This is a genomic window from Pseudomonadota bacterium, assembly GCA_027624955.1.
In the GTDB taxonomy this organism is placed as follows: domain Bacteria; phylum Pseudomonadota; class Alphaproteobacteria; order UBA828; family UBA828; genus PTKB01.
The window spans coordinates 1-115343 of the sequence record JAQBTG010000001.1; the positions used below are offsets into that span (position 1 = coordinate 1).

The window sequence follows — 115343 nt, forward strand, 5'->3', positions numbered from 1 at the left end:
GCTCTGAACATGCGTCCACCGGTGCCCGAAACTCTATCAGAAAATGGTACATAGAGAGGGGGCTTTACAGTTGTTGCTTCGTCGATGACTCTCAGCAATCTGGTGTTGATCGCATCGCGTTCCGACAAGACTTCGTCGAGGTCCATACTGCCCATGACCGTGCGGAGGTTCGTCATGGCCAAATTTAGAATTCCACGTTCCAAATTGGTGACTTCGTATGCCGCCTTGGCGGCTTCGACGACTTGGTAAAAGACGATTCCGTTGGCCGTGACCATCGCATTGTCTTTCGTGATCACCTCCTGAGACGGCACGTCGAGCACCGTTTCCATCATGTTCATCTTAGAGCCGATGCGATCTATGACCGGCATGATGGTGTGGAATCCGGGGCGCAATATTCGAGTGAAGCGGCCAAATCGTTCAACGGTGTATTCCGTGCCTTGCGGCACTGCCTTAACCGCCGTCGCGATTAAGACCACCGCAAGGACGACGATCACGATGGCGAATATAGCAAGGCCTGACATCGGAAACTCCTTCTAATCTGAGACATCGATCTTCGTATCGTCTATGTCTGTAACACCAAGAGTCTAAGTATTTCGCTGCGCAAGTATACGATACTGAGGGCGCCAGTGCGTTTGGGCGGGAAGTTCTAGAAATTTTGATATTGTTTCAGATTTCGATCGCGCCAGGTTAGTGGCGGCGGTGGAGGATTCGTCGCCCTGCCGCGCCGGATGCAGGACATAGGTTTTTTCCGACGGGCAACCAATATGCTTCCCGGGCAATCGGAATGGCTTGCCAGTAGTGATGTTGAATTTGCAGTGTTTTGGTTGGTGCCTGAGCTCATTCTATTTGCCAAACGCGACCACGGGAAGCAAGGCTGCCCATAAGAACAAAGCGACCCGGAAAGGCCTTGTCAGAAGGCTATCCGTGGCCAATTCAGTCAGCGTAGCCAATTCAGACAGTGATACCCACTGATGTATGCGCAGTTCGCGATAGCGCTAATTTATGAGTTAGATAAGTGTCGAAGCCTAGCCAAATTGGATAAGCAATCGAAGGCCATCTGCGTGGTGGCTTTCGGAAAAATCTACGGCCGCCCTAATAGGAGCGCGGCAATTCCAGCACACGTTCGGCGATAAAATTGAGGATCATCTCGCGGCTTACCGGCGCGATGCGCGCGATATAGCATTCGCGCAAATAGCGTTCGACGTGAAATTCCCGGGCATAGCCCATGCCGCCGAGAGTGAGAACCGCGCGTTCGCATGCCTTATGCGCCGCATCGGCAGCGAGATATTTGCCGGCATTGGCTTCAGCTCCGCAGGGTTCGCCGGCATCGTAGAGGCGCGCTGCTTTGAAAAGCATCAAATTGGCTGCTTCCAGTTCGGCCCAGGCTTCGGCGAGTGGATGTTGAATCGCCTGATTTTGTCCGATCGGCCGGCCAAAGACATGGCGCTCGCGCGCATATTGTGTGGCTTTGGCCAACGCCACCCGGCCGAGACCAATGGCCTCCGCCCCGATCAAGATGCGTTCCGGATTGAGGCCGTGCAGAATGCAGCGAAAGCCCTGACCCTCTTCGCCAATCATATCCTCGCGCGGGATCTTCAGGCCGTCGATAAAAAGCGCGTTCGAATCGACCGCCTTGCGGCCCATCTTGGCGATCTCGTGGATTTCCACATGCGCCCGGTCAAGATCGGTATAAAACAGCGAGAGGCCATCGGTGCCCTTTTTGCCTGCGTCTCTCGGCGCGGTGCGGGCCAGCAGCATAATCTTGTTGGCGCGCTGGGCGACCGAAGTCCAGTGCTTTTGCCCATGCACCACATAATGGCTGCCGTCCCATTCGGCGCGGGTTTCGATGGCGCCCGTATCGAGGCCCGCGTTAGGCTCGGTGACGCCGAAACAGGTCCGGTCCTCGCCACGGATTAGCGGCGGCAACATGCGCGCCTGCTGCTCCGCGCTGCCGAATTTGACGATCGGATGGGGCCCGAAAATATTTATGTGCACCGATGATGCAGCGGCAAAACCGCCACCGGATTGGGCGATACGGCGCATCATCAGCGCCGCTTCGGTCACGCCGAGGCCGGCACCGCCATGCGCTTCCGGCATCGCGATGCCAAGCCAGCCGCCAGCGGTAATCGCGGCCACGAATTGTTCGGGAAATTCGCCATCGGTGTCGCGCGCCAGCCAATATTCATCGCCGAAATCGGAGCAAATTTTTCCGATCGCCTCATCAAGCGCGGTCTGGTCGGGGTTGAGCGAATCCGTCATGAACACGGACAATACCAGAAGGCGAAGATTTTCTAACCCGTTGGCACCAACAGAATGCAATGCGCACAGCGCGGCGAATTCTGACAGCACACCAAGCCAAGGACGCGGACGCCGCCGCCTGGCGATTGAGGGGGCATTAAAAGAGGCGCGCCCGAGTTAATACGAGGTAAGCCCCCAGGGAGTCATGTGGAGCGGAGGCGACCGCCCGGCGTCTGAGGGAACGCGCAAAGACTCGTTCAAGCGGAACCATCAACCGGAATGCGCAACGCATTCCGGCAAGCGCGACCGCGCGCCCGAGTTAATACGAGGTAAGCCCCCGGGGAGTCATGTGGAGCGGAGGCGACCGCCCGGCGTCTGAGGGGAAAATCAATAGTGATAAGTCAGGTCGAGTTGAACAAAACTGTCTTTGCGGAGAGAGAACTGGCCATCTTGTTGATCCACATTGACAAACCCGGTGCCCTCGATGCCGAGCGTAATATTGTCGCTGAGGCGGCGGTTAGCCTCCAAGAAAAAAGTGCGCGTCGGTTTGTCTAAATCCTGTATGACGCCGAACAGGATATCCGTGCTGGCCTCATCATTGAAGGCCAGACGCAATGCCGCGAAGACATCCTCTTCGGTGACGACGGTGGCGCGTTCGTCGCGTCCGTCATAGAGAAATTCCATCAACATGCCAAGATCGGCATCGCCGCCGAAGACGCCGTACAAAGTGTATTCGAAGCCACCGACCAAGGAGAGATAGTCCGTTTCTAGTTGCGCTGCGTCTCGCTCGCCATCGCGCCAAAAGCTTTCGAACTTGAGTAGCCAGGCGCCCGTGGTGACCTGGGCGTCGAGACTCACCTGGCGCATTTGCTCGTAAAAGGGCACCAGCACCGGCGAGCCCTGGTCGTCAAACCCCAGGCTGAAAGCGGGGTTGCGATTGGTGCCTTCAAACCAGGCGAGGCCGAAATCTAGCGCCCCGATGTTTTTGCCGTAACGCGCGGCAACATCGAGATGGTGCTGTTTGGCCGCGCTTTCGTAGGCCGTCTGATCACCATCGACATGAAGTGCGGGGCGCAGACGGCCTGCGCGTCCCTGAAATGTACGCTTGCGGAAGTATGGTAGGGCGAAGGCCTCGAACGTGCCGTAATCATTGAGCCATGTCAGATGCACCATCGGCTGGCCGAGTTTTTCCTCCTGATCAGGGCTCTCCACCAGATCGGTCTGGTTGATGACATCGACCAAATGACGCGATTCGGCAACGCCCCAAAACACCTTGTCGATGCCGGCGCGCAATTCCCACTCGCTGTCCTCGAATTCACCGAAGAACAGGCCATAGGCCTCGCGAATGTCCCAATGGGTGCGCCGTGCATCGGCGCTGTCGTAGCGAAAAAACGGTTTGAGAACGAGGCCCTCACCGGCCTCGTTCTCGAGATAGGCTTCGGGTTCCGCGACTACTGACAAGCTCTGCTCGCGCTGGCCGCTCTGGATGCTCGATTGCGGGAAGTAGCGCCCTTCGACGGTGAAGCGTCCGGTCACTTCCTGGACGATCGTTTCGGCTCCGGCCGGCGCGGCCAACAAAAGGAAGAGGCCGCCCAGAAGCAAGGCCCGGCCGGGCGACATTAGCGCGCCCGTTTCAAGCTTACTTTGCTGAAATCATTTTCGTCGAGATCGGTGCCGAAGCTGTAGTTCTGCCAGATCAGCCGGGTGCTCTTGCCGGTCAAATGGTTGACCATCTGCATTTCGTCGGCGCGCCAATGTTTATCGAGATATTGCTGATGGCTTGGCACGGTCAAGGTTTTCAGATGCAATTTCTTGCGATCGTAATACTCCACCTTCCAGACTCGGTATTCGTCCTGGTCGACCCAAGATACTTGCCGCGTATAGCCGGAATCTTTATCAATCGGCGCCCGCTCAGACACCCAACACGTCATCTCACCGCACGGCTCATCGCGCAGCCAGCGATAAGTATATTTTTCGATCTCCTGGCTCGTCATATCCTCATAGGCAAATTCGCTGCCCATGAACGAGCCCGCCTTATTGGAAGAAGATATTCGCTTCACGCGCTTTAGCGCCGGCAGAAAAAGCCATTGGTCGTCATCCTCAACCTTGTGCGAATGGGTGAGCATGGCAGTGCCCTTCACATCGCGTGGGCGGTTGAAAACGATCAAGCTTTTGTCGCCGTCGGCTTCGTTTTCGAGCACGCTGATTCTGAGATTGCGTTCACTCTCCTGGCCGCGCTTATTGCGTAGAATCATGGTTTGATCGGCGGTGTAATTGCCGTAGCCCTTATCGCGCGCCTCGGCTTCGAGGGCGATTCTGAGGCCCTTTTCCTCCGGGGTTTCGGCTGCAGCCGGCAAAGCGTTGAGGGTAAGTGCGGCGGCAAAAGCCACGGCTAAGAAGAGAGCGACTGGGCGCCGAGTCATAGGTTTCATGTCTTGCTCCGGTCGAATTTCATCAACAGTGGCGGTAGGAAGAAGAAATCGCATGCCAATGCGAGGACGATTGTCATTGCGGTCAGAATGCCGAGGCTCCAATTCACTTCGAAGCCGGAAGTCGCGAGCACGACAAAGCCCGCTGCGAGCACCGCCGTGGTCGTCCACAGGGCATGCCCCACCGAGCGGAAGGCAAAGCGCACGGCTCCCTGCGGGTCGAGCTTGTGCTCGCGCCGCGCACGCAGATATTTACTTAGGAAGTGAATCGTGTCGTCGACCACGATACCGAAGGTGACCGCCGTCACCACCGACGCGGCGACACCGACGTGACCGATCAGATAGCCCCATAGGCCGAAGCTCATGGCCGCCGGGACGAAATTGGGCAGCAAGCTAAGCAAGCCGATGGGCAAGCTCTTGAGGGCGACAATCAGAATCAGCGAAATGATCGCCATGGCGATCATCGTACCGCGCAGCATGCCTTCGATATTCCGCTTCGAAATAAAGGCGAACATCATCGTCAGGCCGGTGGCTTCTGTGATCATTTCTGCCGGCATGTTGTCCTTCAGCCATTGATTTGCAGCGGCAGCGGAAGCGCGTTGCTCCTTGGCCGACATGTCGCGGCCAATGACGGTCATGCGCGTTGCCGATTTGCCGACATCGATCTGGTCATTCAAGTCACGCCCGAAGGGCAGCGAAAGCTCATACAGCAGGAGATATTGTGCCGCGAGGTCATGCTCCTCCGGAATGCGATAATAGGCTGGGTCGTCGCCATGCATATTCATGTTGAGCCGCTTCATGATGTCGGGAAAGGCCGACACATGAACGATCTTGGGTTGGCCGCGGTACCATTCAGCGAACTGGTCTACGCGCGAGATATACTCGGGATCGTTGATCGCCCCCTGTTCGCCGGCCGGCAATGAAAACTCGAACGCCTCGACGCCGGTCAGATTGTCGATGATGTAGTCCGTGTCGCGGCGGAACTCGTAGCGTTCGTCGAAATATTTTGTCCAATTGTCATTGAGCTCAACCTGCGGCACGCCCGCAGCGAGGCCGATGATAATCGCCGTCATGCCCCATAGGAGCGGCCTACGGCGGCGCACTACGAACTCGCCGACCAGATCGAAGAACGCTTTTTGTCCTTCGCGACGCGGGCGCACGCGGAGCGGCAGGATGTAAATCAATGCCGGCACAAAGGTCAGCGCAAAGACCATTGCGCTGACGACACCGAGCGCCACCAGATTTCCGAGATTATGAAACGGCGGCGCGTCGGAAAAATTCATGCTCAAAAAGCCGATCGCCGTGGTGACGGTGGTGAGAGACACCGGGAAAAAATTAACACGGAGCGATTCCAGGATAGCCTCGCGCTTTTCAAGTCCAGAGCGCATACCGAGCATGACGGTGGAGATGACGTGCACGGAGTGGGCGATCGCCACCGTCATGATGATGGTCGGCGCACCGACATTGCCGCTTGAGAGCACCATACCTGACCAGCCGGCGAAGCCCATCGCCGTGATCGCGGCGAACAAGACCACCAGGAGTGTGGTGATGGTGCCGGTGATCGAACGCAGCAGAAGCGCCATGACGATCATGATCACGATAATGATGATCGGCCCGAGCGTCGACAAATCATCGAAAGTGGCGTCGCCAAAGGCGCGGCTGGTGATGACGCTGCCGGTGACATAGTAATTTAGGTCCGGGTGTTGGGCGCGCGCTTGCGCGACGATGACCTTCACCTGGTCGGATATTTCCGTGACCGCTTCCGCCGATTCGTCTGGCAGTACGAAATTTACTAATACAGCCGTGGTGCGCCCGTCTGCCGCTACCAGCCGGTTGACCAGTTGAATCTCATGAAGCGCGATATCTTCGATGCGGGCCAGGTCTTGCGGGCTCAATTCCGCCGGGTCGGCGACCAGATCCTCGACGATCAACTCGTCCTCATCAGCCCAGGTGTGGGAGAAATTGGTCAGCGAATCGACGCGCGTGGAATAGGGCAGGAGCCAGCCCTTCTCCGTCAGCTCGGCGATCGCGGTGAGCGCATCGGGCGTGAAAATACCGCCGGCGCTCGCTTCCTCCTTGGGTGCCACCGCGATGAGCACGGTGTTGGCTTCCGTGTAGGTCGCCTCCAACGCCTCGAAGGCGATGAGCTGCGGATTGTCTTTACTGAAAAAGATGCGGCTGTCGTTGCTGATTTTGAGATATTGACCGCCGGCGGCCATGACAATGACGAAGAGGACGGTAAGCCCCAGAATGGGCCAGCGCCAGCGCAATACACCGGTGCCGAAACGCTCCAAACGTTTGGCCGATAAGGCTAAATCGGTCAATTTCTTCTCCCCTAAGCCCAGTTTAGTAATTACTGAATGATCTCATCATCATTTATCTAAATTACATCTAGTATAGCAATCGCACCGCTTCAAGAGGCGGCCGGCATTCGCTCACGACTCAACCCATCGACGATCAACGAAACCACGGCGCGCACCTCTTCATCGAAGTTTGTTTCACCGCTCAGCGCCAGCAAAGGCGGATATTCGAAGCGGACAATGGCGTTCAGGACCGCGCGCGCGCTGGCAGCAATATCGGCGATCTCGAAAACGCCGCGTTTGACGCCCTCCCCGAGAATAGAGGCGACAATTTCATGACAGCTGCCGAGATGTTGCTCCACCAGGTCACGCCGTTCCTCGCAGAGGAAATCCACCATTTCTTGAATATGCGGTGTGTTTCGGAGGCTTTCGACGGTGAAACGATTGACGGCCAGGACATACGCTTCGAGTTTTTGCCGCGGACTGAGGCCGGGTTGTGCAATGGCGGCACGGGCGGTTTGATGCAATGCGTCAAACCAGGCGACGCTGACAGCGGCGCCGATATCAGATTTGCTTTCGAAATAGCGGTACAAATTTCCCGCCGACATGCCGCAATCCCCGGCCACTTCCGCCATCGTTGTTTTGCGGTAGCCGTAATGCCGAAAACGTTCGGTCGCCGCTTCCAGGATTTGCGCCTGGGTATCTTCGGCCAGTTCGGCCCCTGCCTTGCTCATAGAAGACCCGGAAATGAATATTGATGATTTCGTTCAATTATAATCCATTGCGGGTGTGACGCAACGGACAATCACCCTTTATCATCCGGATAAAATGTCGCACGAAACTTGGCTCGTGCGGCAAAGCATGAAATATTACGCAAAATAATATGGTCTTTCACTGCGGCGAATTGAGCCGGTTTCAGGCATCGGAGAAATAGAAGATGGTCGAACGGATTGACGCGACGCCGGAATATATGGAAAGCGAACGCATTGGGCGTTTCAGCGAATTGAAATCGAGCGCAAAGGCTTTTATTGACGCGCTGATCCCCGGTTACGAACGCGACCTTTACAATATTATTGGTCGCGGCGTGGTCGAGGATAAGGAACTTGTGCCGCCCATCAAGGACAACCGAGATTTCAACCTCGGCCTGATCAAGGCAGAACCCGGCAAAGGCGCCTCGCCACACATACACGCCACCAATGAAGTGTTTTTCGCGCTGACCGGAAAATGGGGAATCTATTGGCAAAATCAGGATGGGACGGAGCATGAAACCATCCTCCACCAATATGATACGGTTTCAGTGCCGATCGGGCTCAGCCGTGGATTTCGCAACGCTGGCGATGACACCGCATATATGCTGGCGATCGTCGGTGGAACCGATCCGGGCAAGGTGGAGTGGCCTCAGGAAACTGTTGATATGGCACGCGAGCACGGTATCGGCCTGGATGAAAACGGCGATTTGGCGATGCTGAATTCGGCGGCAGACTAACGCGTCCGCGGCTGTCCGCGCCTGAGGTTGGGCAAAAACAAAGGGGAGCAAATGTCCGAGGGCTGGAGCAAGGACCGCATTCTCGAGGAACGGGTGGCGCGCTTCGATAAGCTGGCGCCGACCAGCAAATCTTTTGTCGACACCGTCGTGGATGGTCATCAACGCGATATTTACATGGTCATCGGCAATGGGGTGAACGAAGATTCAGGCCATAAGCCTGCGATTGAAGATCATCGTGATTTCTCTGTCGGCATCATCTCTGCCCAGCATGGTAATGGCGCTTCGCTGCATCTTCACACAACCGTCGAGATGTTCATGCCGCTCGAAGGGCGGTGGGCGATTTACTGGCTCGATCAAAATAATGAGCAACAGGAAGTGATCCTGGAAAAGCATGACGTTATTTCGGTGCCGCCCGGAATTTTTCGTGGCTTTCGCAACGAAAGCGGGGAAAAAGCGCTGCTCTTCGCCATCAACGGAAATACAGACCCAGGCCGCGTCGAGTGGCCGCAAGACTTGCTCGATAGAGCCGCCGCGAAGGGTTATTCGCTCGATGAAAACGGCAATTTGTTGGAAAGTGGAGCAAGCAAATGACAAAACATGTCATCAGTGTTGAAGAATTCGAGCGCACCCGTGTGGCGCGCTTCAATGAGCTTGAGGGCTCGAGCCAACCGATGCTCGATGCCGTCATTCCCGGCCAGGAGCGGGAAATTTACCAGGTCATCGGCAAGGGTGTTAGCGAGGACCCTGACGCAAAAATTCCGATTGTCGACAATGCCGGCTTTAATGTCGCCATCGTCCGCTGCGCGCCGGGCAAGGGCACGCTGCATCACGATCATAAGACCAACGAAGTCTTCACGGCGCTAACTGGAAAATGGAAAATATTTTGGGGCGATGACGAAGACAGCCATTTTGTCATTCTCGAGCCTTTCGACACCGCCTCGGTGCCGCCCAATCTAATGCGCGGTTTCCGCAATGTTGGCGATGAGGAGGGTCTCCTGCTTGGCACCGTCGCGGGCACCGATCCCGGCGGTGTGAAATGGCGCGACGACGTATTGGCCGAAGCTTCGCGGCTCGGCCATCGGCTCGACAAAGACGGTCAGATCATTGAGGCACCGGCCGCTGCCGAATAACGCCTCAGGCGGGTTAACCGTAGCGTCTAAGCTGTGTGCCGTTGTGGCGTAGCCAGGCGCGTTCCGCGCTAGATTCGCCCACCAGTCCGGCGACCTCAGACCAAAAGCGGGCGCTATGGTTCAATTCCCGCAAATGGGCGATTTCGTGCGCCACCACATAGTCGAGCACCGCCGGGGGCGCCAAGATGAGGCGCCAGGAAAAAGATAGCCCGCCCGCCGCCGAGCAACTGCCCCAGCGTGTCGCCGGGTCACGGATGGAGAGGCGGCGGATTGGCCGCTCCACCCGGCGCGCTAGGCGCTCTGCGCGCTCGCCAATTTCGCGCCGCGCCTCAGCAATCAGCCAGCGCCGCACGCGCCGGGCAAATATCTCCTCATCGCCCGGTACCAATAGATCGCCGCCAACGCGGCGCGTGCGCTTGGCGCCGTTCACCGGCCTGGTCAACGTTACTGGTTCCCCCAATAACGGCAGCACGGTGCCGTGGCGAAACGGTATCGCCGGAGGCAACCCTTCTAGCCGGGCTTCGATCCAGTCCGCGCGGGCATGGGCGAATGCGAGGCCGTCGCGTACCGACGCTCGCCGCGGCAACACCAGCTCGACCCCGCCGCTGGATTCGTCGATACGGATCAAAATATGCCGCGCCCGAGCACTACGGCGCAGATTGAGCATGACGACGCTTCCGCCCGGCAGGGCGAGGGAGCGCAAGGGAGTTTCTGGCTGGAGAATCGACATGGCTCAGGTGAGTGTGGCCGGATCGCCTTTTTTTGGCTATAGGCTTGGCGCAATTGGCTGGCGGTGGCGAAACGCTTTATTTGCCGCCCCACCGCATGGTATGAGCCACGACCGCAAAGCATGTTGACAATCTCCTCCCTCACTTACCGCATCGGCGGGCGCCCTCTCCTGGAAGACGCCTCGGCGCGCATTCCGCGTGGCCGACGCATCGGTCTTGTGGGGCCGAATGGTAGCGGCAAAACAACCCTCTTGAGCCTGATTGCCGGCACCATTGAGCCCGATGGCGGAAGCCTGTCGCTGACCCGTGGCGCCCAAGTGGCGAGCGTCGCGCAGGAGGCGCCGGGCGGTACGGCGACGCCTCTGGAAACGGTTCTTGCCGCGCATACCGAGCGCCATGCCCTTCTTGCCGAGGCCGAGACGGCTGTCGATTCGCACCGCATCGCAGAAATCCAGACCCGCCTGCATGATATCGGCGCCCAGGCGGCGCCAGCGCGCGCGGCGTCGATTTTGGCTGGTCTCGGCATTGGAGAGGCGGCGCAGCACGAAGCGACTGAGAATCTCTCCGGCGGCTGGCGCATGCGGGTCGCCCTGGCGGCGGCATTGTTTGCTGAACCGGACCTTCTTTTGCTCGACGAGCCGACCAACCATCTCGACCTTGAAGCGACGATGTGGCTTGAAAATCATTTGCGCGGTTACCCCCGCACTCTTCTGCTGGTTAGCCATGATCGTCACATTCTGAACGCTGTGCCGGATGGCATTCTGCATTTGTCGGGCCGTGCGCTTAGCCTATACCCGGGCGGCTACGACAATTTCGCCCGTGTCCTTGCCGAGCGCCAAGCGGCCGAAGCCTCAAACCAGGCGCGACGGGCGGCGAAACGCACCAAGCTCGAAGGTTTTGTCGCCCGCTTTCGCTACAATGCCAGCAAGGCACGCCAGGCTCAGAGCCGCTTGAAGGCGCTTCAGCGATTGAGCGATGCACCGCCGCCGGTCGAGCGCTCCAGTGTGGAAATCGATTTTCCGGCCCCCGCGGGACTTGCCCCACCGCTCATCACCTTGTTCGGTACGGCGGCGGGATATACGCCGGGCGTGCCAGTCCTCAAGGGTCTCGATCTGCGTCTCGATCCTGATGACCGCATCGCCCTGCTTGGTGCCAACGGCAACGGCAAATCCACGTTCGCCAAACTGCTCGCCGGCGCACTCAAGCCGATGGCGGGCGAAATTCTACGCGCGCCCAAGCTCAGGGTCGGCTATTTCGCGCAACATCAAGTAGATTCCCTGGAAGCTGATGAGAGCGCCTTTCAGCAACTAACGCGGAAGATGTCCAATGCGGCGCCGCACCAGGTGCGCGCCCGCCTGGGCACCTTTGGCTTCAGCCAAGACAAAGCCAACGTGGTGGCGCATAAACTATCCGGCGGCGAGAAGGCGCGCCTCAATCTGGCTTTAATCAGCCACGGCGCGCCGCAAATATTGGTGCTCGATGAGCCCACCAACCATCTCGATTTGGAAACGCGCGATTCTCTGGTGCAGGCGCTGAACGCTTTCCCAGGCGCCGTCATCGTGATCAGCCATGATTGGGATCTGTTGGAATTGACGGTGGAGCGTCTGTGGCTGGTGGCGGACGGAACCGTGCGCCCCTATGACGGCGATCTCGAAGATTATCGGCGCTTTGTTATTGGCCGTAGTGGCGGTAGCGGCGGTGGCGAGAATAGCAAGAGAGCGGTGCGCGACAAATCCGCAAAGGGAAAAATCGTGCGGCAGGACGCGGCGGCCGAGCGGTCTAAGCGCGCACCCCTTAAGCGTGCCGCCGAAAGCGCCGAATATCGTCTCAACCAGGCAACTCGGCAAAAAACCGATATCGAAGCCAAGATGGCAGATAGCACGCTTTATGAAGGCGCGCCCGAGCGCCTCGCCGAGCTCGGCCGCAAATTGAGCGCCGCCGAGCGTACGATCTCCGAGGCTGAGGCCGATTGGCTGCGGGCCGCCGAAGCGCTGGAGGCCCTACAAGCCGAAGATGACTCAGCCTGCGACTAGGACTTCGCGCGCAAATTTGGGATAGATTTCGGCTATGTCGGCGCCTACACCGCCCCGTATGAGTTCCAATGTTTCGGTGGAGGGCGGCGGAGTTTGCGGTACGTTCGCAGGGGCGTCGTACTCAAAGCCAGTATTGTCTCTTATGCTTGCCGCCGTTTCGCCGGCATGAATGCTTTGCAGACGGAAGCATTGCTCGTTGCGCTCGAATGAAAACACGCAGCGTTCCGTCACCAGCGCATAGGGGCCGCCGCGGCGATAGATGCCGGGCGGACTAACCCCGGGGGCAGAGATGAAATCGACCTTCGGCACCAATACGCGGCAGCTATGTTCAGGCCGAAACAGAATCACCCGGGGCACCAGGAAATAGAGGTAGGCCGATCCGTAGGTGCCGGGAAAGCGCACGTCGAGATCGGGATACTCGCCAAGACCGACCAAATTGACATTGGCCGCGCCGTCGATCTGCCCGCCGCCGAGAAAAAAGGCGTCGATGCGCCCCTGTGCGGCGCAATCGAACAGCTCGCGCGCGCCGTCGGTAAAATCGTTGTGACGTAGGCTGGAAAGCACGCTGACTCGCAACCCCTGCTTCGCCTGCGCCCGCGCTAGCAGCGCGGCCGCGCCCGGGATCGGCGAAGACGCGCCGACTGCCACATGGCCGAGGCCGTCCAGCATGCGGGCGATGACGGCGATGAGAAGCTCGGTTTTGCTGTGCTGCGGCGCGCTCATGCAGCGCCAAACTCGGCGAGATAGTCCTCAAAGCCTTCTGGGCTGCGAGCCTTCTTCGCATAGCCCGCGAGATGCATTGCGTCGGGCTCATAATGGCCGGCGAGGCCGAGCGGCCAGGCACCGTTTGGCGCTTCGGCAATCGCCGACACGTAAAGTGCCGGCAATGAGCCGCCGGCCAATGCCTCGTCCTGCATCAAGTCGATATCGCGTATCTCTTCGACCGTCACCAGGGTGCCGCGCGAAGCATGGGCCATCGTCACAAGTTCGCGCCGGCGGCCAATCCAGATATTGCCGTTGCGGTCGGCGAACGGCGCATGAAAAAGCGCGATATCAGGTTTGAGGGCCGGTAGCACGACGATGCGGTCGCCTTGTTCGAAGGGATTTTCGCTCTCTTTCCAATCCTCGCGCACGCGCATGAGATCGCTGCCGATCAAGCCCCGGAGCGGCATGAAAGGCAGGCCTTTTTCGCTCGCCTGCAGCCCGGCGTGAATGGCCGGGCAGGTCGAATCGCGGATGGCGATTTTGCGGCTCTTGAGGGCGGAGGTGAATTGTGGCGCCGCGCCAAGCTCGCCCAGGCTGATCGCCGCCGTCTCAATGATCGCAACACAGCCCGCGCCGATCAACATATCCGCCTGAATGCCGCTTTGCGGCACCGCCAACAGATGAAGATCGCGCGCACCGCGCCGGATCAAGGCGCGCGTCGCCGCCATGGCGACAAATGAATAATCCGGCGGCACCGCAACCATGATGCCGTTCTCGACGCGCGCCGCCAACGCGTCCAGCGTTATTACCGGCACAGTGCTCATAGCCATCGTCGCGCTTTCCTTGCCGGCCGCAACGGCTAGAAATCATCCTCGTCAAAGTGGGCGATGGCCGCCTTACCGGTCATGATACGGAGAAACAGCGAAGCCGATTCCGGCAACAGTTTGTACATGTAAAAGCGCGCCGTCTTGACCTTGTTGGCGTAGTAGCGCGCATCGCCGTTGGCGTCATCGCCTGCCTTCGCCAGTGCCTTTTCGGCCATCATTGCCCACATGTAACCGACCGCTACGAGGCCAAACATTTTCAAATAATCGGTGGCGACCGCGGCCGCTTCTTCGGGATCGCCGAGGCCCTTTTGGGCGATCACCAGCGTCGCTTGCTGCAGCTTGCCAAGCGCCTTGGCGAGCGGCATTACAATTTCCCTTAGTGCCTCGTCGTTCTGGTGCGCCTCAACGAAGGCAGTGGCGGGGTGAAAGAAAAGGCGCAATAGCCTTCCCGTATGCAGGCCAAGTTTGCGCCCGACCAGATCGAGCGCCTGAATGCCGTTGGTGCCTTCATAGAGCTGTGCAATGCGCGCATCGCGTACCAATTGCTCCATGCCATGCTCGGCGATATAGCCGTGTCCGCCATGTACTTGGACCGCCAGATTGGCGCCTTCGAAGCCGCGGTCGGTCAGGAACGCCTTGATGATCGGCGTCATCAGTTGCACCAGCTCATCGGCGTCTCGGCGCGTCTCGGCGTCCGGATGATGGGTCGAGATATCGAGTTTCAGCGCCGTCCAATAAGCGAGCGCGCGCGTGCCTTCATTGTAGGCGCGCACCGTGAGCAGCATATTGCGGACGTCGGGATGGACGATGATGGGATCGGCGGCCTCGGCGCTCTTCGCGCCTTTCGCCAGGCTTTTGCCCGAGCGTCGCTCTTTGGCGTAGGCGGTCGCCGATTGATAGGCGGTCTCGCCGATCGCCAGGCCCTGCATGCCGACGCCGAGGCGAGCGCCGTTCATCATGGTGAACATGCAGCGTAAGCCTTTATGCGCTTCGCCGATGAGATAGCCTTCGGCCTCGTCGAAATTGATTACACAGGTGGCCGAGCCGTGAATGCCCATCTTCTTCTCGATCGAGCCGCAGGAGACGCCGTTGCGCGGGCCGAGTTCGGCGCTGGCGCCGCTGCCTTTGACATTGAATTTCGGCACCAAAAAGAGCGAGATGCCGCGCACGCCCTCCGGTGCATCGGGCAATTTGGCCAACACCAGATGGATAATGTTATCGACCAGATCATGTTCGCCGGCGGATATGAACATCTTGCTGCCGCTGATGCTGTACGCGCCACCGCCGGTCGGCGCCGCCTTGGTACGGATGAGGCCAAGATCGGTGCCGCAATGGCTTTCGGTCAGGCACATGGTGCCGCTCCACGAGCCGTCCGTCAGATGCGGCAGGTAAGTGTCTTTGATCGTCTCGCTACCATGGCGTTCGATCAGCGCTGCAGCGCCGCGTGACAGCAACGGATAGACACCGAACGCGATGTTGGTCGAGCACACCATCTCTTCGATGACGAAATTCATCAGCGCCGGCAGCCCCTGGCCACCATATTTGGGATCGGATGAAATCGACTGCCAACCGGCGCCGACAAAATCGTCATAAGCCTGTTTGAATCCGGTTGGCGTGCGCACCACGCCGTTCTCATAGGTGCAGCCTTCTTCGTCGCCGACACGGTTAAGCGGCAGCAGCTTGTCTTCGCAGAATTTGGCGCCTTCTTCGAGAATCGCGTCGATGGTCTCCGGCGTCGCTTCTTCGAAGCCGGGCAGCCGGCTCAATTGTTCGGAATCCAACATTTCGTGGAGGACGAAGCGCATGTCGCGTAAGGGCGCTTTATAAATTTGCATATCTCTAGCTCCTGGCCACTTAGTTTCGAAGCGGCTTGCCGGTTTCCAACATGTGCTCCATGCGGGCGAGGGTCAGTGGGTTTCTGGCGAGGGTTGTCAGCGCCTGCCGTTCCAGGGCAGAGAGATCGTCTTCGCTCACTGCGTCGGTGGTGTCTGTTTTGCCGCCGGTGAGCACGAGCCCGAGCTGATCGACCACAGTAAGATCGTGCGGTGTGGCCTTGCGCGTCTTGGCCAGGCCGCGCACTGCCATCATCAGCGCGACGCGGGCAGATTTGCCGGGCAGCTTAATCTCCTTCGGCTCTGGCGCGTGGTAATCCACCGCGAGCACCAGCGCGCGCGCCTTGGCGTCTGCCAACAGGCGGTCGCGATTGAAGGTTATATTGTCGCCGTCGCGGAGATAGCCATATTCGAACGCCTGCGCCGCCGAGCGTGAGACCTTGGCGAGACCAATGGTCTGGAACAGCCTGGAAATCGTCGGCATGGCGCCGCCGCCTAAAATGCCGCCGCGTTTGTCGGTAAGACCACGCACCAGCATCTCCTTGCAGCCGCCCCAGCCTGGAATGAGACCGACGCCGACTTCGACCAGGCCGATATAGGTTTCAGCATGGGCCTGCACAGCGTCGCAATGAAGCAGGCTCTCGCAGCCGCCGCCCAAGGCCATGCCGGACGGCGCGCCGATCACCGGAAAGGGCGCAAATTTGAGCGCCTTGAAGGCGTCTTGGCCCTGTTTGACCATATCCTCCATCATCGGCCAGGCGGCGAGATTGATGGCAAAGAGTGCCAGACCCAGATTAACCCCGACGGAATAGTTACTGCCCTCGTTGTGCAGCACCAAGGCTTTGAAATCCTTGCTCACCGTCTCGATGGATTTGCCGATCATGCCGAGGATTTCTGGGTCGATGGCGTTCATCTTGCTGTGAAACTCGAGGCAGGCAACGCCGTCGCCGATATTCCAGAGACTGGCAGAGCCGTTGCGCAGGATCGGTTTGCCAGCGCGCTTCACGTCGCTCAGCAGCAGCACACCAGGTGGTCGCTCGACCTTCACATAGGCGCCGTCGGCCGCGAGATATTGCAAGCGCCCCTGATCGACGCGGTAGAAACCGCCGTTCTCGGCGGCAAGACGCACCAACTCCGGGACCGCGCGGCCTTCCGCTGCCAGGCGCTCGGCGAACCACTCGGCGCCGATTTTGTCGATCAACTCGAATGGCCCATTCTTCCACGCATAGCCGAGCTTCATGGCATCGTCGATAGAGATCACCGTATCGGCGATTTCGGGAATTAGATCCGCCGCGTAGACGAGCGTGGATGACATCACCTGCCAGGCGAAGGCGCTGGCAGCATCGCCATGTTCGAACAAAGCGCGCGGAGAACTGCCGGCGGCGCGCACGCTGTCCGGCGTCTGGCGGAGCGCCGCCGAATAAATCCCCGTGGTGAGGTCGATGACCTCTTTCACCGGCTTGCCGCTGTCTTTGTTGAGGCGGTAGAAGCCGCCATTGCCCTTGCGCCCAATCGCGCCCTCCGCGATCATTTTCAACATCAGCTCGGGTTCGCCGTAGAGTGTGCGGTAGGCGTCGTTCTCCGGCACGGCGTCGTAAAGGCTCTTGCTCACCAGCGGCATCAAATCAATGCCGACCAGATCCATCAGGCCGAATATTCCGGTTTTCGGGATGCCGATGGCGCGGCCGATCGCGGCGTCGGCTTGTTCGACAGTAACGCCGCTTTTGAAGGCTTCGACCACCGCCGCCTGAATCCAAAAAGTACCAATGCGGTTGGCGATGAACCCGGGCGTGTCTTTGCAGTCGACCACGCCCTTGCCGAGCTTATGGTCGGCGAATTCGCTGACGGTGGCGACCGCCTCGCTGCGGGTTTTCTCGCCTCTGACGATCTCCAAAAGGCGCATATAGCGCGGCGGATTGAAGAAATGCGTAATGAGAAAATCGCGCTGGAAGCTTTCGTCCATGCCGTTCATCAGGTCGGCGCAAGGTATCGTCGAGGTATTGGACGAGACGATGCTGCTGGCTTTGCGCACGCTATCGATCTGGCGGTAGATCGTCTGCTTGACGTCGAGTTTCTCGATCACCGCTTCGACGATCCAGTCGGCTTCTGCGAGGAGGGCGAGGTCGTCCTCGATATTGCCACAGGTGATGCGTTTGGCGTTGCGCTTTTCCATAAACGGCGCGGGCTCGGTCTTCAGCATGCGCTCGACCGCGTTTAGCGCGAGTTCGCTGCGCTTCTTCGCGCCTGCTGGCACGATATCAAGAAGAATCACATCGACGCCGGCATTAGCAACATGGGCGGCGATGCCGCCGCCCATCAGCCCGGCGCCGATCACCGCAACTTTATTGATCGCCATCAGGCCGCCTCAAGTATGGTGGAAATGCCCTGGCCACCGCCAATGCATTGCGTGGCGAGCGCATATTGCTTGCCCTCACGCTGCAATAGCTGCGCCGCCTTGCCGGTGATGCGCGCCCCCGTTGCACCGAGCGGATGACCGAGCGCAATTGCGCCGCCGTCTAAATTCATTTTGTCAAGATCGAAGGAAAGCTCGCGCACGCAGGCCAGCGCCTGTACGGCGAACGCCTCGTTCAATTCGATCACATCGATATCAGCCATGCCGATACCGGCACGCTGGAGCGCCTTGACGGTAGAGACCACCGGGCCGTAGCCCATGATTTCCGGTTGGCAGCCAGCCACGGCAATGCTCTTGATCTTGGCCAGCACATCCAACTTGTTGGCCGCGGCATAATCCTCGGTGCAAACCAGCACTGCTGAAGCGCCGTCGGTCAGCGGTGAGGAAGTACCGGCGGTTACCGTGCCGTCGGCGTCAAAAGCGGGCTCCAGGTTGGCTAGCGCCTCGGCGCTGGTGCCTGGGCGAATGCAGCCATCCTGGTCGATGGTCTCGCCGTTGCACTCGATTGCGACGATCTCGCCGGCGAGGCGTCCCTCCGCACGCGCGGCAGCAGCTTTGGCGTGGCTGGAAACGGCGAGCGCTTCCTGTTCGTCACGCGGAATTTGGTATTTCTGCGCGAGATTTTCCGCAGTCTCGCCCATCGCCATATAGGCGCCCTCGTTGCGCTCATAAAGATCGGCGTTGGGCATCGGGTTGTAGCCACCCATCGGCACGCGCGACATGGATTCGACGCCAGCGCAAATGAAAGCCTCTCCGGCATTCATTTGGATCGCGCCCGCGGCGATGTGAATAGATTGCATCGACGAGCCGCAGAACCTGTTGACCGTGACGCCGGCGACGGAAACAGGTAAATCCGCGAGCAGGCTGACGATGCGCGCCACATTGAAGCCTTGTTCGCCTTCGGGAAAGGCGCAGCCCATGATCAGGTCTTCGATGCCGGCGGGATCGACGCCACTGCTCTCGATCAGCCCGCGCACCACATCGGCGGCCAGATCGTCAGGCCGTTTTTTCACCAATTGGCCCTTATGGGCGAAGTGGAAAGGCGATCTTTTGTATCCTGCGATGACAACGGGTTTCATGTTCTAGACCTCGCTAAATTTGCGGTGGTGGCGGCATCAGTATCACGCCGGTGGGTTGGATTGCGATTCATGAAGACGCCGCCGCGTTTCGTTTGGCGGCCTCTTCTGCGACCAGTTCTTTTTTGGAAAGTTTGCCGATCAGAGTTTTCGGCAACTCGTCGCGGAATTCGATTTGCTTGGGCATTTCGATCAACGAGAGCTTGTCCTTCAGAAAGTCGGTCAGGTCCTTAGCATTCAGCGACTGTCCAGCGCGCAGTTTCACGAACGCTTTGACGGTTTGCTGACGGTACGAATCCTCGATGCCCGCCACGGTGACCTCTTCGACCGCAGGATGACGGTAAATCGCTTCTTCGACATGGCGCGGATAGATATTGTAGCCGCCGGAAAGAATGATTTCCTTCAGTCGGTCAATTAAATAGGTATAGCCGTCTTCGTCCATATAGCCGACATCGCCGGTATGGAAGCGGCCGTCCAACAGCGCGGTCGCGCTTTCTTCCTCGCGGTTCCAATAGCCGCGCATCACCTGTGGACCGGTAAGGCAAATTTCACCGGTTTCGCCTTGCGCCAGGACGCGTGATGGATTTTCGATATCGGTAATCTCGACCACCGTGCCCGGCGCCGGCAAACCGAGCGAACCGGGCCGCGACTCACCGGTCGAGGGATTGCACAACGCGACTGGTGACGTCTCGCTCAGGCCGTAGCCCTCAAGCAAGGTGCAGCCCGAGAGAGCCTCGAATTTTTCCTGCACCTCGCGCGGCAATGTATCGCCGCCGGCCAGGCAATAGCGCATTGAGGTGAGATCGAACTTGCCCGCTGCCACACCCGGATGATTGTTGATGGCGATATAAATCGTCGGCACCGCGGGGAAGAAGGTAGGGCGCTTTTTGTGGATGACTTTGAGCGCCGCCTCTAATTCGAAGCGCGGCAACAGAATCATCTTGGCGCCGGCATGGACGCTGAAGTTCATCACCACCGTCATGGCGAAGACATGGAACAACGGCAACACGCCCATCATCACTTCTTCGCCGAATTTGGTTTCCGGAAAGAAATAAGTCGCCTGCTGGACGTTGGCGGTGAGATTGGCGTGGGTGAGCATGGCGCCCTTGGGCCGCCCGGTGGTGCCGCCGGTATATTGCAGGACTGCGATATCCGTTATCGGGTCTATGTCGACCGGCTCGGGGAGCCCATCATTGGCACATAGAGCTTTGAACGATAGAAAGCGCGCGTCCGCTGGCAGCGGCACGATATTCTTACGCCGCAGCAGTCGGTAGAGCAGGCTCTTTGGAAACGGCAGCTGTTCGGCCATTGACGTGAGCACAATTTTTCTTAGCCGGACACCGCCCAGCATTTTCGCTGCCTTATCGTAAATCAGCGGCATATCGAGAGTGATCAGGATATCGCATCCAGAATCTTCGATCTGAAAGCGAATTTCCTCTTCGGCGTAGAGCGGGTTGAAATTGACCACGGTGCCACCGGCGGTCAGTACTGCGTAATAGGAGATCACCATCGCCGGGCAGTTGGGCAGCATCAAGCCAACACGGTCTCCTTTGACGATCCCTTGGCTCTGCAAGCCCTTGGCGGCACGCTTCACCAATTTTGCAACCTCGGCAAAACTATAAATTCGATCCATGAAATCTATGGCCGGACGGGAGGCGTACTTCTTCGCCGCGTTTTCCATCAGCGCCGGCAGAGCATGTGGCGTCAGCGGCGCGCTCCAATCAAGATCGGCGGGATAGGATTTTTCCCAGATATAAGGCTGATTCGATTCGGTCATAGCCAAATTCCATAACGCCAAACGGCGCGCTTTTCACGCCGCAGAATGCCGCTCAGGTGAATAGTGAATATTCTGATCAATATTCACTCAAAGCCGACCAAGGATCAAGCAATTTTGCCGTTTTGCAGGGGCCGGCGCAACGATTCCCCAGCGCCGGGCGTCCTTAGCCTTTAGACTCTCTTGGGGTATTTGGTCTCGACATAATCTTCGACGATGGTCCGAAATGCATCCGCGATGCCCTCGCCGCGCAGCGTCACGGTCTTTTTCCCGTCGATAAAGACCGGTGCCGCCGGTGCCTCGCCGGTTCCGGGCAGGCTGATGCCGATATCGGCATGTTTGCTTTCACCGGGACCGTTTACGATGCATCCCATGACGGCGAGCTTCATATCTTCCACGCCGATATGGGTTTCTCGCCATTCCGGCATGCGGGCACGGACATGGCTCTGGATTTTTTCCGCCAAATCCTGAAATACCGTACTTGTCGTGCGCCCACAGCCCGGACAGGCGGTCACGAGCGGCGTGAAGGCGCGTAATCCCATGGTTTGCAGGATTTCTTGCGCCACTATCACTTCTTGTGAGCGGTCGCCGCCGGGCGGGGGGGTGAGCGAGATGCGGATGGTATCGCCAATGCCTTGTTGCAAGAGTATGCCGAGCGCTGCGGTCGAGGCGACGATGCCTTTCGACCCCATGCCGGCTTCGGTCAAGCCGAGATGAAGGGCGTAATCGGAGCGCGCCGCCAGATCACCATAGACCGCAACCAGATCCTGCACCTGGCTGACCTTGCAGGAAATCACGATGCGGTCGCGGCCGAGGCCTATTTCCTCGGCCAAAGCGGCACTTCTCAGCGCTGATTCCACCAGCGCCGCGCGCATGACCTCCTGCGACTCGCGCGGTTCATCGAGCGCGGCGTTGTGGTCCATCAATTCAGCTAAAAGCTCCTGATCGAGGCTACCCCAATTGACGCCGATTCGCACCGGCCGGTCATATTCGAGTGCTACCTCGATCATCGTTTGGAACTGGCGGTCGCGTTTTTCACGAAAGCCGACATTGCCAGGATTGATGCGGTATTTTGCCAACGCTTCGGCGCAGGCCGGATGCTCGCGCAGCAACTTATGGCCGTTATAGTGGAAATCGCCAATCAGTGGCACGCCGCAATCCATGGCGTCGAGGCGCTCGCGAATATGCGGCACCGCGGCCGCCGCCGCAGGCGTGTTCACGGTAATGCGCACAAGCTCCGAGCCGGCCTCGGCCAACGACCGCACTTGTGCCGCCGTGCCTTCGGCGTCTTCGGTGTCGGTATTGGTCATGCTTTGCACGAGGACAGGCGCGCCACCGCCGATCTGGTGCGGCCCGACAGACACGCCGACGCTGGTATGGCGTGGCGCCTGGAGAATACCGGAATTCATGCCGTGCCGCTTTCGCTAGCCGAGTACTTTCTTCCTGGCGCGGTGCAGGAAATCGATCGTCGAGGCGATCGTCTTTTCCGGGCACTCCACCAGATCGGCATGGCCGATATCCTCGTAAACGATGAGTTCACAGCCTGGAACATTGTCCGCTACCCATAGTGCCCCGGCGCCCGAGGCGCCGGTTTCCATGGGCGTCAACATATCCTTTTTCGCCGTGATGACGAGAGTTGGGTTTTTGATTTTTTTACAGTCCTCGCGCAAATCCATGTTTTCCATGGCGAGGCAGGCCTGCACTACAGTATCGACCGAGTTGAGACCGACGATGGTGCGCACCATCTCGACAATTGCCGGACCGTTGGGGCCATCGAGATAATCCGCGCCGACCGCTTGGGTCAGAACATGGTCGGCGAACTCCGTCGAGCAACCCCAGGAGCGTGCCATGTGGCGCCAGGTGCGGAACATGATCTTGCGCATCTCATCGCATTTGGCGAACGCGCAATCGCTCACCACACCGATACATTTTTCCGGGTATTTGGCGGCGAATTTAAGTGCGATCATGCCGCCGGCGGAGGTGCCCATGACATGAGCGCGGGGAATATCGAGTTTGTCCAATAATGCCGCGAGATCGTCCGCCCAGAGCTCCACATCATAAGATTGCAGCGGACGGTCTGTCTGGCCGTAGCCGCGTTGGTCATAGCTGATGAGTTTGAAATGCTCGGCCAAACCCTCCCACACCATGCCGAAGTTCTGGCGCCCGAACAGCGATCCGCCGATTAGCGCAAGCGGCTCGCCGTCGCCCATATATTCGTAAAAAATATTAATTCCGTTGGCTTCGACTTTCGGCATTTTCTTGCTTCCCCATTGACGGTCTGCATGTAGCGCGCGCTTCGGCGCGGCGATTCAAGCCTATTATGACGCTCGATATCGAGGAGGTCGATGGGGAGTTTTGGGGCTCCCATCGCCGCGCTGACCGGGAAACTACGCCGCTCGGTTTGTATTACGCTGTGGGCGCTGTGTATTGCGGCGGCGTTGACCCTGACGCTGCTTACGTTCGGGGCCGCGTTTGACTGTAACGGCGGCATTTTGGATTTCCGCCGCGTGGAACGGATGATCTGCGAAGATCGGCAAGCTTTGACGGATCGTCTTCTCGATGTCGCGCAAATAGGCGCGCTCTTCAGAATCGCAAAACGAGATGGCGATGCCGCCGGCGCCGGCACGGGCCGTGCGGCCGATGCGATGCACATAGCTTTCTGGTTCGTTGGGCAGGTCGAAATTGATGACATGGGTCACATCTTCAACATCGATACCGCGCGCCGCGATGTCGGTCGCCACCAGCGCCCGGATGCGCCCGGTACAAAAGCTCTGAAGCGCCCGTTGACGCGCGTTTTGCGCCTTGTTGCCATGGATGGCGTCGGCTTTGATGCCGCCCTGGTGCAAATGCCGGGCGACGCGGTCGGCGCCATGTTTAGTGCGAGTGAAAATAAGCACCCGCCGGATGGTTTCATCCTTCAGCAGTTCGCTCAGGAGTGCGCGCTTTTTGTCCTTTTGAACAAATAGCACGCGTTGCTCGACCTTTTCGACGGTGGTGGCCGCCGGCGTAATCTCGACCCGCACAGGATCGCGCAGCAGGCCACCGGCAAGACTTTCGATCGATTTCGGCATGGTCGCCGAGAACAACAATGTCTGGCGCTTTGCCGGAAGCGCCGCGGAGATCTTCTTGACGTCGGGAATGAATCCCATATCGAGCATGCGGTCGGCTTCGTCGAGAATAAACGTCTCCACGCCGTCGAGGCGCACATGGCGCTGGTTCATCAGATCGAGAAGACGTCCTGGCGTCGCGACCAGCACGTGAACGCCCTGGTTCAACGCTTGGATTTGCGCCCGAATTGAAGTCCCGCCAAAAACCACAGTCGTGCGCAAGCGCAAATGGCGACCGTAAGTTCTGAAGCTGTCATTGATCTGGTTAGCCAATTCACGCGTCGGCGCCAGAATCAGCGCATGCGGCTGTCCGCGCCGGGCCGGGCCCGCATTTTCCGCCAGACGGTGTAGGATCGGCAGCGCAAAGGCGGCCGTCTTGCCGGTGCCGGTCTGAGCTACCCCGAGCAGGTCGCGCCCTTTGAGGAGCGCCGGGATGGATTTGAGTTGGATGGGAGTGGGGGTCGTGTAGCCTTCGTCAGAAATCGCGCGAAGGATAGGCTGGGCCAGTTCAAGGCCCGCAAAGTCGGTCATGTATGTGATGTCTTTCTAAATATTGTCACTGTGACGCGCCGCCCCGAATGCGGAACGGTGCGCGTGCAAGCAGAATGCAAGCAAAGTCGGCTCGCCGTGCGTAAGGCTGTAAGTTGCCGCCTGACGCAATGGCCGGCCTAACGAAACGCCTACATATGTCGGAGAAAAATCTGGCCGGCTGAATTACTTCAGGGTCGGCGGTCGATCGATATTCGACCTTCAAAGGAGTGTCGCTGAAGTGGCATATGCGTCTTCTAGACACAAAAGTCAAGGAAATTTGTCTGGCGGTCCAGGTTCTTAGTGCCGCACTGCCTGCTCTGAGATGGCGGCAAAGATAATATCGAGCTCGCCAGCGATGTCGTTAAGCGCGGCATTTCCATAGGGCGCGAACATCGCCGACGGCGTGCGATAAGTGAGGGTCGCCGTGCCGTCGCCGTCGTCCGTGACGTAGAAGCGCAGCGGCGCTTCGATGCCGACCTCAATACTCGCCGACAACATGCGCACAGCGAAATCATTGCGGAACACGCCGATTACCATATTGCCCGCGATATCGACGCCGCGCTGCTTGGCGCCGGCGCTAGCGCTGGCCCTTGAGACCGCGTTCATGCCGTTGTCCTTGATCGCGCCGTTCAGCGCCGTCACCAATTCGGCGAAGGGTTTTTCGCTTGGCAGGCTGCGGGTGCCCGGGTGGGGCCATTCGGCTGCAGCAGGCAGCGGCGCGAGAAAGAGAAGTATAACAGCCAAGGCGGTCCAGCGTTTCGAACTTCGTAGCATCGTTTCCCCTATTCTTGAGCTTTCTGCGTTGGCGCCGGATTATAGAGTTCGAGAACCATTCGTGGGGTAACAGCCGAGTGAACAAATGACAAAAAGTTTTGTCAGCGATGCGCGTCAGGCCGGCGAAACGCTGGTGCGGCTCGCTGAAGTCGACGCGGCAAGCCTGCCATTGTTGGCGGCGGACGAATTGCCTGCGCTGTTATCGGCTGCCGTGGCTCTTCCGTTTCGTACCGTGCGAAATGAAATTGGCTCAGGCGCAGCGCTGGTGCGTCAGGATTTCGACATCTGCATGGCGCCACCCAAGCCTGGCGCGTTGTGGGATTTAGCCGCGCGCCTCGAGGCGTATCTTGCCCATGCACTCGGCGCCGTGCGCCAGCCGCTCCTCACCGGGCCGCTCCGCCTGAATGATTTGGTGGCGCAACGCTACCCCCCCGGCTCGTTGGGTATCACCGCGCATCGCGATCACGCGCGTTACACCGGTCTGGTCGGCCTGATCCTGCTTTCAGGCAACGGCCGTTTCTTTGTCTGTGAGACGCGCTCGGGAAAGGGCGCGCGCGAAATTCTGTGGCGGCCGGGTGAGCTTCTTTTGATGCGCGCGCCGGGTTTTGCGGGGCGCGACGATCGTCCGTTTCACTATCTCAGCGATATCACGTCGCAGCGCTACAGCCTTGGTCTGCGCCACGACACGCAGCCAGGCTAAGCTTCGATGCGCCGCCGCTGCTCTGATGCGAGGGTATACCATTCGGTATCAGCCTCACTGCCGTTTTCCCATACCAGCGCGGCGAAGTTTCCGGCGCGCTCGAGTGCCGTCAGCGGGTGGTGCCAAGTGCCGGGGTTGTAGTTAATGCCTTGGCCCGAGCCGACGATGAAGGCATCGAGCCGCGACATGTCGGGTCCGCCATCTGCTGCGTCTGGGCATACCAAGACAATGTAGCTAGACGCCTCGAGCGGAAAAAACGCCTGGCTCGAATGCGGATGGCGTTCCATGACCTCCAAATCGAGCGGCAGAGATTTCGCCTCGGCGTGCGCCAGCAGCAAATTGGGCGCCGCGTCGGTGCGCCCATTGAAGAGTTCTGCTTGGAAGTCATAGCGCCCCGGCGTTTCGGGAACGTCGAGCAACTGGCCATAGGGCGCAAAAGAGTCGTTATCGATGGGCCGTGCGGTTACGATTTTCATGACCTTAGTATATAGAGCGAAGAGGCGTAAAGGGAGGCGAATTTGGCGAGCGCATCGAGATTGCCCGAATTGTCTGAGCAGGACGCAGGCCACGGTATTTTGGCCATCTATGACGAAATCAAGGCCTGTTGCCGAGTGCCGATGGTAGCGCTGATCTACCGCCACCTCGCGACCCATGCTGGCGTTCTCGAATGGAGCTGGAGGGTGTTGGCGCCGGCGATGCGCTCGGGCGCGCTGAGCGCGGCGGCACAGCGTGCGGCGACGGCGCCGTTTGACGCCGCTTTGCCGGCGCTCACGCCGGAGGCGGCCAGCGCGCTCAGCCTCAAGCCGATGGATCTCGCCGCCATCGCCTATATCGCCACCGCCTACAACACCGCCAACCCGCACAACATCATCGCGGTCCGGGTGCTGATGGCGGTGCTCGCCACGGACCAAGCGGGCGGCAGCGCTGGCGCCCCGCACGGTTCGCCGGTGGCGAGAGTTCAGTTTCCCGCCTTGCCGCCGTTGGTTCAGTTGGAGGACATGCCGCCGGCGCTTGCTGAGCGGATCGGGCGCCTGCGCGTCGCCGGCGATGACGGCTCGCGGGGCATAGTTCCCACCCTTTACCGTCATCTCGCCCACTGGCCAGATTATTTGATGGCCTCGGCTGAGGCGCTAGAGCCACTGTTCCTCGACGGTAAAGTCGAGGCTGCCGCGTCGAGTATTGCGCGTGAGGCGGATGCCGCCGCGGCGCGCCTTAGCGGCGAATTGATGACGCATGATACGCTGCCTGGCCGGCCTACGGGTGCTGCACGCCAGGCACTTCTCGCCACCCTCGGAGCCTTCGCCGCCACCATTCCAGAAATGATCGCTGTCGGCCGTCTGCTGACGAACGCCCTGCCGCGCGAAAATTAAGGACGACTATGCCTTAGGATCAAACTCGTCGAGTGCGATCAGGACGGCGTTGATTACCGACGGCCAATCGCCCGGCACCGCCTGGCGGAAATGCTGCATCGTCGGATACCAGGGATTGTCCGCGCGCTCACGCAAATAGCGCCAATCGCCGCCATGGGAGAGCATCACCCACACCGGATGGCCGAGCGCGCCAGCGAGATGGGCCACCGCCGAATCGATTGAAATCACCAGATCCAATCCGCCGATCGCCGCCGCTGTATCGGCGAAATCTGTGAGGCGAGAGCTTAAATCCTCGATCGTCGGATGGCCATAAATATCGGCCGCTGCCGGGCCGACCTGGAGGCCGTACCAGGCAATGTCGCGCCGCGCTAAAAGAGGCTGAAGAAATTCGAGGGCGCAGGACCGCCGGCGGTTAATTTTGTTAGCCGGGCTGCCGGACCAGGCGAGACCGATCTTAAGCCGGGCTTCCGCCGGGGCGTCCAGGGTCCACGGGGCCTGACTTGCAGGCACATAGGGTGTAGCGGGGGGCAGGCTGTCGGGGGTCGCACCGAGAATATGCGGCAAGCTGGCAAGCGCGGCGTGGCGGGCAAACTCAGGCATTTGTCCGTCCATCGCGACGGCCTCGGCAACGCCGTCGACCTGGCACAACAATCGCCGCAGCGGCTCCTGGCAGGCGAGCACAACGCGCCCGCCTTTTTGCGCCACCAGTGGCGCAAAGCGGATGAATTGCAGGGTATCGCCGAAGCCCTGTTCGGCATGAAGCAGGATCGTGGCGCCGTTCAACGGCGTGCCGTCCCACATCGGCGCGGAAAAATGCGATACCGCGCCACCGCCTAATTTGAGGCGCCATTCATATTCGGCAAAACCGGCGCCGTAATCGCCGGCGCCGAGCAGGTTTAGGGCACGATTGAAATGCGCCTCGACAAGCTCTGGTGCCAATGCGGTCGCTCGCCCATAGGCAGCACCGGCCTCGGTGTGACGCGCCAGCGCATCGAGGGCACTGCCCAGGCAGTTCTCGGCCTCGGCCGAGCTTCCCGCCGTCAGAGCCGTTGCGCGTTCCGCCGCGGTGAGCGCCTCCGCCGGCTGATCGAGGGCCAGCAGAGCGCCGGCCAAATTAATCCATCCGGCGGCGAATTCAGCGTTCAACTCTACCGCCTGCCACGCATGTGCCGCCGCCTCTTCCGCCCGGTTGTCGCGGTTCAATAGATGACCGAGATTGCTGTGTCCCTCGACCAGAGTGGGGGAGATATCGACGGCCCGGCGCAACGCCGTCTCGGCAATTTGCAAGTGCCCGCTTTCCAAAAATGCGACGCCGAGGCTGTTGTGAATGTCGGCCCGCTCAGGGAGGCGTGCCGCCGCCAGCTGCAATGCGTCCGCTGCCGCGACATGTTGACTAAGCCCGAGCAACGCGTTGCCGAGTGTGGCATAGGGCTCGCCCGAGAGCGGATCGATGGCAATGGCTTTGCGGGCGGCTTCCGCCGCCTTCGCGCAATCGTTCTGCATCAGCAGCGCCGCAGCAAGCGAAGCAAACACCGCAGCACATGCCGGAGCTGAGGCAATCGCCTCATACGCCACATCGACACCTTCCTGGACGCTGCCAATTTCTAGTAACGTTTGTATAAGATTGACATAGGCGTCGGAAAAAGCCGGCGCGTGCAGGATTGCCAGGCGGAAATGATTGCACGCCGCCGTCAGGTCACCTTCCGATTTCAGCAAGTTGGCAAGATTGTAGTGGGCGCCGTGATACTCCGGCTGTTCTTTGAGTATGCGTCCGAGCGTGGCGTGCGCATCTTCGCTGCGGCCGGCGGCCTGATACATCATGGCCAGATTATTTCGCATGGACACATTGTCGGGTGTGACGGCGAGGGCGCGTTCGATATGACGCGCCGCTGCGTCATGCTCGCCCGACTGATGCGCGACAAGCGCCATCAGATGCAACGCATCTGGCTGGTTAGGCATGTCGTGTAAGGCAGCTTCCGCGTGGTTCTTGGCGGCGGCAAAATCGCCTTTGCGGTAGGCCGAGACGCCGGCTTCCAGGACATCCCTGACGTCGTCGAGCGTCGGCCCACCAAGCGCGCGCCGCTCCTGGCTTTGGTTATCGTTGGGGCGGGGGTCTGACATGGCCAGAGGGTGCCATGTCGGCCTTACTTACTGGTTAACGCCGTAAGGCGGTGACAACTCTGGTTGCCCAAGTCGCTAATCCACCGAAAGTGCCAAAATCCTGCTCATTTCGGAAAGGCCGAGGCCGCTTTCACTCGCCCAATCGTTAAATGCCTGCTGAACATCGCGGCGGGCTTTCTTGCCTTTGGGGTCGCCTTTGTACGCGCCCCATTTGTTGAGCGCCTTGATCGTGTCGGTCGTCAGGACGAACGTATTCTTTCCTGCCATGCGCAGGAAATACGGTCCCGACGCGCCGCCCAATTGACTAAAACGCTTTTGCAGCTCGTCCCACAGTCCGACAATATCAGTTTCAGGCTAGGCCGCGAGCCAGGCGCCGAAGCCACCATGGGCGCCGGATATCTCGACCATCGCCGCCGCATTGTGGTGTGTGGCTTTGATTTTCCCCCAGTGACGGATGATGCGGGTTTCCTTGAGCAGCGCCTCCAAATTCTCATCCGGGATTGCCGCCACACGTTTGGGATCAAAGCCAAAGAATATCTCTTCGAAACCCGGCCATTTGCCGGCCACCATGCTGTGCTTCAGTCCGGACGAGAACACCCGAAGTGACATTAGCGACAGATAGCGGTCGTCCGCCATCGCCTTTAAAGCCTTGGCCGATTTCGATTTCGGCAGCAATTTCTTGAGCGCCGCAGGTCCGCCGGCACGTTGCTCGGCGGTCTCTCTGATGGTGGCGAAATTCGTCATGGCTGCCATGGGTTAGATTCTACCCACATGGTGGCTGGCTTGCTATGGTGCGTTCTCAATTAAGGGAGAGATGGCATGCCGATGATCAACCGCATCGCGGAGTTCCAGCACGAGATGGCGCGCTGGCGCCAGGATATCCACGCTCACCCGGAGCTTGGCTTCGAAGAAAACAGAACCTCCGATGTCGTCGCGCGTGAGCTCGAATCATTCGGTCTTGAGGTGCATCGCGGTTTGGCCAAGACCGGCGTGGTCGGTGTTTTAAAAGGGGCTGCCGGAGACGCCGCTATCGGGTTGCGGGCTGACATGGACGCGCTTCCCATTCTTGAGCAAAACGATGTCGACTACCGCTCGCGCAATGACGGCGTGATGCACGCCTGCGGCCATGACGGCCATACGGCGATGCTGCTGGGTGCGGCCAAATATTTGGCGGAGACCCGCAATTTTTCTGGCACCGTGTATTTCATTTTTCAGCCTGCCGAAGAGGGCTTGGGCGGTGCGCGTGCCATGGTCAATGAAGGCCTGTTCGAGCAATTCCCCGTGAATGGTGTCTACGGCTTGCACAATTGGCCTGGCATGGATATTGGCGAGTTCGCGGTGCGGTCGGGACCGATGATGGCAGCATGCGATTCGTTCGAGATCAGCGTCATCGGTGAAGGCGCGCACGGCGCGATGCCGCATCTCGGTATCGATCCGGTGGTGTGCGCGGCGGAAATCGTTGGCGCCTTGCAGACTATCACCAGTCGCATCAAAGACCCGCTCGATTCGGCGGTCATCAGTGTCACCAAAATCCATGGTGGGGACGCTTTTAATGTCATCCCAGGGCGCGTTGAGTTGGGCGGCACGACCAGGAGCTTCACCGAAGCGGTGCGCCTTGAGATCGAAGCCAGCATCGCGCGTATATCGGAAGGTATCGCCGCTGCGCATCGCTGCCGCGTTGAACTCAACTATATACGCCAATTCCCTGCGACCGTGAACCATGCGGCGGAAACCGAATTGGCCGCTGCCGCCGCAGCTCGCGTAGCAGGTGAGGCAAAAGTGCGGCGCGATCTGCCGCCCAGCATGGGTTCGGAAGACTTTTCCTACATGCTCGAGTCGCGCCCCGGCTCGTATATCTGGATGGGCAATGCGCGCACCGACGGTGGCTGTTTCCTGCACAATCCCAATTACGATTTCAACGATGAAGCATTGGGCTGGGGGGCGAGCTATTGGGCCACCTTGGTGGAAAGCTTGCAGCCCAAGGCGGGCGATTAGGGCGGTGTCTGCTGCCACCGAAAAGTGCTGGTGCGGTCGAGAGGACTCGAACCTCCACGGGGTTGCCCCCACTAGAACCTGAATCTAGCGCGTCTACCAGTTCCGCCACGACCGCAACGCGCACCAGCGGCGCAAATCTATTGCGCCACCCAGAGAATGGTGCGGCTGAGAGGACTTGAACCTCCACGGGGTTTCCCCCACAGCGCCCTCAACGCTGCGCGTCTACCAGTTCCGCCACAGCCGCATATTCGCCCGGGCGAAACAAAAAGCAGTCCGAGGCCCGGCTTGTCAAGTCTGCGCCCGAAGCGCTTGCCTGCGCGGGCGGTTCGCGGATAATGCGGCATCGAAATTGGCATGGAACTTAAGAAATCGGGAGATCGAGATGGCGAAGCGGAAAGCGGTTGTCGTAGGCGCACGCGGCACGACGGGACGCAACGTGGTTGAAGCGCTGGAGGCCGAAGGCGGTTGGGAGGTAATCGGCCTAAGCCGCGGTGCGCCCGGTTTCGAAACGAGGGCCAGCTTTATTTCCGTCGACCTCGAAGACGAGGCTGACGCAAACGCCAAGCTCGCGCCGCTCAGCGACGCGACGCACGTGTTTTATTGTGGCCTCGCCGGCGGCTTTGAGGCCGAGAATGTCGAAGGCAATCTTGCCCTGGTGAAGAATTCCATCGGCGTGCTCGACCGCATCGCGCCCGGCTTGGAGCGCGTCATCCTGACCCAGGGCGGCAAATATTACGGCTGCCATCTCGGGCCCTACAAAACGCCGTCAGTGGAGAGCGATCCGCGCCACATGCCGCCCAATTTCTACTACAATCAGCAGGACTATCTAACCGAGCTGCAAAAGAGCAAATCATGGAGTCTCACCATGGTGCGTCCCGAAATCGTCATCGGCCTGTCAGCCGGCGTGCCGCTCAACACGCTCAATTTTGTTTCCGTCTACGCAATCATTGCGCATGAGCTGGATATACCTTTCGATTTCCCAGGCCGCCCGACCGCTTGGCACGCTCTCAACAAATATACCGATGCCGAAATTTTGGGCCGCTTCGAGGTTTGGTCGGCCACCGATCCGAGCTGCGCCAATCAGGAATTCAACATCACCAATGGCGATTGTTTCCGTTGGGAGCATATCTGGCACCAGATAGGCGAAGCTTTTGGCTGCCGTCGCGGCCAGGTGCGGCCCTGTTCACTGACCATGTTGATGGCCGATAAAGGCCCGGTCTGGGACGAGATCGTCCAAAAACATCAACTCCAGCCTTACAAGATGGATGAACTCGCCAACTGGATCTTCGCCGACTGGGTGTTCGCGCGCGATTGGGACATCATCCTCGAAGACCGCAAGCGTATCCGCCACGGCTACTCTGAGATCATCTACACCGAAGAAATGTTTGCCCGGTATTTCAAGAAAATGCGCGACATGCGGATCATCCCCGAAGCGCCCGGCTGAGACTGCGCGCGCCGCTAAAAACTCGGCGGCGTGCAGGCGGAGACGAGCTCGCATTCTTCCTTGCCAATATTGCGGAAGCGGTGCGGCAGGCGGGAATCGAAATAATAGGCGTCGCCCGGTCCGAGCACGCGGCGTTGATCGCCGACCGTTACTTCAAGCTTGCCGCGGATCACCACGCCGCCTTCCTCTGACTCATGGCGCAGCATGGCGCGCCCGGTATCGCTGCCCGGCGCGTAGCGCTCATGCAGGATTTGCAGCTCACGCTGGGCGAGGTCACGTCCGACCTGGCGGTAGGATATTTTGGTGTCGCCGATTTCCAACAATTCTCCTGCGGAAAAGAATACTTCCTGGCGCGGCGCTGCTTCGAGACTGAAAAAATCCGAAAACGACATCGGCAGGCCCTGTAGCACTTTCCTGAGACTACTCACCGAAGGGCTCACCCGATTCTGTTCGATCAGGGAAATTGTTCCGTTGGTGACGCCGGCGCGCTTGGCCAGCTCGCGTTGTGACATGTGATGCATCTTGCGCACTGCGCTCAAACGCGCGCCGACATCGAAATCCGCGTCCAAAGCCATACTATCTCCGTTTCGGCTGTTTAAATGGCTATTATATTAAACAAATTATACGCATAATAGCAGAAAATCAACAGGTTAACCGGTGTGATCATTCATATTGTCTATTTTATTGCTTGATGTTAGTCTCCGCCGGAGAAACAGAATTTCCTTGCCAGCCTGGAGGCAAATCATGTCAGAGAGCAGCGAAAGCGCGCGTTACGAAGCTATGCCCAATGATCTTGAGCCGTTGTGGATGCCGTTCACTGCCAATCGGCAATTCAAGAGCGCGCCGCGCATGTTCGTCTCGGCTGAGGGCATGCATTACACCACCAGCGATAACCGCAAGGTGCTCGACGCCACCTCGGGTCTGTGGTGCGTCAATTGCGGCCATGCGCGCAAGGAAATCACCGAAGCGGTGAGCGCCCAGGTCGGGCGCCTCGAATACGGCCCCGGTTTTCAAATGGGGCATCCGGGAGCGTTCGAATTTGCGGCGCGTCTCGCGGCGCTGGCGCCGGGTGATCTCGACCATGTCTTTTTCACCAATTCTGGCTCTGAATCTGCCGATACGGCACTGAAGATTGCGCTCGCCTATCACAATATTAGAGGCAACGCCTCGCGCACCCGCCTGATCGGCCGCGAGAAGGGCTATCACGGCGTCGGTTTCGGCGGCATTGCGGTCGGCGGCATCGCCAATAACCGTAAATATTTTGGCACCAATTTTCCCGGCGTCGATCATCTGCCGCATACCCATAGCTTGGAGCACAACGCCTTCACCAAAGGTCAACCTGAATGGGGCGGCCATCTCGCCGAAGATTTGGAGCGCTTGGTCACACTACACGACGCGTCGACCATCGCCGCGGTTATCGTCGAGCCGATGGCCGGTTCAGCCGGCGTTATTCTGCCGCCCAAAGGCTATCTCAAGCGCCTGCGCGAAATCTGCGATAAGCACGGCATTTTGTTGATATTCGACGAGGTCATCACCGGCTTCGGCCGTCTCGGCGACAGCTTCGCCGCCGAACGCTTCGGCGTCGTGCCCGATATCATGACTCTGGCCAAGGGGCTGACCAATGCCGCCATACCCATGGGCGCGGTGCTGGTGCGCAAGCATATTTACGACGCCTTCATGAACGGTCCGGAGGGCGCCATCGAGCTGTTTCACGGCTATACCTATTCCGGCCATCCGGTGGCCTGCGCCGCTGGCCAAGCGGCGCTCGACATCTATTTAAACGAAGGTCTGTTTGAGCGCGCCGCCGAGCTTGAATCCTATTGGATCGACGCCGCTTTTTCGCTCCGCGATCATGCCCATGTTATCGATATCCGCGCCATGGGCCTGGTCGGCGCAGTAGAATTAGAGCCGATACCCGGCAAGCCCACGGCGCGCGCTTTCGACGCGTTTTTAAAATGCTATGATCGCGGCGTACTGATCCGTACCACCGGCGATATCATCGCCCTCTCGCCGCCGCTTATCGTTGAAAAAAACCAGATCGACCAAATCTTCGAAACCATCGGCGACGTCCTCAAGGAAGCCGCCTGAGTTGAACCGGGGGCAGCTCCCCTTTTTTGATAAAAAAGCGGCCAAGGCCGTTTCACGGAGTAGCGAAACTCATGCTTATCGGCGTTCCTAAGGAAATCAAAATTCACGAATACCGGGTTGGCGTCCCGCCGGCAGGCGTGCGCGAGCTCGTCAATAACGGCCATCAAGTGATCGTGCAGCGCGACGCGGCCGAGGAAATCGGCATGCATAATGAGGATTACGAGCGCGCCGGCGCCGAGTTGGTCGAGACGCCCGAGGAAATCTTCGCGCGCGCCGATATGGTGGTCAAAGTTAAGGAACCACAAGCCCAGGAATGCGCCATGCTGCGCGATGGCCAAGTGCTGTTCACCTATCTCCATCTCGCGCCCGATCCCGCGCAGACCACTGCGCTAATGCAATCGGGCTGTGTTGCCATCGCCTATGAAACCGTGACCGATTCTCTGGGCGGCCTGCCGCTGTTGGCGCCGATGAGTGAGGTTGCCGGGCGGATGTCGATCCAGGCTGGCGCCCATTGCCTTGAGAAAGAGCAAGGCGGACGCGGTGTATTGCTGGGTGGCGTGCCCGGCGTCGCGCCGGCCAATGTGGCGATTATCGGCGGCGGCGTGGTCGGCAGCCACGCGGCGCGCATGGCTGTCGGTATGGGCGCGCAAGTGACCATTCTCGATCGCTCGCTCCCGCGCCTGCGTCAGCTCGATGAGATATTCGGCGCCAGCGCGCACACCATCTTTTCCACCACCGAGGCGCTTGAGCAAGCGGTCTACAACGCCGATCTGGTGATCGGCGCGGTGCTCGTCGCGGGTGCGGCGGCGCCTAAGCTGGTGCGCCGCGATATGCTGCCGAACATGCGGCGCAATTCCGTCGTCGTCGATGTCGCCATCGACCAGGGCGGCTGCTTCGAGACCAGCAAGCCGACCACGCATGCCGACCCGACCTATAAGGTCGACCATGTGCTGCATTATTGTGTGGCCAACATGCCTGGTGCGGTGGCTCGCACCTCAACCTTGGCGCTATCCAACGCCACGCTGCCGTTCGTGATCGCGCTCGCCAACAAAGGCTACCGCCAAGCGCTATTGGACGACCCACACCTCGCCAACGGCCTCAACGTGCATCGCGGCGATGTCACCTATGAGGCGGTGGCGCGCGACCTTGGACACCGCTTCGTCGATCCGCATAATGCCTTAGCGGCGTAATAGACAGATAATTCCTGGAGACCTTCGATGAGCGCAACAATCAGCCATTGGATTAACGGCCAGGCAGTCGCCGGCCAAAGTGGGCGCACGGGCGATGTGTTCAACCCCGCCATTGGCGAGAAGATTGCCGAAGTGCCATTGGCCAGTGTCGACGAAGTCGCCAAGGTGGTGGCCGCAGCCAAGGCGGCGGCACCCGAATGGGCGGCGGCGCCGCCAATCCGGCGCGCACGCGTGATGTTCAAGTTCAAAGAGTTGATCGAAGCGCGCATGGGTGATTTCGCCGCCATCGTCACGCGCGAGCATGGCAAAGTCCTAAGTGATGCAGCCGGCTCGATCACACGCGGCCTCGAAGTGCTCGAATTCGCCTGTGGTATTCCGCATTTGTTGAAGGGTGAATTCAGTGAATCCGTCGGCACCGGAGTGGACAGCTACTCCATGCGCCAGCCTCTCGGCGTAGTGGCTGGCATTACGCCGTTCAACTTCCCGGCCATGGTGCCGATGTGGATGTTTCCGATCTCGCTGGCGTGCGGTAACACGTTTATCTTGAAGCCTTCGGAAAAAGACCCGTCTGCGGCAAATTTCATGGCCGAACTGCTGACAGAAGCAGGCTGTCCGGACGGCGTCTTTAACGTAATTCATGGCGACAAAGTAGCGGTCGATGCAATTCTGGAGCACCCGGATATCGCTGCGGTCAGCTTCGTCGGCTCAACGCCGATCGCCGAATATATCTACACCACCGGCTGCGCCCATGGTAAACGCGTGCAGGCTTTGGGCGGCGCCAAGAACCATGCCATCGTACTGCCCGACGCCGACCTCGATATGACCGCAGATGCCTTGGTGAGCGCCGCTTTCGGCTCCTCCGGCGAGCGTTGCATGGCGGTCTCGGTGGCCGTCGCGGTCGGCGACACGGCAGGCGACGCGCTGATTGCTGCGCTGCGCCCGCGCATCGCGCAAATCAAGGTCGGTCCGGGAACCGATAAGGATTCCGAGATGGGTCCGTTGGTAAGCAAACAACATCTTGAGAAAGTGCGCGGCTATATCGACCACGGCGTTGCCGAAGGCGCTGAGCTGGTCATGGACGGACGCGGTCTCACGCTGCAAGGCTATGAGAACGGCTATTATGTTGGCCCGTGCCTGTTCGACCATGTAACGCCGGAGATGAAAATCTACAAAGAGGAGATTTTCGGTCCCGTGCTCTCGGTCGTGCGCGCACCCGATTATGATGCCGCAGTGAAGATGGTGAATGACCATGAATTCGGCAACGGCACCGCCATTTTCACCCGCGACGGCGACGCAGCACGCGATTTCGCCTCTAAGGTGGAAATCGGCATGGTCGGCATCAACGTGCCGATCCCCGTGCCCGTCGCCTATCACAGCTTCGGGGGTTGGAAGCGCTCGCTATTTGGCGACCACAACATGCACGGCATGGAAGGTGTGCGCTTTAACACCAAGATGAAAACCATCACCGCCCGCTGGCCGACAGGCATCCGAAGCGGCGTGGATTTGAGCTTCCCCATGATGGGTTAGAAAAAGCCCTTCTGTCGGAGGAGGGAAGAAGCGGCGAACTTGGCGCGCGGCGCGCACGCACCGGTTCGTGAATTCCTTCCACTTTCGTTTGCCTGCTGCCCCCGCTCGGCGCTAGTCTTGGCGAACTTGTCCGGACAATCGGCTTAGGGGAGTTAGCGGCGATGGCAGTGATTAAGGCGGGGCTCATACAGATGAGCCTCAAAGGCGATGTCGAGAGCGATTCGCCCAAGACCATCATGAAGAAGATGATGGACGCGCATATGGTGCTGATCGAGGACGCGGCGCGCCAGGGCGTGCAGGTGCTCGGCCTGCAGGAGATTTTCAATATCCCCTATGTCTGCGCCACCCAAGACCCCAAATGGTACGCCACTGCCGAACGGGTGCCTGATGGGCCGACCGTGCAACACATGCGAAGCGTCGCCAAAGAGCACGGCATGGTGCTGGTCGTGCCAATCTATGAAGAGCAGATGACTGGCGTCTATTACAACACCGCCGCCGTGATCGACGCCGATGGCAGCTATCTCGGTAAGTTCCGCAAGATTCATATTCCCCACACCAACGGCTATCACGAAAAGTTCTTCTTCAAGCCCGGCGACCTCGGCTATCCAGTGTTCCAGACTGCGGTCGGCAAGATCGGGGTCTATATCTGTTACGACCGCCATTTCCCTGAGGGCTGGCGCGAGCTTGCGTTGAACGGTGCGGAGCTGATCTTCAACCCATCGGCCACCACCAAGGGGCTAAGCGATCATCTGTGGAATATCGAGCAGCCTGCTTCGGCGGTCGCCAACGGCGTCTTTATCGGGGCCAACAATCGCGTCGGCTGGGAAGCGCCGTGGAACAATGGCGAGTTTTACGGATCGAGCTATTTCGTCAATCCGCGCGGCGAGATTCTTACCCAGGGTTCGGACGACAAGGACGAACTGGTGGTCGCCGATCTCGATCTCGACATGATCCGCCAGGTGCGCGAAACCTGGTCATTCTTCCGCGACCGGCGGCCCGACGCCTATACCCATATCGCCGACTGGCACGCTTGAGAGCTGAGGGGGAAATACAATCATGAGTACAATCAAAGCCGCGCTTATCCAAATGGAATTGAAGGCCGATCCAATCGGCGATTCGTTCGACACCATCCGTGACAAAATGACCGCCGCCCATATGGTGCTTATTGAAGACGCCGCCAAACAAGGCGTTCAGGTGATTGGCCTGCAGGAAGTATGGACCATGCCCTACTTCCCGGCCGAGATCGATGAGCGCTGGTTCGGCACCGCCGAAGTCATCCCCGACGGGCCGACCACCCAACTGATGATGGAGACGGCCAAGCGCCTCAACATGGTCATCGTCTCACCGATCTATGAGTTGGGCGACGACGGCAAACTATACAACACCGCCGCAGTGATCGACGCCGATGGCCGCTATCTCGGCAAGTTCCGCAAAATTCATATTCCCAAGGTCGGCAAATTCGACGAAAAGTTTTATTTCGCTTATGGCAATCTCGGTTTCCCCGTCTTCGAGACGGCGGTTGGCAAGGTCGGTGTCTATATCTGTTATGATCGCCATTTCCCGGAAGGTTGGCGCGAGCTCGCGCTGAACGGCGTGGAACTGGTGTTCAATCCCTCGGCCACCTTCCGCGGTTTGAGCGACCATATCTGGACCCTAGAGCAGCCCGGTGCGGCGATTGCCAACGGTATCTTCATCGGCGCCAACAACCGAGTTGGTACCGAGCCGGCGATCGGCAATCATCAATTCTATGGCTCGAGCTATTTCACCGATCCGCGTGGCAATGTACTCAACCAGGGCCCTGACGATCGTGACGCGCTGGTGGTTTCCGATCTCGATTTCGATATGATTCGCGAAGTGCGCGATCAATGGCAGTTCTATCGTGATCGCCGGCCCGAGACCCACCCCAACGCCGCGCGCCGAGCCTAAGCCGCGGCGTTAGCGCCCAAGAAATTCACTCAACGCGCGCCACGGTGCGGCGTCCCACCAACGCCGCGCCGCGCCCGAGGTAGACGGCAAAACGAACAGCGCAGTCGCACTCAGTGCTTGCGGCTGAAGGCCGTAATCTTTGATTTTGCAGGCGAGGACCTCGCGCAGGAACACGCTGCCAGCGCGTTTGCCGTTGAACGCAAGCGCGCGCGGTTTGTAGGCGATGATCTTTTCAGCGAGCCCGCCAGTATCGTCGCCGCCGACATCCAAAGAGCTATCCGCGCCCGACTGAAATTTGCTCAAATCCGTGAGCCCGACGCCGTATTGAAGCACATTGCGAAATTCGCTTGGCAGCAATTGGCGCGGCGTCAGGCCGCTTTCATGCAAGATCGGCCAAAAGCGATTGCCCGGCCAGGCGTAATAGGCACCGGCCTGGGCCGAGGCGCTCCCCGCCGCCGAGCCGCAGAACACCACATCCAGCCCGTCGGCCAATACGTCGGGCAGAATTTGTCCGCTATTGCGCAATTGCGTTTGTTTCATGCCGCTTCATCTTGACATCAGGCGGCGATATGGGCCAAGGGTCATGGCAACAGCTTATTCCAGGGAGAGACACAGTGCAGAACATGAACATAAACGGCGACCGGCTATGGGACAGCCTCATGGAGATGGCCAAGATCGGCGCCACAGAAAAGGGCGGCGTCTGCCGTCTGGCGTTGACTGACGAAGACAAGGCGGCGCGCGATCTCTATGTCGAATGGTGCGAAGCGGCGGGCTGCACGGTCAGCGTAGACCAGATGGGCAACATCTTCGCCCGGCGGCCTGGGAAAGATAATTCGCTCCCCCCCATCTGCACCGGCAGCCATATCGATAGCCAACCGACCGGCGGCAAATATGACGGTATCTATGGCGTTCTCGCTGGGCTCGAAGTGGTGCGCACGTTGAACGATCTCGACTATGAGACCAACGCGCCGATTGAAATCTCGGCCTGGACCAATGAAGAAGGTTCGCGCTTCGCGCCGGCGATGATCGGCTCGGGCGTATTTGGCGGCGAGTTCAGCTTGGAAGAGGGCCTTGCCTGCACCGACCGTGAAGGCAACACCCTGGGCGACGAGCTAAAACGCATTGGCTATGACGGCGACATGAAATGCGCACCGCGCGAACTCGGCGCGTTCTTCGAAGCACATATCGAACAGGGACCGATCCTCGAGGCTGAGGAAAAAACCATCGGCGTGGTGCAGGGCGTGCAGGGTATCCGCTGGTTCGAGATCGAAGTTACGGGCATGGAATCACATGCCGGCACAACACCGATGGAGCGGCGCAAGGACGCGCTGGTCGGCGCCGCCCGCATGGTCGGCGAAGCACACCGCATCGGCGAGGCCGCGATGCCAAACGGGCGCACCACCATCGGCTATATGGAAGTGAGCCCCAATTCGACCAACGTCATTCCTGGCAAAGTGTTTTTCCGAGCTGATATACGCAACCCCGATGCTGTGGCACTTGACGGCATGGAAAGTGAATTTCAGGCGAGTTGCGAAAAAATCTCAGGCGATTTGAGCCTCAGCCTCGATTTCAAGCGCATCTGGTATTCCGAGCCGGTGATCTTTGACGAAGCCTGCGTCGCAGCGGTGCAGGCCGCAGCAGATGCTCTCGGCCTGGCCAGCCGCCCGATCACTTCCGGCGCCGGACATGACGCTGTGTATGTATCGCGCCTCGCCCCGACAGCGATGATTTTTATCCCCTGCGAAGACGGCATTAGCCACAACGAGATTGAGGAAGCCACCCCCAGCGACCTCGCCGCCGGCTGCAACGTACTGCTCAATGCGATGGTTGCCCGCGCCAACGCGTGATTAGCCCTTTTTCCCCTGCTGGGAAGAGGGGTTGGAGAGAAGGGGAGAACTCAGCGCAAAGCGCTTTTTCCGGTAGCCCTCAAACGCCGGGCGGTCGCGTCCGCTCTCTTGTCTACCTCGTATTAACTCGGGCGCGCAGGCGCGCTTGCCGGAATGCGGCAGGTATTCCGCTTGGTGGTGCCCCGTTGCGACGAGCTTTTATGTATTCCGCTTAGACGCAGGGTAGGCGTTCGGGCCTCCTATTCGGCAGCTTCGACCCGGTCCACGCGGCGCCATGGGCGCTGGTCGCGCGTGCGGCCGGCGGCGTCGAACATTGGCCCGAACGTGGGGCGTTCGATATATCGGCCGGCGCCGGGCTCGGCGCGGAGGTCGCCGTCCTGCCACACGAGATTGCCCTGGCTCACGGTGCTGCGCGCCACGCCTGTCACTTCCATGCCTTCATAGATGTTGAAATCATTTTTCTGCTTATGGGTTTTGGCGGAAAGGACGCGCGTCGCCTTGGGGTCCCAGACCGTGATATCGGCGTCGGCGCCGACACGGATGGCGCCCTTGCGGGGATAAATGTTGAAGATCTGCGCCGCGTTGGTCGAGGTGACGCGAACGAATTCATTGGGCGTTAGCTTGCCGGTCTCGACGCCCTGATCCCACAACACAGACATGCGGTCTTCAACGCCGCTGGTACCGTTTGGAATCTTGGTAAAATCGTCCTTTCCTTTATCCTTGTCGACATTGCAAAAGGCGCAATGGTCGGTCGCGGTGGTGTGTAGATTGCCCGATTGCAAGCCGCGCCACAGTTCGCGCAAATGGTCTTTGGGGCGGAACGGCGGGCTCATCACATAGCCGCGGGCTTTGACCGGATCGGGGTCGTAATAGACCGAATCGTCGATCACCAGATGCTGCGCCAGGCACTCGCCATAGACGCGTTGGCCCTCCATGCGGGCGCGGACGATTTCCTGCAGCGCCTCGCGGCAGGTGACATGCACGATGTAGATCGGCGTGTTGAGCAATTGTGCGATGCGGATGGCGCGGTTGGTGGCCTCGCCCTCGACCTCGGGCGGGCGCGATTGCGGGTGGCCTTCCGGCCCGGTGATGCCGGCTGCCAGCAGCTCCTGCTGCATCAGCCAGATCATGTTGCCGTCTTCGCAATGGACCGTCGCCACGGCGCCGAGGTCGCGGCAGCGCCGGAAGCTATGCATAAGATTCTCGCCGTCGAGCATAATGTCGTTCTTATAGGCCATGAAGTGCTTGAAGCTGTTGACGCCGTGATCGCGCGTGAGCGTCTCCATGTCCTCGGAGACCTGATCGCTCCAGCTGGTGATGGCGACGTGGAAGGAATAATCCGCCGGCGCCTTCTCGGAGCGCGAGCGCCACACATGATAGGCGTCGAGCGGGCGCTCGTCAGGCGACGGTATGACAAAATCGATGATCATCGTGGTGCCGCCCGACAGTCCCGCAGCCGGCCCGGTGAAGAAATCATCGCCTGCGCGCCCGCCCATGAACGGAATCTCCATATGGGTGTGGGGGTCGATGCCCCCCGGCATCACCAGGGCCTCGTCAGCATCCACTGTTTCAGTGCCCGCCGGCACGTCGAGATTTTCTCCGATCGCCTGAATCAAACCGTCAGCGCAATAAACGTCGGAACGGTAGCTATCTTCGGCAGTGGTAACAGTGCCGCCCTTGATAAGAAGTGACATGGCGAGGTCTCCGGTTATGTGAGCAGGCGTTATTCGGCGGCTTGTGCGCGCTCGACACGGCGCGGTGCGTTAAGCTCGCGGTACGTCTTCACCCGCTCGAACACGCTGGAATAGGTCGGGCGGGGAATGTAACGGCCGACACCCTTCTCGACTTTGAGGTCTTTACCGTCCCACACCTGCTTGCCCTGGCTGATTGTGGCGCGCGCCAAGCCGGTCAGGTTCATACCTTCATAGAGGTTGAAGTCCATATTGGAGTGATGCGTCTTTACCGAAACCTTGCGGCTTGCGTTAGGGTCCCATACCGCTAGGTCGGCGTCAGCGCCGACGCTCACAGCTCCCTTGCGCGGATGGATGTTGAAGATTTTAGCCGTCGCCGTAGACGTCACCCGAACAAAATCATTCGGCGTGAGCAGGCCGGTTTTCACGCCTTGGTCCCAGAGGATCGACATGCGGTCCTCAATGCCGCCACAGCCATTCGGCATGAGCGTGAAGTTATCCTTGCCCATCGCCTTTTGCGGCGCGCAGAAAGCGCAATGATCACTTGCCGTTGTTTGCAGAGTGCCGGACTGGAGGCCGCCCCACAACGCGTCGCGATGTTTCTTGCTGCGGAACGGTGGGCTCATTACGTGCGCCGAGGCCAAGGTGATGTCAGGTAGATAATGCGTTGATTCGTCGATTACCAAATGCTGCGCCAAGGCTTCACCATAAACCGCCTGGCCGTTGGCGCGGGCTTTGGCGATCGCTGCAAGCGACTGTATGCAACTGCAATGCACCACATAGAGCGGCGCGTTGGCGACGCCGGCGACGGTGATCACGCGCTGTGTCGCCTCGCCTTCCACTTCCGGCGGGCGCGATTGAACATGGCCTTCCGGTCCTGTGATGCCCATGGCTAGGAGCTTGTTCTGCAAATGATAGATCATCTCGCCGTTCTCGGCATGGACGGTGGCCATGGCCCCGAGCTCCTGGCAGCGGTCGAAACTGTTCAGGAGAATTTCATCGTCGAGCATGATGGCGCCTTTATAAGCCATGAAATGCTTGAAGCTGTTGACGCCGCGTTCGCGCGTGAGCACGCCCATTTCTTCTTTCACTTGGTCGCTCCACCAGGTGATGGCGACATGGAAGGAATAATCCGACGGCGCCTTTTGCGCGTTTCTCATCCAGGTGTCATAGGCCTCCAAGAGAGATTGCTCGGGGCTGGGGATAACGAAGTCGATGATCATCGTGGTGCCGCCGGCAAGCCCAGCCGAAGGACCCGACATAAAATCATCCGCCGTGATCGTGCCCATAAAGGGCAATTCCATATGGGTGTGCGGATCGATGCCGCCTGGAATGACCAACGCTTCGCCCGCGTCCACCACGTCGGCGCCGGCCGGCGCCTCCAAATTCTCGCCGATGGCCTGGATCGTGCCGTTGGCGCAATAGACATCGGCACGATAGGTCTCTTCCGCTGTGACGACGGTTCCGCCCTTGATCAATAGTGACATGTTCTTCTCTCCCGAGATGGTTGCCGGCTGATGTGTCGGCGCTGTTCGAATTTATTTGTCCGAACCTTAACGCAAAGGCGGCTTGGCGCGCCAGCCCCGCCAGGCGTTGCCGTCACAATTGACAGCGGCGGAAAATCGCGGCTTTCTTGGACCTATGGAAAAAGCGCAACAAAACAACAAATTGCCGCTCGAAGGGCTGCGCGTGCTCGATCTCGCGACATTCGTCGCCAGCCCGTTCAGCGCCGCGATCCTCGGTGAATTCGGCGCCGAAGTGATCAAGATCGAGCAGCCAGGCAGCGGCGATCCGCTACGCAAGTTCGGCACGCCGAGCAAAAACGGCGATGGCTACTGCTGGCTTTCCGAACAGCGCAACAAGCGCTCGGTCACGCTCGACATTCGCACGGAAAAAGGGGTCGAAATCTTCAAGCGTCTGATCGTCAGCGCCGATGTCCTATGCGAGAATTTCCGCCCCGGCACGCTAGAAAAATGGGGCCTCGGGCCCGACGTGCTGAGAGCGATCAATCCCCGCCTGGTGATGCTCCGCATCTCGGGCTATGGCCAGACCGGCCCGTATAAGAACCGCCCCGGCTTCGCCCGCATCGCCCATGCCTTTGGCGGCCTCACTTATCTTACCGGCGAGCCCGACGGGCCACCTTTGACGCCGGGCTCGACCTCCCTGGCCGATTATATCTCCGGCCTCTACGGCGCTCTCGGCATCCTTCTGTCTTTACGTGCGCGCGAAGACACCGGGCGCGGCCAGGAGATAGACGTCGCGCTCTATGAATCGATCTTCCGCGTGCTCGATGAGATGGCGCCGCTCTATGCCGCCAACGGTTTCGTACGCCCGCGCCTCGGTTTGGGGACTGCCAATGTCTGCCCACATGGGCATTTCGAATGCGGCGATGGTGAATGGGTGGCGATCGCGTGCACCAGTGACAAGATGTGGCTGCGCATGGCAGAAGTACTCGGCCGCCCCGAACTCGGCCCAGATCCGCGCTACGCAACCACCGCCAACCGGGTTGCCAACCGCGAGGACGTGGATGGATTGGTGAGCGCCTTTACGCTCTCGATGACACGCGAGAAGCTGATGCAGGTCTGTGTCGCCGGTGAGGTGCCGATTGCGCCAGTCTATTCGATTGCCGATATCTTCGACGATCCACACTATAAGGCGCGCAAAACTCTGGTGACGGTGGAAGACGAAACCGCTGGAGAAATCACCGTGCCGGGTGTGCTGCCGCACCTGTCTGAGACGCCGGGCCGCATTACCCATCTCGGCCCCACTCTCGCTGAGGGCAATCAGGAAATCTATGGCGACGAGCTTGGCTTCAGCGCAGCCGAGCTGGCCGAATTGAAACGCGCAGGCGTGATTTAGTTTTTATTCTGCCGCGTCAAATTCTGGCGCGCGCAGTTTTTCGAATTTCGCCGTGATGTGCTCGCCCGAGGTTGTCGGCGCGTGTTTGGGCGGATTGTCAGGTCCCTGACAGTGCGGCAAGCATTCCACCTTGGCGTCGTAATTGGGCTGGTGGAAGAACAGCAACGATGTCTTGCTCAGATGCGCCTTGTCGCGCGGTGGATTGGTCACCCGGTGCAGCGTTGAGACCCATTGATCGTTGGTCCAATCGGCCATCAGGTCGCCGATATTGACGGCAAAAGTGCCGGGCATATACGGCACGGTCTCCCATTCTCCGTCCTTGCGGTGCACTTGGAGGCCGCCGATATCGGTATCGGTGTGGACGATCGTGAGGTCGCCGTAATCGCAATGCGCGCCGCCGCGCAATTGTTTCTCCAAAGGCGGCTTGGGCTGGGCGGGATAATAATTGATGCACAGGCAGGTGATGTGCTTGTCGATCTTGGGCTCGAAGAAGTCCTCTTCCAGGCCGAGCGCGAGCGCGAAGATGCGCATTAAATCTCCAGCCAGTTTCTCCATTGCGCGGTAATAGGTCTCGCACAGGTTCCGCATGTTGCCGGGCTGGTCGGGCCAGATATTGGGCGGAAAATAGCGCGCACCGGCATTGCCGAAATGATATTCATCGAACGCGTGATCGAACGGCCCCATATTCCAGGATTCGCGCAAATCCGTCGGTGCATCCTCGTCCATGGTATAGGCCAGACTGTGGCTCTCCTGGGGCGAATAGCCGCGCAGGCGATCGGCCGGCAGCTTGTGCCGCATCTTTTCCCAAAACGGCAAAGCGAAGTAGTCGTCGCTCATTTTGTGCACGTCAGCGAGCAAATCCGCTGGTACATCATGCCCGGAGATCACAAGAAAGCCGATTTCGCGGCAGGCCTTGTCGACCTGGGCGGCGACCCTTGCCTTGTCCGCCGGCCCGCCATGCAGAAATGGCCCGATATCGATAAGTGGTACGATGCCTTCGCTCATAACCTGACCCGCTCCCTTTGGAATATGCTCTTGCATTATTACGTATATTGATTGGAAAGCGCCACACCTGGCGCGAAATCAAGCAATCGGGAAAGAACTGACACGATGACGGATCATGTGATTTCTACCGTCGCCCGTGGCGCGACGGCAGCCGGCGCCGCACCCACGCGGCACAGAGATGCCGCCGCGAAACGCCTCTCCGCCGCCTTCCACACCGAGGTGATGCGGGGTCTGTTATTTTCTACGCGCGCCCGGGCGATCGCACTCGGCGCCATTGCGGTTCTCGTCGCGCTGCAGAATTGGGAGGCCGGCGCGGCTGCCACACTTTATTTCGAGGTCATCCTCGCGGTATTTTTCTTGCTCGGCGTTGGGCATTACAAATTGGCGAAATCGCGCTTCGCCCACCCGCTGCACAAATATCTATTTACCACGGCGGATGTCTTGCTGCTTGGTGTCGTGATCCTCTTGCCGGCGCCGTTCGATGACAGGTTCGAGTCCGCCGCACTTCATTTGCGCGGCCCAAATTTTCTTTATTTCCTGATCATTATGGCCGGCACCATCCTGACCTATTCACCGCGTCTGGTGATATGGAACGGCATCGTCACCATCCTGGCGTGGAGCGCCGGCGTGTGGGCAATCATCTCACTGCCCGAAACCATCACCTTCATGGATTCCCCCGCGACCCGCCCGGCTGAGGAAACGCGTCGTATATTTCTCGACGAGAATTTTGTGTTCGTCATGGGCTGGGTGCAGCAAATCGTCATTTTCGCCATCTTCACTGGCATCATGGCGTTGGTGGTGTGGCGCGCCCGGCGTTTGGTCGAGACTCAGGCCTCAACCGAACGCGAGCGCGCCAATCTTTCGCGCTATTTCTCGCCCAATATGGTGGATGAGCTGGCTGCCTCCGACACGCCCTTGGGCGCGGTCCGGCGGCAGAATGTCGCGGTGTTGTTCGCCGATATCGTCGGCTTTACCGGCATGAGCGAGACGCGCAGTCCAGAGCAGGTCATCGCCCTGTTGCGCGGCTTTCACGGCCGCATGGAAGAGGTCGTATTTGCTCATGGTGGCACGCTCGATAAGTATATCGGCGATGCGGTGATGGCGACGTTCGGCACACCGCATACCGGGTCGCGCGATGCTACCGACGCGCTTACCTGCGCCATCGCCATGGCCGATGCGATGGCAACATGGAATCTGGAGCGCATGGCAGAAGGCGAAGCACAGGTCCGCGTCGGCATTGGTCTGCAATTCGGGCCGGCGGTGCTCGGCGACACCGGCGGTGCGCATCGCCTCGAATTTGCCGTGATTGGCGATACGGTCAATGTGGCGAGCCGCTTGGAACATCTCACCCGTACGCTCGACGGAACGATTGTCGCGGGCGGCGTTCTGGTGGCCGAAGTGCGGCGGGAAGGCGGCAGCGAAGCCTTGCTTGAAGGCTTTCGTGAGCGCACCGGCCAGGAGATTCCGGGGCGCAGCGGAGCAATCACCGTGTGGGCCAAGTAGCGGTTACAAAACCCTCTCCCCAAGGGGAGAGGGGGAAAGCAAAGCACGCGGCGGGCGCTCAGTTCGTCCCACCAACCCAAACCCTTCCTTCTCGCCGGGGCGGAAGGGCCTAAAATTTTACGCAAAAAAAAACCGGGCCGGGTTTTAAGTCCGGCCCGGAGAGGAGGGAGATGAGATTCGCGGAATGCCGCGCTTCTCTCTTCCGGGAGGGGTACATAGAAGATACCCATGATCATGACGATTCTAGGGCAAGGCGGCTGTGATCAGCGTCACAACATGATGATTTTATTGGTTTATTTTGTAACTAACGAAAAAATAAGCTGGATCAAATCAGCTCTTTGGGAGTGATGAAAGCACGCAGCATGGCGGTGCCGGGCGCAAGATGCGCCCAGACCTCCGAATCAGATGTCAATCTGGCCAGCGCGCCAGCGGGAAAGTCCCGCGCGGCCTTGCGCGCTGCCCGCCCGCCACCGCTTCCCGCGAGCAGCCCGACAAGCGCATGGAGGCCCGGATTATGCGCCACCAGCAGCACCGCATGGGCCGCTTCGGGCAAACATCGGAGGACCGTCAGCAGTGTTTCCACGCTGGCCAAATTGAGGTCCTCACGCACTTCGAGTGGCGGCGGGGAATCCATTGCGCCGGCTAACAGTTGGGCGCTTTCATGTGCGCGCCGGGCGTTTGAGCAGAGTATCGCATCCCAGGTGGCACCCTCGTCTTTGAGATGTGATGCCAAACGGCGGCACTCGACAATTCCGCGCGGTGTCAGCGCCCGTGCCGCATCGCCTTCGGCGTTTCGTGCCTCGGCCTCGCCATGGCGCATGATGTAAATGCTTTTGATCTTTGATCTCCTTGCCGAAAGCGCGCCGCCTCCTGTTAAATGGCGCGCCGTCAATCAACGCAATTGGGAGCGCTAAAGAATGGCCGATGATCGCGCCGCGCGAAACCTTTATGAAGAGGGCTTGGAGCGCAACCCCGCCAACCATGTGGCGCTGACGCCGCTCGGCTTCCTGTCGCGCGCCGTCCATATTTATCCCGGACGCACCGCCTGGCGACACGGCGCACGCAGCGCCACCTACCGAGAATTCTACGCCCGCTCGCGCCGCCTTGCCTCGGCCCTGGCGGCGCGCGGTATCGGCCCCGGCGATACGGTCAGCATCATGGCGCCCAACATTCCCGCCATGCTGGAAGCGCATTACGGCGTGCCGATGACCGGCGCCGTGTTGAACGCGTTGAATGTCCGCCTTGATGCCCCGGCAATCGCCTTTATTCTCGACCATGCCGAGGCCAAAATACTCTTTACCGATCGCGCTTTTTCGCCGGTAATTTCCGAAGCGCTTAAGCTCGCCCAATGCGATCCGTTGGTCATCGATATTGACGACGCGCCGGAAGAGGGCGGCGAATTCCTAGGGTCTATCGAATACGAAGCCTTTCTCGACGCCGGCGATCCCGACCATGATTGGCGTTGGCCGGCCGATGAATGGGAGGCGATTTCGCTGTGCTACACCTCAGGCACCACCGGCAACCCCAAAGGCGTGGTGTTGCATCACCGCGGCGCCTATTTGAACGCCATCGGCAACTCCCTCACCTGGAGCCTCGGCGACGCGCCGGTCTATCTATGGACGCTGCCGATGTTCCACTGCAACGGCTGGTGCTTTACCTGGACCATCACCGCCCAGGGCGGCACCCATGTGTGCCTGCGCAGAGTGGAGGCCGCGGCGATCTTCGAGGCCATCACACGCGACGGCGTGAACCGCTTCTGCGGCGCACCGATCGTCCTCAATATGATCGTCAATGCGCCGCAGGAAGCGCGCGCTGCGTTCGATCACCGCGTCGACGTGATGACTGCCGCCGCGCCGCCGCCCGCCGCCATCATCGCTGCGATGGAGCGTGACGGTTTTCACGTCACCCATGTTTATGGCCTGACCGAAGTTTATGGCCCGGTCACGGTGTGCGCTTGGCACGGTGAATGGGACAGCCTCGATATCGAGGCCCAGGCGACGCTGAAAGCGCGCCAGGGCGTGGCCTACGTCACGCTCGACGGCCTCGGCGTCCAGGCGCCTGGAAGCGGAGATGCGGTGCCCGCCGACGGCAAGACGATGGGCGAAGTGGTGATGCGCGGCAATACGGTGATGAAAGGCTATCTTAAGAACGGCCCGGCCACAGAGGAAGCGTTTGCCGGTGGCTGGTTCCACACCGGCGATCTCGGCGTAATGCACCCGGACGGCTATATCGAACTCAAGGACCGCGCCAAGGACATCATCATCTCCGGTGGGGAAAACATCAGCACCATTGAGATCGAAGACGTACTCTACAAACACGCTGCGGTGCTGGAAGCAGCGGTTGTCGGCCGCCCCGACGACACCTGGGGTGAGACGCCCTGCGCCTTCGTCACCCTGAAGGATGGCGCCACGGCCAGCGCTGACGAGCTGATCGCCCATTGCCGCGCCAACATGGCCCATTTCAAGGCGCCGAAGACGGTGGTATTCGGCACCCTCCCCAAAACCTCAACCGGCAAAGTCCAAAAATTCACCCTCCGCGAACGCGCCGCCGAATTATGAGAGTACTAATTCATCCAAACGGCACCACCCCGCGAAGGCTTTTTCGCCTTCCGGCAAGCGCGACCGCGCGCCCTAGCCTGTGCGAGGTAGCCAAGGCCGCGGAGGCGGCCGCCCGGCATTTGAGGGACAAAAAGAGATGAGAATTGCCATCCTCCAACACGCCGGTTTTGAGCATGCCGGCATCTTGCGCGATTTCATGCGGGCCGACGGTATCGCGTTCGATGTCGCCGCGCTCGATGAGGGCGACGCCGTACCGATGCTTGATCCCTATGACGCCCTGATCGTGCTAGGTGGGCCGATGGGGCCGCTCGACTATGGCGCCCATCCCTGGCTTGCCGATGAGACCGCTCTGATCCGCGAGGCGATTGTTGAGCGCGCACTGCCCACACTCGGTATCTGTCTTGGCCATCAGTTGATGGCGCAGGCGCTCGGCGGCACGCTGGAGCTGCCTGGGCATACCGAAGTCGGCGTGGTCGAGATCATCTTTAACGAAGCGGGTCGGCGCGATCCCTTGTTCGCAGGCTGGGAGAGTCCCTCTCCCGGCTTGCAATGGCATGAATGGCAAGTGAAAGAGCTGCCGCCAGGCGCGGTGCCGCTCGCCCATTCCGCCGCCTGCCGGATTCAAGCGATGCGTGCCGCGCCGCGCGCTTGGGGCGTGCAGTTCCACATCGAAGTCTATGATGGCACGATCGACGAATGGCTGGCGCCAGAAGGCCATGAAGAAGAGCTGCAAAGTATAATGGGGCCAGAGGCCCACAGAGATTTCGGCTTCCAGGCGGCGCAGAACATGGCCCGCCTGAACCGCGACGCCCGCCGCCTGTTCGACAATTTCACCGCACTCGCCCGACTGCCGGCGGAAGCGCTGGAGGCGTGTGCAGAATGACATGCCGAGTATAGATATTGCCAAATTTTCCCGGCAGGCCGGCGGCAACCATTCGGGACAACCAACCGTGTCCAACTTTGTCTGTAGCGATGGTTCAATGCAATCGGACGACAACGAGCGTCGCGGCTCCGTCGTTGATATCGCCGATTTCACCTGATTGCCGCCATTGCACCTATGCGAGGGACCGGACGAATTCATCGACTTCTTGGTTGAATCGCTCGGTCTCTTCCAGGAACGGGCAGTGGCTGCTGTCTTCATAGAGCGAAAATTGCGAGCCGGAAATATTCTCATGCACGAAGCGGATCGCCTCAGTCGGCAATAACTTATTCTCCGCGGCGCCTGAGATTACCAGGCTGGGAACCGAGACCTTGGATACATCGGGGCGGTAATCCTGCACGGTTTGATCGAACAGCACGGCGCTGGCGATGCTCGCTGGGATGCGCATGTTCTCGGCCACCATCCACTCGATTTCTTGTTGCGCCGGCGGTTCCTTGAACATCATCGGCACGAACCCGCGGAATATTGCCTCGCGCCCGGTTTGCACTTCCGACATCATGTGAATGAGGGCGGGCAGATCGAACAGGCCATGCTCCCAGTCCGGCCATTTGAAATCCGTCGGCGTCTGTTCGACCAATATCGCGGCGGCGATATTGTCGCCGCCGAACTGCTTAAAATAATCCCACACCACCATGCAGCCCATCGACCAGCCAACCAGCACCGCGTCGCTGAGGTTCTTGGCCTTGAGGAAGGCGTGCACATCCTGAGCATAGGTCGCCATGGTGTGCCCGTCCGGCGTATGGGAGGAGCCGCCATGGCCGCGCAAATCGAGCGCGATGGCATGATGATTTTCCCCGAGCGCCGGTAGCTGCTTGTAGAAAAAACGCGCGCTCATCCAAACGCCGTGTAGAAAGACGATCGGCCGTCCGGCGCCGCTTTCTTCGTAGGCAAGTTCGAGCTGATCGTTAATGCGAATTTTCGCCATGATCATGTTCCTTTCAACTGTTTGGAGTCTCAGCCGTTGCGGTAGATATAGCTGTAGGCATTGATCGCTGGGACGCCACCAAGATGGGCGTACAAGACTCTCGAGCCGGCAGGGAAAAAGCCCTTGCGCACCAAATCGATCATCCCCTGCATCGATTTTCCTTCGTAGACCGGATCAGTCATCATGCCTTCCATGCGAGCGCAGAGACGGATCGCCTCGTTGGTTTCTTCCGACGGAACGCCGTAGCAGGGATAGGCATAGTCTTCGTTGAGGATGACGTCCTCCGCGCTGATATCCTGGCCGAGTTCGACCAGCTCTGCGGTCTTTTGCGCAATGTCTAGAATTTGCGCTTTGGTCTGCGCCGGTGTTGCCGACGCGTCGATGCCGATCACGTTCCGCGCCCTGCCGTCCTTGGCAAATCCAACGATCATGCCGGCATGAGTTGACCCGGTGACGCTGCAGACAATGACGTTGTCGAATCTGATGCCCATCTCCGCTTCCTGGGCGCGCACCTCTTCGGCAAAGCCGACATAGCCGAGGCCGCCCAATTTGTGCACGCTCGCGCCGGCGGGAATGGCGTAGGGCTTGCCGCCTTTCGCCCGGACATCGTCGAGCGCGCGCGTCCAGCTCTCGCGGATGCCGATATCGAAGCCCTCGTTCACTAGTTCGATTTCCGCGCCCATCACGCGGCTCATCAGAATGTTGCCGACCCGGTCATAGACCGCATCCTCGAACGGCACCCAGCCTTCCAGCACGAGGCGGCACTTCATGCCGAGTTTGGCCGCCACGGCGGCGACCTGACGGGTGTGGTTCGATTGAACGCCGCCAATGGTAACTAAGGTATCGGCGTTGGTGGCGATGGCATCCGGTACGATATATTCGAGCTTGCGAATCTTATTGCCGCCAAAGGCAAGGCCGGAATTGCAGTCCTCGCGCTTGGCAAAAATCTCTATTCCGCCGCCGAGATGATCGGACAGTCGGCTCAATTTCTCGATCGGCGTCGGGCCGAAGGTGAGCGGGTAGCGTTCAAATTTTGCCAGCATTGCAGCACCTCATGATTGGGCGAAAATTTCGCATCAATTTAGCCTATTTGTCGTGAATGGCGGTTTCGTCCGTCCGGGGCCAAGATAAAATATGCATTGGCGCCCCTTCTTTCTGCCGGGTGACAAGCAACGCCTTGCTACGTGAAGCGTGCGCGTAGCCCGGCCATTCTGACACACGCAGCAATAAATCCTCGACGCCGTCGCCGCTAAAATCGCCGGAGGCGAGGATCTCCATGCGGCTTCTGACGCGCGTCCACTCAAACGTGACGCTTCCGTCCGTCGCTTCCAGCGCCGTCTCGAGCCCGCTTTTGCGGCTCCCATGCCATTGGCGCCATGACCAACCTTTGGCGTTGGCGGTATCGATGTCACGTTGCTCCACTGGATTGATCGGGATGGCGATTCCGGCAGGGAGAACATCCGCGGCCCGTTCGTCGAGACGGAAATCGCTGACGAAGCTCTTGCGTGCCGATTGGGCCGAGCGGAGCGCATTCAGCGCCGTACAGGTGGCGGCGAATTCCCCGAGCAGATTATGGTCGCTTTGCGAGCCGGTCTTGAGATGCGCCAGATCCGCTGCCCAATAGTCGGCGCAGGAAACAATGCGATGGGGCTCGACAGGATCCGGGGCCTGTCCCTGCCCGACATAGCGCCAGCGACGCGCCAAGATGATTCCCGCCCGATTCCAAAGCGGCGCCTGCACGCGGCGTTCAAGATCGTCGAGAGAATTCAGGCTGAGGGCAGGAGACCAGCGCGGCGGGTATTCTTCGGCCAGCGCAATGCCGGCGCTCCCGGTCAGCGTGCCGGCCAGAATTAAGGCGCGCAGCCAAAACAATTAATCGCCTATTCGCCGGCCTCGCCGTAGCGGGTTTTCAACAGGCTGCGGCACATATTGGCGTTGAACGCGGCATTCATGCGCACGCGGCGCAAATCCTTGAGATATTCGGTGAAATTTTCGGGGCTCAGGTCCTCGCCCTCGGATGTCGAGAACGCCGCATCGCTCCCTTCCGCCGGGCCACCGAACTCGCCGCGTATTTCGAGATAACGCTGGCACATCCGTGCGCCTTCAGCGTCGGCCAATTCGAGCGCCGCCAAAGCGCTGATCCGCATGGCGCACAGTTGCGTCGCTGTGAAACCATCGGCCAGCAGGCGGCGCAACAGCACTTCCTGGCGGCCTTGAAAGGCCTTACGGCGGAAGGTGACACGCAGTTCATCAAGTTCTGCGGTAGCCTGGCCGGGGAAGGTTTCGGCGAAGGAGTGCCCGCTTCCAACGCCGCGGTTAATCTCCTCGGCGTGGCAATGATCGCTGAGAGTAATTTTGGCGCGGGTCACCCAATCGAGTCTCTCCACCGCTTCGCGCATGTCGTGTGCCATGAGAAATGCAAAATTGGGCGCGCACCAAAATGTCGGCAAGCGCAAGCCGATGCGCACATCGCCGTCGGCGCCGAGCTCGACCGATTCGACGAAGCCCATAGCGGCAACAGATTCGTCTAGCTCCGGATCGCTTACCGTGGCGAGGCGGGCCCACACATCGTCCAGGCGCGGGTCGCCAGATTGCGGCAGAGGTGCATCCATGGGCATCAAGCCGCGCCGAGCGTGGCTTTCTTGGCATCGACATCGATGCCATAGAGCTTGGCCGCGTTGAGGCCAAGGATTTTACGCTTTGCCTCAGGTGTGAGATCGACGCCGGTCTCGGCCTTGAGGTCTTCGGGCATTTCGAACGCCATGAATTTTTCGATCAGCCATTTGGGCTGCCAGATGCCGTAATCGCTGGCGAACAGCAGGCGGTCCTCGCCGACCCAAAACAGCAGTTCCGCCATCATCTCGGCGAAATAACGCGGCCGCGCATGGACGAATGCCGAGGCCACAGCGAGGCCGCCATAGACGTTGGGCTCCTGCACGGCGATCCAGCAGAAATCGTCGAGGCGCGGCAGGCCGACATGATCGACGATAAAATTCAGTTCGGGAAAATCGGTCGCCGCGTCATCAATGTCTGCCACATCGAAAGCATCGCGGTTGAGCGGCAGGATGGTCGGGCCTTTGTGGACATGGACATTCTTGATGCCAAGCGACTGAGCCTTCTCCAAATAGCGCTTGGCCCACGGATCGCTGAGCTTGTAGCCCTTCGAATCGCCACGCCACTCGGCGGTATAGAGTTTTACGCCTTGAAGGCCATAGGTCTCGACCAGCGCTTCCAGCGCCTCCAATCCGGGTTCGCCGTCGCGCGGGTCGAAGGCGCCATTCAATATAATGCGGTCAGGATATTTATCGCGTAATTTAGAGTTCTGCTCGGTTGTGTTGAAGCCGGTATTATAGAATTCCTTGAGATAGGTTGGCTGGCAGATCGCCATATCGGCATAGCCGTTCACGAACAGGTCTTCATACAGCGCGTCGCTGCCATAGTGCTGAAACTTCTCCGCCGTCCAAAGATACTCCGCCGGGCTCAGCGCTTTGTGATAATCGTGAAAGCAGTTGATGAATTGTGCGCCATGAATGTTGCGTTGATTTTCTGGCCGCGCGTCCCATAAATGAATATGCGCGTCGACCACAAAGATTTCTTCACCGTCGCCGGTCTTATACATCTGCTCTCCCTCGCCCGTATTTTGTTCTTGCGGCCTAGCCTAATGGCAGTTTGCGAATCTGCCTATGAAACTCTCAAACTCAAACTTTCGCGCTACGCACTGTTCTGGATTTCGAGTAATTCATTACCGCAAGTCCAAGCGCAATGATGGCAATGGCGGCCCACAGCCAAATGTTGGGTTCGTCGCCGAACAGAAGATAAGCCCACACCACCCCCGCCGCGACGACGACATAATTGATCTGGGCGAAAAATACCCCTCCAGCGCGACGCAATATTTCGAAAAAACAAAGATACGTCACAACGGTCGCTGCGCTCGCCCAAAGCGTCGGCCAAACAGCATCGACGCCGGCATGGGTAAGCGCCACTGGCCCGTCGGTCACGAGCATAATGATAAAGAGCAGGAGCGCGCTGAGCGTCATCAGCCCGGTGGTGAGCGCAAGCGAATTCACGTCTGGCGGCATCAACCTGGCAGTAAACACATTATTGACAGCGGCACTCGCGGGTAGCAGCAGCGCGAACAGCACCCAACCTGCCGCCGCTTGATCGGGCAGGCCGTCTTCCGGCAACACGATGAACAGCACCCCGCCGAAGCCGAGCACCACGCCCAACAGCGCGAGCCAGCGGAACGATTCACTGCGCACGGCAAGGGCGAGCAGATAGGTCGCCGAAGCGATCAGCGCCGCCGCCAGCGTGATGACAGACGGCGGCAGCTTATTCGCCAGGGTGACGATGATGATGGTTGGGCCTGACAGTCCGACGACAGCCACCAGGCCATAGACCCGCAAATGGCGCAGGCTTAATTTTGGCGGCGAGCGCAGCAACATCGAGACCGGCAACAGCACCGCGGAGGCGATGACGATCTGCCAAAATGCATAAGCGAAGGCCGGCATGCCGGCGTCCACCGCCAATTTGTTAGCCGTAAATATACTGCCGTACGAAGTGCCGCCAAGCAGCAGCAGAAAGGTCGGTATCAACAGGCCCGAGGAAATTTTCATGGCCCATAGCTTGCCCGGCATCACCGCCACACACAAGCATAGATTTTCTTATGCGCCGCAACTTCGTCGAGTGCACCCATGTTTGCCTCAATGGCCATCGGCATTACTGTTCGACGGGGTTTCGGAGCGCGGATGCGAGATGACGGCATTCGATAAAATGCCGGCGTATGGCTGGCTGACGCACTGCCGCCCACTGCGCAAGCCGTTATGGCCAACTTGACTAATACCTTCGGCAAGGGGCGCCGCGAAATCACGCGGTCGGAAGATTACCCGCTCTTCTAAATCAACTACTCGTCGCCGGCATATTTCCAGTAGGTGTCCTTGCGCGTGATCATGCCGTCGGCGCGCAGCACCCAGAGATCGCAGCCCATCCAGTTAAGGCGATTGCCGTTGGATTCGGTCCCTGTCACGGTCCATTCCGAACAGCCGCGATTGCCACCGACCCAATGGCTGTGAATTTCCCATGCCATGTCGGGAATTGAAGAGAAGCGTTGCTTTAGCATCGCGGCGATAGCTGGCTTGCCGTAAAGCGTTTGCCCGTCCGGCTGTGCGCCGCGCGAGGTCAGCCAGGCGCTGTCCTCTGCAAATTGCGCCAGTATGGCCTCGGCGTCGTGGCGGTTGAAGGCTTCGCAGACGTCGGTGATGGTCTTGAGATTTCTTTGCTCGGTTTCGTTCATGCCGCTCCCCGCTGGCGCTGTTGGCAACTCGTGCGCCACGCTATCCGGATTTGTGCGGAAATCAATCCGCTATACCCACTAATTGTCTGCTGGATATTGAGGGCCGCATGTCTCACAATAGAAGGTTGTTAGTGAAATACGAGGGCGGCGATGAATCGCCGCTGTCGATTAACAAGCCGACAAATAACTAGGAAGATACAGGGAAATGAAGTTATCAAACAGGATTCTCAGCGCGGCGGCAGCAGCCGCGTTCGTGGCAGCGACCAGCATTGGGCTGGCGCCTGCCGCCAAGGCCGATGGCCACGAAATTAAGGTCGGAATTATTCTCGGCTTTACCGGTCCCATTGAATCGCTGACTCCGGGCATGGCTGCTTCGGCGGAACTGGCGATGAAAGAGGTTACGGATTCCGGCAAGCTCCTGGGTGGTAAGGCTCTGGTCGCAGTCCGTGCCGATTCGACCTGCGTCGATTCAGCCGCGGCAACGGCTGCGGCCGAGCGCCTCATCACGTCCGATTCCGTCGTCGCCATCATGGGCGCCGATTGTTCCGGCGTGACCACCGCCATCGCCAACAACACAGCGGTGCCGAATGGTGTGGTGATGGTGTCACCATCCGCCACTTCGCCAGCCCTTTCGACCATCGAGGACAAAGGCTTTTTCTTCCGTACCGCGCCGTCCGATGCCCGTCAGGGTCAGGTTTTGGCCGATGTGTTGAAATCGCGAGGCATTTCTAATGTCGCCGTCACCTACACCAACAATGATTACGGCAAAGGCTTGGCGGATAGCTTCATCGCCGCGTTCCAAGCGCAGGGCGGTAAAGTTGAAATGAATGCTGCGCATGAAGATGGCAAGGGCGATTATTCCGCCGAAGTGGGCGCGCTTGCAGCCTCGGGTTCGGCGCATCTGGTGGTGCTTGGCTATCTTGATCAGGGTGGCAAGGGCATCATTCAGACCTCGCTCGACACCGGCGCTTTTGACGCTTTCGTACTCGCGGATGGCATGATCGGACAGTCGCTGATTGATAGCATCGGCGCCGGTCTGAACGGCACTATCGGCACGCTGCCGGGCTCCGAATCAAAAGGCGCTAAGTTGTTCCTCGATGTTGCCACCGCCGGCGGCGTTGATGGTGACGGACCGTTCCGCGCCGAATCCTACGATGCGGCGGCCTTGATCGCTTTGGCGATTCAGGCCGGCGGTTCCGCTGATCGCAGCTCCATCCAGGCGAACATGCTGGCCGTAGCTAATGCACCGGGCGAGCAGATTCTGCCGGGCGAACTTGGCAAGGCACTGCAGATTCTAGCCGATGGTGGTGAGATCGATTATCAAGGCGCGACAAATGTCGAGCTGATCGGCCCGGGCGAGGCGGCAGGTTCTTATAAAGAGCTTGAAGTCATGGACGGCGCTTTCAAAACCATTAAGGTTCACTAGGCAAGGTGACGTGTGGCGGCCCGGTAGTTTACCGGGCCGTCGCCGCGCCTGACAGGGGGCCGATCCGACGCGTAGCAGGATCGGCGCTTGTCTAGTGAATGCGGACGATGATCCGCGTCGAAAACCTTCATAAACGTTTTGGCGGCCTGCGAGCCGTGGATGGCGCCAGCCTGGAAATCTCGGCGGGCTCCATCACCGGTTTGATCGGCCCCAATGGTGCCGGCAAAACAACGCTGTTCAACGTCATCGCCGGCGCTTTCCGGCCGACGTCAGGCCGCGTATATCTCAATGACAAAGACATTACCGGCCTCAAACCGCATGAGTTGTTTCATAAGGGGGTCCTGCGCACCTTCCAAATCGCGCATGAATTCACCACCCTGACCGTCACCGAAAATCTGATGATGGTACCGGGCGGACAGCACGGCGAGCGCCTGCTCGACGCCTGGTTTCGCCCCCGGCTGGTGCGCGAAGAAGAGGCCGCTATTCGCGCCAAAGCCGAAGAGGTGCTTGAGTTCCTCGGTCTCAGCCACCTTGCCCAGGAGCCGGCGGGCAACCTTTCCGGCGGTCAGAAAAAACTCCTGGAACTCGGCCGCACCATGATGGTCGAGGCCAAGATCGTCTTTCTCGATGAAGTCGGCGCCGGTGTGAATCGTACACTCCTGCGCACCATCGGCGATGCCATCCAACGGCTCAACACCGAGCGCGGTTATACCTTTTGCATGATCGAGCATGACATGGATTTCATCTCGCGCCTGTGCGATCCGGTGATCGTCATGGCCGAGGGCGCTGTCTTGATGGAGGGCAGTGCCGCAGAAGTAAAATCCGATGCCCGGGTGATCGAGGCTTATCTCGGCACCGGCCTCAAGAACCGCGCGAACGTGCCTGCATGAGTTTCCTTATCGGTGAGAACATGACCGGCGGCTATGGCGCGGCCGATATTTTGCATGGTTGCACTATCGACGTTGAGCTCGGCGAAATCGTCGTCATCGTCGGCCCCAACGGCGCCGGTAAATCCACCGCGATGAAGGCGGTGTTTGGCATGTTAGATTTGCGCGAAGGCTCGGTGCGCCTCGACGGCGAAGATATCACCCGCCTCAGCCCGCAGGAACGCGTGCGCCGCGGCATGGGCTTTGTGCCGCAAACTTCGAATATTTTTACCAGCATGACGGTGCGCGAGAATCTCGAAATGGGCGCCTATCTGCGCGATGATGATTACTCCGCCACCATGGAGCAAATCCTTGAGCTTTTTCCCATCCTCAAGGAAAAGAGCCGCCAGATTGCCGGTGAACTGTCGGGCGGTCAGCGCCAGCAGGTCGCCGTAGCACGGGCACTGATGATGCAGCCGCGCGTCCTCATGTTGGATGAGCCCACCGCCGGCGTTTCGCCGATCGTCATGGACGAGCTGTTCGACCGCATCATCGAGATCCGCAATAGCGGCATCGCGGTCCTGATGGTCGAACAGAACGCCGCCCAGGCTCTGGCCATCGCCGATCGCGGCTATGTGCTGGTGACGGGCGAGAACCGCTTTACCGATAGCGGCCAGGCGCTTCTTGAAAACCCTGAAGTGCGCCGCTCGTTCCTCGGCGGCTGAGCGAGGGAGGGGCTCCGATGACAGATTTCCTCGACGCCCTGGTTCTGCTCACTAATTTTGTTCTTGTGCCGGGCCTGGCCTATGGCTCGCAATTGGCGCTGGGTGCGCTCGGCGTGACGATCATTTACGGCATTTTACGCTTCGCCAATTTCGCGCATGGCGATCTGATGGCGTTCGGCACCATGGTGGTGATTCTCTTCACCTGGTGGTTCCAATCTATGGGCGTCAGTATTGCGCCGCTGCCAGTGGCGCTCTTGGCGCTGCCGATCGGTATTGTAGCCGCCATTGCGATGAGCCTTGGCACCGACCGCCTGGTCTATCGCTTTTACCGCCGCCGCAAGGCGCCTTCGGTCATCTATATCCTGACTTCGATCGGCGTCATGTTTGTGATGAACGGCATCGTACGTTTCATCATCGGACCGAACGATCAGCGCTTTACCGACGGCGCGCGTTTTATCATCAAGGCGAGCGAGTTCAAAAAGGCGACCGGCCTGCATGAGGGCTTGGCGATCAAGCTGACGCAAGGCGTGACTGTCCTGGTGACTCTGATTGTCGTGGTATCGCTATTTCGCTTCTTGCAGAAATCGCGCACCGGTAAGGCGATGCGCGCTTATTCCGACAATGAAGATTTGGCGCTGCTGTCCGGAGTCAGCCCGGAGCGCGTCGTGTTTTATGCCTGGGTGATCGCGGCGTCGTTGGCGGCCATCGCCGGCACGCTCTACGGCCTCGATAAAAGTTTCAAACCATTCACCTATTTTCAGCTGTTGCTGCCGATTTTTGCCGCCGCCATTGTCGGCGGTATTGGTAATCCTCTCGGCGCCGTGGTCGGTGGTTTCGTCATCGCCTTTTCCGAGGTGACCATCACCTACGCTTATAGGAAATTCCTGCGCTATCTGCTGCCTGATGACTGGGCGCCTGAGAGCTTGGTGCAGTTTCTCTCGACCGATTATAAATTCGCCATTTCCTTCATCATCCTGGTGGTCGTGCTGCTGGTGCGCCCGACCGGCATATTCCGCGGGAACTCGTGATGAATCCCGTACTCCGTGCGCCGCTCCTGTTCGCTGTCATGGCGGCGATGCTGGCTGCCGTCGGCTTTGGCCAGTCTTGGCAGGTCGCGCTCACCATCCTTAATCTCTGTCTGATTTCTTCGATCATGGCGCTCGGCCTCAACATGCAATGGGGCTATGCCGGCTTGTTCAATGTCGGCGTGATGGGTTTTGCCGCGGTCGGCGGCCTCGCCACAGTGCTGATCTCCAAGGCGCCGGTAGGCGAAGCCTGGGCCGCTGGTGGCTGGCGGCTCGCGGCGTCGCTCGGCGTGTTGCTGGCGACAGCCGGTGTGGTGATCGTGGTTCGCCGCCGGCTTGGCCCCGGCGCGATCCGTTCGCTCGCCACGGCGGTCCTGATCATCGCCGGCTATTTTCTCACTCGCATTTTCTTCGATCCGGCGACCGAGGCGATCGAAGCGGTTAACAGCGCCAAAACCGGTTATCTCGGCGGCCTCGGCCTGCCGATCATCTTGTCGTGGATTGTCGGCGGCCTGCTCGCTGCCGGCGTTGCCTGGTTTATTGGCAAAGTCGCGCTCGGCCTACGCTCGGATTATTTTGCCATCGCTACCCTCGGAATTTCCGAGATCGTCATCGCTGTTCTCAAGAACGAGGATTGGCTGGCGCGCGGCGTGAAGAACGTCACCGGCCTGGAGCGTCCGGTGCCCTATGAGGTGAATCTACAGGCCGAACGGTGGTTCGCCGATTTTGCCACCTGGTTCGGCTCTGATGTAATCGAAGCCTCGTCGATCTTCGTCAAGCTGTGCTACGCCGCCTTGTTTCTGGCTGTGTTGCTGTTCGTCGTGGCGCTTTCGGAGCGCGCGCTGAAATCGCCCTGGGGCCGCATGATGCGCGCCATCCGCGACAATGAAGACGCGGCAGAAGCGATGGGCAAGGACGTCACGCGCCGCCATTTGCAAATATTCATCATCGGCTCAGGCGTCATCGGTATCGCCGGCGCCATGCTGACCACCCTCGACGGCCAGTTCACGCCGGGCACCTACCAGCCGCTGCGCTTTACTTTCCTCATCTGGATCATGGTGATCATCGGCGGCTCGGGCAACAATTGGGGCTCGGTGCTGGGCGGCTTTCTGGTGTGGTTCGTGTGGATCGAAGCTGAGCCCGCTGGTCTCTGGCTGATGGACAGCATCACCGCAGGCTTGTCCGACGACAGCCCATTCCGGGCCCATCTCCTCGATGCGGCCCCCCATATGCGTCTCATCATCATGGGGGTTATTTTGCTGGTGGTGATGCGCTTCGCGCCGCGCGGCCTCATACCGGAGGTGATGCGACGATGAGAGGCGCGGCGCCGAATTATTTCTTCGGCGCGCCGATGCGCCGCCAGTAATACGGCTTGATCCGAATCGCGCCCTGGTAAAATGCCGCCACGCGGTTCGCCGATTCCTGCGCATCGCGATAAACTTGTGATAGTTCGCCGATGGCGTTTGGATGGGCGTCGACGCGCAGATTATGCCACATCTCCGGTTGAGGCGACGCCACAATCACTGCTGCCGACATCGAGCTGCCGAAGACTTCTTTTGTTGGAATCACCCGCAGCGATCCGGTCTTTTCATCGACCACTTCAACCGTATCGACATGGCCGCCCGCTGCCTCTCCTGCTTGAATGGCGAGGATCAGGCGAAGCGTGAAATCCTCGCCTGCCGCTGCGTCATAAGCCTCGGAAATCGCGCTGAGAACGCGCTCGGATTTAATGCAATTGGCGCCGACGACATGATCTCCGCGCACCAGATGCCCTTTCCACGGAATGATTTGCTCACCACTCCAGGCGAAGTGATCGTTCTGCGCGCCGATGGCGAGGAGTTGGCGCATGTCGCGGCCATCGTCTGCAGCAATGATCGCGTCGCCGGCTGCCGCCGCCAATGTCCCGGATTCAAGAAGCTCCATCATGCGCAGACCATTGTCGACGTTGGCATAGGCTTGTGTTGCCACCGCACCTAGCAAGCTGACATGCGGGACAATGCTGCCATAGCCGGCAATGTCGGTGTATCCGCAGGCGCCGAACGCCCCGGTCTGTTCATCCCGGGCAACGATAGAAAATGTCACGACAGGCTCCTTTGGCCGCGGCGTTCATAGCCTTACGAAGTGAAAGATCTGCGGGAACACGATTCGCGCCCTCGGTTAGCACGCTCGGCCAGCGCCCGTGATTAACGCTCAGCCAAAGCAGGCACCAATCCCCATGCCCACCGTATCGATATAGCGCACCAGATAGCTCTGTGTGATGTGGTCGAACGCCCAGGCGGTGGAAGAAAAAATCTCTCCGTGCCAGGCGGCCGCGCCGGCGAACAGGATCGCCACGGCAATGAAGGTCAAGGGCCGCAAGCTGAGGACCGGATTATTTCTTAGCAGGGATACCATCTAGGTTTCGCTCTTTCTTCGATTCTATCCGCGCGAGCCGTCATTATCAAAGAAATCCCTACGCCTGTAAATGGGCCGGAGCCGTCGCGTCGCGTCGCCCGAGAGATCGAGCTTAGCGGTTAACTCTCCTTTAGCGCTTTGGCCAACTGCTTCATGGCGGTGGCTGATTCCGACCAGCCACGGCCGCCGGTCATGCCGCCATCGACGGTAAGATCATGGCCGTTGACGAAGCTCGCCTCGTCGCTGGCGAGAAAGACCGCGGCGTGCGCGATGTCATCCGGCAAGCCGCTGCGCGGTATCGGCTGACGCGTGCGGAACATGGCGTCTAACCTATCGATAGTGGCGTCGGCATCGCTGGTTGAAAGCCCCATGGCCTTGCCGAAGACAGGTGTGAGGATCGCGCCTGGGGAAATCGAATTGACCCGGATGCCGCGCTCACCAAGCTCCATCGCCGCGGTCCGCGTGACATGGATCACCGCCGCCTTTGACGCGCTATAGAGATGGTCGCCATAGCCCGTTCTCAGGCCGGCAATGCTCGCATTGTTGATAATGCTGCCCGAGCCCTGACGCTTCATCACTCGCGCAGCATGCTTCATGCCCATCAGTACGCCGCCGACGTTCACATTCATGGTTTGGACATAGCCCTCCCAGGAGATGTGCGCGATCGGCTCGTTGGGTCCGGGAATGCCGGCATTGTTGAACAGGCAGTCGAGGCGCCCGAAATGCTCGACCGCCCGTGCTACCAGGGCTTCGATATCGGCTTCCTTGGCGACATCGGTTTTGACGAATATCGCGGCATCGCCGAGCGCTTCGGCCAGGCGCTCGCCTTTCTCCACCGTTCGCCCGGCAATAGCCACTCGCGCGCCCTCGGCGACGAATATTTCCACGGTACGCGCACCGATGCCGCTGGTGCCGCCAGTCACAACGGCGACCTTGCCTTCCAATCTACCTGCCACGCCGCTCGCCTCCCAAATTCCGCTCTATTCCACTTTGTACAAAAACGGTAACGCGCGCATCTACGGCGAACAAGCCTGGTGGCGATGGGAAATGGGAGGCGGATGGCGTAAGCTGAAATTCCCCACGCGCGCATCCGCCGCTCAGAAATCAAGAGGCCATGACATGCTGCACCCTCCCGCAACCCGCCCGGCGCCCGCTATCGAATCGCTCTACGAAGCGGTTCAACAAAATCTCGACCCCGGCGCGGGCGATATAGCGGTCGACCGGCTGATGCAGCTCTTCCGCCGCCTGTCTGATCTGCATGACACTGATGTCTCAAGCCCGTTTAATATGGGGTATTTCTGCATCGATGCCGACGCCGCGTCGGTCACCGCGATGGACGAGACCAACCGCCGCGGCGCCAATATCGGGGTGGTGGGCCAGCATCCGGCTGCGGTTGCGTTCGAGCAGTACAGCATCGATCTCATCCTCACCGCCTTCGGGTTCGATGCCAAAACCGCCATCGGCCATTTCACCGCTTGCGGAACGGAAGCCAACATGACGGCGATGATCGTCGCCTTGACCGACCGTCTCACGCAACGCAACCTGCACTGCCCGGCGGTGAACGCCGCGCTTTGTAGCGACGAGGCGGGCGCGCCCGAGCCCTACGAATATTGGCGCCATGGCACAGCACCGCTCGGCGTGCGCCCGGCTGTCTATGTCGCGCCCCAGACTCATGGCTCGATCGGAAAAAACGCGCGCAACTTAATTGGTGCCGCGTCGCTACGCGAAGTCGCGATGGACGATGATCTTCGTCTCGACCCGGAGGCGCTCGATCGGGCGATGGCTGCGGATGCGGCGTCGGGAAACTTCCTGCCGTTTATGGTTGTAGGCACCGTGGGCGCAACGCCTTCTGGCATTGTCGATCCCTTGGCCGAGATTGGCGAGGTGTGCGCCAAGCATGGCGCGTGGTTCCATGTCGATGCGCCGTGGGGCGGCATCGCCGCCTTTTCGCCGCGTCTCAGGCAACAATGCTTGGACGGACTGGATGCGGCGGATTCACTGATCTTCGATCCGCACAAGACCTTGGCACCGCTCGGCGCTGGCGGCGCGGGCATGTTTCTCTCACGCCACCGCGAGCCGGTCGAACTGGCGTTCAACGTGTCGGGCGGCGACGTGGCGCGCCATGATTATGCCTATCTGTCCTTGCAGGGCTCGCGCGCCAACACCGGCTTGCGCGTTCTGACCTCGATCTTGCGGCCGGACGAATTGGCGCGCCGTATCGAGGGCGAAGCCGCGCTCGGTGATCGCCTGCGCGCACTTCTCAAGGCGGCGGGCTGGGAGATCGTCAATGAAACGCCGCTCCCGGTGATCTGTGCTATTCATCCGGCTATGCGAACCGGCGCATTCAGCGCCGGCGATTGTGTGCGACATCTGAACACTGCGGGCGTGCTGGCAAAGTCCGAAAGCCTGCGCCCGGGCGAGCCCGACGCGCTCCGCCTGGGTGTCATCAGCCGGCGCACCGATGAACGCGCACTGCACCATGTTGTCGAATGCCTCTCTGAATTTGTCAGAGACCAAAGTTAGAGTGCGAATGGAGGCGTGCCGGTGCATTTGTACTCAATGGGGGGAGTAGAATTATGGCCAGACATATAGCCTGCCTAACGTTCGATTTTGACGCCGTCTCCGGCGTGATCGCCCAGGGTCTTCACTCGCCGACACCAATTTCGCGCGGCGAATTTGGCGTTGTCGGTGCCGAGCGGATGCTTGGCCTGTTGGACCGCCACGGTATCAAATCGACCTGGTTCATTCCCGGCCATACGCTGGAAACCTACCCCGAAATGTCGGAAAAGGTGGTCGCGGCCGGCCATGAAATCGGCCATCACGGGTGGACGCACATGACTCCGGTGCAAATGTCGCGGGACGAAGAGGAAGCTGGCCTGGTGCGCGCCAACACGGTGATCGAAAAGATCAGCGGCAAGCCTGCCCGCGGCTACCGCTCGCCGGCCTGGGATCTCAGCGAGAATAGCATCGAGCTCTTAATCAAGCACAGCTTCATCTATGAGAGCAGCATGATGGGGCACGATTGTTCGCCCTATTACGCCCGCACCGGCGATGTCATCACGCTCGATCAACCGATGCACTTCGGCCCCGAAACACCACTAATTGAGATGCCGATCAGTTGGAGCCTCGATGATTACCCGCATTTCGAGTTCGTGCAGACCAAGAATTACCGTCTCCAGGGCTTGATGCCGGCGCAAGGTGTGCTGCAAAACTGGCTCGATGATTTCGACTATATGCGGCGCAGCACCGAATGGGGAGTGCTGACCTACACCTGCCACCCCTTTGTCAGCGGCCGTGGTCACCGAATGCTGATGTTAGAGCGACTGATAGTGGGTTTGCAGAAGTTTGGCGCGGCCTTCCTCACCATGGAAGAGGCCGCTGAGGAATGGAGTCGTCGCGGATAATCGGGTATGGAAAGCGTCAGAAATAATTCAATACAGGAGAGAAAAACATGAGCGACAACAAAGCAAAAGATATCGTGCGGCAATTTCTCGCGGCGATTGCCGCCGGTGACGGCGCCACCATGCTGGGGCTGATGGCCGATGATGCAGTGATGATCACGCCGGGCTCGCCCAAGGTGCCGTTTAACGGGCGCTTCGAGGGGAAAACCTCGATTACGCACGCGTTTACGATGTTCGCCGAATATCTTGAGATTCGCGATCATACGCTGAAGCTCCTGTTCGGCGAAGGCGAGCATGTTGCGGTGATGATCAACGAAACTTCGCGTGCCAAACGCACCGACCGCTTTATCAAGCAGGATACCTTCTGGTATTTTCGCGTCTCCAGCGGCGTCATCCAGCATTGGCAAGTGTTCGAGGATACTGAGCAGGTCGGCTGGGCGTGGGACGATGGCGCAACGCGCCGTGCCGAGTGAGATGCAGCGACCATGACTGAGTAGCCTTATGCTGCGTTCGAAAGCGAAGGCTATGTCGATGGGAAGCAAGGCGAAATCGCCGACTGTTTCGACGGCGCCTACGCAATCTCGAGAAGATCGAAAATCTCAAGCATCTTTCCCAGCCTTGTCGGCTGGTTGCGCAGCATCATGATCGACCGCAAAAATAAGGACAGAGAGTATCGCCGCACCGATGCGCGAATCTGATCGGGCGTTCTGGAGTGACTAGGCGCCGAGGGATCGATGCTTTATCCGACATCTGGGCCGGCGCTAGGACTAATAAGACGGGAAACATCCGATTCTCGGCCGAGCTTGACGAGAGATCGATGAAATACACCAACGATGCGACCGGATCGACGCCTCTTCTGTGCACTTCGGACTATGGTCACGAAATGCCATTGGCGCAGATCGCCGACGAATTATTGGAATTTATCGCTGATCCGGCCTTCAGCGAAGAAACCAAGGCGAATATTCTTTGCCGCATTAGCAAGGAGCAATACCGACTGCCCTGAATATTGCGAGTCAGTCTGATCAATCCCGCGTGATGACATGCTGTATTTCGCCCAAGAGCCCCTATATCTAATAAATGTACAAAATTCTCGCCATCTCAGTGTTTGCTGGAGTTTTCGGCGGCATTGCTCTGCTAGCCACGCCGGGCGCCAATGCGGCGACGGCCATCAGCCTGTCCGAGACGGCGGTTATTGATGTCGCCCAGGATATGAGCCTGATTCACCAGGTGCGCAGCAACCGCTACAAGGAACAAATGCGCCACCATTTGCAAATGGGCCGGCGTGGCGATGCCAATGCTCTCCGGCAGCTCGCCTTTCACTACTCCAAGGGGTGGGGCGTTATCCGCGATCTCACCAAGGCCTATATGTGGTTCACCCTGGCCGGCATGCAGGGCAGCCAGGACGCCTTAGAAAACCGCGAAACGATTGCCACGGCTTTGAGCGGTGAGCAGATCGCCCGCGCCGAGGCTATGGCCGAGCGATGGCAGGCGGCTTACGAATGGGAGATCGAGGCGGGGCATTTCGGCGGTTAGGCAGCTGCAGCTCGTCGGCTAAGCCAATTGTGTCGCGATGATATAGGCTTTGTTGGCCGGTATCTGTTTGCTGCCAATATGTGGTTCGACCTGGCAGCAGCGAAGACGCCAATTTGAGCCTCGACAGATACTTCATGGCAGGCGAAACAATTAAGATTCTTCCGCACTGTTGTCGCGGATGACTGCGGCGCGGGCGTCAATTTCTGTCGCCTCGGCGTTGCGTCCGGTGGCACGTAACAATGCGGCATAATTCTCCAGCCTCTCGGCGGCATTAAGGCGGGGTGGATCAAGGGATTCCGCATCTATCGCCAGCGCGCGCCTAAATAGCCGCTCGGCCTCGTCATGCTCGCCCAGGTCATGGTGGAGCAAGGCCAAGGTTCCTAGGGTCTCCGCCACGTCCGGGTGCCCGGGCCCGAACACGTCCTCGCGAATCACCAGCGCGCGTTCCGACAACGTCTCGGCCTCGGAAAATTTTCCGAGCGCACGATAGACCACCGCAAGCTCGTTTAGCCGCTGCGCCACATCCGGATGACGTGGCCCGAGCGTTTTCTCGCGAATCTCTAATAGGCGCTGGGATATAGGCTCGGCTTGTCCGTACTTGCCTTGCGATTGGTAGAGTAACGTTAATTTGTAGAGCGGCAGCGATATAAAATCGCTTTCGTGTCCAGCGGCCTTCTCAGCATTGGCCAGCACGCGCTCAAAGAACGGCTCTGCCTTGGCATATTCTTCCTGGGCCTTGAACAGCTCTGCCAGATAGTTCAAATAATCTGCGAGGAACAGGTTGTCGGGACTTGAGGCCTTCTCGACGATCGCCAGCGCGCGGCGAAAATTCGCCTCAGCCTCAGCGTATTTATTCTGTGCCTGAAAGTTGAGCGCCAGCGCGCTGAGTGTTGCGGCGAGGTCCGGATGGTAAGGCCCGAGGGCGTCCTCATGAATTTGCAATGCACGCTGATAAAGCGGCTCGGCGTCGCTGTACAGGTGCTGAGCCACATAGAGCCCTGCCAAATAGCCGAGCAATTTGGAAACAAACGGATGGCCCGAGCCAAACTCGCTCTCTGCCAGCTTGACCGCGTCCTCAACATAGGGAACGGCCTCTTGGTGTTTTTTTTGGGCATTGAGATCGCCGGCATCGCTCAACGCATCCAGCAGCTCGGGCGACTGCGCGAAAGTTGTGTCGGGTAGCAGGGCCGCCGCCAACAAAACACATGCAAACCAGCGAATTAACGCCACGGCGATTCTCCCCTCGGCCGGTCGACGTACTAAATTACTCTAAGCGGACCATGTGCGACCGGCAACGCACGAGATGTTGACCCATCGAGAGTGCCGCCAAGCTGGCCGATCGGATAAAATAGGGAAATTCATTACTCAGACGCCGCAAGTCGATAAGGATCGTCATGCCCATGCAGACCATGCGGAAGACATCGGAAGACCGGTCGTTTGGTCACCGCGGGTTAGGCTTTGCCCTCCGCATCGCCTTGGCGGCGGTGCTTTTTCATTACTCGCTGGCGCAATTTGAAGCGCGTGCGGCGGAGCCGGAAACATTGTCCGTGCTTGCCCGTATCGGGCCATGGCCGGTCGTGTCAGAGCCGGTCCTCTACCGCGGTCGCTTGTGGTTCGCCAATAGCGTCAAAGATGTGGACCACAACTCGGCTGATATTTACAGCCTGGGCCCTGGCTCGGCCGAACCGCGCTACGAGCGGCATCTGTGGAGCCAGGATGCCGGCCAGCCTGTTGTGGCGGACGGCCTGCTGTATTGGCCGTCTGAGGATTCGCGTATCTTCGGCGCCTGGGGCGAATTTCAGGTGACTAATGGAGAGGGTTGGGAAACCGGCATAATCCCCAGCGAATTCATTTTTCACCTTCACAATATGACGGCGGCCCAAGGGCGGCTCTATGCCGCGACATCGGCCTGGCAGGGCGCGCTTCATTCGTCGGAGAATCAGGGCCGCACCTGGCAGCGCATTTATCTTCACCCAAGGGGGCCAAAGGGTGTCAGCCGTATTGTGTCGCTTACCAAGCTAGAAAACGGCGTTGCCGGTTTGTTGCGCGATCCGGACGGTTTCCATTTGATTGTTGCCGCGCCTGATGGTGTCCGGATGATGGCGGATTGGCCCATCAGCAAATCGCCGACGCAGCTCACCTCGCTGGGCGGTTGGGCCCACGGCTTGGTCCACCACGACGGTGTAAGAGAATTGTGGCGAAGCGATGGCGTAGTCGCTGAACAAGTTTTTCGGTTCGGCGAAACCGTGCGGCCCTTTGCACTGACCTCTGGTGACGGCGCTTTATGGGCGCTGAGCGGAGGCAAAAGCGAAGGCGCCGTTCTGAAAAGTGTGGACGGGCGCGCTTGGTCGACGGTCGCTCGTTTCTCCGGCGGCAAGGCGTATGACCTCCTAGCAGCCGATGGGGCGCTTGTGGTCACCGGCGCGGGCACTGACGGGCAGGGAATTTTGTGGGGTTGGTCCGACAACACGTCCTCCGCCGGCGATGCCCCCTTCCTTGCTCTGCCAGAGTTGACTGGCGCCCAACCGCCACGGCAAATCGACTGGAAGGACGCAGCGGCTCGGCTAGATGCCCTCCTCACGGATGAAGAATCTTACGCGCGAATCGGCTGGCCGATCCGTACGCAGGTACTGGAGTATGCTCTGGCGGGCCCGCCTGAGAATTTCTTTGCCGATCGCCTTGAGAGTCCGCGCGCCACCGGCGCGGTTCATCCTTTCCGCGATGTTGAGATTCCAGATCGCGGTTCAATCGGTGCTTTTTGGCTGCTCTGGGGTCTCGGGCTCGCCAACAACGGAACGGTCCCGCCGAACTATATTGCCGATCCCTGGACGGTTCGCGAAAACGGCGCGGAAAAATATTTTGAGCCGCAGCTCATGGCCCTGTGGGCAGCGGCGGAAATCGGACAGGCAGACTACGTGACGATCGACGCGTTGATGACGCGCATCACAAATAGCGCCGACCCGCTATGGCTGCGCATGGACGCCGTCGGTGCATTGAGCGCGCTCACCGGTGCCACATATGGCGCCGATTTTGAAGCCTGGGCGGGCTGGTATGGGCGGTAAAATGGGCGGCCAGCAGCCGCGCCAGCTCGTCCCGGAAATCAACGGTGACGCCGAAAGGCGCCTATCCATAATTTGCGCCGCCGACCGTGAACACTTCCACGCTCTCGGCGACATGGTGTAATCGCTGATTGCCGAGCGAGTGTAAATCGTCCGGCGTGCGATTGGCGACTTCAGCAGACATCAGCAAGGACTGACCCAGCGCCTTACACTGCGCGCTCAATCGTGCGGCGACATTGGCGGCGCGGCCGATGACGGTAAAATCGAGTCGTTTCGGCGCACCGACATTGCCGTACATCACATCGCCGAAATGCAGACCCAACGCGCATTGCACCGTCGGGCGGTCAGCGCGGGCCGGCATCGCGGCGATGCGGGCGACGATCTCCTCGGCCGTCTCGCGGGCCAGCTGGCAGGCCTTTACCGCCGCCGCTTCGTCGGTCGCCCCGGCGTCGAGCGGAAATATCGCCAAAACCGCATCGCCGATGAATTTGAGCACTTCACCGCCGCGTTCCAAAACCGGCTCGGCGGTGCGTTCGAAGAAGTCGTTCAGAAGATCCAAGTAAATCTCGGGTGACAACTCCTCCGCCAGGCCGGTGGAGTTGCGCATGTCGCAAAACAATATAGCAGCGCGGATATCCTCGCCGTCTCCGCGGTGGGTTAGCCCACCAAGTACTTGGCGCCGCGTCCGGCGCCCGAGATATGTGTCGAACAAGTCATCTGTGTTGCGGCGCAGCGTCAACACCTCATAGAATCGGCTGAGCACGGTCACGCATTCGTACACTTTGCCGAGATGCGCGGTGGTAAAGCCCGCCGGATCGTCCGACGCCAGGGTCATGGTTTGAATTTGACCGTCGGAATAGGGCAACGGCATGGCGACATAGTCGGTGCCGCCACTGGCGCGGAGTTCATCAAGAATCGGGAATTGAAACTCGGGGGTAGTGATATCGAGGCGCTGGCGCACTCCGCCCAGGCCCTCACTCACATGACGGACCGGGCTGTTGAGATAGGCCGGGCTTTCTAGGATACCGTAAGGAATGTCGTTTTCCTCCACACTGCCGCCTCGCACCCAGGTATAGCGCCGACCCTGCAGTTCGGGATGCAGCGTCCAAATGCTGACGCTGAAGCGCCACAACGGCAGGCCGACGGCAAGGAGGTGCTCGGCAAATTGTTCGCTCAGTTCCGTCGGCGTTTGGCATTTCCACGCTGCGCGCAACAGCCAATTGATCAGCGCGCCACTCGCCACCTGAGTGTTGTCGCTATCGGGCAGCGATTGGTCGCTGAGAAGTTCTTCGACCAGGTGCGGGTAGAACGCGACGAATCCGGACACATCGCCGGCATCTGGCAACGCGTTCTCATAACTCCAGGCGCCGTTCTCGATCGTCCGCCCGGCAACATGCAAATGCCAATGATGTGCTGTGCCCTTGAACGGGCAGAAGGTGCGAAAGGAAGATGGCACCAGAAGATCGGCAATCAAATCATCTTTGGGAAAATAAATATGTGACGGCAGATAGGTCTCGTGCATCACCCGTGCGTCGGTGCTGTCAACGACGGTTTGCCCCGCGATCCGTACACGCACCCGTGCGCCGACGGGCTCAATGGCAAGTCGGTAGGGTGCCTCGATTGCTCCAGCAGGTGCGACATTCAGATCGTGCTCAAGCAATTCTTCCATGGTTCCTAACATCGCATCCGTCCAGGATATTACAAGAGGGTGGTCACATAGCCGCCATCCTCCCACCATCATGGCGCCATCCCGTCGGCGGTGGCCCAATTTGGCTATGATCGCAACCGATTTAAGGGCATTCTCAGGTGCGTAAGAACAGGGAGACAAAAACATGGCCGAAAACGGCAAAACGGAATGCTGCGGTCCGGGCTACGCTTCACCCGCCGAGGCGATGAAGGCGCCGCGTGAGAAGATTCTTTACACGGTGGCGCTCTATATAGGCACGGGAATCCAAAAGCCGGACTATTTGGCCACCATCGACGCTGACCCCGAAAGCCCGACCTATTCTAAAGTGATCAGTCGGCTTGAAATGCCGGGCATTGGCGATGAACTACACCATATGGGGTGGAACGCCTGTTCGTCCTGCCATTACGATGCTACCAAGGAGCGGCGCTATCTGATCGTGCCGGGGGTGCGCAGCACCAATTTGCATATCGTTGACTGCGCGACCGATCCGAAGAACCCGCGCCTGCACAAGGTCATCGAAGGCGCCGAGATCAAGGAAAAAACCAATCTCTCCGCGCCGCACACGGTGCATTGCTTGGGCTCCGACATCATCATCTCGATGCTCGGCGACGCCAAGGGCGAAGCTCCCGGCGGGTTCCTACATCTCAATGAGGATTTCGAAATTATCGGCCGCTGGGAGAATGATCTGGGCGGCATGAAGTTCAATTATGATTTTTGGTACCAGCCACGCCACAACGTCATGGTCTCCAGCGAATGGGCGGCGCCGAACACCTTCATGCCGGGGTTCGATCTCGAAGAAGTCGGCCATCTGAAATATGGCCGCGAAATCCATTTTTGGAATTTCGAAGAAAAGCGCGTCGAGAACACTGTCTATCTCGGTGAGGACGGTCTGGTGCCGTTGGAAGTGCGCTTTCACCACAACCCGGATTCAAGCCACGGCTTCGTCGGCGCCGCGCTGTCGTCGAACGTCATCCATTGGTTCAAAAAAGACGGCGAGTGGATCACCGAGAAGATCATCGATGTCGAGAACCAGCGCCATCCGGACTGGCCAATTCCCGTGCCCGGCCTGATCAGCGTGATTTTACTCTCCATGGACGACCGCTTCCTCTATCTGTCGAACTGGCTGCACGGCGACCTCAGGCAATACGACATCACCGATCCGTCGAACCCGAAACTGACCGGCCAAGTATGGATGGGCGGCCTGCTCGGCAAGGCGCCGGAAGTGCATGGGCGCAAAATGACCGGCGGCCCACAGATGATTCAGCTATCGCTCGACGGCAAGCGTCTTTATGTCACGACCTCGCTGTTCTCCACCTGGGACAACCAGTTCTACCCAGAAATCCGAGAAAAGGGCGGCTCGATGATGATGGTCGATTGCGATATCGACCAGGGCGGCATGGCGATCAACCCAGACTTCTATGTCGATTTCGGCAATGAGCCCAACGGACCGGCGCGATGTCACGAAACACGCTATCCGGGCGGCGATTGCACTTCGGACATATGGGTTTAGGCCACCGTGCAGTCTTCTAAGACGGGGCACTTCACGATCACCCTCGCCAATCAGGGCGGTCAATCCTTCGCGGTCGCGGCCGACAGGCCACTGCTAGACACCCTAGAAGCCCACGGCGTATCGCTGCCCTATGGCTGCCGCTACGGCGGCTGCATATCCTGCGCCGCCAAACTACTGACCGGCGACGTCGATCAGAGCGCCGGCACCGCCCTCAACCGCCGTCAGATCAGCGATGGCTATGTGCTATTATGCGTGGCCCAGCCACAAAGCGACTGCATGCTCGAAATCGGGGTCGAAAGCCACGACAAGCTCTATCGCAACCCGTTTCAAAGCCCGCTCAGGCCTGAGGAGTTGAAGGCCGACATCGGAGCCAGCACGAAAGCCATGAAGATCATGGAGGACAGGCAATGAACCATGATGAGGCCTATCCGGCAGAATATTTGGCCGGGATTCTGAAAGAGGTAAAAACCATCGCCATGGTCGGCGCCAGCTCGGACCCGGCCAAATTCAGCTACGGCGTGCTCCGGGTGTTGCACGAAACCGGCTATGATATGATCCCGGTCAATCCCAATGAAGCCGGCGGCGAAATCCGCGGCCTTAAATGCGTGGAATCGCTCGCCGCAATCGACCGGCCAGTGGATATGGTGGAGGTGTTCCGCACTTCGGAGGACGCTTATGCGGTCACCGAAGAAGCCATTGAAATCGGCGCCAAGGTCGTCTGGATGCAGATCGGCGTGCGCAACGACGCTGCTGCCAAGCTGGCCGAGGCCGCCGGCCTCAAAGTCGTCATGAATCGCTGCCCTAAAATCGAACTGTTCCGCCCGTTCTGGAAACCCCGCCTCAATCAGGCCATCTAGAACACGTAACTTGCGCGCCCAGCAATATCTGGAAACTTCGGGTTTGACGATCTAGCGCAGAAGAAGAAATTGGAAAATAAAGAGAATTACGCGCCATGGTAAAAAGCAATATTTTTTCCAATGTTTTTTCTCTGTTTGAAGATTCTTCAAGCCGGGTTCCAGAGGGTAGTTTCTTATGCACGCCTCCCATGAAGGGCCGAGCATATTACCCAGATGGTTTTGAGATTAACTATAGTGCCGCGCAAAAAATTGTGATGAAATTACAGTCAGAATATCAAAAATCAGACTACGGTCCAGGCCATCGCGTGGCTCTGTTGCTAGAAAATAGACCAGAATTTCATTTGCATTGGCTCGCGCTTAATGGGCTCGGAATTAGCGTTGTTCCGATAAATCCAGACTATCGAGAAGATGAGATCATCTACCTACTTGATCACTCAGAATCAGTACTAGTGGTTTCAATACCCGAACGAATAGCTGTTCTTCGAGTGGTCATAGAAAAATGCAAAAAAGCAATTCAATTGGTGGAGGTTAATGAATTAGGAAATCAGTTGCGAGCGGCCCCCGTCGCAAGGTCCTCAGAGAAGCCAGACATCGATTCCGAGGCGGCATTGCTTTACACCTCAGGCACGACTGGTCGTCCTAAAGGGTGCATTCTAACGAACCGGTACTTTCTTAATGCAGGGCAATGGTATCTGGAGGCAGAAGGATATATGACCCTGGCCTATGGTCAGGAACGTCTTCTAAATCCACTTCCACTATATCATGCGAATGCCATGGCTATCGGCAGTATGGCTATGATTTCCTCAGCAGGTTGTATTGTGATGATTGATCGTTTCCACCCCAAAAGTTGGTGGGGCGATGTCGTCGCGTCTAAAGCAACTATCATTCACTATCTAGGAATAATGCCGCCTCTACTGCTAAATCAACAAACCGGCCCATATGATAATTCACATAATATAAAATTTGGAGCGGGGGCAGGAATAGACCCAAAACACCATCAAATGTTTGAGGAGCGGTTCGGGTTTCCATTAATTGAAGGTTGGGGGATGACGGAGGTTGCCATGCCTACGTGGGGAAGTCGTGAGCCAAGGCAGATAGATACAAGGGCATTTGGACGACCGCTTTCTGATTGTGAGGTTCGTATTGTTGATACTGACGACAAGGAAGTTCCTTCAGGTACGCCTGGTGAACTTACCCTGCGCATGACCGGCAATAATCCGCGCCGCTGCCTTTTCTCGGGATATTTGAAGGATGATGCGGCGACCGAATTCGCGTGGCGGGGAGGTTGGTTTCACACTGGCGACACCGTATCTCGGTCGGCTGATGACGTTTTAACTTTTGTAGATCGTACTAAGAATATTATTAGGAGAAGCGGCGAGAATATAGCGGCAGCTGAAATTGAGGCGGTTTTGCAGTCTCATAATTGTATCGCGCAAGCAGCAGTTATTGGCGTGGCAGATGAACTTCGTCAAGAAGAGGTCATGGCCTGCATAATTCTCAAAGAAACAATATCTCCGGATATTACCACCGCAATTGAATTGCAGGACTATTGCCTGGGAGAGCTGGCCTATTACAAAGCACCGGCTTATTTTCTTTTCGTGAACACTCTTCCGGTAACGAATACACAGAAGGTCAGCAAAGTACGGATATTTCCGCCTGAGGTGGACCCACGTGGTGTCGATGGCTGTCTGGACTTACGTGAACGTAAGCGAAGAAATTAAGCTTCCTGAAGTTTGTATGCATGTTGCAATATATTTATCTAATGGGGAGCAATCCTATCCTCGTCCCGTAGCCCCTGTCCATTGCTTCAGTGCCGAGAGACACGCCTGACCAACGGCGTCCCGACAGCATGGCAAAATTAAACTAACCTATTGATAAAACTGGCGCGCCCGACAGGATTCGAACCTGTGACCCCCAGATTAGGAATCTGGTGCTCTATCCGACTGAGCTACGGGCGCTCTCAGGGATGCGTGTCCTGCCTGATAACATGAAATAAGGAGCGGGGGAACGGGGCGGCTATCCGCTCTCGTTGCCGTTTGTGACAATGCGATTGAAGACGCTGCGGTGTTTGGTAGGGCGGTTGTCGGTGTATTCGCGCGGGATATAGACCTTGCAGTTGGCGTTGAGCTCGCGGCATTTCCGCGCCTGATAAAACGTCACATGGCGCGCTTTGGCGTGGAAAGTCATGGCCACTAGGCAGGGGCCCTCAAGGCAATCCTTGTAGGCCGGCGCGGTGCCGCCGTTCACCCAGCCTTCGGCAATTGCCTCGGAGCAGCGTGCCCAACCGACATAGCCGGCGAGCCGGCCATCCTCGATCGTAAAGAAATAATGGCCGCGCCGGATCTGCCCGCCGAGCGAGGCGCTGAAGCGCCCAAAGCGGTATGAGGCAAATGGTTCGGTTTGGCGCAACAAGGCCACGGCATGGCCGAGCGCCTCGCGCGGATTTCGGAATCGCTGGGTTGAAAGTTCGCCGCGTTTAGCCGCCCCGGTTGCCGGCTGACCGGTCATCGGATTCGGGGTTCCCGCCGGCTAATTTGGCGCCTGAGTGAAGGGCACGGAATAAGTCAGCACAAGAAGTTCTGTGCCCGGATTGTCGTCATAGATGCCGGCGTTCGAGATGTGGTGGAAGGCAATGGCGAGGCGCGACCAATCGTCGAAGCGCCAGGCAATCTCGCCGCCAGTGCGGAATTGAAATTCGCCGCCGAGATCTTTGCCCTTGCCCTTGTGATACCCGACGAAGGCCGCATTGGGCTGCAGCACCACGCGGCGCCCCAGAAAGATATCCATACCAAGACCGGCGTAGCCATACACCGCCTCGTCGGAGGTGCCGGCCAGGCCGATGAACGGCAATATCTTCCAAAAGCGCAAGTCTGAGCGGTATTCAGCGCGAAATTCCGCCGCCGTCTCGTCATCATTGACGTCATAGCCGCCAGCGCTGAATGCGAAGAAGTCGGGCTCCCCGGCGCGCGCCGAATTTGGCCAGCCCATACTCCACCCAGCGCACAGCGCGGCGCTCAACATGACGACCAGGGCCAGCCTCGCGAATTTCGATTTTCTCACGCCGTTCCTCCCCTGCGCGGAATGCGCCTGCTCATTTTTCCCCAGTGTACGGGTTGGCGGAGCCTTGGCCAATAATTTCCATCCGTGCGCTGCCGGGCTGGCGGTCTATAATCAGCGCCATGCCGCGCCTTTTATTGTCCCTGCTTGTCCTCTTGTTGCTGCCCCTCGCCACGCTCCGGGCGGAGGCCGTTGTCGAAGCGCTGGAGCGCGGCGAGACCTCGCCCGCCGTCGAAGTGGTCGATGGCGATACGCTGTTCCTCGAAAACGGCACGGAGGTACGTCTGGTCGGCATCCAGGCACCCAAACTGCCGCTCGGGCGCGCCGGCTTCAAAGCCTGGCCACTGGCCGATGAAGCCAAACAGGCTCTCGAGGCGCTGGCGCTCGGCAAAACCCTGACGCTCTATTATGGCGGCCGCAAGAGGGATCGCTATGGCCGCGCGCTGGCGCATTTGCTGCGCGACGATGGGCTCTGGCTGCAGGGCGAATTGTTGGCGGCGGGCTTGGCACGGGTTTACAGCTTTCGCGACAATCGCCTCTTGATCGGCGAGATGCTGGCGCAGGAGCGCAGCGCCCGCGCCGCCCAACGCGGCATCTGGGCGCTGCCATTCTATGCCGTGCGCACGCCAGAGGCGGTGGTGGAAGATGTCGGCACCTTCCAGCTCGTCGAAGGGCGAGTGATGGATTCGGCCATCGTCAGGCGCCGCGGGTATATCAATTTCGGCGCTGATTGGAAGAGCGATTTCACCATTTCGATTGCGCCTCGTGATGGCAAAATGTTCGTCGCCGAGGGCGAAGATATTCTTGCCTTGAAGGGGCATATCGTGCGCGTGCGCGGCTGGATAAAATCTTTCAATGGGGCCATGATTGAAGCGACCCACCCAGAGCAGATCGAGGTATTCGAGTGAACATAGTGCAGCGGCTGACAAACCTTCGGCGCATTCTCCTTGCGCCCGCCCTGATGGCGGCGCTGGCCGGCAGCGGCGCGGCGTTACAGGGCTGTAGCGTCAATCCTGCGACCGGCGAACAGAGCTTCACCGGTTTCATGTCGCCCGATCGCGAGCGCCAGATCGGCGCCGAAGAGCATCCCAAGTTAGTCGAGGCGTTCGGCGGAAAATACAAGGACGCCGCCCTCACGAACTATCTGAACGGGCTCGGCGGGTTATTGCAAAGCACGTCCGAGCAACCCAAACCGCCGTTTACCTTCACCCTGTTGGACAGCCCGGTGATCAATGCTTTCGCCTTGCCCGGCGGCTATGTCTATGTGTCGCGCGGTCTGGTGGCACTGGCCAATGATGAGGCTGAGCTCGCCGGCGTGGTCGCGCACGAAATCGGCCATGTGACGGCGCGCCATTCAGCGCAACGTATGAGCCGAGGCATTCTCGCCAATCTCGGCGCGGCGGTGCTCGGCGTCGCGGTCGGCGAGCCGCTTCTCGGCAATGCCGCGCGTGTCGCCGCCGGGGCCTATATCCAGGGCTTTTCGCGCGACCAAGAATTTGAGGCCGACCAGCTCGGCGTTCGCTATCTGACTAGGGCCGGGTTCGACCCGATGGCAATGGCCTCGTTTCTTGGCGCGCTGGGTGAAGATCATAAGCTCGCGCTCAAGATCGCAGGCAAGGAAGGGCAGGATCCCGCCCAAGGGCTATTTTCAAGCCATCCGCGCACCGGCGCGCGCGTGGAGAAGGCGGCGGCGAGCGCACGGTCCGGCGCAAATAATAGTTTGGCGCGCGACGCCGATGTCTATCTCAATCAAATCGACGGGATGATTTACGGCGATTCGCCGCATCAAGGTTACGTTCGAGGGCGCGAATTCGCCCATGCCGGCCTTAAATTCCGCTTCACCGCACCGCCCGGATTTCGTCTTCAAAATAGCGAGGCTGCGGTGTTTGGCGAGCATTCGGGCGGCGCGCTCATTCGCTTCGATGGGCGCAAGTTGGATGATCCGAGCCTCAGCACCCAACGCTATCTCACGCGGGTCTGGGCGGAAGGCTTCGAATTTACCGGCGCAGAGACCATAGATATTAACGGCATGGAAGCGGCGACCGGCGCTGGCCGCATCTCGGGCCGCGATGGCCCGCTCGATGTGCGCTTTGTCGCCATCCGCTTTTCACGCGATCAGGTTTACCGCTTCCTTTTCCTCACGCCGCCCGATCAATCGGCCGGCTTTAATGAGGAATACCGCCGCACCACCTTCAGCTTCAACCGGATGAGCGCGGCTGCAGCTGCGGCTCTGAAGCCGCTTCGCGTGCGCGTCATCACGGTACGCCCCGGCGATACATCCAAATCGCTCGCGCGCAGCATGTCGGTCGAAGATTTTCCGCTTGAGCGCTTCCACGTTCTGAACGGCCTCGACGCCAACGAGCCACTAACACCGGGCCGGCGCGTTAAGATCATTAGCGAATAGGCAGTGAGCTAACCTATTCGAAAATTAAATCGCCTGGATGTTCGACCCTGCAGGCCATCAGGGCGCGCAGTTTTTCCAGCGCCTTGTGCTCAATCTGGCGCACCCGCTCCTTGCTGATACCAAGGTCTCGGCCGAGTTCCGCCAGCGTCACGGTTTCATCGCGCAACCGCCGTTTGCCGATAATGGTCCGCTCGCGCTCGGAGAGAGAATCGAGCGCTTCACCGAGCCAGGCGGAGCGGCTCATGCCATCGACATGTTCGAATACGGTTGCTTCCGGAAACGGCCGTGTGTCGACGATAAAGTCCTGCCATTCGGCTTCGCCGTTTTCACCCATCGGTGCGTTGAGAGATTGATCGCTCGCCGATAGTCGGCCCTCCATCATCTCGACATCCTTGAGCTGGACGCGCAGTTCAGAGGCGATGCGTTCACGTCCCTCGCGCCGAAGCGGGCCGTCGACATGATCTATTTTATTGCGCAAGCGGCGGAAATTGAAAAACAGCGATTTTTGCGCCGCCGTGGTTCCGGTGCGCACGATCGACCAGTTGCGCAAAACATAATCCTGCATGGCTGCGCGGATCCACCAATTTGCGTAAGTGGAAAAGCGCAGCTGGCGCTCGGGCTCGAAGCGGGCGGCCGCCTGCAGCAGGCCGATGCTGCCTTCTTGAATCAGATCGGCCACCGGCAGGCCGTAATTGCGAAAGCGCATCGCGGTGCTGATCACCAAGCGTGAATACGCGAAGACGATTTCATGCAGCGCCGCCTCGTCGTCTTCGTCGCGCCATCTTATGGCGAGTTCATGTTCATGTTCGCGCGTCAGCAGGGGAGCGTTGATAGAATCGGTAAAAAAGCGCCGCTCAGCTCGTTGCGTGTGATGGTTGCTGTTATATGCCGACATGAGGATTTCCGTTGGAGTTCCAGTGGATTTCCATTCGCTCTAAAAGGGCGCTCACATGAATTTGTTTATTAGAATAATTCAAAACTTTAGCGGCATCGCGCACCGGTTACAATGTCGATCGACTAGATTGAGTTCACATTATTGTTAGGATGGGGCTGGCCGTTACGCTGCGGCGCGGTGACGCGCAGGTCGCCGCACAGCCCGCGCCGAAGGGGTGAAGAATCAGGCCTCGAGGCGCTCGATCTCCTTGCCGTCGATATCAAAACAGACACATGTCAGTGGTCCGCCAAAGCCGCATCCCGCATCGATTGTGGCGCTGTAGGGTCCGATCTGGATGCCGCTATGCTCCGGATCAAATCCACGCACGACCTTGCGGTAGCCGGAATAGGGCGAATCCATATCGGCAAAATTTTCGCTGTGCCACCAGAACGCGTCGCCCTGGGCGTCGACGGGTCGTTTTTTGTCGATCCCAGCATGGACGAATAACAGAGATCCGTCGTCGGTAAACGCCGCCCGCCGTAAGCTCGACATGAGTTCAACATGGCCACCCTTTTCTTGCATGCGCTGGCGCAATTCGTTGGTCCAGCGGGCAAGCTCCAGTGCGCCGGAGCGGGCGCGCCGGAGCGCTGTTTCAGGGTCGCCGCCATAGGTTGCGAGGGTTGTCTCAAGCCCCTGTTCCAGCATCCAGGTCAACACTTCAGCCGGGCCCACGGCGAGCTGAAGTTGCAGCAATTTATGCCACATTTCCTCTTGCTGGCCGCGTAAATAAGCAATGTCGCAGGAAAATACACCCGGCGCTGCCAGGAATTGACGGCGAAACAGTAACAGTTCGTCGATCGTCTCGCCGACCGCTGCGCCGTGACCCATGTAATTTCCGAGATACACCAGGCGGTCGCCTTCGCACAGGCGCTCTCCCAGCAATTCGTGTAAGGCATTGAGGCGGCCGACTTCGCCATGAATGGACGCCACGGCCCAAACACGGCGCGCGCGGCGAAAGGCGGCAAAAATGTCCCGATCCACCCCGGCCATGACGGCTTTCCCGCTTCGTCAGGCGGCGCGTAGAACGTTTTCCAGCTTCTCCGCAGCTTGTTCTGTGTTGGTATTTTCAACTGCCGCGAATTCACGCGCCAAACGCTCAAGCGCGGCCTCGTACATTTGCCGTTCGCTATAAGACTGGTCGGGCTGGTCCGCGTCGCGATGAAGGTCGCGCACCACTTCGGCAATCGCTACTGGATCGCCGGAATTGAGCTTGGCGTCATATTCCTGTGCCCGCCGACTCCACATCACGCGCCGCGTGCGCGCCCGGCCTTTCAGAGTAGAAATCGCCTGCTCCATCTTCTGCTGTGAGCTCAATCTGCGCATGCCTGAGGTGCTTGCCTTGTCGATCGGCACACGCAGGGTCATCTTCTCTTTGTCGAACACAACAACGAACACGCGCAACGATATATCGCCGATTTCATGCTCCTCAACGCCGGTGATTTGGCCGACTCCGTGCGATGGGTAAACCACATGATCCTTGACCGAGAAGCCCTGCAAATCCTCGACCTTCGGCTTGGCGACTGCCTTGGGCTTCGCCGTCTCACTTTTGGCCGGGGCGGATTTTGGCGCCGGCTTTTTGTTGATTTTCGCTTTTTCAGCAACCGGCTTGGCCGCCGTAATCTTCGGCTTTGACGCAGTTGGTTTTTTCGTCACCGCACTAGAATTAGGCTTGGCCGTCGGTTTGGCCTTGGCGCTGACGCTCTTGCTGGCGCTGGGCATAGCTTTGGCCGGTTTCGCCTTGGCGACTTTTTTTATCGCGGCGGGAGGCGTATTTAATTTAGCCGAGGATTTTTTTGCCGGCCTACCTGTCGCGGCCGATTTTGCTGCTGTCATGTCGAATTTTACCGTTTTCCAATTTGCGCTATTTCGCTTCGGTATGCGTCGGCCGGCTCCGCAGCCAAATGTCGCTCCCGAACCGGGCCCGGGTGCGCTTCGCCGGATGATCAATCGCTGCCGCGCTAATAAGAAATGGGCGGGGATGCCCCACCCATTTCCTTAACGTTTGATGACCATATCACAAAATGGCCTCTAAATACAGACCCCAAAATACGGCGCCAGAGCATGCAAACGTGCGCCTACCATGCGGCAGGGGCGTGAATCGACTCGGGATTGGGCGGTTTGTTCCCTGCGTGTTTTAAATTTGTTTCGGTTAAGTTCCTTCGCCTGGTTTTTCAGAAAAGTATTTGTCGAACTTTCCTGATTCATCCTTGAAATCGTCGGCATTTGCCGGAGGTTCGCCTTTGCGCGTGATGTTCGGCCAGATTTCTGCAAATTTCGTGTTTATTTCTAACCATTTGGCCTCATCGTCACCGCCGCCCGTATCGGGAATGATGGCTTCGACGGGGCATTCCGGCTCGCACACGCCGCAATCGATGCATTCGTCAGGGTGAATGACCAGCATATTCTCACCAACATAGAAGCAGTCCACAGGGCAAACTTCGATGCAGTCCATATATTTGCAACGGATGCAGGATTCGGTCACCAAATAGGTCATTTTTTCCTCTCTGCCTTCGACAATCCGCCAGCACGGCGGACAATAGGGGATGAAATTTGGGTTTGGCTATGTGCTTCCTTTATCGCGCGCTAAAACCCGTTGACGTGCCTCAGATCTTTCTCGATCGCTCACATGCAGCATGCCGCCAATGCGCCGGATCAAGTTGCTTTCATACGCGTGCAACTCGCCGTCTGCATAGACCACCCGCCACAACATCTCGATCAGTCTCAAACGTTCCGCGTGACCGAAATTCGAATCAAATTTCCGGATGAAACGATGCAGGTCGGTGGCATCATGTTGCGCCGCCTCGGCCTGCAAGATGAGGGTTTCGCATTCTTCTTCTGAGAGCTTGAATTCCTGCTTTAGCGCATGGCGAACGGTCTCACGTTCCACCTCGTCATAAGATTCGTCGAGGCATGCGGCTTCGACCAGCAACGCCGCGGCCGCCAGCTGAATTTCGTCCACACTATGTGCTTCAACGCTGGCTCCCTCGGGGGCCGCGAAAAGCGCTTTGATACGATTGATCATGCGCGATGCCTAACACAGCAACTGCGGCCAACTCAACCACAGTTTAGCGGTCGAGGCGGGCCGTTTCAGGCTCCCGTGGATGCCGCTTGGTCGCCCCCAATTTCTTCATAGCAACGCTGTGCCTCGATGGCCGGGCCACGCCGCTCTGGCATGGCGAGAATACGCACCACGCGGATGCGGGAGCCCTGGGGGAAAGTCAAGATGTCGCCCGACTTCAGAGCGTAATGGGCCTTTCGGATGCGCTGGCTGTTGATGCGTATCTTCCCCGCTGCGCACATGCGCTGCGCCAAGCTCCGGGTTTTGTAGAACCGTGCCTGCCACAGCCATTTGTCGAGCCTCCGGGTTTCGCTCACAAGCCGCTCTTGGTAGCCCGATTCCTGTTGGCACTCAGCCGGTCGGCGCCGAAAAGCGCGTGCTTGCCCAACTCGGCAAAAGGCGAATTGGGATCGGCGCGCGCTGGGCGCGGCTTTTTCTTGGGTTTGCCGCTGGCTGGGCGGGCAGTGCGCCGATAACGCCGCTGGCCATCCTCGCCGATGCCGGCGAAGCTGTAGCCAAGCACTGCCACCAGTTTCGGAAACTCTTTTTTGCTGCACCCGGCGATGGCGAGAAGGGCAGTGTCGGCCGCAAAATGTCCGGCCCGGCTACGCTTGCCCAGGCCCGCGATCAGCCGTTCGGCGATATCCGCGCGCAGCACCCGCTGCCCCAGCACGACAAAGCCCATGGCGTTGTACCCTCCGGGCAGTGTGGCGGGATCTTTGGCGAAACCAACCGCAGCGGGATTGGCGCCTCGGTGCGGCATTTCCGCTTCCTGCGTGACCGCCCACAACAGCGCGGCGAACTCGGATCTGGAATTTTTCAGCATCGCGCGGCAGAAGACACTGAGGGTTCCGATGCACACATCCAGGGCGGACAGTTGGGCGCGCTCAAGCGAGCCGAGCGCGGCGATTTCGACATCGAGCTTTGCCCGCGGGACACAGCCGAGTGCTTCGCAGAGCTGAAAAGCAATGCCGCGCGCTGCGCCCGCCAACGGCGCTTCGCGGAGTTTTAGCAGCGGCTTCGCGACATCCGCCACGCGACGCTCTAGCCAAACTGCAAGGCGGCGCCGCACACGCTCGCGCTGCGGCCCGCTCAGTGCCTCGGTATATATGAGTTGCAGGCCCGGCTTTAGTCCGTCGCCGCTCGCTATCAACATGGCGACCGGCGCACCGCACCAGCGAATTGTACCGCTTCTGAAATCCATGGCTGGTTCGGTTGCGCCAGCCAAATCGAGGCCGATGTCGTCGTCGGGGCCTTGTTCAAGGGCGCTGACCCGGCGTTTGATTTCACCGCCGAGAATTTTTTGCGCTGCGCTAGAGGCCGCACTGTTGTCGCCGTCCGGATCATCCGGGAGGAAGCGGAAGCCTGCCATTCGGCCGACTGCATGACCTTCAATGAGGATCTCGCCGGTCGCGCTGATCGCGGCGATAAGCGCGGCGGGTTCGCCCATGCGCTGCACCAGGGCGGCAGCGCGGCGGTCGACGAAACGCTGGGTCAAGCGCTCATGCAAAGCGTCCGAGAGCCTGTCTTCGACGGCGCGCGCGCGCTCTTGCCAATGGCGCGCGTCCGCCAGCCAGGCGGCATGGTGCGAGATATATGTCCAGGTACGGATATGACTGATGCGGGTAGTCAGCGTATCGATGTCGCCGTCGCTGCGGTCGAGGCCGGCGATGCGCTCGGCGATCCAGGGCTCCGGCAGCGCGCCCGATCGTGCCAAATTGAGGAATATTTGCCGCACCAGACTGATATGGCTATCAGCGAGTGTTTTGCGAAAATCGGGAATTTGGCAGGTTTCCCACAGCAGGCGCACTAAATCCGGAACCTTCGCCAGCTCTAGCACCTCTTCATCGCGGCTCAGCGCCAACAGAGTCAAATGATCGGCGCCGTCGCGCAGGCGGCGCAATCCAGGCAGCGTCGGCGACTTGTCTAAGCTCTGCGCGAGGCGCTCGAGGCTATAAAACGAGAGATCGGAATTGCGCCAAAATATCTCCTTAATCTTGGCGAAACGATGCTGTTCCACCGCCTCGACAGACTCACTGTCGATTTCCTGCAAATCCGCTGTGGTGCCAAAGGTGCCATCCCTGAGATGGCGCCCGGCGCGCCCCGCGATCTGCGCCAGTTCCGCCGCATTCAACTGCCGCATGTTGCGGCCGTCGAACTTTCGTTGAGCTGAAAAGGCGACATGGTCGAGGTCCATGTTGAGGCCCATGCCGATAGCGTCGGTGGCCACCAGATAGTCTATCTCGCCGGCCTGATACATCGCCACCTGGGCGTTTCGGGTTCGCGGACTGAGCGCGCCGAGCACCACGGCGCAGCCGCCACGCTGCGCCCGCATGACCTCGGCCAGCGCATAGACATCTTGCGCCGAAAAGGCCACCACGGCGGTGCGCGGCGCCAGACGGCCGAGCTTCTTGTGGCCGGAATAGCGCAGCTCTGAGAAGCGCGGCCGGCCGGTAAACACCGCCTCTGGAACCAAGCGACGAATCAGCGGGCGGATGGTATCAGCGCCGAGGAACATGGTTTCGACGGTTCCGCGCGCGTGCAGCAGGCGATCAGTGAAGACATGGCCACGCTCGGGATCGCTGGCCAATTGAATTTCATCGACGGCGAGAAAATCCACGGCATGATCGAGCGGCATGGATTCGACGGTTGCCAGGATATAGCGCGGCTTGGGCGGGAGGATCTTTTCTTCACCGGTGATCAGAGCAACGGCGCGCGGGCCCTTCAGGGCGACCACTTTGTCATAGATTTCGCGCGCTAGCAGGCGCAGCGGAAAGCCAATAAGGCCCGAGCGATGGGCCAGCATCCGGTCCACCGCCATATGCGTCTTGCCGGTATTGGTGGGGCCGAGAACCGCCGTGATGCGGCGTTCCCGGTCGCGCTTTTCCGCCATTCGAAAAGCATCGGACGGGATCGCCGGGAATGCAACTTAATCCGCTGCAATCACTGGATGAGGCATGCCGTGGGGCTTGAACGGGCTCCCACGCCGACACATATTGCGGATAAGTTCCTTATCTGAGCAGGAGAACGTCGCCATGGGCGAAACCCCGGTAGAAGAAACACCCCGAAGCGATGCGGTCCAGGCCGAGTCGGCCCCCGCTGAATCCGCCAAATCTGAGACCGCCAAATCAGAAACCCATGAGTTCCAGGCAGAGGTCAGCAAGCTGCTCGATCTCATGATCAACTCGCTCTACAAGGATAAGGATATTTTCCTGCGTGAGTTGATCGCCAACGCCTCGGACGCCTGCGACAAGCTGCGGTATGCCGCTATCACTGAACCCGCTCTGCTGGCCGACGATTCGGATCTCAAAGTCACGCTATCGGTCGACACAGAGGCGCGCACGCTGACCATTCAAGACAACGGCATCGGCATGAACCATGACGATCTGGTGCAGAATCTTGGCACTATCGCACGCTCTGGGACCGAAGCTTTTCTAAAGCAGATAAAGGAGAGCGACGAAGAAGCGGCGGCTGATACAAATCTGATCGGCCAATTCGGGGTCGGTTTCTATTCCTCGTTCATGGTCGCCGGCAAGGTCGACGTGTTCACACGGCGCGCCGGAGAAGATACCGGATGGCATTGGGAATCGAAGGGCCGCGGCAAATTCTCAATCTTGCGTGACGATAGCGCGGCGCGCGGCGCCCGCATCGTGCTACATTTGCGCAAGGCCGAAGCGGATTTCCTCGATCCTCTTCGCATCCGTCATATTGTCTCTACCTATTCCGACCATATCGCCCTTCCCATCCAACTGCTCGGCGATAGCGGCGCGGCGGAGACGCTCAACGAGGGCTCGGCGCTCTGGACACGTTCGGCGAGCGACATCAGCGAGGATCAGCACAAGGAATTCTATCGCCACGTCGCGCATCTGCCCGGCGATCCCTGGATGACAGTGCACATGCATGCGGAAGGGCGCTTCGAATATACCGCGCTCCTCTACGTGCCTGACATGCGGCCCTTTGATCTGTTTGACCCGGCGCGCGCGCATCGCGTGCGGCTCTATGTAAAGCGCGTCTTCATCACCGAGGAATGCGATGGCCTGGTGCCGGGCTATTTGCGCTTTATGCGCGGTATCGTCGATTGCAACGATCTGCCGCTCAATGTCAGCCGTGAGACGCTGCAACACAATCCGTTGCTCGCCAAAATCAGTTCCGGCCTAGTCAAGCGCATCCTGTCCGAATTGGAGAAAAAATCCAAGAAGGAGCCCGAAAATTATGCCGATTTTTGGGAGAATTTCGGCGCCGTCTTGAAGGAAGGCATCTATGAGGCGTCGGACAGCCGCGACAAACTCATGAAACTGGCGCGTTTCCGCTCGCTCACATGCGGCGAAAAATGGATATCGCTCGATGACTATGTCGCCGCCATGGCTGACGGCCAGGAGGCAATCTACTATCTAAGCGGCAGCGCCGATGCCGGGCTCGAAAGGAGCCCGCAATTGGAAGGCTTCAAGGCACGAGGTATCGATGTGTTGTTCATGACCGACCCGGTCGATCAATTCTGGCTGCCGACCGCGGCTGATTTCAACGGCAAAGCGTTCCGCTCGATCACCCAAGGCTCGGCCGATCTCGATAAGTTCGAAACCGTCAAAAAAAGCACTGGCGAGGACGCCGCCGCAGCCGACGAAGAGAAGGCCAGCGACGGCGACATGGACAAGCTTATCGCCTTGGTTAAGCTCACGCTTGGCGAGGAGGTCAAGGACGTGCGCACGTCATCGCGCCTCACCGACAGCCCGGTTTGCCTAGTCGCGGATGACGGCGATGTGGATATGCATTTCGAGCGTCTGCTGCGCCAGCATCAGCAGCCGGTCACGGGCCAAAAGCGTGTGCTCGAAATAAACCCTGGCCATTCTCTGACTCGGGCGCTGGCCGCTCTGGTAACCCGAGAGGGGGCTTCAGACGCGCTTGAGGATGCAGCCCATCTGTTGTTGGACCAGGCGCGTATTCTTGAGGGCGAACCACTGCCCGATCCGGCCTCGTTCAGCCGCCGGTTGGCCGGGATTTTAACCAAGACGTTGAGCGCCTAGAGATCTCAGCTCGCGCCGTCGAGCCACAGCGAAGCGGCGCCGATGATTGGGCCGAAATTGTCCGATTGGACGAGGATCGCACAGCCGTCCGAAGCGCCCCCATCGGCTAGTTGGTCGGGCCGAAGCGATATTTCTAGCGCCGCGCCGGTCCAGGTGCCGATTGCTCTGTGACCGCGGACGACATGGTTGTTTTTCATCATCCGTCCGGTGTTTTCTCCGGCCGTGACTTCGGTGATGTGGTGGCGGTCGAAGTTGACGAGCCAGACTGTCGCTGCGGCAGCTCCCACCTTCGTCACGTCTCCCGCCGCAGCCGCGGGAAGCACAACCTTCAGCCCGCCAGCGCGGTCCTGGGTCACCGTGATATCCAATTGCCGGGCGGTGCTCTCGCGCGCATTCTCAATTGCGGTCATCACCGCTATCTTGTCGGAGCCGACTTCACTGCTACTGCCATTGATCACCATTTGCGGGGTAAAAACGTATGACAGGCCAAGTGTTCTGGCGTAGGCGCGCTGCCGCGCCGTCGATTCGGTGCTGGAGAAAAGATCTTTCCAACCCAAATTGTCCCAATAGTCGACGTGAAATTCGAGGGCGATAATATCTGTTCGCGCGTCCAGCAATTCGCCTAGAAAGGCGTCGGCCGACGGGCATGAAGAACAGCCCTGTGAAGTGTAAAGCTCAACCACAATCACGGGTTCGCCGCTCTCGGCACGCGCGGAGGGTGCCGCATCAAGCCCGACTAGCAGGACGGCAGCCAACATGAGGGAGATGAGAAGTCCGCGCATTTTCATGGATTTTTCCAAGGCCAAATATATCATGCGTGAGCCTGGCGATCTCACAAAGCCGTTCACAATTCGGTGACCCCCAAGGGCGGGCGATTGCGGACAAACGCATCTCCGTCGTTGGGCGGCCATTTGCAATAAGCTAGACTGTTGCCCATGCGGACCTTGTATCATCTCTGGCTAACTCCGAATTGTCGCGCCGTGCGCATTGCCCTGGCTGAAAAGGGCCTCGAGTTTGAATTGGCGCTGGAGAAAACCTGGGAGCGCCGCATCGAATTCCTGATCCTCGATCCGGCGGGCGAAGTGCCGGTTCTCGTCGAAGCAGACGGCGCCGTGATTGGCGGCTCGGGCGCCATTCTAGAATATCTCGAAGATGTCTACAAAACGCCCCCGCTGATCGGCGCCGCCCCGCTGGTGCGCGCCGAAGTGCGCCGGTTGGTTTCCTGGTTCGACGATAAGTTCGCGCGTGAAGTGACCGATCTGATCCACGGCGAAAAATTCGTAAAGCGATTTCTCACCAAGGGCGAGCCGGATTCTCAGGCGGTTCGCGCCGGTCTCACCAATATCCGCACCCATTTGGATTACATCGCCTACCTCACGGAGCGCCGCAATTGGCTGGCCGGCGACGAATTCTCGCTCGCTGACGTTATGGCCGGCGCCCATATTTCGGCCATCGACTATATGGGCGATGTGCCGTGGAGCAAATATGAGGCTGCCAAAGAATGGTATGCGCGCATCAAATCACGCCCGTCTTTCAGGTCGCTTCTGGAAGATCACATCCCGGGTTTTGCGCCACCCAAACATTATGCAGACCTCGATTTCTAAGCCCCCTCTAGTACCCGAATCGCACACCGATGGCGCCAGGCTCCGCGGTGAAATCGAAGCTTGGGCGCGCGACCTCGGGTTCTCCGCCTTTGGCATCGCGGCAGCCGGTCCTGGACCAGAGCGTGACTCCTTAAAGGAATTTCTGGCGCGCGGCTTTCACGGCGATATGGCTTGGATGGCCACGCATGCGGTGCGACGCGGCGATCCCAACGCGCTTTGGCCCGACGCCCGCAGCATTATCATGTTGGCCGCCGATTACACACCCCAGCAGCCGCCTGGCGATATCCTCAGGGCGCCTGGGCACGGCGCCATTTCCGTCTATGCCCAAGGCGCGGATTACCACAAAGTGATGAAAAAGCGCCTGAAGCGCCTCGCTGGCGATATCGCGCATCGCCTTGGCGGAGAGGTCAAATTGTTCGTCGATACCGCGCCGGTAATGGAAAAACCGCTCGCCATGCGCGCCGGGCTCGGCTGGCAAGGCAAGCATAGCAATTTGGTGTCGCGCGATTTCGGCTCCTGGCTCTTTCTGGCCGAGATCTTTACCACCCTCGATTTGCCCCCCGACGACGCGGCGCAGGATGCTTGCGGCAGCTGCCGGGCGTGCCTCGATAGCTGCCCCACCAATGCCTTTCCCGCGCCATACCAACTGGACGCCCGGCGCTGCATATCCTATCTCACAATCGAACATAAGGGCCATATCGCGCGAGAATTCCGCGCCGCCATGGGAAACCGCATTTATGGCTGTGACGATTGCCTGGCAATCTGTCCGTGGAACAAGTTCGCTCGCGCCGGCGCCGAGCATGCTTTTCAGCCGCGCACGGAGCTCAGTGCGCCGAGATTGGCGGCGCTTGCCGAACTGGACGATGCAGCTTTTCGCGCCTATTTCTCGGGCTCGCCGATTAAGCGCACCGGGCGCGATCGCTTCCTCCGCAACGTGATGATTGCAATTGGAAATTCCGGCGACTCAGCGCTCTTGGGCGTGGTCGAAAGGCGGTTGACGGACGACTCTCCGTTGGTCCGAGCGATGGCGGTTTGGGCGTTGGCTCGATTGGCGCCGGGACCAATTTTCGAACGATTGCGTGCCGAATATATTACGACCGAAGGTGATAGCGATGTCGTCGCCGAGTGGTGCGCTACTCAGCCCTGATATCGAGCCTTTCCAGATTGCGCCGTGCCGCCTCTGCTGCCGGTGAATCGGGCGCGAGCTTGATTGTATGCAGCCAGTCCTCACGCGCGCCGTCCGGGTTGTTGGAAAGGCGGCGGATGATGCCGCGCTCCAAATAGGCTGCAACATGGTCCGGCTTGAATCTTAGCGCTCGGTTCACGTCGTCGGTCGCCAAATCGAGGCTGTCGAGATAGCGATAGGCGCTCGCGCGGAACACCAACGCATCGGCGTTGTCCGGCTCGGTATCGAGGGCGCGGTTGAGGTCGTCGACGGTTTCCCAGTAATTCTCTGCGGCGGCGTAAACCAGGCTGCGATCGATCAGAAGGTCGAGATGATCCGGTGCCAGCTCAAGGCCGGCGCTCAACACGGCGTGGGCGCGCTCAAATTCTTCCGCCATTAGCCAGGCATTGCCGGCCTGGCTCAGCAGGGAAATTTGCAGTCCGGGAATTACGTTTTCCTGAGCCAAACGCTCTAGGCGGAGCGCCGATTCGCGAAATTGTCCGAGACCATAGAGCGCTACGGCCACGCAATGCCGCGCCGCCACCCCACCGCCAAGATCACGCCATGCAATAGCGCGCTCGAAGCCGGCATCCGGCTCGCGCATGGCAAGCTCGATACATTGGTCATACTCGAGTGATTGCACGACGCTTTGCGCCGCCGCCGCCACCGGCCAAAGTGGCCAAGCCAGAAGAGCAAGCACCATCAGAACCAGCCTCCCCCGGCGTTTTGAGCGAGCAGCTTGTCCGCGGCGGTGCCGGACGGATCGGTTTACTTCAATCAGTATAATCATGGTCAAACACAATGATCGGCAATATGTGGCAGTATGCGGCGTGAATTCCACCGATCATAGCGCGCTTCCACCGGGACGGCTGTTCTGTTTTGGCCTTGGCTATACCGGCGCGCGTCTGGCGCGTTCGCTCCATGCCGCCGGTTGGCAGGTGAGCGGTACGGCGCGCGATGCCGATGTGCTGCGTGGGCTCGCGACCGACGGAATCTCCGGCGGATCGCTTGACGATGCGGTGATCCCCCCCGGCACCAGCCATATGTTATGTACAGTTCCGCCCGGCGAGAGCGGCGACCCCGTGATCCTCAGCCATGCCAAGAATATCACCGCTGCTGAGCGACTGGTCTGGCTGGGTTATCTCTCGACTACCGGCGTCTATGGTGACCGCGGCGGCGAAACGGTGGATGAAACCGATGCGCCGGCGCCTGGCAATGCGCGCAGCCGCCGCCGTCTGGCGGCTGAGCAGGCGTGGCTCGATCTTGGGTGCGCGTATGGCGTTCCGGTGCATATTTTCCGTCTTGCCGGCATCTATGGCCCGGGCCGGAATGTTCTGGACTCGGTGCGCGCGGGCACGGCCAGGCGCATCGATAAGCCAGGACATCGGTTCTCGCGGATTCATGTCGACGATATCGTGCAGACGTTGGTAGCCTCCATGTCTAAGCCTCGTGCCGGCGCGATTTATAATGTCTGCGATGACGAGGCGGCGGAGCCGGCGGCTGTCGTCGCTCATGCCTGCGATTTGCTCGGCATCGCGCCGCCGCCGCTTCAGAAGTTTGATGCTGGTGCTTTGTCTGCAATGGCGCAAAGTTTCTGGGCTGAAAACCGAGGCGTTTGGAATGGCCGAATCAAGCGAGAACTCGGCGTGACATTGGCTTATCCCGATTACCGCGCCGGCCTCGCAGCGTTGCTCGCGGCGGAGCCTCAAAAAACTAAATAAGCGCACCATCAAGCGTGGCCAGGCCGGGCGCCAGTTCCAGCAGCCAGAAAGCCAAGGTGCTGAGATAGCCGGTCACCAGGGCAATGCCCATCGCCACCATGATCGCGCCGGCGGCGATTTGAAACGGCCGGCTGAAGCGCCGCATGGATTTCATCGAATTGAGGAAAGCGCCGGTGAAGGCGGCAGCGATCAGGAACGGCAGGCCTAGGCCGAGCGAATAAAAGGCGAGCAACATCACGCCCGTGCCGATCTCGTTGCTGTTGGCGCTCATGGTAAGAATCGCACCCAGCACCGGGCCGATACAGGGCGTCCAGCCGAAGGCGAACGCGGTGCCGAGCAGCATGGCGCTGGCGGGATGGCCGCCCGCAGCGCGGCTGACGAAGCGCATTTCGCGGGCCATGAGCGGGATGCGCAGCACGCCCATTAAATACAGGCCGAAGATGATGATCACGGCGCCGGCTATATTCTCGAAGAGCCGCTTGTTGGTGAGCAGAAATTCGCCAACAGCGCTGGCGCTCGCGCCGAGCCCAATAAAAACGAGCGAAAATCCGAGAATGAAAAAAAGGCTAAAATAGATCGCGCGGAGGCGGTTGCGGGCGGTTGGATTTTCGGTCAAATCCTCGAGCGATCCGCCAGCTATGTACGACACGTAGCCTGGCACCAACGGCAATACGCAAGGTGACAGAAACGAGATCACGCCCGCGGCGAAAGCGACGACGATGCCTAAGAGAGAGAATTCCATGACTGCAGGACTAGCGGATGGATTATGTGACTAAGACGGCGTCTCCGCCATTTCCGCCCAACCGTCCGGCCCTATTCGATCAAGCGCTGCATCAGTGCAGTCGCGTCCGGTGTAGACCAGTCGCGGTCGCCTATAATACGTGCGATTTCCTGGCCGTCGCGGTTCAGCAGAATTGTGTAGGGAAGGCCATTCACGCGCAGTGCATGTGCCGCATCCATTCCCTCATCGATATAGAGCGGCATATTCGTAAGACCATGATCGACATAATATTGCTGCACCAGCTTCGCGCCTTTTCGGTCCACCGAAAGGGGCACAAAGGTGAAGTCCTCGCCGCCGAGCAATTCCTGCATCGCGTCGACGGTCGGCATCTCTGCCCGGCATGGCATGCACCAGGTCGCCCAAAAATGCAGCGCAACGACCTTGCCGCGAAAATCCTCGATCGACAGGTGATTGCCCGCAACGTCGACAAATTTGAATGCCGGCAGAGGCCGCGCCGCGTCATGGACAACCATATTGAGAATGCGCGAGCCGTCGGCCCTGGTGTCGAGGTCGATTAGGCTCTGCGCTGCCATGCCGCCGAGCGGCGCGGCGAACAGCAGGGCGATGGCCAGCACCACGCTTGGCCAGCGCGGAATGAACGGAGCGAATAAATGAGATATCTGCATAGCTTCGATACATAGTGCATCCTCGGCCGCCTGCCTAGGCCGCGCGGCCCGAGTTCACTAGGAATTGAAATGGCTTTATCAGCCCTTGTGGCGCGCCGCCATGCTTTCGATAGCTGAAGTCAGGCGCGCTAGATCGGCCACGGCGCTCAGCCGGTGCCCGCCGCCCTTGACCAGGGTCACGCAAACGTCTTCACCGCTCACCGTCTCGGCGATCTTGAGTGCAGTCTGCCATGGCACGTCTCTGTCTGCCATGCCGTGTATCAGATGGAGCGGACAGGTGAGTGCCAGGGGGCTGCGCAGCAGCAGATGGTCACGCCCGTCTTCGACCAGGGCCAGGCTCACGGGATAGGGCGTATCCTCGTATTCGGAGGGTAGATGCAGGATCCCTTCCTCCCGCATGCGCGCTTTTGCCGCATCGTCGAATTGATCCCACATGAGGTCTTCGGTGAAATCCGGCGCCGCAGCGACGCCGATCAGGCCGGCAATTCGCTTGGGTCGGGCACGCGCCGCGAGCAACATCTGCCACCCGCCCATGCTCGAGCCGACCAATATTTGCGGCCCCTTCGCGATCTCATCGAGAACCGCAAGCGTATCGGCGTGCCAGCGGCCGATCGTGCCGTCAATGAAGCGCCCTGACGATTCGCCATGCCCCAAATAATCGAAGCGCACAAACGCGCGCCCCGCCGCGCGGCAATGGGATTCCAGAGAAATTGCTTTGGTGCCGCTCATATCGGACATCAGGCCGCCCAAAAACATCACGCCGGGAGCCTTGCCCTCCAGCAAATGGTAGGCGATTGTCTGCCCGTCCGGTGCGCTGAGGATGCGCGCACTCTCAGGGTTTGCCGCAGTTGGATCAGTTATGGAACTATCTCCTGGCAGGTCGATGCCTGTTTTCACTATGACGCGGAACACAAGTGTCAAAAGCCTCTCAATCTAACATTGGCGCTGCAGCGCGGGAAGCGCGGCAGCAACGAGCGCGGGAAGCGCCGCACAAGAATAGTCCGGTGGTGCTCCAGATCATGCCGGAGCTTGACGTGCCCGGCGGCACTGAGCGATCCACGGTGGAAATTGCCCAGGCCGTGACCGCTGCCGGGTGGCGCGCGCTTGTCGCTTCAGCCGGTGGCGCGATGGTGCGTCAGGTGGAGTCCGCCGGCGCCCGGCATATCCAACTGCCGCTGAAAAGTAAAAACCCAATCCAGATTCGTAAAAATGCCGGGCGTTTGGCCGAGTTGATCCGGTCCGAGAATGTGGATATCATTCACGCCCGCTCGCGCGCGCCGGCATGGAGCGCCTTGTACGCCGCACAAAAAACCGGCTGCCATTTCATTACCACCTTTCACGGCGCGTATGGCACATCCGGTGCGCTCAAACGGCACTACAACGCCGTTATGGTGAAGGGCGAGCGTGTCATCGCCAATTCCGAATTCACCGCTAATCACATCATCCACACCTATCCCATGGACCAGACGCGTCTCCGTGTCATTCGCCGCGGGGTCGATATCGCCATTTTCAGTACCGCCGCTGTCCCGCAGGCACGCCTCATCCAGCTCGCTGGGCAATGGCGCCTCCCCGACGGTAAATTCGTAATTATGTTGCCGGGCCGGCTCACATCGTGGAAAGGCCATGGCGTGTTGCTCGATGCGCTGACCCATCTCACCCGCGACGATTACGTTGTTGTCTTTGTTGGTGACGACCAAGGCCGCACCGATTATCGCAACCAGCTTGAGCGCCAGGTCGAGAAGAACGGCCTCGGCCATATCGTCCGCTTTGCCGGACCGTGCCGCGATATGCCGGCGGCCTATATGTCGGCGGATGTGGTGGTCAGCGCCTCCACCAAGCCGGAAGCCTTTGGCCGGGTGATCGTCGAGGCGCAAGCGATGGGCCGCCCCGTCGTCGCCTTCGATCATGGTGGCGCCAAGGAAACCATTCTCGAAGGTGAGACCGGGCTTTTGGTCGAGCCGGGCGATGCCGTTGCGCTCGCCCGCGCCCTCAACGCGGCGCTCGATCTTGATGTCGAGCGCCGTACATCGATGGCGCAAGTGGCGATCCGCCATGTGCGGGAAAATTTCACGCTCGAGAAAATGTGCGACGGCACACTTGCTGTTTATCGCGAAGTCCTGGCCGGCGAACCGCCGGCCACGAGCGACCGGTGAGCAGCACCGGCGGCGAAATTCTCGTCATCAAACACGGCGCGCTCGGCGATTTTGTGCTGTCGACGGGGCCATTCGCGGCGATCCGCGCGCACCACGCGCGAGCGCAGATTACGCTTCTCACCACCGCGCCGTTTGAAGAGATGGCCCGCCGCTCCGGGTATTTCGATCGCATTTGGTGCGATTCTCGGGCCTCGAAGTGGAACATTCCGGCATGGCTCGGTCTCTGCCGGCGTTTACGCGGCGCAGGCTTTAGCCGCGTCTATGACTTGCAAACCTCACGCCGCTCAACCTCCTATTACCGTTACTTTGCTGCGCCCCGCCCGGAATGGTCGGGTATCGCCAGGGGCTGCTCGCACCCGCATGCCAATCCAGAGCGCAATACCATGCACACCGTGGCACGCCAGCGCGAACAGCTCGCCGTGGCCGGCGTCGACGCGGTCGCGGCGCCGGATCTGTCGTGGCTGGACGGCGACATATCTGAACTCGCGCCGGCTGAGCCCTATGTTCTCCTGGTGCCCGGCGGCTCGGCTCACCGTCCCGAAAAACGCTGGCCGGCCGAGGCTTATGGCGAGCTGGCATCGGGTCTAGCTGGGACGGGGTATCTGCCGCTTCTGCTCGGCGCAGCGGCGGAGCGCCCTGTCTTGGCGGAAATCCACACCATCTGCCAGGCGGCGCGAAATCTTTGTGGGCGCACAGAGTTCAGCCAGATCGTCGCGCTGGCTCGCGGCGCCGTGGCGGCGGTCGGCAATGATACCGGGCCGATGCATCTCATCACCGCCGCCGGCTGTGCCGCCACGGTACTGTTTTCCGGTGCCTCCGACCCTGCCTTGACCGCCCCACACGGCCCCGCCGTTCATATTTTGCAGCGCCAGCGTCTGGCCGACTTGCCGGTGGCGGAAGTTCGCGCTTCGTTGACGTTGGCTTAACCATAATTGTGCAAGGCTTGCGTGGCTTGACAGGGGTTGCGCGCCTAGTAGAGTGCCGCCACTTTTACTGCGGTGTTTCCTGCGGTGTTCAGATTTACTGCGGCGTTCAGAATTAAAGAGGTCCATGCCCGAATTTACTTTGCCAGACGGCTCGACGCGCTCTTTCGAGAACCCGATAAGCGGGCTGGAGATCGCTGCCAGTATCGGCCCTGGCTTGGCCAAGGCGGCGCTTGTGGTGTCGGTCGATGGCGAATTATGGGATCTCTCGCGCGTCATCGAGAAGGACGCGGCAATCAGTATCGTCACCGCCAAGGACGCGGCGGGGCTTGAGGTATTGCGGCACGATACCGCGCATGTGATGGCCGAGGCCGTCAAAGAACTATATCCCGATACCCAAGTCACGATCGGCCCGGCCATCGAAAACGGCTTCTATTACGATTTTGCCCGCGCTCAGCCGTTTACGCTCGACGATCTGGGAGCGATTGAAGCGCGCATGGCCGAAATCGTCGAACGCGATGAGGAAATTACGCGTGAAGTATGGCCGCGCGACCGAGCGGTTGAATATTATAAAAACGCGGGCGAGCATTATAAGGCAGAGATCATTGCTGGCATTCCTGCGGATCAGGATGTCAGCCTCTACCGCCAGGGAAATTTCATCGATCTCTGCCGCGGGCCGCATTTGCCATCTACGGGGCGTATCGGCGCCTTCAAACTGACCAAGGTCGCCGGCGCCTATTGGCGCGGCAATTCCGACAACGAAATGCTGCAACGCATTTACGGCACTGCGTGGGCGACAGAAAAAGATCTCACAGCCTATCTGCACCGCTTGGAGGAAGCCGAAAAGCGCGATCACCGGCGCCTCGGCCGCGAGATGAATTTGTTCCATCTCCAGCAGGAAGCGATGGGCATGGTGTTTTGGCACCCGCATGGCTGGCAGCTTTACCGCACGCTGCAAACTTATATGCGCCAGCGCCTGGATGATGCCGGTTATGTCGAGGTGAAGACCCCGGAACTGATCGACCGCAGTTTGTGGGAAGCCTCCGGCCATTGGGAAAAATTCCGCGAGCACATGTTCACCACCGAGGCGGAAGAGCGAATTTTGGCATTGAAGCCGATGAACTGCCCAGGTCATGTGCAGATCTTCCGCCAGGGCATCAAGAGCTATCGGGATTTGCCGTTGCGCATGGCCGAGTTCGGCGCCTGCCACCGCTATGAGCCGTCCGGCGCGTTGCACGGCTTGATGCGGGTGCGTGGCTTCGTGCAGGACGATGCTCATATTTTCTGCACCGACGACCAGATCACGCCTGAGACCGAAGATTTTTGCGAACTTCTGATGTCGATATATCGTGATTTCGGCTTCGACGAGGTGCGCGTCAATTTTGCCGACCGACCAGCGATCCGGGTCGGCACGGACGATGTCTGGGATCGCGCCGAAGGGGCGCTGTTGGAAGCGGTCAAAGGCACCGGCCTTGAGGTCCAGCACAATCCCGGAGAGGGCGCGTTTTACGGCCCCAAGCTCGAATTCATCCTGCGTGACGCCATTGGGCGCGACTGGCAATGCGGCACGCTACAGGTGGATTTTGTTCTGCCCGAGCGGCTTGACGCTTCCTATATCGGCGAGGATGGCGAGCGCCATCGCCCGGTCATGCTTCACCGTGCGATCCTCGGCTCGCTCGAACGCTTCCTCGGCATTCTTATCGAGCATCATGCCGGGCGCTTTCCGCTCTGGCTGGCGCCGCGCCAAGTGGTAGTGGCGACCATAACCGCTGACAGCGACGCCTATGCCGGCCAGACGGTGGCGCGGCTCAAGGCGGCAGGGTTGAAGGCCGAAGTGGATTTGCGCAACGAGAAAATCGGCTACAAGGTGCGCGAACACAGCGTCGCCAAGATTCCCGTTATTCTCGCCGTCGGTGGACGCGAGGCAGAGAACGAGACCGTCGCCATGCGGCGTCTCGGCAGCAAGGAACAAGAAATACTTGCGCTGGATGAGGCCGTGGATAGACTTCAAAAAGAGGCAGCAGGACCTCTGGCGCGAGCGAATTAGCTGAACTATTGAGCTACCGGGCCGGAGAATTCTATTCTGCGGCCTTTTATTGTTGAGCAATAGAGAGGGGAATAAAATCGTAAGACACACCAGTTTAGTCCCGCCGAAGCGCAGTGGACCGCGCGTGAATGAATATATCGCTGTAGACAGCGTCCGTCTTATCGACGGTGAGGGTGAGCAGGTCGGCGTCGTTGCCATAGACCGGGCCCTCGAAATGGCCGCCGAAGCTGGCTATGACCTGGTCGAAATATCGCCCGGCGCAGAGCCACCCGTTTGCAAGCTGATGGATTACGGCAAATTCAAATACGAAGCGCAGAAAAAAGCGGCGGTCGCGCGCAAAAAGCAAAAAACCATCGACATCAAGGAAGTGAAATTCCGTCCCGGCATCAGCCAAGCAGATTATGACGTCAAACTCCGTAATATCCGGCGTTTTCTCGACGACGGTGATAAAGTGAAGATCACCTTGCGTTTCCGTGGCCGAGAAATGGTGCATCAGGACCTCGGCATGAAAGTTTTAATGCGCGTACGCGACGATCTTGAGGACATCAGCAAGGCCGAGCAAATGGCGAAAATGGAAGGCCGGCAAATGACCATGGTGGTGACTCAAAAATAACCGCCGGTCAGTGCAGCCCGAGCAAATTTTTTAATGAGCCTTTCCCAGCCCGGTATCCTCGCACCCTTGCCTTCGCAATCCCGTTATATGGAGTTTATGCTGGCGCCCGGCGCCGACGCGCTTGCTGTTTTGCGCGGCTTCGCATCGCGTCCGTTCGATACGGATGCGGTGATTGGCCTTGGCTCCGGTCTTCTCGGCGGATTGGCGTTGCCGATTGAAGGACTGCGCCCGTTCCCCGGGCTGCATAGCGCGGCCGGCGACATACCCTCGACACAAGCCGATCTCTGGCTCTGGCAGCGCGGCGATGACCGAGGGCGCATTTTCCATCTGGCGCGCGCGTTTGCGCAGCTTGTGGCGCCGGCGTTTCGCTGTGCCCGTGTAGTGGACGGTTTCATATTTGACGGTGGCCGCGATCTAACCGGCTATGAAGATGGCACCGAGAACCCCGAGGGCGATTCCGCCAGCGCTGCGGCGATTCTCAGCGCTGCGGGCCCCGGGCGCGACGGCTCCAGTTTTGTAGCTGTCCAACAGTGGCGCCACGATTTTGATGTGTTTGAGGCCTTCGCCGAGGGCACACGCGACGATATCATCGGCCGGCGCCTGCAGGATAATGTCGAACTTGATGACGCGCCGGCTTCGGCCCATGTCAAACGCACGGCGCAAGAAAGTTTCACGCCCGAAGCCTTTGTCCTTCGCCGGTCGATGCCATGGGTAAACGGCGACGGGGCAGGGCTGATGTTTGTCGCTTTCGGAAAATCTTTCGATGCGTTCGAGGCACAATTGCGCCGCATGGCCGGCGAGGATGACCAAATTTGTGATGCGCTTTTTCGTTTCACGCGCCCGATGTCGGGCAGCTATTTTTGGTGTCCGCCAGTAGTGGCGGGAAAATTAGACTTCAGTGCCCTGGGTCTTTGAGCGCAACCCGCTCCGCCGCTTGCATTTTCGCGCCACTCTGGCTACATACTGGCCCCTCGCAGAGGCGGCGCGGCTTAAGGCATGCCCAACCGCCCAGATTAGTCGCTCGTGGCCGCCATCCCTGACAGTATGGGGCGGGTGGAGCCGCAATGAAAAAGAGAGAAAGAGACCGAAATGCCTAAACTTAGGACGAAAAGCAGCACCAAAGGGCGCTTTACGGTGACCGGCAGCGGAAAATTACGCCGTGGCCACGCTAAACACCGCCATGGGCTGTCGAAACAATCCAAAAAAGTGCGCCGCAGTCACCTCGGGCTCACCGTGATGGACAAAACCAACTCACCGGCGGTAAAGCGCTGGATGCCTTACCTTTAAGGAGATCCGGCTATGGCAAGAGTCAAAAGAGGCGTTACTTCACATGCCCGTCACAAAAAGATCCTGGCCCGTGCCAGCGGCTATCGTGGCCGGGCAAATTCCAATTTTCGCGTCGCCATTGAGCGCGTTGAAAAGGGCCTGCAATACGCCTATCGCGATCGGCGTGCGCGCAAGCGCGATTTCCGCGGGCTTTGGATTCAGCGCATAAATGCTGCCGCTCGCGCGCATGAAATGACCTATTCAAATTTCATTCACGGCCTGTCTGTGGTGGGTATCGAGATCGACCGTAAGGTTATGGCGGATCTTGCCGTGCGCGAACCCGAGGCCTTTGCGGCCCTGGTGGAACAGGCGCGCGCCGGTCTCGCGAAAGCCTAGCAGCGGCCCCGCGAGGGACTGACGCCCGCTCGCGGCGGGCGCCGGAGGAAATAGCCTTGCAGGATTTGGAAGCCCTAAAAGCTGAAATTCTTGTATCGTTCGAGAAATCGGGGGATGCGGCGGCGCTCGACGTCGCGCGCGTCGCAGCGCTCGGCAAGAAAGGCAGCTTGACCGCGCGCATGAAATCCCTCGGCGGACTCGATCCCGAGGCGCGCAAAACTGCTGGTCAAACGCTCAACCGCATCAAAGATGAATTGATCGATGCGCTCGATGCGCGCCGCGCCGCGCTTGAAGGTGGCGCCCTCAATGCGCGCTTGGGCTCGGAAAAAATCGACATTACCCTCCCGATTCGCCCCGAGACTCAGGGCCGCATCCACCCGATCAGCCAAGTGCTCGATGAAATGGTGGCGATATTTGGCGATATGGGTTTTTCCGTCGCTGAGGGGCCGGACATCGAGGATGATTTCCATAATTTCACCGCCCTCAACATCCCGCCCGAGCATCCTGCCCGGCAGATGCACGATACCTTCTATTTCCCCGAACGCGAGGACGGCTCGCGGCTGTTGCTGCGCACCCACACCTCGCCGGTGCAAATCCGCACCATGAAAGCGGGTGAGCCGCCCTACCGCATCATTGCGCCGGGCCGTACCTATCGCTGCGATTCTGACATCACTCATGCGCCGATGTTTCATCAAATCGAAGGGCTTGTGGTCGATGAGCACACCCATATGGGCCATCTCAAAGGCTGCCTGATCGATTTTGCCAAAACCTTCTTCGAGGTGGCCAATCTGCCGGTGCGATTCCGCCCAAGTTATTTCCCGTTCACCGAACCTTCGGCGGAAATGGATATTGGCTGCGCGCGCGACCGCGGGGTGTTGCGCATTGGCGAAGGCGCCGACTGGATGGAGATTCTCGGCTGCGGCATGGTCAATCCGCGGGTGCTGGATATGTCCGGCGTCGATTCTACGCGCTATCAGGGTTTCGCCTTCGGCCTTGGCGTCGAGCGTTCGGCGATGCTGAAATATGGCATTCCCGATCTCAGAACCTTTTACGACGCCGATGCCCGCTGGCTGCGCCATTACGGCTTCGCCGCCGGCGACGTGCCGAGCCTGGTCGGTGGTCTCACGCGATGAAGTTCACGCTTTCCTGGCTCAAACAACATTTGGAAACCGACGCTTCGGTCGAGGTGCTGAGCACCTGCATGACCGCCATCGGCCTCGAGGTTGAGAGCGTCGAGGACCCGGCGCAGAAGCTCGCGCCTTTCATCATCGCTCATGTCGTCGAGGCGGTGCAGCATCCTGACGCCGATAAGCTCCGGCTATGTACCGTCGATACCGGTAGTGAAACAGTACAAGTAGTGTGTGGCGCGCCCAATGCGCGTACCGGCATGAAAGGCGTTTTCGCGGCCAGCGGCAGCACCATTCCGGGCACCGGCTTGAAGCTCAAGCCGACCAAGATTCGCGGCGTTTTTAGCAATGGCATGCTGTGTTCCGAGCGCGAAATGGGCCTTAGCGACGAACATGAGGGCATCATCGATTTGCCTGCGGATGCGCCGGTGGGCCAGCCCTTCGCCGCCTATATGGGGCTCGACGATCCGCTATTCGATATTGCCATCACGCCCAACCGAGCCGATTGCCTCGGCGTCTTCGGCATCGCGCGCGACCTTGCCGCCGCCGGATTGGGCCAGCTCAAAGCGCCTGATCTCTCGGCGATTTCGGGCGCTTTCATGAGCCCGCTCGATGTCCGCCTCGAATTCTCAGCCGAAGCGGAAGATGCCTGTCCGCTCTTCGTCGGGCGCTATATCCGCGGCGTTAAAAACGGCCCGAGCCCCAAATGGATGCAGGACCGTCTGCTTTCCGTTGGCCTCAGACCGATCTCAGCGCTGGTGGACATGACCAATTTCGTCACCATCGATCTCAACCGCCCGGTGCATGTGTTCGATGCCGACAAAATCTCGGGCGATCATCTATGGCTTCGCACCGGCTGCGCCGGCGCCAAGTTCGATGCGTTGAACGGCAAAGAATATGAACTCGATAGCGAGATGACTGCGATCGGTGATGAAACCGGTGTCTTAAGCCTGGCCGGCGTCATGGGCGGCCAGAGATCGGGCTGCACCCACGATACCGCCAATGTCTTTATCGAAATCGCGCTCTTCGATCCGGTGCGGACGGCCGCCACGGGGCGCAAGCTCAACCTTGAATCCGATGCCCGCCACCGCTTCGAACGTGGTGTCGATCCGGCCTTTGCCGAACCCGGCATGGAGGTCGCGACCCGCCTGGTGCAGGACATGTGCGGCGGCGAGGCAAGCGAATTGGTGATTATCGGCGCGGCGCCTGAATGGCGCCGCGAAGTCACTTTCCGCCCCTCCCGTGTCCACACCTTGGGCGGCGTCGAGCTCAGCGAAATGGCCTGCGAGGCAGTGCTCGGCAAACTCGGCTTCCAATCGCACGAGGTCGGTTCCGATCATTTGGCGGTCGAGCCGCCATCGTGGCGCGGCGATATCGTCGGCGAAGCTGATTTGGTGGAAGAAGTGCTGCGGGTACACGGCTTTGACAATATCCCCGCAGTCTCCCTGCCGCCGTTAAAGGCGCGTGCCGGCTCCGTCATTGAACTGCCGCGACGGCGCATGGGATGGGGGCGCCGCGCTCTGGCCGCGCGCGGTATGTCCGAGGTGGTAACCTGGTCCTTCATGGCAAAGGCTCAAGCCGATCTGTTCGGCGGCGCGCTGTCGGGCCTGACCCTCGCCAACCCGATCAGCAGCGATCTCGATGTCATGCGTCCCTCGATCCTACCAAATCTGGCCATGGCCTGCCGCAAGAACGCCGATCGCGGCTTCGCTGATATGGCGCTGTTTGAGGCCGGGCCGCAATATTCTGGTGACTGCGCAGAACATCAACACCGTGTTGTGGCCGGCGTGCGTTCGGGTCAGGCTGAGGGCAGAAACATGTATACCCCGGCACGTGACGTCGATGTATTCGATGCCAAGGCCGATGCGCTGGCCGGACTCGCCGCCGCTGGAGCTCCGGTGGCGAGCCTGCAAACCCAAAACGGCGCACCGGACTGGTACCATCCCGGGCGCTCGGGCACTCTCGCCCTCGGGCCCAATCTACTCGGCTATTTCGGCGAGTTGCATCCGTCTGTCCTGGCCGCCCTCGACATTGATCTGCCGTTGGTGGCGTTCGAGTTATTCATCGACGCCATCCCGGTGCCCAAGGAAAAGGCAGGGCGTACCCGCGCGGCGCTGAACAATTCTGATTTTCCCACCGTTGAGCGTGATTTTGCCTTCGTCGTCGACGTCGATGTCTCGGCTGAGCAGGTCATCCGCGCGGCGCGCGGCGTCGACAAAAAGCTGATCACCGATGTTGCATTATTTGATCTCTACGCCGGTGAAGGTGTTGGCGAAGGCAAGAAGTCCCTGGCCATCGCCGTCCGCCTGGAGCCGAGCGATCGCACGCTCACGGACGCCGAGATTGAGACGTTGGCGACAAAGCTAGTCGACAACGTCAAAAAACTCACCGGCGGAGAGTTGCGCGGCTAATTTTATGGCGTCTCAGTTGACGCGCTTTCACATATTGTATTCATGACACAAATGACCGATCTCGCGCATATCCGTAATTTCGCCATCATCGCCCATATCGATCACGGCAAATCGACCTTGGCTGATCGCATGATCGAAATGTGCGGTGGCCTGCAGAAGCGCGAAATGACCAGCCAGGTTCTCGATTCGATGGATATCGAGCGTGAGCGCGGCATCACCATCAAAGCGCAAACTGTGCGCCTTAGCCACAAGGCGAAGAACGGTGAGACTTACACCCTCAATCTTGTCGACACACCCGGCCATGTTGATTTCTCCTATGAGGTAAGTCGCTCACTCGCAGCTTGCGAAGGCTCGTTGCTGGTTGTCGACGCGACCCAAGGAGTCGAGGCGCAAACCCTCGCCAATACCTATCTCGCCGTCGATGGCGGGCATGAAATAATTCCCGTCTTGAACAAGATCGATCTCGCGTCGGCCGAGGTGGAGCGCATCCGCCAGCAAATCGAGGATGTCGTCGGTATCGACGCCAGCGACGCGCTATCCATTTCCGCCAAAACCGGAGCCGGCGTTGCAGATGTGCTGGATGCGCTGGTCGAACGCTTGCCGGCACCGGAAGGCGATGTTGACGCGCCGCTAAAGGCGCTGTTGGTCGATAGTTGGTACGATCAATATCTCGGTGTGATGATTCTGGTGCGCGTGCAGGACGGTATTGTGCGCAAAGGTATGCGCATACGCATGATGGGACTCGGCTCGCTGCATGAGATCGAGCGTGTCGGCGTTTTCACCCCCAAGATTGAGATCGTGGCGGCGCTCGGGCCGGGCGAAATTGGCTTCATCACCGCCAGCATCAAAACAATTACCGACTGCAATGTTGGTGACACCATCACCGAGGATCGCCGCCCGACCGCCGAACCTCTGGCGGGATTTAAGCCCAGCGTGCCGGTCGTATTCTGCGGCCTATTTCCCGCTGATTCCGCCGATTTCGAGCGCTTGCGCGAGAGTTTGGGCAAGCTCACTCTCAATGATTCGAGTTTTCATTACGAGGCTGAAACTTCTGCAGCGCTCGGCATGGGTTTCAGCTGCGGCTTTTTGGGCCTGTTGCATCTCGAAATCATTCAGGAGCGGCTGGAGCGCGAATTCGATCTCGACCTAGTGGCCACCGCGCCAAGCGTGGTCTACCGCCTGACCACCACAGCCGGTGAAACCTACGAACTGCACAATCCCGCGGACATGCCCGATCCGACCAAAATACGCACCATGGAAGAGCCCTGGATCAAGGCCAACATCATGGTACCGGATGAGTATCTCGGGCCGGTCCTCGCACTTTGCGAGCGGAAGCGCGGAGAACAAGATACGCTGACTTATGTCGGCAACCGTGCCTTGGTGTCTTACCGCCTGCCGCTCAACGAAGTGGTTTTCGATTTTTATGACCGGCTAAAATCTCATTCGCGCGGCTATGCCAGTTTTGATTACCAATTGGATGAATACCGCGAAGGCGATCTGGTGAAAGTAGGCATCTTGATCAATGCCGAGCCGGTGGATTCGCTCTCGATGGTGGTACATCGCGGTCAGGCGGAATCACGTGGCAGGGCCCTGTGTTTGCGTCTCAAGGATCTGATACCGCGCCAGCTCTTCAAGGTCGCCATTCAGGCGGCAATCGGCGGCAAGGTGGTGGCGCGCGAAACCGTGAGCGCGCTCCGTAAAGACGTGACCGCGAAATGCTATGGCGGTGACATCACGCGTAAGCGCAAATTGCTTGATCGGCAGAAGCGCGGCAAAAAGCGGATGCGCCAATTCGGCAACGTGGAAATCCCACAAGAAGCCTTTCTCGCAGCCCTCAAAATGAGCGAAGATTAAGCCCTTCCACCTCAGCCAGCGCGAGCCGAAACGATCCAACAAGCCGAATCCATGCGTATGCCGGTGCCGTCGTAATAGGGTGTGAGCGTCTCAACCAGCGCCGCCTCGACGCGCCGGACGATGTCTTCGTCCACATCGCCGAGCACTCGGGCGACCGGTCCCATGCGGGTAGCATGCGACGCTGCAGCCGCCGCAGTGCCGGGGCCGCTTAGATAGAACGGCTCATTCAGTGCTTCGAGCGAAATATCGATATATCCCGCAGCGTCCAGAATTTGCCGAGCGCGCTCTCCATCGGCTAACGCGAAGGGGCCCGGCGCGCCCAGCGGCACAGGCTCCGGCGGCGTGACGAATTGACTCGCCACGCCGAGCGGAATTGCCATCCAGGGATTTTCTGCGAGCGCCCGCCAGCAGATGAAGGTCAGTCGCCCGTCCGCTTTGAGGGCCTTGCGGATATTGCCGAAGGCGGCAACTGGGTCGTCGAAAAACATCACGCCGAAACGTGAAAAGCCGTGCGCGTAGGCGGCCGCGGGAAGCTCAACTGTCTGCGCATCGTGGTGCTCAAATTCGAGCTTGAGCGCTGGCTCCAATGCTGCGCGGCGTTTGGCTTGGGCGAGCATGGGGGTGGAGATGTCGATGCCATGGACGGCGCCGTCGGGCCCGACACGGCGCGCCAGCTCAAGCGAACTGTCGCCGCAGCCGCAGCCGAGGTCGAGTATATATTGGCCGGTGGTCACGCCCGCCCGGTCGATCGCGATCTTACCAATATCGCCAATCTGGCCGTCCAATTGTTTGTGGAATTTGACCCAATTGGGTCCGGCGCGGTCGTTCCAATATTCGATCTGCGCGGAATTGACGGACCTATCGCTCGCGGTGCTAGGCATTGCGGTTCGCCCTTCCGTGTTGCGTCGTCGCACGCGCGCCGACGGGATTTTCCAAATCCACCCAGCCATAGGCCAATTCGTCGAGCGCCACGCCGAAATGGCGCTCGTTGCGCTGGGCCGCCAGCGTGCCGCCCATCGCGCTGTAAAAAAAGCGTGCAGGGTTGGCCGCCAGCACCCACAGCATGGCGGTGCCGCATCCCTGTCTCCGCAGCGCGTCGAACATTGTATGAAGCAGTGTCCGGCCGAGGCCTCTGCCTTGATGATCTGGCGCAACATAGAGCGTGTAAATTTCGCCGGCGAAAGGCAGGCCGTTCGGGCGCGCCGGGCCGGCACTGCCATAGCCGAGAATTTCACCGTTCTCAGCTGCCGCGACATAGACGGCACAATCGCTCGACCGCGCGGCGATGGTGTGCCGCCAATATTTGCATTCGCTGGCGCTTGAGAGGCCGAGCAGCACAGACTTGGGAATCATGCCGGGATAGGCGGCGCGCCAGGTGGTGATATGCACGTCGGCGATGGGCCCGGCGTCGTCCGGGCGTGCTGTTCTGATCACGACCATGCCCACCCACATAGCATGATCGCGCACTTTGGCCAAACGACCACCAAACTCCGCTGTGCGGTAGAAATGGAACGCGGCGCTAGGCGACTTGCGTGGATGCGACCGGCAGCGCCGCCGTGGTTTTGGGAGCGCCGCTCGGCCGGCTCAGAATAAACAACGCCACCGCGGCATTAATGCCGCAATAGACCAACAGCAGGATTGAGCCGCCGGGCATGAGAGCGACCAGAATGGCAACGCTGAGTGCGATTCCGCCCAAAGTGGCGATCTTGGCTCTTCGCGGAATGGCGCGATGTTCGCTCCACAGGCGGATCGACGGGCCAAACATCTTGTGGCCGTACAGCCACGCATGAAATCTCTCCGAACCTTTGGAAAAACACCAAAGCGAGACGAGAAGAAATACCATTGAGGGCATGACGGGCACCAGGGCGCCAATCATGCCGAGCACGAGGCTGGCCCAGCCGAAGGCGACTAAAGCGATCCTCAGCGAGGGGCGGGAAGTTCCATTAAATTCTGTCATCAGAAGAGTATGTAGGCAGCAGGTTAAACTCTGCTTAAGACTTCTGGTTAACAAACCCTAGACTGGTTATTTGCTCAACGGGTCCCAAATAACGCCCAAACTAGGTCGCGGTGAACTTACCCCCCGGCGTTATGCGATCTCGCTCTAAATGTCGCTGATTGTCGGCGCCGAATCCTCGATTTCTTTGATTCGGTTCAGACCGCTGCGCATTTGCGAAGTAATGAATTCGGCGCGCTGCATCGGACGGGTGCACTCCCAACCGATCTCATTTTCCCAGGCGCCCATTTTTAGGGACAGGCCGCATAGCACGCCACCGACGGTGGTGTGGTGACTTTCGATAAGACGGCGCACGCGGCGAAAAGATTCACCGTTTAAGTTCTCCCACATGTCTTTCGAGTGACGGTCGAAGCTTTCGAAACGGCCGGTCAGAGAAGCCGTGACGTCGTTCAAATTCTCGCGCAAAAAGCCGCATACATGCATGAGAATTGGATCACGGCGCATATGGAAGTTACACTCCACCTCGCGCACAACTTCTATGAATCGACCAATCTTGGGGATCAACTCGTCGAGGCAGTTTTTGAAATATGCCAGCGACAGGAAGATATCGGCGTATTCCTCGAGAAATTCGGGCACGTCCGAGACTTCGATCTCCAGCTGTCTCGCTAAGGTGCGCAAGTTGCGTATAGCCACTTCTCGGTCCGGATTGGAAAACATGCCAATGAGTTGATCGAAATTCTCGATCTCGGCGTTCGAACCGCCATATACCTGGGCCAGGAGCGGCGACGTAAAGACGCGCATATATTCGGTCAGCTCCGCTTGCTTGGCCGGCGACAGTTGCAGCGCGTCGACCTCCGCCAACTCAATACCAGCCCGGCGCAATTCGATTCGCAAGCTGTAGACATCGTAGCTGTGGAGCCGGGCCAAATGTTCAATCAACCGCTGGTCCTCCAGGTCCTCCGCACTTTGCCAATTGAAATGACGGCTGAGCGCGTCCGGTTCGATTTGGCCGCTGCCGGTTTTGGCGCCCTTGTAGATTTCGATAACCGATTTGAAATGGGTGTTCTTGATGAGACGCGCCTGTTTCAGGCCGGTGGTATAGAGCGGCACGATTGAGAGCGGCAGAATATGGAGCGAATCCACATCTACATCAGTTGATGTGCTCGGCGATTCGGTCGGTTTTGCCGGCGCGCTCTTCATGTCGAGATTGGCCCTTACTCAAAGGTTATATTTGTCTCGCGCGGTGGCGCCGCCACCGGTCTTCGAGGCGATTCTCAATTGAAATTCTGAATTTTTATTAAATTAGGCCAGATGTAAGCGTTGCTAACCGTAGATCAGTATGGCTTAAGCCTATTAACAACAGATTGAAGCCGCCGAAAAACCGCCGCCGAATTTGGCGTAAACTTCACATTCTCCGGACGCTGGGACTTGGCGCACAATACGGCTGTGTCGTTGGGCAAGATTCCGAGCCTTCGCGGCATGTCGCTTACAACATCCCCATCGTCTTGGTTTTCTGCTACTACGCTCATTATGAAGTGGTTCGAATTATCTCGCTCGCCGGCGTTTGGGACGTGAGCGCAGCGGTTGCGAACGAGGGTCTCAGTTGTTGGGTGCTGAGCGAAGGCATGGCGGGGACTGAGAATCAATGTCTCGCTCTGGCCGCTGCTCTTGGGCTCAAGCCAGAGATCAAACGCGCTGCAGCGAAAAAGCCGTGGCTTTGGCTAGGCGCGGCGATGGCTGCCTTGCCGCCGTGGCTTCTGGCGCAGGGACACTATTCGCTAGCGCCGCCTTGGCCGGATCTGGTGATCGCCAGCGGTCGCAAATGCGCCGGTCTGGCCCTCGCTATCCAGCGCGCCAGCCGAGGCCGCACGTTTACCGTTTTCGTCCAGAATCCGCGCCTCGGCCTGGCGCGCTTCGATCTCATCGTGGTGCCCCGCCATGACGGCATTGTCGGCGCCAATATTTTTACGACGCGAGGCGCCTTGAGCCGGGTTAACGCGGTGGCGCTGAATGCCGCGGCGGCTGAATTCGCGCCCGCTTTTGCCGATCTGCCACGCCCTCTGGTGGCGTGCCTGATCGGCGGCGCGTCGCGCCGACACCGCTTCACATCGGCGGACGGGCGAGCGCTTGGCGAGGCCCTGGCCAAGCTTTCGGCTGAGACCGGCGGTGGACTTCTCATCACCCCATCGCGGCGCACGCCGGCGCCGAGTTTCGCCGCGTTGGAGGTGGCGCTGGATGGCGCGCCCGCCTATATATGGCGAGGCAAGGGCGCCAATCCTTATCTCGGTTTCCTGGCTGTGGCGAACGCCGTTCTGGTGACCGGCGATTCGGTGAGCATGGTCTCCGACGCCTGCGCCAGCGGCAAGCCGGTTCATATCTTTCCTGTGGCCGGACGCCGCTCCGCGCGCTTCAGTCGCTTTTTCGCGGCGCTTGAAGCCGAAGACGCGGTTCGGCCGTTTACTGGCAGCGTGGAAAGCCGAGACTATGAGCCGCTGAACGACTGTACTCTGGCGGCCGACGAGATCCACCGCCGATTGGAGACGCGACAAAAGACGAAATAAAGACGGCGCCCAAAACAGCACATCAAGCCGGGCGAAGGGTGTAATCTAGCGCAAATTCCAAGCGCCGCGAACTAGAGGAAACTATGTCTGAAAGCCATCACAGCAAGGTCATCATTATCGGTTCCGGTCCGGCTGGGTACACGGCGGCGATTTACGCCGCGCGGGCCGGTATGGCGCCGATTCTCGTGCTTGGCTTGGAGCCGGGCGGACAGATGACGATCACCACCGACGTTGAGAATTATCCGGGTTTCGCCGATGTCATTCAGGGGCCCTGGCTGATGGAACAGATGAAGGCCCAGGCCGAGCATGTCGGCACCCGTCTGATGCATGATTTGATCGTCAGCGTCGATTTTTCTCAGCGCCCGTTCACCTGCGTCGGCGATTCCGGCGATCTCTATAGTGCCGACAGCGTCATTATCAGTACCGGCGCCCAAGCGCGCTGGCTCGGTCTGCCGAGCGAAGAGAAGTATATGGGCTTCGGGGTTTCCGCCTGCGCCACTTGCGACGGTTTCTTTTTCCGCGGCAAGGAGGTCGCCGTGATCGGCGGCGGCAATACGGCGGTTGAGGAAGCGCTCTATCTGACAAACCATGCGACCAAAGTAACGCTGGTGCATCGGCGCGACAGTTTACGGGCGGAAAAAATTCTGCAGGAACGGCTTCGGGCCAACCCAAAAATCGACATTATTTGGGATCATAAGCTGGAAGAAGTTCTCGGTGAAGACATGCCGCCCGGCGTTTCAGGCGCCCGCATCAAACATGTGAACTCGTCTGATGAGCGCCTTTTGGACGTCCAAGGCATCTTTGTTGCCATCGGTCATACCC

109 protein-coding genes and 3 tRNA genes (1 of these 112 running past the window's edge) are annotated in these 115343 nt (G+C 59.4%); 52 read left to right on the plus strand and 60 right to left on the minus strand.

Annotated features, from left to right (window positions below; all coding sequences use genetic code 11):
- The 6 genes from O3A94_00005 to O3A94_00030 form a co-directional block, all read right to left on the minus strand.
- Positions 1–521, minus strand: a 521-nt coding sequence (locus tag O3A94_00005; GenBank protein ID MDA1354631.1) for a paraslipin, incomplete at its 3' end; no start/stop codon positions are given.
- A 571-nt stretch (positions 522–1092) separates the two neighbouring features.
- The gene (locus O3A94_00010) at positions 1093–2259 is read right to left on the minus strand and encodes an acyl-CoA/acyl-ACP dehydrogenase (GenBank protein ID MDA1354632.1); all 1167 of its coding nucleotides are present in this window, start codon (positions 2257–2259) and stop codon (positions 1093–1095) included.
- Between the two features lie 366 nt (positions 2260–2625).
- On the minus strand, positions 2626–3858 hold the full coding sequence (locus tag O3A94_00015) for a hypothetical protein (GenBank protein MDA1354633.1): 1233 nt from the start codon (positions 3856–3858) through the stop codon (positions 2626–2628).
- A complete protein-coding gene (locus tag O3A94_00020; GenBank protein MDA1354634.1) occupies positions 3858–4661 on the minus strand; it encodes an outer membrane lipoprotein-sorting protein in 804 nt (267 codons plus the stop codon). The genes O3A94_00015 and O3A94_00020 overlap by 1 nt, the downstream gene beginning before the upstream one ends.
- Positions 4662–4666: 5 nt before the next feature.
- Positions 4667–6991 carry an MMPL family transporter gene (locus O3A94_00025; GenBank protein ID MDA1354635.1) on the minus strand — a complete coding sequence of 775 codons (2325 nt, stop codon included), beginning with the start codon at positions 6989–6991 and terminating at the stop codon, positions 4667–4669.
- An 89-nt stretch (positions 6992–7080) separates the two neighbouring features.
- Positions 7081–7701: a TetR/AcrR family transcriptional regulator gene (locus O3A94_00030; GenBank protein MDA1354636.1), complete on the minus strand. Its 621-nt coding sequence runs from the start codon at positions 7699–7701 to the stop codon at positions 7081–7083.
- Positions 7702–7904: 203 nt separating this feature from the next.
- On the opposite strand from O3A94_00030, the gene O3A94_00035 reads away from it, so the two are divergent.
- Genes O3A94_00035 through O3A94_00045 form a run of 3 tightly spaced genes read left to right on the plus strand, consistent with a single transcriptional unit; the run spans position 7905 to position 9583 of the window.
- Positions 7905–8453 carry a cupin domain-containing protein gene (locus O3A94_00035; GenBank protein ID MDA1354637.1) on the plus strand — a complete coding sequence of 183 codons (549 nt, stop codon included), beginning with the start codon at positions 7905–7907 and terminating at the stop codon, positions 8451–8453.
- 51 nt (positions 8454–8504) lie between these two features.
- On the plus strand, positions 8505–9044 hold the full coding sequence (locus tag O3A94_00040) for a cupin domain-containing protein (GenBank protein ID MDA1354638.1): 540 nt from the start codon (positions 8505–8507) through the stop codon (positions 9042–9044).
- On the plus strand, positions 9041–9583 hold the full coding sequence (locus O3A94_00045; protein ID MDA1354639.1) for a cupin domain-containing protein: 543 nt from the start codon (positions 9041–9043) through the stop codon (positions 9581–9583). The genes O3A94_00040 and O3A94_00045 overlap by 4 nt, the downstream gene beginning before the upstream one ends.
- Before the next feature lie 13 nt (positions 9584–9596).
- Here O3A94_00045 and O3A94_00050 read toward each other — a convergent pair whose 3' ends face one another.
- On the minus strand, positions 9597–10313 hold the full coding sequence (locus O3A94_00050; protein ID MDA1354640.1) for a SprT family zinc-dependent metalloprotease: 717 nt from the start codon (positions 10311–10313) through the stop codon (positions 9597–9599).
- Between the two features lie 120 nt (positions 10314–10433).
- On the opposite strand from O3A94_00050, the gene O3A94_00055 reads away from it, so the two are divergent.
- On the plus strand, positions 10434–12344 hold the full coding sequence (locus O3A94_00055; protein ID MDA1354641.1) for an ABC-F family ATP-binding cassette domain-containing protein: 1911 nt from the start codon (positions 10434–10436) through the stop codon (positions 12342–12344).
- On the opposite strand, the gene O3A94_00060 is transcribed toward O3A94_00055, so the two are convergent.
- From O3A94_00060 to O3A94_00105, 10 genes are all read right to left on the minus strand, one after another.
- Entirely contained in the window at positions 12330–13067 is a 738-nt protein-coding gene (locus O3A94_00060) for a CoA synthetase (protein MDA1354642.1), read from the minus strand. The genes O3A94_00055 and O3A94_00060 overlap by 15 nt on opposite strands.
- Positions 13064–13879: a CoA synthetase gene (locus O3A94_00065; GenBank protein ID MDA1354643.1), complete on the minus strand. Its 816-nt coding sequence runs from the start codon at positions 13877–13879 to the stop codon at positions 13064–13066. Before O3A94_00065 ends, O3A94_00060 begins: the two co-directional genes overlap by 4 nt.
- Positions 13880–13908: 29 nt before the next feature.
- Entirely contained in the window at positions 13909–15711 is a 1803-nt protein-coding gene (locus O3A94_00070) for an acyl-CoA dehydrogenase C-terminal domain-containing protein (GenBank protein MDA1354644.1), read from the minus strand.
- A 19-nt stretch (positions 15712–15730) separates the two neighbouring features.
- Positions 15731–18064 (minus strand): 3-hydroxyacyl-CoA dehydrogenase/enoyl-CoA hydratase family protein, encoded by a 2334-nt coding sequence (locus O3A94_00075; protein MDA1354645.1) that lies wholly within the window; start codon positions 18062–18064, stop codon positions 15731–15733.
- Positions 18064–19200: a thiolase family protein gene (locus O3A94_00080; GenBank protein ID MDA1354646.1), complete on the minus strand. Its 1137-nt coding sequence runs from the start codon at positions 19198–19200 to the stop codon at positions 18064–18066. The genes O3A94_00075 and O3A94_00080 overlap by 1 nt, the downstream gene beginning before the upstream one ends.
- Before the next feature lie 67 nt (positions 19201–19267).
- Complete coding sequence (locus O3A94_00085; GenBank protein ID MDA1354647.1) at positions 19268–20974, minus strand: long-chain fatty acid--CoA ligase; 1707 nt, start codon at positions 20972–20974, stop codon at positions 19268–19270.
- 170 nt (positions 20975–21144) lie between these two features.
- Positions 21145–22380 carry a flavodoxin-dependent (E)-4-hydroxy-3-methylbut-2-enyl-diphosphate synthase gene (gene ispG, locus O3A94_00090; GenBank protein ID MDA1354648.1) on the minus strand — a complete coding sequence of 412 codons (1236 nt, stop codon included), beginning with the start codon at positions 22378–22380 and terminating at the stop codon, positions 21145–21147.
- 15 nt (positions 22381–22395) lie between these two features.
- Complete coding sequence (locus tag O3A94_00095) at positions 22396–23226, minus strand: alpha/beta hydrolase (protein ID MDA1354649.1); 831 nt, start codon at positions 23224–23226, stop codon at positions 22396–22398.
- Positions 23227–23358: 132 nt separating this feature from the next.
- Positions 23359–24609: a DEAD/DEAH box helicase gene (locus tag O3A94_00100; GenBank protein ID MDA1354650.1), complete on the minus strand. Its 1251-nt coding sequence runs from the start codon at positions 24607–24609 to the stop codon at positions 23359–23361.
- Positions 24610–24906: 297 nt separating this feature from the next.
- Positions 24907–25383 (minus strand): DUF302 domain-containing protein, encoded by a 477-nt coding sequence (locus O3A94_00105; protein MDA1354651.1) that lies wholly within the window; start codon positions 25381–25383, stop codon positions 24907–24909.
- An 85-nt stretch (positions 25384–25468) separates the two neighbouring features.
- On the opposite strand from O3A94_00105, the gene O3A94_00110 reads away from it, so the two are divergent.
- Positions 25469–26083 (plus strand): hypothetical protein, encoded by a 615-nt coding sequence (locus O3A94_00110; protein ID MDA1354652.1) that lies wholly within the window; start codon positions 25469–25471, stop codon positions 26081–26083.
- On the opposite strand, the gene O3A94_00115 is transcribed toward O3A94_00110, so the two are convergent.
- The gene (locus O3A94_00115) at positions 26080–26559 is read right to left on the minus strand and encodes an ureidoglycolate lyase (GenBank protein ID MDA1354653.1); all 480 of its coding nucleotides are present in this window, start codon (positions 26557–26559) and stop codon (positions 26080–26082) included. The genes O3A94_00110 and O3A94_00115 overlap by 4 nt on opposite strands.
- A gap of 42 nt (positions 26560–26601) precedes the next feature.
- On the opposite strand from O3A94_00115, the gene O3A94_00120 reads away from it, so the two are divergent.
- On the plus strand, positions 26602–27453 hold the full coding sequence (locus tag O3A94_00120; protein ID MDA1354654.1) for a hypothetical protein: 852 nt from the start codon (positions 26602–26604) through the stop codon (positions 27451–27453).
- 6 nt (positions 27454–27459) lie between these two features.
- Here O3A94_00120 and O3A94_00125 read toward each other — a convergent pair whose 3' ends face one another.
- The 3 genes from O3A94_00125 to O3A94_00135 form a co-directional block, all read right to left on the minus strand.
- Positions 27460–29574: a tetratricopeptide repeat protein gene (locus O3A94_00125; GenBank protein ID MDA1354655.1), complete on the minus strand. Its 2115-nt coding sequence runs from the start codon at positions 29572–29574 to the stop codon at positions 27460–27462.
- A 75-nt stretch (positions 29575–29649) separates the two neighbouring features.
- Entirely contained in the window at positions 29650–29841 is a 192-nt protein-coding gene (locus O3A94_00130) for a hypothetical protein (GenBank protein MDA1354656.1), read from the minus strand.
- 87 nt (positions 29842–29928) lie between these two features.
- Entirely contained in the window at positions 29929–30327 is a 399-nt protein-coding gene (locus O3A94_00135; GenBank protein ID MDA1354657.1) for a DNA-3-methyladenine glycosylase I, read from the minus strand.
- A gap of 66 nt (positions 30328–30393) precedes the next feature.
- On the opposite strand from O3A94_00135, the gene O3A94_00140 reads away from it, so the two are divergent.
- A complete protein-coding gene (locus tag O3A94_00140; protein MDA1354658.1) occupies positions 30394–31569 on the plus strand; it encodes a M20 family metallopeptidase in 1176 nt (391 codons plus the stop codon).
- Between the two features lie 28 nt (positions 31570–31597).
- On the opposite strand, the gene O3A94_00145 is transcribed toward O3A94_00140, so the two are convergent.
- Positions 31598–31684: transfer RNA gene (locus O3A94_00145), tRNA-Leu, on the minus strand.
- A gap of 42 nt (positions 31685–31726) precedes the next feature.
- Positions 31727–31813: transfer RNA gene (locus O3A94_00150), tRNA-Leu, on the minus strand.
- 138 nt (positions 31814–31951) lie between these two features.
- Between O3A94_00150 and O3A94_00155 the strand changes: the two genes are divergently transcribed.
- Entirely contained in the window at positions 31952–33013 is a 1062-nt protein-coding gene (locus O3A94_00155) for an SDR family oxidoreductase (protein ID MDA1354659.1), read from the plus strand.
- 14 nt (positions 33014–33027) lie between these two features.
- Here the strand turns inward: O3A94_00155 and O3A94_00160 are convergent, their stop codons facing one another.
- The gene (locus O3A94_00160; GenBank protein MDA1354660.1) at positions 33028–33588 is read right to left on the minus strand and encodes a cupin domain-containing protein; all 561 of its coding nucleotides are present in this window, start codon (positions 33586–33588) and stop codon (positions 33028–33030) included.
- Between the two features lie 169 nt (positions 33589–33757).
- Here O3A94_00160 and O3A94_00165 point away from each other — a divergent pair, with 169 nt between their 5' ends.
- From O3A94_00165 to O3A94_00185, 5 genes are all read left to right on the plus strand, one after another.
- Positions 33758–35101, plus strand: a complete 1344-nt coding sequence (locus tag O3A94_00165; protein MDA1354661.1) for an aspartate aminotransferase family protein — start codon at positions 33758–33760, stop codon at positions 35099–35101.
- 71 nt (positions 35102–35172) lie between these two features.
- Positions 35173–36291, plus strand: coding sequence for an alanine dehydrogenase (gene ald / locus O3A94_00170; protein MDA1354662.1), 1119 nt, complete (start codon positions 35173–35175; stop codon positions 36289–36291).
- A 27-nt stretch (positions 36292–36318) separates the two neighbouring features.
- Positions 36319–37818: a CoA-acylating methylmalonate-semialdehyde dehydrogenase gene (locus O3A94_00175; GenBank protein MDA1354663.1), complete on the plus strand. Its 1500-nt coding sequence runs from the start codon at positions 36319–36321 to the stop codon at positions 37816–37818.
- Between the two features lie 161 nt (positions 37819–37979).
- Positions 37980–38852: an acyltransferase gene (locus tag O3A94_00180; GenBank protein MDA1354664.1), complete on the plus strand. Its 873-nt coding sequence runs from the start codon at positions 37980–37982 to the stop codon at positions 38850–38852.
- A 22-nt stretch (positions 38853–38874) separates the two neighbouring features.
- Entirely contained in the window at positions 38875–39744 is an 870-nt protein-coding gene (locus tag O3A94_00185; protein ID MDA1354665.1) for an acyltransferase, read from the plus strand.
- Between the two features lie 9 nt (positions 39745–39753).
- Here the strand turns inward: O3A94_00185 and O3A94_00190 are convergent, their stop codons facing one another.
- Complete coding sequence (locus tag O3A94_00190) at positions 39754–40284, minus strand: mismatch-specific DNA-glycosylase (protein MDA1354666.1); 531 nt, start codon at positions 40282–40284, stop codon at positions 39754–39756.
- A 74-nt stretch (positions 40285–40358) separates the two neighbouring features.
- On the opposite strand from O3A94_00190, the gene O3A94_00195 reads away from it, so the two are divergent.
- Positions 40359–41591 (plus strand): Zn-dependent hydrolase, encoded by a 1233-nt coding sequence (locus O3A94_00195; protein MDA1354667.1) that lies wholly within the window; start codon positions 40359–40361, stop codon positions 41589–41591.
- A gap of 239 nt (positions 41592–41830) precedes the next feature.
- On the opposite strand, the gene hydA (O3A94_00200) is transcribed toward O3A94_00195, so the two are convergent.
- Both hydA (O3A94_00200) and hydA (O3A94_00205) read right to left on the minus strand, forming a co-directional pair.
- The gene (gene hydA, locus O3A94_00200; GenBank protein MDA1354668.1) at positions 41831–43285 is read right to left on the minus strand and encodes a dihydropyrimidinase; all 1455 of its coding nucleotides are present in this window, start codon (positions 43283–43285) and stop codon (positions 41831–41833) included.
- Positions 43286–43314: 29 nt separating this feature from the next.
- A complete protein-coding gene (hydA, locus tag O3A94_00205; protein ID MDA1354669.1) occupies positions 43315–44769 on the minus strand; it encodes a dihydropyrimidinase in 1455 nt (484 codons plus the stop codon).
- A 154-nt stretch (positions 44770–44923) separates the two neighbouring features.
- Here hydA (O3A94_00205) and O3A94_00210 point away from each other — a divergent pair, with 154 nt between their 5' ends.
- On the plus strand, positions 44924–46141 hold the full coding sequence (locus O3A94_00210; protein MDA1354670.1) for a CoA transferase: 1218 nt from the start codon (positions 44924–44926) through the stop codon (positions 46139–46141).
- Positions 46142–46144: 3 nt separating this feature from the next.
- Here the strand turns inward: O3A94_00210 and O3A94_00215 are convergent, their stop codons facing one another.
- Positions 46145–47146, minus strand: coding sequence for an isopenicillin N synthase family oxygenase (locus O3A94_00215; GenBank protein MDA1354671.1), 1002 nt, complete (start codon positions 47144–47146; stop codon positions 46145–46147).
- A 105-nt stretch (positions 47147–47251) separates the two neighbouring features.
- On the opposite strand from O3A94_00215, the gene O3A94_00220 reads away from it, so the two are divergent.
- Positions 47252–48649 (plus strand): adenylate/guanylate cyclase domain-containing protein, encoded by a 1398-nt coding sequence (locus tag O3A94_00220; protein MDA1354672.1) that lies wholly within the window; start codon positions 47252–47254, stop codon positions 48647–48649.
- A gap of 325 nt (positions 48650–48974) precedes the next feature.
- Here the strand turns inward: O3A94_00220 and O3A94_00225 are convergent, their stop codons facing one another.
- Positions 48975–49469, minus strand: a complete 495-nt coding sequence (locus O3A94_00225) for a histidine phosphatase family protein (protein ID MDA1354673.1) — start codon at positions 49467–49469, stop codon at positions 48975–48977.
- A 97-nt stretch (positions 49470–49566) separates the two neighbouring features.
- On the opposite strand from O3A94_00225, the gene O3A94_00230 reads away from it, so the two are divergent.
- A complete protein-coding gene (locus O3A94_00230; protein MDA1354674.1) occupies positions 49567–51207 on the plus strand; it encodes an acyl-CoA synthetase in 1641 nt (546 codons plus the stop codon).
- 136 nt (positions 51208–51343) lie between these two features.
- Positions 51344–52090: a type 1 glutamine amidotransferase gene (locus O3A94_00235; GenBank protein MDA1354675.1), complete on the plus strand. Its 747-nt coding sequence runs from the start codon at positions 51344–51346 to the stop codon at positions 52088–52090.
- A 172-nt stretch (positions 52091–52262) separates the two neighbouring features.
- Here O3A94_00235 and O3A94_00240 read toward each other — a convergent pair whose 3' ends face one another.
- The 7 genes from O3A94_00240 to O3A94_00270 form a co-directional block, all read right to left on the minus strand.
- Entirely contained in the window at positions 52263–53072 is an 810-nt protein-coding gene (locus tag O3A94_00240; protein MDA1354676.1) for an alpha/beta hydrolase, read from the minus strand.
- A gap of 29 nt (positions 53073–53101) precedes the next feature.
- Positions 53102–54115, minus strand: a complete 1014-nt coding sequence (locus O3A94_00245) for a 1-aminocyclopropane-1-carboxylate deaminase (GenBank protein MDA1354677.1) — start codon at positions 54113–54115, stop codon at positions 53102–53104.
- A gap of 43 nt (positions 54116–54158) precedes the next feature.
- The gene (locus tag O3A94_00250) at positions 54159–54944 is read right to left on the minus strand and encodes a hypothetical protein (protein ID MDA1354678.1); all 786 of its coding nucleotides are present in this window, start codon (positions 54942–54944) and stop codon (positions 54159–54161) included.
- Between the two features lie 8 nt (positions 54945–54952).
- Positions 54953–55684 carry an iron-sulfur cluster assembly protein gene (locus O3A94_00255; protein ID MDA1354679.1) on the minus strand — a complete coding sequence of 244 codons (732 nt, stop codon included), beginning with the start codon at positions 55682–55684 and terminating at the stop codon, positions 54953–54955.
- A gap of 5 nt (positions 55685–55689) precedes the next feature.
- Entirely contained in the window at positions 55690–56691 is a 1002-nt protein-coding gene (locus tag O3A94_00260; protein MDA1354680.1) for an amidohydrolase family protein, read from the minus strand.
- 79 nt (positions 56692–56770) lie between these two features.
- The gene (locus tag O3A94_00265) at positions 56771–57685 is read right to left on the minus strand and encodes a DMT family transporter (GenBank protein MDA1354681.1); all 915 of its coding nucleotides are present in this window, start codon (positions 57683–57685) and stop codon (positions 56771–56773) included.
- Between the two features lie 287 nt (positions 57686–57972).
- A complete protein-coding gene (locus O3A94_00270) occupies positions 57973–58362 on the minus strand; it encodes a nuclear transport factor 2 family protein (protein MDA1354682.1) in 390 nt (129 codons plus the stop codon).
- A gap of 205 nt (positions 58363–58567) precedes the next feature.
- On the opposite strand from O3A94_00270, the gene O3A94_00275 reads away from it, so the two are divergent.
- From O3A94_00275 to O3A94_00295, 5 genes are all read left to right on the plus strand, one after another.
- On the plus strand, positions 58568–59788 hold the full coding sequence (locus O3A94_00275; GenBank protein MDA1354683.1) for an ABC transporter substrate-binding protein: 1221 nt from the start codon (positions 58568–58570) through the stop codon (positions 59786–59788).
- A 107-nt stretch (positions 59789–59895) separates the two neighbouring features.
- The gene (locus tag O3A94_00280) at positions 59896–60678 is read left to right on the plus strand and encodes an ABC transporter ATP-binding protein (protein ID MDA1354684.1); all 783 of its coding nucleotides are present in this window, start codon (positions 59896–59898) and stop codon (positions 60676–60678) included.
- Positions 60675–61379, plus strand: a complete 705-nt coding sequence (locus O3A94_00285) for an ABC transporter ATP-binding protein (GenBank protein MDA1354685.1) — start codon at positions 60675–60677, stop codon at positions 61377–61379. The genes O3A94_00280 and O3A94_00285 overlap by 4 nt, the downstream gene beginning before the upstream one ends.
- Positions 61380–61396: 17 nt before the next feature.
- Positions 61397–62407 (plus strand): branched-chain amino acid ABC transporter permease, encoded by a 1011-nt coding sequence (locus O3A94_00290; protein ID MDA1354686.1) that lies wholly within the window; start codon positions 61397–61399, stop codon positions 62405–62407.
- Positions 62407–63720: a branched-chain amino acid ABC transporter permease gene (locus O3A94_00295; protein ID MDA1354687.1), complete on the plus strand. Its 1314-nt coding sequence runs from the start codon at positions 62407–62409 to the stop codon at positions 63718–63720. Before O3A94_00290 ends, O3A94_00295 begins: the two co-directional genes overlap by 1 nt.
- Positions 63721–63736: 16 nt before the next feature.
- Here the strand turns inward: O3A94_00295 and O3A94_00300 are convergent, their stop codons facing one another.
- From O3A94_00300 to O3A94_00310, 3 genes are all read right to left on the minus strand, one after another.
- Positions 63737–64486: a DUF1028 domain-containing protein gene (locus O3A94_00300; protein ID MDA1354688.1), complete on the minus strand. Its 750-nt coding sequence runs from the start codon at positions 64484–64486 to the stop codon at positions 63737–63739.
- Between the two features lie 108 nt (positions 64487–64594).
- Entirely contained in the window at positions 64595–64798 is a 204-nt protein-coding gene (locus tag O3A94_00305) for a hypothetical protein (protein MDA1354689.1), read from the minus strand.
- Positions 64799–64917: 119 nt separating this feature from the next.
- Positions 64918–65754 (minus strand): glucose 1-dehydrogenase, encoded by an 837-nt coding sequence (locus O3A94_00310; protein ID MDA1354690.1) that lies wholly within the window; start codon positions 65752–65754, stop codon positions 64918–64920.
- A 163-nt stretch (positions 65755–65917) separates the two neighbouring features.
- Between O3A94_00310 and O3A94_00315 the strand changes: the two genes are divergently transcribed.
- The 5 genes from O3A94_00315 to O3A94_00335 all read left to right on the plus strand — a co-directional run bounded on the left by O3A94_00315 (position 65918) and on the right by O3A94_00335 (position 69732).
- Positions 65918–67321 carry a pyridoxal-dependent decarboxylase gene (locus O3A94_00315; protein ID MDA1354691.1) on the plus strand — a complete coding sequence of 468 codons (1404 nt, stop codon included), beginning with the start codon at positions 65918–65920 and terminating at the stop codon, positions 67319–67321.
- A 53-nt stretch (positions 67322–67374) separates the two neighbouring features.
- Positions 67375–68202, plus strand: a complete 828-nt coding sequence (locus tag O3A94_00320) for a polysaccharide deacetylase (protein MDA1354692.1) — start codon at positions 67375–67377, stop codon at positions 68200–68202.
- A 47-nt stretch (positions 68203–68249) separates the two neighbouring features.
- Positions 68250–68672 carry a nuclear transport factor 2 family protein gene (locus O3A94_00325; protein ID MDA1354693.1) on the plus strand — a complete coding sequence of 141 codons (423 nt, stop codon included), beginning with the start codon at positions 68250–68252 and terminating at the stop codon, positions 68670–68672.
- Between the two features lie 344 nt (positions 68673–69016).
- Positions 69017–69202, plus strand: coding sequence for a hypothetical protein (locus O3A94_00330; protein MDA1354694.1), 186 nt, complete (start codon positions 69017–69019; stop codon positions 69200–69202).
- A gap of 74 nt (positions 69203–69276) precedes the next feature.
- Complete coding sequence (locus tag O3A94_00335) at positions 69277–69732, plus strand: hypothetical protein (GenBank protein ID MDA1354695.1); 456 nt, start codon at positions 69277–69279, stop codon at positions 69730–69732.
- A gap of 150 nt (positions 69733–69882) precedes the next feature.
- On the opposite strand, the gene O3A94_00340 is transcribed toward O3A94_00335, so the two are convergent.
- On the minus strand, positions 69883–70962 hold the full coding sequence (locus O3A94_00340; protein ID MDA1354696.1) for a tetratricopeptide repeat protein: 1080 nt from the start codon (positions 70960–70962) through the stop codon (positions 69883–69885).
- A 170-nt stretch (positions 70963–71132) separates the two neighbouring features.
- On the opposite strand from O3A94_00340, the gene O3A94_00345 reads away from it, so the two are divergent.
- Complete coding sequence (locus O3A94_00345; GenBank protein ID MDA1354697.1) at positions 71133–72794, plus strand: hypothetical protein; 1662 nt, start codon at positions 71133–71135, stop codon at positions 72792–72794.
- A gap of 61 nt (positions 72795–72855) precedes the next feature.
- On the opposite strand, the gene O3A94_00350 is transcribed toward O3A94_00345, so the two are convergent.
- Positions 72856–74460, minus strand: coding sequence for a DUF427 domain-containing protein (locus tag O3A94_00350; protein ID MDA1354698.1), 1605 nt, complete (start codon positions 74458–74460; stop codon positions 72856–72858).
- Positions 74461–74623: 163 nt separating this feature from the next.
- On the opposite strand from O3A94_00350, the gene O3A94_00355 reads away from it, so the two are divergent.
- From O3A94_00355 to O3A94_00370, 4 genes are all read left to right on the plus strand, one after another.
- Positions 74624–75988, plus strand: coding sequence for a selenium-binding family protein (locus tag O3A94_00355; protein ID MDA1354699.1), 1365 nt, complete (start codon positions 74624–74626; stop codon positions 75986–75988).
- A 6-nt stretch (positions 75989–75994) separates the two neighbouring features.
- Positions 75995–76399 carry a 2Fe-2S iron-sulfur cluster-binding protein gene (locus O3A94_00360; protein ID MDA1354700.1) on the plus strand — a complete coding sequence of 135 codons (405 nt, stop codon included), beginning with the start codon at positions 75995–75997 and terminating at the stop codon, positions 76397–76399.
- Entirely contained in the window at positions 76396–76845 is a 450-nt protein-coding gene (locus O3A94_00365) for a CoA-binding protein (protein MDA1354701.1), read from the plus strand. The genes O3A94_00360 and O3A94_00365 overlap by 4 nt, the downstream gene beginning before the upstream one ends.
- Positions 76846–76940: 95 nt before the next feature.
- A complete protein-coding gene (locus O3A94_00370) occupies positions 76941–78566 on the plus strand; it encodes an AMP-binding protein (protein ID MDA1354702.1) in 1626 nt (541 codons plus the stop codon).
- Positions 78567–78726: 160 nt separating this feature from the next.
- Here O3A94_00370 and O3A94_00375 read toward each other — a convergent pair.
- The 3 genes from O3A94_00375 to O3A94_00385 form a co-directional block, all read right to left on the minus strand.
- Positions 78727–78803: transfer RNA gene (locus O3A94_00375), tRNA-Arg, on the minus strand.
- A 58-nt stretch (positions 78804–78861) separates the two neighbouring features.
- Positions 78862–79353 (minus strand): hypothetical protein, encoded by a 492-nt coding sequence (locus tag O3A94_00380; GenBank protein MDA1354703.1) that lies wholly within the window; start codon positions 79351–79353, stop codon positions 78862–78864.
- A 21-nt stretch (positions 79354–79374) separates the two neighbouring features.
- Complete coding sequence (locus O3A94_00385) at positions 79375–79905, minus strand: acyloxyacyl hydrolase (GenBank protein ID MDA1354704.1); 531 nt, start codon at positions 79903–79905, stop codon at positions 79375–79377.
- Between the two features lie 119 nt (positions 79906–80024).
- On the opposite strand from O3A94_00385, the gene O3A94_00390 reads away from it, so the two are divergent.
- Positions 80025–80810 (plus strand): thermonuclease family protein, encoded by a 786-nt coding sequence (locus O3A94_00390; GenBank protein MDA1354705.1) that lies wholly within the window; start codon positions 80025–80027, stop codon positions 80808–80810.
- On the plus strand, positions 80807–82306 hold the full coding sequence (locus tag O3A94_00395) for a M48 family metalloprotease (GenBank protein MDA1354706.1): 1500 nt from the start codon (positions 80807–80809) through the stop codon (positions 82304–82306). Before O3A94_00390 ends, O3A94_00395 begins: the two co-directional genes overlap by 4 nt.
- A 13-nt stretch (positions 82307–82319) precedes the next feature.
- Here O3A94_00395 and O3A94_00400 read toward each other — a convergent pair whose 3' ends face one another.
- The 3 genes from O3A94_00400 to O3A94_00410 all read right to left on the minus strand — a co-directional run bounded on the left by O3A94_00400 (position 82320) and on the right by O3A94_00410 (position 84959).
- Positions 82320–83201, minus strand: coding sequence for an RNA polymerase factor sigma-32 (locus O3A94_00400; protein MDA1354707.1), 882 nt, complete (start codon positions 83199–83201; stop codon positions 82320–82322).
- A gap of 222 nt (positions 83202–83423) precedes the next feature.
- Complete coding sequence (locus tag O3A94_00405; protein MDA1354708.1) at positions 83424–84230, minus strand: hypothetical protein; 807 nt, start codon at positions 84228–84230, stop codon at positions 83424–83426.
- A gap of 18 nt (positions 84231–84248) precedes the next feature.
- Entirely contained in the window at positions 84249–84959 is a 711-nt protein-coding gene (locus O3A94_00410; protein MDA1354709.1) for a CarD family transcriptional regulator, read from the minus strand.
- Here O3A94_00410 and O3A94_00415 point away from each other — a divergent pair.
- The gene (locus tag O3A94_00415) at positions 84943–85239 is read left to right on the plus strand and encodes a hypothetical protein (protein ID MDA1354710.1); all 297 of its coding nucleotides are present in this window, start codon (positions 84943–84945) and stop codon (positions 85237–85239) included. The genes O3A94_00410 and O3A94_00415 overlap by 17 nt on opposite strands.
- A 150-nt stretch (positions 85240–85389) precedes the next feature.
- Here the strand turns inward: O3A94_00415 and O3A94_00420 are convergent, their stop codons facing one another.
- From O3A94_00420 to O3A94_00435, 4 genes are all read right to left on the minus strand, one after another.
- Entirely contained in the window at positions 85390–85734 is a 345-nt protein-coding gene (locus O3A94_00420) for a ferredoxin family protein (GenBank protein MDA1354711.1), read from the minus strand.
- Between the two features lie 66 nt (positions 85735–85800).
- A complete protein-coding gene (locus tag O3A94_00425) occupies positions 85801–86262 on the minus strand; it encodes a TerB family tellurite resistance protein (GenBank protein ID MDA1354712.1) in 462 nt (153 codons plus the stop codon).
- Positions 86263–86327: 65 nt separating this feature from the next.
- Positions 86328–86615, minus strand: a complete 288-nt coding sequence (locus O3A94_00430) for an RNA-binding S4 domain-containing protein (protein ID MDA1354713.1) — start codon at positions 86613–86615, stop codon at positions 86328–86330.
- Positions 86612–89191: a helicase-related protein gene (locus tag O3A94_00435; protein ID MDA1354714.1), complete on the minus strand. Its 2580-nt coding sequence runs from the start codon at positions 89189–89191 to the stop codon at positions 86612–86614. The genes O3A94_00430 and O3A94_00435 overlap by 4 nt, the downstream gene beginning before the upstream one ends.
- Before the next feature lie 142 nt (positions 89192–89333).
- Between O3A94_00435 and htpG the strand changes: the two genes are divergently transcribed.
- Positions 89334–91319 carry a molecular chaperone HtpG gene (htpG, locus tag O3A94_00440; GenBank protein MDA1354715.1) on the plus strand — a complete coding sequence of 662 codons (1986 nt, stop codon included), beginning with the start codon at positions 89334–89336 and terminating at the stop codon, positions 91317–91319.
- A gap of 5 nt (positions 91320–91324) precedes the next feature.
- Here the strand turns inward: htpG and O3A94_00445 are convergent, their stop codons facing one another.
- The gene (locus O3A94_00445; protein ID MDA1354716.1) at positions 91325–92107 is read right to left on the minus strand and encodes a DUF1223 domain-containing protein; all 783 of its coding nucleotides are present in this window, start codon (positions 92105–92107) and stop codon (positions 91325–91327) included.
- A 147-nt stretch (positions 92108–92254) separates the two neighbouring features.
- Here O3A94_00445 and O3A94_00450 point away from each other — a divergent pair, with 147 nt between their 5' ends.
- Complete coding sequence (locus tag O3A94_00450; GenBank protein ID MDA1354717.1) at positions 92255–92923, plus strand: glutathione S-transferase family protein; 669 nt, start codon at positions 92255–92257, stop codon at positions 92921–92923.
- A complete protein-coding gene (queG, locus tag O3A94_00455; GenBank protein ID MDA1354718.1) occupies positions 92904–94070 on the plus strand; it encodes a tRNA epoxyqueuosine(34) reductase QueG in 1167 nt (388 codons plus the stop codon). The genes O3A94_00450 and queG overlap by 20 nt, the downstream gene beginning before the upstream one ends.
- Here the strand turns inward: queG and O3A94_00460 are convergent.
- Positions 94057–94791, minus strand: a complete 735-nt coding sequence (locus O3A94_00460; GenBank protein MDA1354719.1) for a hypothetical protein — start codon at positions 94789–94791, stop codon at positions 94057–94059. The genes queG and O3A94_00460 overlap by 14 nt on opposite strands.
- Positions 94792–94876: 85 nt before the next feature.
- On the opposite strand from O3A94_00460, the gene O3A94_00465 reads away from it, so the two are divergent.
- Positions 94877–95809: an SDR family oxidoreductase gene (locus O3A94_00465; GenBank protein ID MDA1354720.1), complete on the plus strand. Its 933-nt coding sequence runs from the start codon at positions 94877–94879 to the stop codon at positions 95807–95809.
- Here O3A94_00465 and O3A94_00470 read toward each other — a convergent pair.
- The 3 genes from O3A94_00470 to O3A94_00480 all read right to left on the minus strand — a co-directional run bounded on the left by O3A94_00470 (position 95802) and on the right by O3A94_00480 (position 98038).
- The gene (locus tag O3A94_00470; protein MDA1354721.1) at positions 95802–96551 is read right to left on the minus strand and encodes a cytochrome c biogenesis protein CcdA; all 750 of its coding nucleotides are present in this window, start codon (positions 96549–96551) and stop codon (positions 95802–95804) included. The two genes, O3A94_00465 and O3A94_00470, sit on opposite strands and share 8 nt — an antisense overlap.
- A 71-nt stretch (positions 96552–96622) precedes the next feature.
- A complete protein-coding gene (locus O3A94_00475) occupies positions 96623–97216 on the minus strand; it encodes a TlpA family protein disulfide reductase (protein ID MDA1354722.1) in 594 nt (197 codons plus the stop codon).
- A 78-nt stretch (positions 97217–97294) separates the two neighbouring features.
- Positions 97295–98038, minus strand: a complete 744-nt coding sequence (locus tag O3A94_00480; protein MDA1354723.1) for an alpha/beta hydrolase — start codon at positions 98036–98038, stop codon at positions 97295–97297.
- 182 nt (positions 98039–98220) lie between these two features.
- Between O3A94_00480 and O3A94_00485 the strand changes: the two genes are divergently transcribed.
- The 10 genes from O3A94_00485 (at position 98221) to lepA (ending at position 110006) form a co-directional block, all read left to right on the plus strand.
- Positions 98221–99369, plus strand: a complete 1149-nt coding sequence (locus O3A94_00485) for a glycosyltransferase family 4 protein (GenBank protein MDA1354724.1) — start codon at positions 98221–98223, stop codon at positions 99367–99369.
- Positions 99366–100295, plus strand: a complete 930-nt coding sequence (locus tag O3A94_00490) for a glycosyltransferase family 9 protein (protein ID MDA1354725.1) — start codon at positions 99366–99368, stop codon at positions 100293–100295. Before O3A94_00485 ends, O3A94_00490 begins: the two co-directional genes overlap by 4 nt.
- 124 nt (positions 100296–100419) lie before the next feature.
- Complete coding sequence (gene thrS, locus O3A94_00495) at positions 100420–102339, plus strand: threonine--tRNA ligase (GenBank protein ID MDA1354726.1); 1920 nt, start codon at positions 100420–100422, stop codon at positions 102337–102339.
- A 124-nt stretch (positions 102340–102463) separates the two neighbouring features.
- Complete coding sequence (gene infC, locus O3A94_00500; GenBank protein MDA1354727.1) at positions 102464–102952, plus strand: translation initiation factor IF-3; 489 nt, start codon at positions 102464–102466, stop codon at positions 102950–102952.
- Positions 102953–102985: 33 nt separating this feature from the next.
- The gene (locus O3A94_00505; GenBank protein MDA1354728.1) at positions 102986–103867 is read left to right on the plus strand and encodes a Dyp-type peroxidase; all 882 of its coding nucleotides are present in this window, start codon (positions 102986–102988) and stop codon (positions 103865–103867) included.
- Positions 103868–104041: 174 nt separating this feature from the next.
- On the plus strand, positions 104042–104239 hold the full coding sequence (locus O3A94_00510; protein ID MDA1354729.1) for a 50S ribosomal protein L35: 198 nt from the start codon (positions 104042–104044) through the stop codon (positions 104237–104239).
- A 12-nt stretch (positions 104240–104251) separates the two neighbouring features.
- The gene (rplT, locus tag O3A94_00515) at positions 104252–104614 is read left to right on the plus strand and encodes a 50S ribosomal protein L20 (protein ID MDA1354730.1); all 363 of its coding nucleotides are present in this window, start codon (positions 104252–104254) and stop codon (positions 104612–104614) included.
- Between the two features lie 56 nt (positions 104615–104670).
- On the plus strand, positions 104671–105747 hold the full coding sequence (pheS, locus tag O3A94_00520) for a phenylalanine--tRNA ligase subunit alpha (GenBank protein ID MDA1354731.1): 1077 nt from the start codon (positions 104671–104673) through the stop codon (positions 105745–105747).
- Positions 105744–108152, plus strand: coding sequence for a phenylalanine--tRNA ligase subunit beta (gene pheT / locus O3A94_00525; GenBank protein ID MDA1354732.1), 2409 nt, complete (start codon positions 105744–105746; stop codon positions 108150–108152). The genes pheS and pheT overlap by 4 nt, the downstream gene beginning before the upstream one ends.
- Positions 108153–108203: 51 nt before the next feature.
- Entirely contained in the window at positions 108204–110006 is a 1803-nt protein-coding gene (gene lepA, locus O3A94_00530) for a translation elongation factor 4 (protein MDA1354733.1), read from the plus strand.
- An 11-nt stretch (positions 110007–110017) separates the two neighbouring features.
- Here the strand turns inward: lepA and O3A94_00535 are convergent, their stop codons facing one another.
- The 4 genes from O3A94_00535 to O3A94_00550 form a co-directional block, all read right to left on the minus strand.
- Entirely contained in the window at positions 110018–110887 is an 870-nt protein-coding gene (locus O3A94_00535) for a class I SAM-dependent methyltransferase (GenBank protein MDA1354734.1), read from the minus strand.
- A complete protein-coding gene (locus O3A94_00540) occupies positions 110880–111473 on the minus strand; it encodes a GNAT family N-acetyltransferase (GenBank protein ID MDA1354735.1) in 594 nt (197 codons plus the stop codon). The genes O3A94_00535 and O3A94_00540 overlap by 8 nt, the downstream gene beginning before the upstream one ends.
- 52 nt (positions 111474–111525) lie before the next feature.
- A complete protein-coding gene (locus tag O3A94_00545) occupies positions 111526–111963 on the minus strand; it encodes a YbaN family protein (protein MDA1354736.1) in 438 nt (145 codons plus the stop codon).
- A gap of 144 nt (positions 111964–112107) precedes the next feature.
- Complete coding sequence (locus O3A94_00550) at positions 112108–113160, minus strand: hypothetical protein (protein MDA1354737.1); 1053 nt, start codon at positions 113158–113160, stop codon at positions 112108–112110.
- 371 nt (positions 113161–113531) lie between these two features.
- Here O3A94_00550 and O3A94_00555 point away from each other — a divergent pair, with 371 nt between their 5' ends.
- Together O3A94_00555 and trxB are read left to right on the plus strand one after the other, a co-directional pair.
- Positions 113532–114521 carry a mitochondrial fission ELM1 family protein gene (locus O3A94_00555; GenBank protein ID MDA1354738.1) on the plus strand — a complete coding sequence of 330 codons (990 nt, stop codon included), beginning with the start codon at positions 113532–113534 and terminating at the stop codon, positions 114519–114521.
- A gap of 83 nt (positions 114522–114604) precedes the next feature.
- On the plus strand, positions 114605–115343 hold the 5' portion of the coding sequence (gene trxB, locus O3A94_00560; GenBank protein ID MDA1354739.1) for a thioredoxin-disulfide reductase. It continues 230 nt past the right edge of the window; 739 of the gene's 969 nt are visible here — the first part of the coding sequence; the start codon lies at positions 114605–114607; its stop codon lies off the right edge, out of view.

What these genes read in the sequence shown, in the direction of transcription:
- htpG (MDA1354715.1), top strand. Translation starts at nt 89,334, where the DNA reads ATGGGCGAAACCCCGGTAGAAGAAACACCCCGAAGCGATGCGGTCCAG.
- O3A94_00010 (MDA1354632.1), bottom strand. Translation starts at nt 2,259, where the DNA reads ATGACGGATTCGCTCAACCCCGACCAGACCGCGCTTGATGAGGCGATC.
- O3A94_00140 (MDA1354658.1), top strand. Translation starts at nt 30,394, where the DNA reads ATGCCGATGATCAACCGCATCGCGGAGTTCCAGCACGAGATGGCGCGC.
- O3A94_00390 (MDA1354705.1), top strand. Translation starts at nt 80,025, where the DNA reads ATGCCGCGCCTTTTATTGTCCCTGCTTGTCCTCTTGTTGCTGCCCCTC.
- O3A94_00505 (MDA1354728.1), top strand. Translation starts at nt 102,986, where the DNA reads ATGAGCCTTTCCCAGCCCGGTATCCTCGCACCCTTGCCTTCGCAATCC.
- O3A94_00115 (MDA1354653.1), bottom strand. Translation starts at nt 26,559, where the DNA reads ATGAAAATCGTAACCGCACGGCCCATCGATAACGACTCTTTTGCGCCC.
- O3A94_00095 (MDA1354649.1), bottom strand. Translation starts at nt 23,226, where the DNA reads ATGCCGAAAGTCGAAGCCAACGGAATTAATATTTTTTACGAATATATG.
- O3A94_00060 (MDA1354642.1), bottom strand. Translation starts at nt 13,067, where the DNA reads ATGAGCGCGCCGCAGCACAGCAAAACCGAGCTTCTCATCGCCGTCATC.
- O3A94_00420 (MDA1354711.1), bottom strand. Translation starts at nt 85,734, where the DNA reads ATGACCTATTTGGTGACCGAATCCTGCATCCGTTGCAAATATATGGAC.
- O3A94_00425 (MDA1354712.1), bottom strand. Translation starts at nt 86,262, where the DNA reads ATGATCAATCGTATCAAAGCGCTTTTCGCGGCCCCCGAGGGAGCCAGC.
- O3A94_00400 (MDA1354707.1), bottom strand. Translation starts at nt 83,201, where the DNA reads ATGTCGGCATATAACAGCAACCATCACACGCAACGAGCTGAGCGGCGC.
- O3A94_00185 (MDA1354665.1), top strand. Translation starts at nt 38,875, where the DNA reads ATGAGTACAATCAAAGCCGCGCTTATCCAAATGGAATTGAAGGCCGAT.
- O3A94_00135 (MDA1354657.1), bottom strand. Translation starts at nt 30,327, where the DNA reads ATGGCAGCCATGACGAATTTCGCCACCATCAGAGAGACCGCCGAGCAA.
- O3A94_00355 (MDA1354699.1), top strand. Translation starts at nt 74,624, where the DNA reads ATGGCCGAAAACGGCAAAACGGAATGCTGCGGTCCGGGCTACGCTTCA.
- O3A94_00075 (MDA1354645.1), bottom strand. Translation starts at nt 18,064, where the DNA reads ATGGCGATCAATAAAGTTGCGGTGATCGGCGCCGGGCTGATGGGCGGC.
- O3A94_00220 (MDA1354672.1), top strand. Translation starts at nt 47,252, where the DNA reads ATGACGGATCATGTGATTTCTACCGTCGCCCGTGGCGCGACGGCAGCC.
- O3A94_00445 (MDA1354716.1), bottom strand. Translation starts at nt 92,107, where the DNA reads ATGAAAATGCGCGGACTTCTCATCTCCCTCATGTTGGCTGCCGTCCTG.
- O3A94_00295 (MDA1354687.1), top strand. Translation starts at nt 62,407, where the DNA reads ATGAATCCCGTACTCCGTGCGCCGCTCCTGTTCGCTGTCATGGCGGCG.
- O3A94_00535 (MDA1354734.1), bottom strand. Translation starts at nt 110,887, where the DNA reads ATGCCTAGCACCGCGAGCGATAGGTCCGTCAATTCCGCGCAGATCGAA.
- O3A94_00260 (MDA1354680.1), bottom strand. Translation starts at nt 56,691, where the DNA reads ATGTATAAGACCGGCGACGGTGAAGAAATCTTTGTGGTCGACGCGCAT.
- O3A94_00155 (MDA1354659.1), top strand. Translation starts at nt 31,952, where the DNA reads ATGGCGAAGCGGAAAGCGGTTGTCGTAGGCGCACGCGGCACGACGGGA.
- O3A94_00545 (MDA1354736.1), bottom strand. Translation starts at nt 111,963, where the DNA reads ATGACAGAATTTAATGGAACTTCCCGCCCCTCGCTGAGGATCGCTTTA.
- O3A94_00435 (MDA1354714.1), bottom strand. Translation starts at nt 89,191, where the DNA reads ATGGCGGAAAAGCGCGACCGGGAACGCCGCATCACGGCGGTTCTCGGC.
- O3A94_00035 (MDA1354637.1), top strand. Translation starts at nt 7,905, where the DNA reads ATGGTCGAACGGATTGACGCGACGCCGGAATATATGGAAAGCGAACGC.
- O3A94_00105 (MDA1354651.1), bottom strand. Translation starts at nt 25,383, where the DNA reads ATGCTACGAAGTTCGAAACGCTGGACCGCCTTGGCTGTTATACTTCTC.
- O3A94_00330 (MDA1354694.1), top strand. Translation starts at nt 69,017, where the DNA reads ATGAAATACACCAACGATGCGACCGGATCGACGCCTCTTCTGTGCACT.
- O3A94_00345 (MDA1354697.1), top strand. Translation starts at nt 71,133, where the DNA reads ATGCAGACCATGCGGAAGACATCGGAAGACCGGTCGTTTGGTCACCGC.
- ald (MDA1354662.1), top strand. Translation starts at nt 35,173, where the DNA reads ATGCTTATCGGCGTTCCTAAGGAAATCAAAATTCACGAATACCGGGTT.
- thrS (MDA1354726.1), top strand. Translation starts at nt 100,420, where the DNA reads ATGCCCGAATTTACTTTGCCAGACGGCTCGACGCGCTCTTTCGAGAAC.
- O3A94_00450 (MDA1354717.1), top strand. Translation starts at nt 92,255, where the DNA reads ATGCGGACCTTGTATCATCTCTGGCTAACTCCGAATTGTCGCGCCGTG.
- O3A94_00240 (MDA1354676.1), bottom strand. Translation starts at nt 53,072, where the DNA reads ATGGCGAAAATTCGCATTAACGATCAGCTCGAACTTGCCTACGAAGAA.
- O3A94_00410 (MDA1354709.1), bottom strand. Translation starts at nt 84,959, where the DNA reads ATGCCCAGCGCCAGCAAGAGCGTCAGCGCCAAGGCCAAACCGACGGCC.
- O3A94_00225 (MDA1354673.1), bottom strand. Translation starts at nt 49,469, where the DNA reads ATGCGCCATGGCGAGGCCGAGGCACGAAACGCCGAAGGCGATGCGGCA.
- O3A94_00175 (MDA1354663.1), top strand. Translation starts at nt 36,319, where the DNA reads ATGAGCGCAACAATCAGCCATTGGATTAACGGCCAGGCAGTCGCCGGC.
- O3A94_00070 (MDA1354644.1), bottom strand. Translation starts at nt 15,711, where the DNA reads ATGCAAATTTATAAAGCGCCCTTACGCGACATGCGCTTCGTCCTCCAC.
- O3A94_00210 (MDA1354670.1), top strand. Translation starts at nt 44,924, where the DNA reads ATGGAAAAAGCGCAACAAAACAACAAATTGCCGCTCGAAGGGCTGCGC.
- O3A94_00370 (MDA1354702.1), top strand. Translation starts at nt 76,941, where the DNA reads ATGGTAAAAAGCAATATTTTTTCCAATGTTTTTTCTCTGTTTGAAGAT.
- O3A94_00290 (MDA1354686.1), top strand. Translation starts at nt 61,397, where the DNA reads ATGACAGATTTCCTCGACGCCCTGGTTCTGCTCACTAATTTTGTTCTT.
- O3A94_00110 (MDA1354652.1), top strand. Translation starts at nt 25,469, where the DNA reads ATGACAAAAAGTTTTGTCAGCGATGCGCGTCAGGCCGGCGAAACGCTG.
- O3A94_00325 (MDA1354693.1), top strand. Translation starts at nt 68,250, where the DNA reads ATGAGCGACAACAAAGCAAAAGATATCGTGCGGCAATTTCTCGCGGCG.
- O3A94_00160 (MDA1354660.1), bottom strand. Translation starts at nt 33,588, where the DNA reads ATGGCTTTGGACGCGGATTTCGATGTCGGCGCGCGTTTGAGCGCAGTG.
- O3A94_00320 (MDA1354692.1), top strand. Translation starts at nt 67,375, where the DNA reads ATGGCCAGACATATAGCCTGCCTAACGTTCGATTTTGACGCCGTCTCC.
- O3A94_00080 (MDA1354646.1), bottom strand. Translation starts at nt 19,200, where the DNA reads ATGAAACCCGTTGTCATCGCAGGATACAAAAGATCGCCTTTCCACTTC.
- O3A94_00460 (MDA1354719.1), bottom strand. Translation starts at nt 94,791, where the DNA reads ATGGTGCTTGCTCTTCTGGCTTGGCCACTTTGGCCGGTGGCGGCGGCG.
- O3A94_00180 (MDA1354664.1), top strand. Translation starts at nt 37,980, where the DNA reads ATGGCAGTGATTAAGGCGGGGCTCATACAGATGAGCCTCAAAGGCGAT.
- O3A94_00405 (MDA1354708.1), bottom strand. Translation starts at nt 84,230, where the DNA reads ATGGCCGGGGTGGATCGGGACATTTTTGCCGCCTTTCGCCGCGCGCGC.
- rplT (MDA1354730.1), top strand. Translation starts at nt 104,252, where the DNA reads ATGGCAAGAGTCAAAAGAGGCGTTACTTCACATGCCCGTCACAAAAAG.
- ispG (MDA1354648.1), bottom strand. Translation starts at nt 22,380, where the DNA reads ATGAATTCCGGTATTCTCCAGGCGCCACGCCATACCAGCGTCGGCGTG.
- O3A94_00055 (MDA1354641.1), top strand. Translation starts at nt 10,434, where the DNA reads ATGTTGACAATCTCCTCCCTCACTTACCGCATCGGCGGGCGCCCTCTC.
- hydA (MDA1354668.1), bottom strand. Translation starts at nt 43,285, where the DNA reads ATGTCACTTCTTATCAAGGGCGGCACTGTTACCACTGCCGAAGATAGC.
- O3A94_00130 (MDA1354656.1), bottom strand. Translation starts at nt 29,841, where the DNA reads ATGGCAGGAAAGAATACGTTCGTCCTGACGACCGACACGATCAAGGCG.
- O3A94_00030 (MDA1354636.1), bottom strand. Translation starts at nt 7,701, where the DNA reads ATGAGCAAGGCAGGGGCCGAACTGGCCGAAGATACCCAGGCGCAAATC.
- O3A94_00040 (MDA1354638.1), top strand. Translation starts at nt 8,505, where the DNA reads ATGTCCGAGGGCTGGAGCAAGGACCGCATTCTCGAGGAACGGGTGGCG.
- O3A94_00475 (MDA1354722.1), bottom strand. Translation starts at nt 97,216, where the DNA reads ATGCAGATATCTCATTTATTCGCTCCGTTCATTCCGCGCTGGCCAAGC.
- O3A94_00125 (MDA1354655.1), bottom strand. Translation starts at nt 29,574, where the DNA reads ATGTCAGACCCCCGCCCCAACGATAACCAAAGCCAGGAGCGGCGCGCG.
- O3A94_00020 (MDA1354634.1), bottom strand. Translation starts at nt 4,661, where the DNA reads ATGACTCGGCGCCCAGTCGCTCTCTTCTTAGCCGTGGCTTTTGCCGCC.
- O3A94_00190 (MDA1354666.1), bottom strand. Translation starts at nt 40,284, where the DNA reads ATGAAACAAACGCAATTGCGCAATAGCGGACAAATTCTGCCCGACGTA.
- O3A94_00510 (MDA1354729.1), top strand. Translation starts at nt 104,042, where the DNA reads ATGCCTAAACTTAGGACGAAAAGCAGCACCAAAGGGCGCTTTACGGTG.
- O3A94_00305 (MDA1354689.1), bottom strand. Translation starts at nt 64,798, where the DNA reads ATGGTATCCCTGCTAAGAAATAATCCGGTCCTCAGCTTGCGGCCCTTG.
- lepA (MDA1354733.1), top strand. Translation starts at nt 108,204, where the DNA reads ATGACCGATCTCGCGCATATCCGTAATTTCGCCATCATCGCCCATATC.
- O3A94_00280 (MDA1354684.1), top strand. Translation starts at nt 59,896, where the DNA reads ATGATCCGCGTCGAAAACCTTCATAAACGTTTTGGCGGCCTGCGAGCC.
- O3A94_00265 (MDA1354681.1), bottom strand. Translation starts at nt 57,685, where the DNA reads ATGAAAATTTCCTCGGGCCTGTTGATACCGACCTTTCTGCTGCTGCTT.
- pheT (MDA1354732.1), top strand. Translation starts at nt 105,744, where the DNA reads ATGAAGTTCACGCTTTCCTGGCTCAAACAACATTTGGAAACCGACGCT.
- O3A94_00230 (MDA1354674.1), top strand. Translation starts at nt 49,567, where the DNA reads ATGGCCGATGATCGCGCCGCGCGAAACCTTTATGAAGAGGGCTTGGAG.
- O3A94_00285 (MDA1354685.1), top strand. Translation starts at nt 60,675, where the DNA reads ATGAGTTTCCTTATCGGTGAGAACATGACCGGCGGCTATGGCGCGGCC.
- O3A94_00365 (MDA1354701.1), top strand. Translation starts at nt 76,396, where the DNA reads ATGAACCATGATGAGGCCTATCCGGCAGAATATTTGGCCGGGATTCTG.
- O3A94_00465 (MDA1354720.1), top strand. Translation starts at nt 94,877, where the DNA reads ATGGTCAAACACAATGATCGGCAATATGTGGCAGTATGCGGCGTGAAT.
- O3A94_00380 (MDA1354703.1), bottom strand. Translation starts at nt 79,353, where the DNA reads ATGACCGGTCAGCCGGCAACCGGGGCGGCTAAACGCGGCGAACTTTCA.
- O3A94_00335 (MDA1354695.1), top strand. Translation starts at nt 69,277, where the DNA reads ATGTACAAAATTCTCGCCATCTCAGTGTTTGCTGGAGTTTTCGGCGGC.
- O3A94_00215 (MDA1354671.1), bottom strand. Translation starts at nt 47,146, where the DNA reads ATGAGCGAAGGCATCGTACCACTTATCGATATCGGGCCATTTCTGCAT.
- queG (MDA1354718.1), top strand. Translation starts at nt 92,904, where the DNA reads ATGCAGACCTCGATTTCTAAGCCCCCTCTAGTACCCGAATCGCACACC.
- hydA (MDA1354669.1), bottom strand. Translation starts at nt 44,769, where the DNA reads ATGTCACTATTGATCAAGGGCGGAACCGTCGTCACAGCGGAAGAGACC.
- O3A94_00245 (MDA1354677.1), bottom strand. Translation starts at nt 54,115, where the DNA reads ATGCTGGCAAAATTTGAACGCTACCCGCTCACCTTCGGCCCGACGCCG.
- O3A94_00050 (MDA1354640.1), bottom strand. Translation starts at nt 10,313, where the DNA reads ATGTCGATTCTCCAGCCAGAAACTCCCTTGCGCTCCCTCGCCCTGCCG.
- O3A94_00235 (MDA1354675.1), top strand. Translation starts at nt 51,344, where the DNA reads ATGAGAATTGCCATCCTCCAACACGCCGGTTTTGAGCATGCCGGCATC.
- O3A94_00255 (MDA1354679.1), bottom strand. Translation starts at nt 55,684, where the DNA reads ATGGATGCACCTCTGCCGCAATCTGGCGACCCGCGCCTGGACGATGTG.
- O3A94_00470 (MDA1354721.1), bottom strand. Translation starts at nt 96,551, where the DNA reads ATGGAATTCTCTCTCTTAGGCATCGTCGTCGCTTTCGCCGCGGGCGTG.
- O3A94_00165 (MDA1354661.1), top strand. Translation starts at nt 33,758, where the DNA reads ATGTCAGAGAGCAGCGAAAGCGCGCGTTACGAAGCTATGCCCAATGAT.
- O3A94_00315 (MDA1354691.1), top strand. Translation starts at nt 65,918, where the DNA reads ATGCTGCACCCTCCCGCAACCCGCCCGGCGCCCGCTATCGAATCGCTC.
- O3A94_00100 (MDA1354650.1), bottom strand. Translation starts at nt 24,609, where the DNA reads ATGACCGACTTTGCGGGCCTTGAACTGGCCCAGCCTATCCTTCGCGCG.
- O3A94_00015 (MDA1354633.1), bottom strand. Translation starts at nt 3,858, where the DNA reads ATGTCGCCCGGCCGGGCCTTGCTTCTGGGCGGCCTCTTCCTTTTGTTG.
- O3A94_00270 (MDA1354682.1), bottom strand. Translation starts at nt 58,362, where the DNA reads ATGAACGAAACCGAGCAAAGAAATCTCAAGACCATCACCGACGTCTGC.
- O3A94_00045 (MDA1354639.1), top strand. Translation starts at nt 9,041, where the DNA reads ATGACAAAACATGTCATCAGTGTTGAAGAATTCGAGCGCACCCGTGTG.
- O3A94_00085 (MDA1354647.1), bottom strand. Translation starts at nt 20,974, where the DNA reads ATGACCGAATCGAATCAGCCTTATATCTGGGAAAAATCCTATCCCGCC.
- O3A94_00350 (MDA1354698.1), bottom strand. Translation starts at nt 74,460, where the DNA reads ATGGAAGAATTGCTTGAGCACGATCTGAATGTCGCACCTGCTGGAGCA.
- O3A94_00275 (MDA1354683.1), top strand. Translation starts at nt 58,568, where the DNA reads ATGAAGTTATCAAACAGGATTCTCAGCGCGGCGGCAGCAGCCGCGTTC.
- O3A94_00550 (MDA1354737.1), bottom strand. Translation starts at nt 113,160, where the DNA reads ATGAAGAGCGCGCCGGCAAAACCGACCGAATCGCCGAGCACATCAACT.
- O3A94_00065 (MDA1354643.1), bottom strand. Translation starts at nt 13,879, where the DNA reads ATGGCTATGAGCACTGTGCCGGTAATAACGCTGGACGCGTTGGCGGCG.